Raw genomic sequence first — 107,181 nt, 5'->3', positions numbered from 1 at the left:
CCCCGCTCGCACCGTCGCCGCCAACCCCGGTGACCACACGCACGCCCGACGACCGACAGCGCTACCACAAGGGCTGCGGACCTTCGTCGTCGCTGCCCTTCACCTCGCGCTCCGGCCACCCGCCGCCCGGCCGGGGCCCATGAGCGGGGTACCGGCCAAGCCGCCCGACCACCCGCACCGCGAGGAACCCGCCGCCCGGCAAGCAAGCCCAGGGAACCACCCCGCTCGCACCGTCGCCGCCACCTCCCCTGCACCCCGCCGACCCGCCGGACGGCCGGGGCCCTGGAGCGGGGCACCAGCTCCGCCGTCGCCGCCCAACACAGCGGCCACGTACACACCCGGCAGCCGACAACGCTGCCGTGAGGATCGGCTCACTCCGCCGGTGGCTCCCAGCCGAAGGTGCGGTCGAACTGGCGCATGAACACCGCCGGGGTCATCCGCGAGGCCGTCGCCAGGGCCGCGTCGCGCACCGCGGTCCCCGCTCGGGAGCGCATGCGCGTCACCTTCTCCGCCCTCGCCGATGCGGCGGCGACCGCGTTGGCCCTCGGCGCGCGCGAGGACGAGTACGCGGCGAGCGCGTCGGGCACGGTGTCCGAGCCCGACGTCCGCCTCTCGGGCGTGTCCCCGCGCCCCACCGCGTGCGCCAGCTCCACCGCGTCCTCGATCGCCTGACACGCCCCCTGCCCCAGGTACGGGAGCATGGCGTGCGCCGCGTCTCCCAGCAGGGCCACGCGGCCGCGGTGGTACTCGGGCAGCCGGGTGGCCAGCCACCGCAGGTCGCCACGGATGACCGCATCCTCCGGCGCGGACCCGATCACCCTGGGAACGGGGTCGCACCAGTCGCCGAAGGCCTCCCGCAGCGCCCGTGCCTCGCCGCCCTCCGCCCGTGCACCCTCGGGGGCCGGTGCGACCAGATAGGCGTAGACCGACCCGTCCCTGAGCGGCATGATCCCCGCACACCGCCCGCGCCCCCAGATCTCGGCGGCCTCGCCGACCGGGGGTTCCGGGCGGGCCAGCAGCCGCCAGCACGTGGCCCCCGAGTACACCGGGCCCGGGTGCCGGGGGAACAGCGCCCGCCGGACCGCCGAATCGATGCCGTCGGCCGCCACCACGAGGTCGGCCTCCAGGGTTTCGCTCCCTCCCCTGTCCACCTCGTGGACCTCCACGCACGCCGGGCGCCCGGCGCGTCCCGGGGCGACCGAGACGACCCGCGCGCCGGTCCGCAGCGCCGACTCCGGGAGCGCCCCGAGGAGGAGGCCGACCAGGTCGGAGCGGCGCAGCACCACCAGTTCGTCCCCGAAGCGCCTGCGCACTCCGTCCTGGTCGGTGCGCATCAGCCACCGGCCGGACGCCGCCCGGATGCCGCCCCCGCCCCGCAGGGCCCGGCCGCGCACCGCGTCGCCCACCCCCAGGACGTCCAGGGCGCGCAGCGCGTTGGGGGCCACTCCCAGGCCCGCGCCGACGGGCCGGATCTCCCCGGCCCGCTCCAGCACCCGGACCCGCCAGCCGCGGCGGGCCAGGGCGCACCCCGCGGCCAGTCCGCCGATGCCCGCCCCCGCGATGACCGCCGTGCGTCCACCCATGACCGCCTCCCTCTACACCTGTAGTGACGGTACTCTACAGCCGTAGTGAACCGAAGGGAGGACCGGGTGGCCGGGAACGGGACGGAGCGGCCGCGCGATGCGGTCATCGGGCGGGCGGCCGTCGCCCTCATCGCCCGGGAGGGCCTGCGCGGGCTCACGCACCGCGCGGTGGACCGGGAGGCCGGCCTGCCGCCCGGGTCGACCTCGTACTACGCCCGGACCCGCGCGCGGCTGCTGCAGGCCGCGGTGGAGCGCATGGCCGCCGAGGAGGACGAGGCGCTCACCGCCATGGGGCCCGGACCGGGTACGGCTCCCCCGCCGGACCCCGCCTCGGTCGCGCACCTCTTCGCGGGGTTCGCGCACTTCACCATCACCGAGGCGGCCGAACGCACCCTCGCCCGCTTCGAACTGGCCCTTGAGGCGACCAGGCGGCCGGAGCTGCGCCGGGTCTACGACGGGCTCGGGGCGCGGTACCGCGCGCTGGCCGAAGACGTCCTGCGCGCCGTGGGCTCAGAGGATCCCGCGCGGCACGCGCGCTCCTTCATCGCCTGGTGCGACGGCATCGCGTTCGACTCCCTCGCCGGTTCGGGCGCCGCCTCTCCCCCGGGTTACGACGAGCTCTACAGGGACGCGGAGGAGCTGGTGGGGACCCTCTTCGGGGAGCAGCGGAGGTAACCGGCCGAGCGGACGGCGAGCTGAGCGGCTCCGGCCCGCGCTCAGCGGTCGGCGGTCCGGGGCGCCCCCGGCGGGCGCCAGTCGTCCACCGGGCGCGTGTACCGGGCCAGCTGCCACGGGGCCACCTTGCCCACCAGTCCGGCGGCGGTGTCCCGCAGCCCCGTCAGCACCGGCGAGTCGTTCTGCACCGCCTCCGCCAACTGGGCCGACCTCTGCACCATGGCCGCCGTCCGGGGCAGGCGCGACGCCGTGTACGACTGGACCGCCGTCGGGACGTAGGCCATGGACCCGCTGGCGTGGTGCGCCAGCACCACCGCGTCCTCGATGGCCTGGCACGCCCCCTGGGCCAGGTTCGGCGTCATGGCGTGCGCGGTGTCGCCGACCAGCGCCACCCGGCCCTTGTGGTAGGCGGGCAGCGGGGTGTCCACGTGCCAGACGTCGGTGCGCACCACCGCCTCGGGCCGGGCCGCGGCGAACAGGTCCGCCAGGGGCTCGTGCCAGTCCTCCACCCGGGACACCGCCTCGGCGCGCTCGTCGGCCGCCCTCTCCCCCGCGGGCACGTTCCCGGTGACATAGCAGTACACCTCGTCCCCGCTGAGCGGAAGGACCCCGGCGGTGCCGCCCTTCCCCCAGGTCTCCCCGAAGTCGATCGGGTCCTCCGGGCGCCACGGCACCACCGCGCGCCAGCAGGCGAACCCGGCGTAGACGGCGCCGGGGTGCTCCAGGAACAGCTCGCCGCGCAGGGCCGAACGCGCCCCGTCGGCCAGGACGACCAGGTCGGCGGCGACGTCCCCGGGCTCGGTGGCGACCCGGGCGGGCTGCCGGGTGGTCCCCGGCTCCACCGCGGTCACGGCCGAGCCGGTGCGCAGCGCCCCCGGCGGCAGCCGCTGCAGCAGCACGTCCACCAAGTCGGCGTAGCGCAGCACCGAGACCGCGTCGCCGAAGCGCACCTGCGTCTCGTGCGGGCCGGTGCGCAGCAGCCACCGGCCGCTCCGGCTGCGGATGGCGGCGATGCCGTGCGGCGCGGAGCGCTTGCGCACCTCTTCGCCGGCGTCCAAGGCGTCCAGGGCGCGCAGCGCGTTGGGCGCCAGCGCGAGCCCTGCGGCGACCGGGTCCAGCACCGGGGCCTTCTCGAACACGGTCACCGCGCACCCGGTGCGGGCCAGCGCCACCGCGGCGGCGAGGCCGCCGACGCCCGCCCCGACCACGACGGCGTGCGGTTGTGCCATGGACTGGTTCCTCCGGACCTGGTCGGGGGCCCACACACCCGGCGGCACGGGGGCCCTGCCCCCTCAGGCTAGGGTCGGCGGCCGAGGAATGCCACGCGTTGCCGGGGATTCGTGGCCTCTGGCCCAACCTGGACTTCCGGGTCGAAGGTTCCGGTGCGTGCGGCGCGCCGCGGACGCACGGCCCTTTCCGATAACCCAAGCGGGCGCTAGGTTAGAACGTGCGCATGCCCCCGGCAGAAGGGAGCCGCGACCGTGCCCCCGCCCCCTCCGCCGCGCCGCCCCGACGGCCCCGTGCGCACTGCCCTGCTGCGCACGGCGCGCAAGGCGGCCGCCTCCCCGGTGTTCGCCCGTCTGGCCCCGCCCGTGCTGCCGCGCCTGGACCGGCTGCTGCACCGGCTCACCGGCGGCCGCGCGCAGATCGCCCGCTGGGCCGTGCCCAGCCTGATGCTGACCACCACCGGGCAGCGCAGCGGCGCGCCCCGCAGCGCCCCCGTGGCGTGCCTGCCCGAACGGGAGCGCACCCCGCGCACCTTCCTGGTGGCCGGCAGCAACTTCGGGCGCGAGAAGCACCCCGCCTGGACGGGGAACCTGCTCGCGCACCCGGACGCGGTGGCCAACCACCGGGGCACCGACATCCCGGTCCGGGGCGTGCTGCTGACCGGTGAGGAGCGGGAGGAGGCCTGGCGGCGCCTCAACGCGATGTGGCCCTACGCGTCCTACGCCTCGCGCTCGGGCCGGGAGCCGCGCGTGTTCCGCCTGGTCCCGCGCGACCCCTGACCCGTCGGGCGCTTCCGTCCCCGGGAACCGGACGGGGTCCGCCCGGACGGCCCTGTCCGAACGGACCCCGTCCGGACGGACCGGCGGACTAGCCGCGCTTCTTGTGCGCCGCCATGCGCCCGCGCTCCTTCTGGTCGAGCACGACCTTGCGGATCCGCACCGCGTCGGGCGTGACCTCCACGCACTCGTCCTCGCGGCAGAACTCCAGCGCCTGCTCCAGCGACAGCTTCCGCGGCGGGACCAGGCGCACCAGCTCGTCGCCGGTGGCCGAGCGCATGTTGGTGAGCTTCTTCTCCTTGGTGATGTTGACGTCCATGTCGTCCATGCGCGAGTTCTCGCCGACGATCATGCCCTCGTACACCTCGGTGCCCGGCTCCAGGAACAGCACGCCGCGCTCCTGCAGGTTGAACATGGCGAAGGCGACGGCCTGGCCGGACCGGTCGGCCACCAGCGACCCGTTGGCCCGGGTGCGCAGGTCGCCCGCCCAGGGCTCGAAGCCCTCGAAGACGTGGTGCGCGATGCCGGTGCCGCGGGTCTCGGTGAGGAACTCGGTCCGGAACCCGATGAGCCCGCGCGAGGGGACCAGCCAGTCCATCCGGACCCAGCCGGTGCCGTGGTTGGTCATCTGCTCCATACGGCCCTTGCGGACGTTGAGCAGCTGGGTGATGGCGCCCATGTAGTCCTCGGGCGCGTCGACGGTCAGGCGCTCGACCGGCTCGTGCAGCTTGCCGTCGACCTCGCGGGTGACCACCTGCGGCTTGCCGACGGTCAGCTCGTAGCCCTCCCGGCGCATCTGCTCGACCAGGATGGCCAGCGCCAGCTCGCCGCGGCCCTGCACCTCCCAGGCGTCGGGGCGGTCGGTGGGCAGCACCCGCAGGCTGACGTTGCCGATCAGCTCCCGGTCGAGGCGGTCCTTGACCAGGCGCGCGGTCACCTTGGCGCCCTTGACCTTGCCGACCAGCGGCGAGGTGTTGGTGCCGATGGTCATCGAGATGGCCGGCTCGTCCACGGTGATCAGCGGCAGCGGCCGCGGGTCCTCCGGGTCGGCCAGCGTCTCGCCGATCATGATGTCGGGGATGCCCGCGATGGCGATGATGTCGCCGGGGCCCGCCTGCTCGGCCGGCTTGCGCTCCAGCGCCTCGGTCATCAGCAGCTCGGTGACCTTGACCTGCTGGACCGAGCCGTCGGCGCGGATCCAGGCCACCTGCTGGCCCTTGCGGATCTCGCCCTGGCGCACCCGGCACAGCGCCAGGCGGCCCAGGAACGGCGAGGCGTCCAGGTTGGTCACGTGCGCCTGCAGCGGCGCGCCCGGGGCGTACTCGGGCGCCGGGACCGTGTCCAGCAGGGTGCGGAAGAACGGGGTGAGGTCGTCGTTGTCGGGCACACCGCCGTTCTCGGGGCGCTCCAGCGAGGCCTTGCCGTCGCGGGCGCAGGCGTAGACGATCGGGAACTCGATCTGGGACTCGTCGGCGCCCAGGTCGATGAAGAGCTCGTAGACGTCGTCCACGACCTCGGCGATGCGGCTGTCGGGCCGGTCCACCTTGTTGATGCACAGGATGACCGGGAGCTTCGCTTCCAGCGCCTTGCGGAGCACGAAGCGGGTCTGGGGCAGTGGGCCCTCGCTGGCGTCGACCAGCAGGACGACGCCGTCGACCATGGACAGCCCCCGCTCGACCTCGCCGCCGAAGTCGGCGTGGCCGGGGGTGTCGATGATGTTGATGACGACGTCCTCGCCCTCGGGCGTGGTGTAGTGCACCGCCGTGTTCTTCGCGAGGATGGTGATGCCCTTCTCGCGCTCCAGGTCGTTGGAGTCCATGACGCGCTCATCGACGTCCTGGTTGGCGCGGAAGGCCCCCGACTGCCACAGCATGGCGTCGACGAGCGTGGTCTTGCCGTGGTCGACGTGGGCGACGATGGCGACGTTGCGGAGGTCGGTGCGGCGTGCGGAGCCCTCAGCGGTAGTAGCGCTGGACATGCGAAAAGTCTCGTTCTCATTCACTGGGTACAACCGCGACACCCGCGGCCGGAGACCAGTTTAGGCGCTTGCGCCGGTTACCACGGGAAACGGGCAGGTCGGCGGGGTGCTCTCGGACACCCCCCACTAGACAAGTCCCCATATATCGGACTTAGGATAGGCGCGCCTAACCACGGCGCGCCGGTCCGGGCGCGCCTCCGACCGCAGCGGCCCGCCCCCGGGGCCGCACCCGAGAACGATCAGGGATCCTCCATGGCCGCCACCCCGTCCCGCCGCGCCGGGCTCACCGCCCGCGCCGCCGCGCTCGCCGCCGCGACCGCGCTCGCCGCCACCGCCTGCACCTCCGGCACCGCCGCCCCGGAGGCCGAGGGCGGCGGTGACTGGGAGCCGGTCACCATCGAGCACGCCCACGGCACCACCGAGATCACCGCCGAGCCGCAGCGCATCGTCACCGTCGGCTGGTCCGACGAGGCCGCCCTGCTGGAGCTGGGCATCGTCCCGGTCGGCATGGCCGAGTCCACCTACGCCGGCGACGAGGACGGCTACCTGCCCTGGGACCTGGACAAGATCGAGGAGCTGGGCGGCGAGAAGCCCGAGCTGTTCAACACCGACGACGGCATCCCGGTCGAGGAGGTCGCCGCGCTGGAGCCCGACCTCATCCTGGGCGTGCAGTCCGGGATGGAGGAGGACGAGTACGAGCAGCTCTCCGGCGTCGCCCCGACCATCGCCTACCTCGACCAGCCGTGGATGACCTCCTGGCAGGACGAGGTGCGCACCATCGGCGAGGCCGTCGGCAGGCCCGACGAGGCCGACGAGGTCGTGGCCGGCACCGAGTCCTACCTGAACGGCCTGGTCGAGGAGCACCCGGAGTTCGAGGGCGCCTCCTTCGCCGCGGGCACCCTGATGCCCGACACCGGCGAGCTCGGCTTCTACATCAACGGCGACCCGCGCAACGCCCTGCTGGAGCAGCTCGGCCTCACCCCGGCCCCGTTCCTGGAGGACATCGACGCCGAGAAGGACGCCTTCTACGGCACCATGAGCCAGGAGAACGCCGAGGACATCGACGCCGACGTGCTGGTGATGTGGTTCAACAGCCCCGAGGACCGCGAGTCCCTGGAGGACAGCGGCGTGTTCGGCCGCGTCAGGGCCGTGAAGGACGGCGGGTTCATCGGCTACGAGGACCGCACGGAGTCCATGGCGATCTCCTCGCCCAACCCGCTCTCCATCCCGTGGGTCATGGACGGCGTCGCCGAGGACCTGTCCACGGCGGTCGAGGGCGAGGCCTAGGAGGGCGTCCCGGCCCGGGTCAGGCCCTGGGGGCGGCTCCGTCGCGCTCCAGGAGCGGGCGGACCTCCCCCAGGAAGGGCACGTCGGCGGGGAGCCAGTCCACCTCGTCCAGCTCCGCCGCGCCGAGCCACCGCAGCGCCAGGTGCTCCAGGGCGCGCGGCTCCCCCTCGGCGACCCGGGCCGCCCACACCCGCAGCACGGCCCTGGGCCCTCCCGGGCGCACCGGCATCGCGACGTCGCCGCCGAGCCGCTCGCCGAGGACCACCTCCACGCCCAGCTCCTCGCGGCACTCGCGGACCAGGGCGTCGGTCTCGGCCTCGCCCGGGTCGACCTTGCCCCCGGGCAGCTCCCACCGGCCGCGCAGGTTCGGCGGGGCAGCCCGCTGGGCGCCGAGCAGCATGCCGCCGCGGATGATCGCGGCGCCGACGACGATCTGGGTCGCGGCGGGGCCGCCGTCCTGTGTCCGAGTCACGGTCGACAACGCTACTCCAGAGGCGCCGGGCGCGGGCGCCCGGAACCGGCCGCCGCCGTGTGGGATCGGAAGGATCGGGGCACCCGTAAGGCACGGGCCCCGGTGCGACGGCGACGCGACCGAAGGAGTGCGCATGTCGGCTCTCAACGCCCTCAAGGGCTGCTCGCTCGAAGGGACCTGGGTGGACGTTCCGGGCCACAGCGTGACGCTCTCCCTGCGGTCGCCCGCGGGCGCCGTCCCCACCCTCACCTACACCCTCGTGCTGCAGGGCGTCACCGACTTCAGCTTCTTCGACGAGGAGGCCGTCCCGTGGCGCGGGGCGGAGGTGGCCGACGTGGGGTCCGAGCACGACGAGGACTCGATGCGGCTGGACTTCTCCTTCGGCGGCGAGGCCTCCGGGCTCGCGGTGACCTGCGGCAAGGTGCTGCTGCACCGCACCAAGGACGGCGAGCCGTAGCGGACGGGCCGCTCGGGGGGCCACCGCCCTCGAGGCCCTCGAGGCCCTCGGGCGCCGGCGGATGCCGGCGCCCGAGGGGGGCCGACGCTCTCCGGGGGGAGTGGAAAGAGCGTCAGCGTCCATTGGGGTCGGCGTTGCCTCGGCCCCCCGCCGGGGCGGGGAGGAGAGTCGGCGCAGCGGGCACGCCCCGAATGGTCCGAGGCCGCGACGCGCGCGGCCGTCCGCACGAGAGGGGTGGCGTCCGTGCCGCCGGTTTCGGCCTCATAAGGGGAGCCTATTCAGCCCTGGGCCGCCTTGGGGCCCAAACGCGGAAAACGCGGGCGGGACCGCGCCCGGGAGGGGGTTCGGGCACGGCCCCGGGGTGGAGGAGTGCGACGGGTCGGAGAGGGGATCCTGCCCGCCGGGCCACCGGCTCCACCGTAGGGAAAACTACCGCTCGGTTCTGTTGTCGACAAGGACGAAATTTCCACGGATTTACCGGCAGCCCGATAATCCGCGATGTTGAAACCGCACACGAGTGCCATTCCGCGACATTCACCCCGTCGGCTCCGTTATCCGGCGGAATTCTCCGTGCGGAGCCGGTGCGCCAGACCGGTGAACCGCCGCCCGGCCGCCGCCGAGCGCACCGCGCGCGCCACCGCCCGCCGCGACCCCACCAGCACCACCAACCGCTTGGCCCGGGTGATGGCGGTGTAGAGCAGGTTGCGCTGCAGCATCATCCACGCGCTCGTGGTCACCGGCACCACGACCGCCGGGTACTCGCTGCCCTGGGACCGGTGCACGGTCACCGCGTAGGCGTGCGCCAGCTCGTCCAGCTCGGCGAAGTCGTAGCCGACGTCCTCGTCCTCGTCGGTGCGCACGGCCAGCCGCTGCTCGACCGCGTCGATCCCGGCCACCACGCCCAGCGTCCCGTTGAAGACCCCGTTGGCGCCCTTGTCGTAGTTGTTGCGGACCTGGGTGACCTTGTCGCCCACCCGGAAGACGCGGCCCCCGAACCGGCGCTCGGCCAGGCCCTCGCGCGGCGGCGTCAGCGCGCGCTGCAGCAGCGTGTTGAGGTTGCCCGCGCCCGCCGGGCCGCGGTGCATCGGGGCGAGCACCTGCACGTCCCGGCGCGGGTCCAGCCCGAAGCGGCGCGGGATGCGGCGGGCCACCACGTCCACGGTGAGCTCGGCGGTCTCCTCGGCGTCGTCGCAGGGGAACAGGAAGAAGTCGTCCATGCCCTGGAGCAGCGGCGGCTCGCCGGCGTTGACCCGGTGCGCGTTGGTGACCACCCCCGACTGCTGCGCCTGGCGGAACACCCGGGTCAACCGCACCGCCGGCACGGGCGAGCCCTCGTCCAGCAGGTCGCGCAGGACCTGCCCGGCGCCGACCGAGGGCAGCTGGTCGACGTCGCCGACCAGCAGCAGGTGGCCGCCGGGCGGGACCGCCTTGGCCAGCTTGTTGGCCAGCAGCAGGTCGAGCATGGACGCCTCGTCGACCACCAGCAGGTCGCAGTCGAGCGGGTGGTCCCGGTCGTAGGCGGCGTCGCCGCCGGGCTTGAGCTCCAGCAGCCGGTGCACGGTGGAGGCCTCGTGCCCGGTCAGCTCGGTCATCCGCTTGGCGGCGCGGCCGGTGGGCGCCGCCAGCACGATCTTCGCCCCCTTGGCCGCGGCCAGGGTGATCACCGAGGCGACGGTGAAGGACTTGCCGCAGCCGGGGCCGCCGGTGAGCACGGCGGCCTTGCGGGTGAGGGCGAGCTTGACCGCCTCCTCCTGCTCGGGGGCCAGCTCCGCCCCGGTGCGGCGGCGCAGCCAGCCCAGCGCCGCGTCCCAGTCGACGTCGGCGAAGGCGGGCATGCGGTCGGCCGGGTGCTCCAGCAGCGTGCGGAACCGCCCGGCGAGCGAGGCCTCCGCGCGCTGGAACGGCACCAGGTACACGGCGGTGACCGGCTCCCCCTCCGGGCCGGGCACCTTCTCGGTGGCCACCCCCTCCTCCTCCACGAGCGCCCCGAGGCAATCGATCACCAGCCCCGGGTCGACCTGGAGGATCTTGACGGCGTCGGCGATCAGCCGCTCCTCGGGCAGGAAGCAGTGGCCCTCCGAGGTCGACTCCGACAGGGTGAACTGGATGCCGGCCTTGACCCGGTCGGGGCTGTCGTGCGGGATGCCCACGGCCTGGGCGATGGTGTCGGCGGTCTTGAAGCCGATCCCCCACACGTCGGTGGCCAGCCGGTAGGGCTCGGTGCGCACCACCCCGATGGAGGCGTCGCCGTACTTCTTGTAGATCCGCACCGCCAGCGAGGTGGAGATGTCGATGCCCTGCAGGAAGACCATCACCTCCTTGATGGCCTTCTGCTCCTCCCAGGCCTCGGTGATGCGCTTGGTGCGCTTGGGGCCGAGCTTGGGCACCTCGATCAGCCGCTCGGGCTCGGTCTCGATGACCTCCAGGGCACCGGCGCCGAAGTGGTCGACGATCTTCTCCGCCAGGCGCGGCCCGATCCCCTTGATCAGCCCGGACCCCAGGTAGCGCCGCACGCCCTGGACGGTGGCGGGCAGGACCGTGGTGTAGTCCTCGACGGTGAACTGCCGCCCGTACTGCGGGTGGGAGCCCCACCGCCCGCGCATCCGCAGCGACTCGCCCACCTGGGCGCCCAGCAGCGCGCCGACCACCGTGGTCAGGTCGTTCGCGCCGCGGCCGGTGTCGACCTTGGCGACGGTGTAGCCGGTCTCCTCGTTGGCGAAGGTCACGCGTTCGAGGACGCCTTCCAGCTCGGCCGGCCGGTACGCCTGGCCGCCCTGCGCTCCCCTCGCACCGCTCACGGGCCCCTCCACTGACTCGGTTCCCCTCCCCATCATGCCGCCCCCGTCCGACGGGCGGGGAACGACGGTGCGCCGTCCACAGGCCCGTGCGGATACCCTCGTCGTCCGTGATCGAGAACGCTTCAGACCGCCCCGCGCCCGACGGGGTGTACGTGGGCAGCGCCGGCGCGGACGCTCCCATGGACCGCGGCTGGCTGCTCGGGCACTTCAAGCCCGAGGACGACCCGCGGCACAGCACCGACGTGGAGATCAAGTGGGGCACCCACCCGCCCGGCGACGAGCGGGCCGAGTGGGCCGTCGGGGAGAAGCGCACCGCGCTCCTCGTCCTGATCAGCGGGCGGTTCCGGCTCAGGTTCCCCGACGGTGACGTGGTCCTGGCCGAGCAGGGCGACTACGTCGTGTGGGGGCCCGGAACGGACCACTCCTGGATCGCCGAGGAGGAATCGGTGGTCATGACGGTGCGCTGGCCGTCCATCCCGGGGTACGCCGTCGGGCATTAGGGAGGGGCGCCGCGGGCGTGGGAGTATCCGTTACATGGCAGACGAACCCCTCATCGTGCCGGCCCGCACCGCCGTCCTCGCGCTCCACTGGCAGGTGAACGTCATCAGGCCGGAGGGCTTCTTCGGCGGCATGCTGGCCGAGCCGGTCCGCGCCTCCGGGGTCGTCGAGCGCGCGGCACGCTTCCACGACGACGCGCGCGCGGCGGGCCTCCCCGTCGTCTTCACCCGTTTCACCGTCCCCGAGGGCGGGGGTGCGCTCGTGCGCAACACCGCCTTCATGTCCGCGGTCGCCGACTCCCAGGAGTCGTTCCGGCCCGACGCCCCCGGTTCCGCGCTCATCCCGGAGATGGCCGCGCTCGGCGACCGTGACGAGGTCTGCGACAACCAGCGCCTTTCAGGGCTGGCCGCGACCGACCTGCCCGACCGCCTGCGCGCACGCAGCATCGACACTCTGCTGATCACCGGCGTGGCCACCAACCTCACCGTGGAGCAGACGGCGCGCGGCGCCAGCGACCTCGGTTTCACCGTGCACGTGGTGGCCGACTGCGTGGCCGCCGGCGACCCGGCGGTGCACGAGGTGTCCTTGACCAACCTTGACCTCACCACCGCCGGGCGGACCACCGCCGCCCAGGCGCTGGAAGGGCTCGCCTCCGCCTGAGGGGATGCGAGGATGCCCCCATGATGCTGCTGGACGGTCGGCCGGTGACGGCTGAGGAGCTGGCCCCGCTCGCGCTGTACGGCTACGGGCACTTCACCACCATGAGGGTGGAGGACGCACATGTCCGGGGGCTGTCCCTGCACCTCGACCGCCTTGAGGCGGACTGCGCGACCCTGTTGGGGGCCTCCCTCGACCGGGACGGGGTCCGGGGCCGGGTCCGCGAGGCCGCCGGCCGGGCGGACGGGCCCGTCATCGTGCGGGTGACCGTCTTCGACCCGGGCCTGGAGCTCGGGCTCCCCGCCCGACCGGCACGGCCGCGGCTGCTCGTGTCCACGCGCGCGGCCCCCGGGGTCCCGGCGCCGCCGCTGTCCCTGGACACCCGCGACCATGAGCGCGAACTGCCCGCGGTGAAGACGTCGTCGCTGGCCGGGGCGCTGCACGCGCGGCGCGCCGCGCAGCTGGGCGGACACGACGACGTGCTGTTCGTGGACCGCGCCGGCCGCGTCACCGAGGGCGCGACATGGAACATCGGCTTCATCCGGGGCGACGAGGTGCTGTGGCCAGAGGGCGATGTCCTCCCCGGCACGACGATGCGCCTGCTCATCGAAGCGGGGGGTGCCGCCCACCGTACGGTCCCGGTCCCGGTGGAGGCGGTCCCGGAGATGGACGGCGCCTTCATCACCAACGCCGCCGTGGGGGTACGCCCCGTCTCGGCGGTCGGCCCCCACAGGTTCACCGAGCGCCTTCCCCTGGTCGACCGCCTCCGCCAGGCCTACGACGCCGTCCCCGGGGAGGCCGTGTAGTACTGCAACGACAGGTCTCCCTCAGCAGCCCCGCGACCTTCCGTGAAAGCCGCTCCTGAACCTGTCGTTGCTGTATCAGGCGTACTCGGGCTCCATGGTCTCCGCGAGCCGCATGTGGGGCCCGGCTTCGGCGTCCCGCCCCTGGCGCTGGAGGGTGCGGCCGAGCATGAGCTGGACGTAGGCGTCCGCTGGGTCCTCGGCCGCCATGCTCCGCAGCTCCTCCTCCGCCCGGCCGAGCTGGGCCGAGGCGTAGTAGGCCCGCGCCGCCAGGAACCGCGCGCCCCGGTCGTCGGGGTGGGCGTCCAGGACGGGCGCCAGCAGTTCCAGGGCACCGAGCGGGTCGCGCGCTGAGAGCAGGGACTCCGCGAGGCGGTAGCGCTCCACCTCCTCGGGCAGGCGCCGCCCCTCCCCCGGTGCCTGCCGCAGGAACGCGGCGATCTCCTCGGCGGGCTGCGCGCCCGCCAGGGCCCGGCCTCCGACGACGATGGTCGGCGAGGTGCGGATCCCCCGCGCCTTACCGCGCAGCAGCAGTTCCCGGACGGCGGCCGTCCCGCAGCCCTCCGCCACCGCTCGCCCGCCGCCGTGGAACCCGGCCGCATCCGCCGCGGCGGCCAGAACGTCCGGGTCGCCGATGTCCGCGGCCTCGACGAAGTGGGCGCGCATCACCTGCTCGGCGACGGCGTTCTGCAACCGCCACCCGCCGTGCTCCAGGGCGAGCAGCAGGAGCCGGTGCGCAGGGCCGGTGTCCGGGCGCCAGGCGGCGCCCCAGCGGGGGCCGAGCCCTTCGGCCGCCGCGATGCGGGCGACGCGGTCGCGGTTCTCGTCCGGGGTGAGGTCGGGCGCGCAGGCGCGCAGCGACTCTTCGGCGCCCGGCGCCTGCAGGGCCTCCGCCAGCGGCTCCGAAGGGGAGGGCGCGGCGGGGTCGATGCGGTAGGGGCGCCAGACGGCCTCGGCCCCCGCGGCGCCGTCCGCGAGCAGGTCCAGCGCGCGCTCGACCCGCCGCTTGCCGATGTAGGCCCACGAACAGGCGACGTCCGCCCAGATCTCGATTCGCATGCCGGAAGATTACACAACACATGTCGTTTAGACAACATGTGTTCGTTAAAGGTGGACTGCCCTAGGATCAGGGCCATGAATCCGGACGATCCCCGCGCCCGGCGCACCCGCGCCCGCCTGCGCGCCGCCGCGCTCGACCTGTCGGTGGAGGGCGGCGGGGCCCCGCTGAGCACGGCCGCGATCGCCCGCCGCGCCGGGGTCAACCGCGCCACGGTCTACGCGCACTACAAGGACGCGGACGCGCTGCTGACCGACGCGATGGAGGAGGCCCTGGCGCCGGTGGTCCGGGCGGCCTCGCTGTGCCCGCTGGACTCCCCGGCCCACCGCGCGCCGGAGCCGCTCGTGGAGCTGTTCGAGCACGTGCGCGCCAACGCTGGCCTGTACGGGCGCATGCTCGGCGCCCACGGCAGCCCCGGCTGCGCCGCCGCACTCAGGACACGGCTCACCGAGGAGCTGTCCGCGCGCTTCACCGAAGGCGCGCGCCCCGAGGGTTCGGACGGGATCCCCGTGGAGCTGCACGCATCGTTCCTGGCGGGGGCGCTCATCGGAGTGATCGCCCAAGGAACCGCAGACGATGGCGCCCCGTGGCCGCCCGACGAGGCCGCCGACGCCGTATGGCACCTCATCCGCCCGCGCCCACCGGAGTGACCATCCGCCCACCCCAGTCACGTCAGGCACAGCAGGAAGCCCAGGCGGCCCATGCGGCAGCGCTGTCGGCCGTCTGGCGTGCGGATGGTCACCGTTCTCGGCAGCGACGGCCAGAGCCCAGCGGTTCCCCGACCCTGCCTGCCGGGCGACAGGCCCCTCGCAGCCCGGGCGGCGGCGCGGCCGGGTGGGCGGGTGGCCGAGCGCGTTCGCGGCGCCCGCACCCCCGGCAGCACCATCATCCACCAACAGATCTCGGGGAAGTCGGGCTTATCGTGTCCGGATTAACCCCGGGTTCCCCGAGATCCTCGCGGAGGGGGCCGTCCGAGTGGTGTATACCGGGCATATAGGGCGGCGGGAGAAGGGCTCGGGCATCCTGCATCGTGAAATCGACGCTATTGGGCAGATCAGGTGTCGATTCCCCCCCAATCCGCCCCCACAGCACCCACGCGCCCCCTTGGCGATGATCTCGACGAAGATGCTGTCAAAACCGCCGGAATGGCAGCACCTTCGTCGAGATCATCGCCGGGCAGGGGCGCACCGGGTCGGCGGCCGCCACGAGCACGGGAACCGCCCCGCTCTCTCCGTCGCCGCCATCCCGCTCACACTCCGGTGGCCCGCCGCACGGCCACGGCCTGTGAACGGGGTACCTGCTCAGCCGCCTGCCCCACCTTCACCGCGAGCGAGCCCGACCCCGAACTCGCCCCAGCGCCGCTCCGGACGAACACGACGGACCACCGGCACCGTCCGGCGGCTCACGCACCCACGCCCGGCGACTCCACCTGTGCTCGGACGCTGAACTCCTCGCCCAGGGACAGCGAGTCCAATCGTGCCCGGACCGCGCCCTCGACGGCTCTGCGGCGGGCCTCCTTGCGCGGCACCGAGGAGACGACCCGAACCTGCACGCACCGGGAACCGACGAGCACGTGCGCCGACTCCACCCCGGAGACCGTCACCGCCGACTCCTCAAGGGCCTTGCGCACCCCCGGAAGCGGGTCCGACGCGTCGGCCGCGCCCACCGGCGCCTCGGCGACCGCGCCGCCCGTGAGCAGGCTCGCTCCACCGGCCACGAGCATGCCGCCGCCGATGACCAGCAGGACCACGGACGCGATGCGCAGACCGGGGTCCTCCAGGCGGGCATCGGCCAGCACATCGATGACCTCCACCGCCGAAACGAGGGCCGCCGTGGCCGCGACCGCCGCCACGGCGGCCGCGGCGAGCGTCGCCGCCCGGAGCGGGACCCGCGTCCGCCTCCTGTGCCCGGACGCCCCTCGCCGGCCGGCGGCCTCCCCCGCTCTGGGGCGGCCGGGGGCCGCCGCCTCCTGCTGCAGCGCGGTCATATGGTCCCCTCCTCGGTCCGTTCACATCAGGACGGGCGCCGAGGCGGCGGGCCCGGGCCGACCAGGCCCCCCTCACCGGTCAGCGGGCCGCACGCTCGCCGTCGGCGCCCGTCACCATGGATGACACCTCTCTGCCGGTTCCGCTCACGTTCCCCAGTATGTGACGTGTCCCACAGTCGACACAACCACGCTTACGCAGGTCATGATGGGTAACGTTGCGTCACCACTCCCCTCTGGAACGTTGTTCCGGTCCCCCTCGCCGGGCCGAGCGCACGGAAAGGGGGCGGAGCGTGCCGGGTCGTCCGGGCCCACCCGACGGGGTGCTGGCCGAGCGCGCCCAAGACGGCGACACCTCCGCGTTCGAGACCCTCGTTCTGCGCCACCAGGGCACCGTCTACCGAGTCGCCCTGCGGACCCTGGGCGACCGCGAAGAGGCCGCCGACGCCGCCCAGGAGGCCCTCGTCACCGCCTGGCGGCGGCTCCCCTCCCTGCGCGACGCCGACCGGTTCCGCCCCTGGCTTCTGCGCATCGCCGCCCGGGGCGCGCTCAACGCCGCGCGCGCCCGCTCCCCCGAACACCCCCTGCCCGAAGGGGCGGAGTTCGCCGACCCCGCGACCGGTCCGGCGGGCCGGGCCGTCGGCAGCGGGCTCCGACAGGCCCTCGACCGCGCCCTCGCCGACCTGCCGCCTCCGCAGAGGATCTGCTGGATCCTCAGGGAGATGGAAGGATTGGCCTATGAGGAGATCGCCGACGTGGTCGACGCGACCCCGACCGCTGTGCGCGGACGCATCCATCGCGCGCGCACCCGTCTCGTGGAGGCGCTTGAGCCATGGCGGTGAACGGCCCCGGCACCGACGGCCCTGACGGCGGCGGCCGCAGCGACGACCACGGCGGCCCCGACGACGAGGGCGCCGACCTCCTGCCGTGCGGCACGTCCCTCGACGCCCTCCTGGATCACCTCCGCGGGGGACGGCCGACCGCGCACGAGCGCGCGTGCCCCCACTGCACCGCAGCCGCGGAGGAGCTGCGCATCCTCACGGCGGCACGGGACGAAGCCGAACAGGACCTGCCCGCCGCCCCGCCCGGCCTCGCCGACCGGGTGATGCGCACCGTGCGCGCGGAAGGGCGCTCAAGCGGGTACATCGCACTGCCCGGCTCACCCGGCCCCGCCGGGGAGCGCGGGTGGACGAGGATCCGCACGGAGGCTGTCGCAGCGCTCTTCAGGGCCGCGTGCGACACGGTGCCCGGCGCCGTCGTAGGGCGGTGCCGGTTCTCCGAGGCGCCGGAGGGTGTCGCGGTGGAGCTGAGCGCGCGCTTCACCGGCGAGGTCCCTGCCCCGCGACTCGCCGAGGAGCTGCGCACCGCCGTCAGCACCACGGCCTTGCACCACCTGGGATGGCGCCTGGCCCGCGTCGACGTGCGCTTCCACTGACGCCTCCACGACACGGCCGACCGTGGCACCATCGCACCCGGGGCCCACACGCGCCGGCCCCGCACCGTCCGAACAGGCAGGCTCCCATGGTGCACTCCCTTGTGATCGTCACCCTCGACAACGGAATCGACGGCCCTGACGGTCCCTACGGCGGTCCCGGCGCCCCCGGAACCAACAGCCCCAACGGCACCAACGGCACCAACGGTGACGACGCTCCAGCGCTCCGGTCGGCCATGGCCCCTTTCGACCTCGACCGGGAGGTCGACCCGTACCCGGACTACACCGAGTTCCAGTCCCGCCCCGCCGACTTCTGGGCGGTGAAGTACCTGCGGGCGCGCTTCGGCCTCACCGTCCCCGACGACGAGCTGACGTGGGACGCCGTGGCGGAGGCCTACAACCGCGACCTCGTTCCCGCCGACGGGGAACCGCCGATCCTGTTCGACGGCGTGGGGCGCCCCTACTTCGAGTCGACCTTCAACCCGCGCGGCGAGTGGGACTACTGGCTGGCCGGAGGGCGCTGGGAGGACTACTTCCACGTCCGCCCCGGGGCCCGCGGCGACCCGCGGCTCATCCTGCCGAAGGCCGCGGCCACAGGCACGCGCGCGGCGGGCGGCCCCAAAGGCGCGCTCGACCTCGAGTCGATGCGGGAGAGCGCGGCGCGCGAGGCGGAACTGGAGTGGGACCGCTTCCAGGAGCGCGCGGCCGAACTGCCGCCCGCCCTGGGCTGGTCCTCGTTCGCCCGGCTGGTCTCCCCCGACTTCCCCCGGCAGCGCGCGGAGGACGACTACCGGAGCCAGCCTTTGGTGGACGCGCTGTTCCACACGGACCTGGGCGCGGTCATGGACTACGCGTTGGACGCCCCCGGCGCCGGCAAGGAGGGCTACATCGAAGAGCGCCGGGCCCGCGCGGTGCCCGGCGCCGCGCTGCTGACGCTGGAGGGCGAGTGGATCAACGCCCCCTTCGGCGGCTGGATCGGAAGCACCCCGGACATCCGCTCGGCGGAGTCGGGGTACCGGGCCATGGCCAACGCCTACATCGACGCGCTACCGGACGGCATCCGGCTCGTAGCGGTCGACGCCCACAGCTGACGCGCCTGCCGGAACCCGTCGGAACCCGTCGAACCCGCCGGAGCTCAGCGGATGACCGCCACCAGCGCCGTGGCGGCCTCCCACAGCCCGGCGTCCCCGCCGCCCCCGGCACGGCCACGCGCCTCGTCAGGGCCGATGCCGCGTGTGGCGAGCCGCCAGAAGTCGTCCTGGGCGATCACCACCCGGGCCGCCGGGTCCGGCGCGTGCCCGCGGCCGATCCCCCACCGCCCCTGGTCGGCGGCCACGGTCCACACACCGCCTGCGGCCCCCTGGACCTCGATCTCGACCGACGTCCCGTCCGGGCGCTCCAGCCCGGCCAGCGCCTTGGGCAGCGCGCGGGTGAAGGCATCGGTCACCGGACCGGCGAGGTCCGGACCGTCGGCGCCCGGGCGGCCGACGGCGTCGCGGATCTGCTGCTGGTGCACCCAGAACTCGGTGTACTCCCGCGCGAGGTCCAGCCATGCCGGGGCCGGACGCGCGTCGGAGGCCCACGGGATGTCCAGGTCGGCGGGGCCGTCAAGGTCCGTGCCCGCCCACAGGGCGTCCAGCTGGGGCCCGAGGTGGGCGATCTGGTCCACCATGAGCTCGGGGCTGAAATGCCGCGCCACCGCGACGAACTCCCCGTTCGTGCGGTGGATGAAGTCCGCCAGCGCCTCGCCCTGCGCGAAGGGCGGGCCGCGGTGGCCGTCCCTGCCCCCGGAGAGCCTGCGCGTGTAGTCGTGCAGGACGTGGGCCGCCACGTCGTGGACGTCCCAGCCCGGGCACACGGTGGGGGCGGACCACTCGTCGCGGTCCAGATCGGCCAGCAGGTCCACGAGGAGCCCCCGCTCCCTCGGGAAGAGGGGGCGGGTGTCGATCACGGGCCCGAAAGGACCGGGCGCGCCGGCCACCGCTACTCCCCGACCGTGCCGTCGACGGCCTCGCGCAGCAGGTCGGCGTGGCCGTTGTGGCGGGCGTACTCCTCGATCATGTGGGCCAGCACCCAGCGCAGGGACACCGCGCCCCGGCGCGGGTCCCTGCCGGTCGCGTCCAGGCCCGGAGCCTCATCGACGAAGCGTTCGGCGAAGGCGACCTCTTCGCGCCACCGGTCCCAGGCGTCCCGGACCATTTCCTCCTCCGCCGCCACGTTGTCGAAGTCGCCGTCGATGTCCTCCTCCGACCAGTAGTGCGGCGGCGCCTCGGTCCCCGCCATGACGACGCGGAACCACGCCCGCTCGACGTCCGCCATGTGCCGGAGGAGCCCGAGCAGCGACAGCACCGACGGCTCGACCGCCCGGCGCGACATCTGCTCGGCGGTGAGCCCGGAGCACTTCAGCTCCAGGGTCGTGCGCTGGTAGCGGAGGAACCCGGTGAGGACGTCCACCTCTCCTCCGCGCTCGGGCGGGTCGATCCGCGGGTCCTTTTCAGGGCTGTCGAACATCTGAGGCATGCGGGCGATTGTCCACCCCCGCACACCCGTCACCAAAGGGTTTTCCGGCCCCACGGCGTCCGCACCCCGCGGCGCCGCCACTCACGGCGCCCCGGCCGTCTCCGCGGCCCCGCCCCGGCCACCGCACCGGCACCGACGGCCGCACCGGCGCCGAAGGCGGCCAGGACACGCAGGGTGCGCCGAGGGACGCCGAAACGCCGCCCGGCACCGTCCGGACGGCTCGCCGACCCTGCCGACCCCGCAGCGGCCGCCGATGCCGCCGATGCCGCCGTCACCGGCCGCGCCGCCGTGTAGGCCTGTTCGAGGATCTCGTTGAAGCGGCGGTCCGCCCGGCGCGCCGGGGCCGACAGGCGGCGCTTGCGCGCCCGCGCCCAATACGCGCGGCCGACCCCGCCGCGGAACATCTCCTCGGCCGCCGCCCGCAGCCGCGCCTCCGGCAGCGCCCCGGCCCGGAACGCCGTCCCCCACTGGGTGACGATCATGTTGGTGTAGAGCTGCTGCCTGCGCTCGGTGCGGTCCTCGCCCTCGGGCACCGGCCCCCAGCACGCGTCCAGGTCGGGGTCGTCCATGGCCATCCGGAGCAGTTCGGCCATGGCCTGGCGGCGCCCCTCCTCGACGGCGCGCCGCGTCTCACGGGCCTGGAACACCAGCGTCACGGCCACACCCACCAGGGCGAGGACCGCGATCAGCGCGGACACCGCCCCGTAGGTCTGACCGATCAGGCTCAGCCGCTCCCACTCCCCGTCAGCGCCGCCGAACGCCCTGAGGGCGAGCGGCGACGCCAGCACCAGCGCCACGGCCGTCAGCGAGAGCAGCGCCACTACGAGCGGGAAGGCCTTCACCGCTCCCCGGTCCCGCCCCCGGCTCCGCACCCCGGGCGATCTCGCGCCGGTAGAAGTCCATGAACGGCTCGGCGCGGGCGTACAGGACGGCGATCGCGTCGGCGACCCGGCGGGCCAGTACGGGGTCGTCGATGCGCTTGGCCCCGGCCGGCGCCCACCACCGGTCGTACAACACCTGGTAGACGACCCGGTCCCCGTAGACCATGGTCTCGGGCAGGGGCCGCCGCCGTTCCAAGGAGCCGATCCGCTCCGCGTCCAAGACGGCGATCTCATAACCGCACTCGACGAATACCCGGTGACTGTGCATCTCCCATCGCAGATAGCCGCTGGGGGGCCATTCGGCCACCCTCAGCCTGCGCATTCGCAGCCCCAGACCGGCGTAACGCGCCACCTGCTCCCGGAGCCGCTCCCGTTCGCCCTCGAATATAGCGATGGCGCGGGACATGTCACCGGCGAGGTAGGCCTCCCAGGCCTCGTCCCCGGACTCGTCGAAACGCTGCGACCTTTCGAGTTTCCACACGTCACCGGTGATGTCGGGGGATTCCCGCAGGGCCTTGGCGTCGGCGTGGTAGTCCGCCCGGCCGAGCACCGTGCCCCGGGCCTCGTACACGGCCTCGAAGGCGTGCGGGTCAGTCATCGGAGATGTCCGGCTTCGCCGACCTGAGCATGGCCCCGGGGATCACGACCAGCCGTTCGTCCGCACCGATCCTGACTCCGTCGGGGAGCCGGTGCGCGTAGCGGTCGGTCGCGTCGCGCCCGACGACGGCGATGTCGCCGTTGTCCAGCTCCCAGATCTCCGGGCAGTCGTCGTCCAGCCGGCTCTTGTCGAGCTCCGCGGCGGTCTTTCCGAGCCTTCTGCGGAACCCCGCGGAAGGGTCGGCGTCCCAGAGGCGTTCCATGGGGGGATCCTCTCGTATCGAGGGGACGGGCCAGTGGTCTTTCCCCGGAGAGGCGGGAAATCACCGGCCGCCGCGCACGGAAAACGGCGTTATGCGGCCATGTGCGGCCATCCGGAGGAACGGGGGCGACTCCGGCACCCGGAATTCCCGATTTCCACGCACCGGACCACCGACAGGTACCGCCCCCTGACGGCCTGACCGGGGCGAATCGGACTCCGACGGCTCTCCTGTACCTTGGGGCCCTGCCGTCGATGGGCGCGCCTCCGACGGCGACCCGCCACCCCCGCCCCCGGAGAGGTTGCCCATGTTCCTGCTCTCCCCCGTCGTCGCCGTCCTCTTGGCGGTCGTCGGCCTGGCCCTGCTGGGGAAGATCGCCCCGCACCGACGCGGGATGGCGGTCACCGGCCTGGTCCTGCTCATCGTGAACGCCCTGTGGACGCCGCTGTACATCTTCGTCCTGCAGGAGATGTTCTTGTTCTCCAGCCTGACCATGGTGATGGTGGGCTCAGTGCTCGACGCGGTGTTCGGCTACGGCCTCTGGGGCGTCGGCCTCCTCCTGCTGGTGCTGGCCGCCACGCGCGGCGCCCCCGCCCGGCGGGCCACGGCCGCCCCCGTGCCTCCCGGCCCGCCCGGTCCACCCGGTCCGCCTCCCGGGGCCCACCCCTATGGGCCGCCTGCGGGCTACGGCCCGCCGCCCGGCGGCGGCGCGCCTCCGCCCCCTCCCGGCCCTCCCCCCGGCGGTCCGCACCCGCCGGCCGCGTCCTGACGATCGGAGAGGCCGATGATCTCCCACGCTTTCAGCTCTGTTCCGTACTTCCTCTTCGATCTCTTCACCATCGCCGTCGGGATCGTCGCCCTCGTCCGCGGGGGCAGGGCCCCGAGCGGGGGCGGGCTGGTCCGCACGGCGGGGGTCCTGCTCATCCTGGACACCCTGCTGATCGCCGGGTGGCGCGTCTACACGACCTTCATCCTCGATTTCACCCTCCTGCCGCCCGCCTACGAGCCGATGGTGTACGCCCGGGTGATCGCCGGGGCCGTGCTGTGGGGCATCGCGGTGGTGCTGCTCCTGGTCGCGCTGGCGGGTAGCGGCAAGGCCGAGTCGGAGCCCTCGGCACACCAGGGCGCAGGGCCGATGCCTCCCGGCCCACCGGGGCCCACCGGTCCCCCTGGACCACCGCACGGTCCGCACAACCCGCACGGCCCCCAGGGCCCACACGGCCCCATGCCGCCGCAGCAGCAGCCGATGCCGCCCGGCCCTCCTGGCCCCTCCGGTCCGCAGCCCGGCCCGCAGCACGGTCCGCAGCACGGTCCGCCCGGCGGACCGCGATAGCCGAAATGAACAATGGGGCGGCCGCAATTGCGGCCGCCCCATAATCGTTCGCTGTCCTCATTCGGCCGCGGTCACTCGCGGGGACAGCGCGCCAATGGGACAACTCGCCGCCCCGCTTTCACGACCGGAGTCGGCCCCCCGCCGCCCGCCCCGTTCCACCTCTCCCATAATTGCCACGGAACCGGATAAGGGAGCGGCATGACCGACGTCGCAGGAAAGACGATCTTCATCACCGGCGGCGCCCAAGGGATCGGTCTGGGAATGGCCCGCGCCTTCGCGCTCGCCGGCGCCGAGCTCGCCCTGGCCGACATCGACCCCGACGCCCTGGAGGCGGCCCGCGAAGAGCTCTCCTCCACCGCCCGGACCGAGACCTTCCTGCTCGACGTACGCGACCGCGACGCCTTCGCCCGCACCGCGGACGAGGCCGAAGAGCGGCTCGGCCCGGCCGCCGTCGTCTGCAACAACGCCGGGGTGCTGGGCGCGGCCGAGGTCACCGGCCCCAGCCCCGCCATGTGGGACCACGTGCTCGGGACCGACCTGGGCGGGGTCTTCAACGGGGTGAACGCGTTCCTGCCGCGGATGGTCGCCCGCGGCGGCCCCGGGCACATCGTGAACACCGCCTCGACGGCCGGGCTCCGCGGAGGCGCCCTCTTCGAGTACAGCGCCGCCAAGGCCGCCGTGATCTCCCTGTCGGAGTCGCTGCACGCCGACGCCGAACTGGAGCGGATGGGCATCCGGACGACCGTTCTGTGCCCGGGCGGCGTGCGGACGCGCATCATCGACCACGGCATCGCCGCCGTTCCCGGCGGCGTCCCCGAGCGGTTGCGCACCCGCATCGACGACGAGCGCATGCGCACCGTCATCGAGCAGTGCGGCCTGGCCCCCGAGGCCGTCGGAGAGCAGGTGCTCGCCGCCGTGCAGGAGGACCGCTTCTATGTGTTCACCGACCGCTCGGCCCTCGCCGCCCTGCGCGAGCGCGCCTCGGCGATGCTGGCGGCCATGCCGGAGGAGTCCGAGCACGACCGCAGGCTCGCCGAGGCGCGGCGGCGTCTGGGCCCCTGAAGGGTCACGACGCGTAGAACCGTCGCGCGCGCGAGCCGGTGATCAGGGCGATCTTGACGATGCACAACACCAGCGGGACCACCGCGAACAGGTTCAGCGCCAGCAGGTTGACCGCCCATCCCAGTGCGAGGAAGGTCTGGAACGCCACGATCGACCACAGCCACAGCCGCGAGCGGCGCCCGGCCACCGCGGACAGGAACATCGAGACGATCCCGGTGGCCAGCGGGATCCCGATCGCCAAGCCGAGCACGACCGCCATGGCCGCCGGGTCGATCCCCTCCTCCGCCAGCACCTGGAGCGCGGTCTCCTGCGCTTCGGAGAGGTCCTCGACCTCGCGGGGGTCCACGCCCAGAATCGCACCGAAAAGGACCGCGACCCCGAGGCCGAAGAGCACGCCCAGAAGGCCGCCCAGGAACATCAGCACGCGCACGGCGGTGACCGTCCCCGGCAGCGGCGGCGGCTCCTGAGGGGCCGCGGGCGCGTAGCCGTAGGGGGCATGCCGGGGGTACTGCGGATACATCCGTCCGTCCTCTCTCGCCCCGGGTCCGCGGCCGCGGGTGGCCGCGGGTCCGGAGCCGTCCATGACACCCGTTCAGACGGCTCTCCCGCCGCTCTGGTTCGCCCGCGTCCCCCGCCTCCCGTCCGACCGCGGTGAAGACGGGACGAACCCGACCGGTCCCCCATCCGCGACACTGCGTAAAATGCCGCAGACAGGGCCTGTTCCTCAGTCGATCCCTAGGAAGTCCAGCGGTGTCAGTTCGATCCCCCCACCCCGAGCCAGCGGCCGACGGAGAGGGCTCCGGCGCGTCCGCCCCCGCACCGTTGTCCGAGCTCAGTGCGGACACACTGATCCGCCGGGAGCGCCCCGCCCCCAAAGGGGGCTGGCGCCGCGCCCTCTATACCGTCACCGGCGGGCGGATCAACCCGGGCGATTCCAAGACCGAGCAGCGGCGACAGGAGCTGGAGGCGGCCGTGGGCCGCGCCCCCCTGCCCGAAGAGCACCAGTCGATCGTCGTGCTGGGCACCGGCGCCGGGGTCGGCACCACCACGGTCGCCCTGGCGCTCGGCGCGGTGCTGGCCGCCCACCGCGGCGACCGGGTGATCGCCGTCGACGGCGACCCCGAGCGCGCGCCGATCACCGAGCGCATGGCGCTCAAGTGGCATGCCGAGCTGCCGCTGCAGGACCTCATCGCCTCCCCCGACGCGGCCGTGCGCTACTCGGACATGAACCGGTTCACCGCCCAGACCACCGGCGGACTGGACGTGCTGGCCTCCACCCCCGACGACACCGCCTCCCGCCCGCTGGGCCTGGAGAGCGTCCGCCGCATCTCCGACGCCGTCGAGCGGCACTACCCGCTGCAGCTCGTGGACGCCGGGACCGGGCTCGACCGCCCCGGCGTCCCGGTGCTCCTCGCACGCTGCACCCGCCTGGTCCTGGTCTCCCCGGCGACCCGCGAAGGCGCGGTCGCCGCCGCCAACGCCCTGGACGAGGTGGACGCGGTGGCCCCGGCCCCGCTGGCCGGGACCGCCGCCGTGGTGCTGGCCAAGGGCCCCTCGGGCGGCCCCGGAACCTCGCCCGAGATCGACGACCTGGAGCAGCAGATGGACCGGCGCTGCGCCCGCGCCCTCCAGCTCCCCGAGGACCCGCACCTGGCCTCGGACCGCCCCGTCGACCTGGCGGACCTGCGCGCGCCCTCCGCCCTGGCCCTGCTGGAGCTGGCCGTGGAGATCACCGAGGGGTTCGCCCGCCCCGACCAGGAAGCGGACGGCCCCCAGGAGGGGTAACGACTGGGCCACGACCGGTGACCGGCCCGGCCCCGCGGGTAGGAACCGTGAATGGTAGTCGCTGCCCTCGGCGTCCTCCTGATCCTCCTCGTCCTGTCCGCCCTCGCCGCCCGGTCCTCCCGCCACTCCTGCTGTCTGGGCTGCCTGGTCTTCTACGTCCTCCTCGGGGTCCTCGTCGCCGCCGTCCTCCTGGGCGCGCGGATCGGGCTATGGGTCGCGCCTCCGTGGCCGTAGGATGCCGCTGTCGGCGCCCCGGAGAGGACGGCGCCCCGGGAAAGACACGGGAGGCGGTCGCATGCCCCTGGCGGTCCGCAGATGAAGGCCCGCGGGCCGCGGAGGCTGGGCCGCCTGCTGCCCGAAGACCCCGAGCGCATCGGCGGCTACTCCGTCGTGGGGCGCATCGGCTCCGGCGGGATGGGCACCGTCTACGCCGCCTCGGGTGAGGGCCTGCACGGCTACCTGGCCGTCAAGGTCGTCCACCGGAGGCACGCCGAGGACCCCCGCTTCCGCGAGCGCTTCGCCGCCGAAGCTCGGCTGCTGGCCCGGGTCAACAGCCCCTGCGTCGCACGGTTCGTCGCCGCCGACGTCCTGGCCGACCTCCCCTGGCTGGCCACCGAGTACGTCCCGGGGCCGACCCTGCGCCACCATGTGGACCGCCACGGGCACCTGCGCACCCCTATGGTGCGCGCGCTGGCCGTGGGGACGGCCGACGCCCTGAGGGCGGTACACGGGACCGGTGTGGTCCACCGGGACCTTCAGCCCAACAACGTGGTGTTGGCCGCCTCCGGGCCCAAGCTCCTGGACTTCGGCATCGCGCACCTGGGTGTGCGCGAGGAGGCCACACGGTGGATCCGTCTGCGCCGGTACCGGCGGGCCGTACGCGACATCGGCCTTCCCGAGCCGAGCGCCCCCGAGCCGGAGGCGGTGCCCGGCCCGCGCGACCGGCTGGGCACGCCCGGGTGGACCAGCCCCGAGCAGTACAAAGGGCGGCCCGTCACCACCGCCTCGGACGTGTTCCTGTGGGGCTCCCTCGTCGCGTTCGCCTCCTCCGGACGGGATCCCTTCGGCGTGGCCGACCCGGCCGAGATGGCCCGCCGCACGGTCCGCGAAGAGCCCGACCTGGACCGCCTCCCACCGGGGTTGGACGACCTGGTCAAGGCCGCGATGGCCAAGGAGCCCCGGGACCGGCCCTCCATAGACGAGGTGCTGGACCGCGCGCTGGAGGCGGCGGGGCACAGGGGGCCGAGTAACCGCGCCGCGGCGGTACGGGCCGTGCTCTCAGAGGACTGGACGGACGTGGCGGTCCGCCCGCCCAAGCCGCCGCGCCGCCTGTTCTGAACCGTTCCTAGGCGTTCCCGGGCAGCGGCGGGAGGTCATCGCCCAGGACGGCCGTGAGCCGGTCCCGGTCGGCTCTGCGCATCCCGGCCACGACGCGCTCGTAGGAGTGGCGGAGCATCTCCGCCAGCTCGTCGTCGGGGACCGTGCCGTCGAGCGCCACCGTGTTCCAGTGCCGCTTGTTGAGGTGGTAGCCGGGAACCACGGACGGGTACTGGGCGCGCAGCTCCAAGGCCAGCCCCGGGTCGCACTTGAGGGAGATCCTCGCGGGCCGCTCCGTGTCACCGGGCATGAGCAGAGCGAACACTTTCTCGCGCACCTTGTACACGAGGATGCCCGGTCCGAACGGTTCGGTCTCCCGCGTCTCGGGGAACCACAGGGCCGCATCGATGAACTGCTGAGGCGTCACCCGGCCACAGTAGAGGAGGGAGGGGACGGCGGGGCACGATGTCTCCGAGCCCCGCCGGTGAGTGCGCGGCCGCGGGTCAGGAGGTGATCCTGTCCTTGAGGTAGCGCAGTGCCGCGGTCCACTCGCCGCAGGCGTCGGCGTCACCCCCGCAGGCCGTGATGAACGCCCCCACCAGGGCGATGGTCGGCATCGCCTTTCCAGCGAGCGTGGAGCGGAAGCGCTCGGCGGTGCACACACCGCCCGAGCGGTACTCCATCTCCTCGAACGTGGGGGTGCCGGCGCGCGTCCGGTAGTCGCGCATGGCCTGGAGGAATTCCGCCGTCGTCGTGGCCGCGTAGGGGTTGATGCGTTCGGGGGCGCCGGGATTCCGGGCGCCGGTCCGGGCAGGGAAACGGGGGTCGAGGGGCACCATCGCACCTCCGGGAGGAGAAGAGTGCGGCCGTAAGCGGAATGTTCTCCGGGCAACGTTCGGAGATCGCGGTCAGTTCCCCCGTGGGGCGTACATGATGACGGCGACCCCGAGCACGCAGATCAGCGCCCCGGCGATGTCCCAGCGGTCGGGACGGAACCCGTCGACCACCACGCCCCAGGCGAGCGACCCGGCGACGAACACCCCTCCGTAGGCGGCCAGGATGCGCCCGAAGTGGGCATCGGGCTGCAGGGTCGCGGCGAACCCGTAGAGCCCCAGGGCCACCACGCCCGCACCGATCCACAGCAGGCCCCGGTGCTCCCGCACCCCCTGCCACACCAGCCAGGCGCCCCCGATCTCGAAGAGGCCGGCGACGGCGAACAGGACGACGGATTTCAGGACGGTCATGGTCGGCACCGTATCGGCGACGGGCACGGCCCCGGCGGCAGCGCGCTCGGCGGTGCACGCCACCGTGCGCTCGGCGGCGTACTCAGCCGTGCAGTGTGCTCAGCAGTGCAGTGTGCTCAGCCGTGCATCAGGGCGATCCCCACCAGGACGGGGAAGGTCGCGATGGTCGACAGCAGCACCGCCTCGCGCACCATCCTGGTGGCCACGCCGTACCGGGAGGCGTAGGTGTACATGTTCTGGGCCGTGGGCAGCGCCGCCAGGACCACGACGGCGAAGAGCAGCTCGCCGTCCAGGTGGAACAGCCACGTCCCGATCGCCCAGGCCGCCGCGGGCTGGGCGAGGGACTTCAGGACCACCGCCAGCAGCACGTGCCGCCGCTCCGGCCCCCGAGCGGGCACCGGGCTGCCGTGCAAGGAGATGCCCAGGGCCAGCAGCACGGCGGGCACCGACATGGACCCCACGAGCTCGAAGGGCTGCATCAGCGGGTCGGGGACCGTGATTCCCGTCACCGCCACGGCCACCCCCGACAGTGCCGCCACGGCGATCGGGTTGCGCAGGGGCGTGGTCAGGACGGTCAGCACGCCGGTCCGCCCGCCCTCCCGCCGCGACCCGGCGTCCAGCAGGGTGACGGCGACCGGGGTGACCACGAGCTGCTGCAGGAGCAGGACGGGCGCCACCAGGGCCGCGTCGCCGAGCACGTAGGAGGCGATGGGGATGCCCAGGTTGCCCGCGTTGACATAGGACGAGCACAGGGCGCCCATACCGGCGGTCCGCGCGCCCCAGCGGCCGACCAGCGCGACGAGCGCGAACAGCGCCGCGGCCGCGGCCATGCTCAGGGCGGTCACCGCGAGCGGGGCGGAGAACAGCGCGGAGGGGTCGGACTCGGACAGGATGGTGAACAGCAGCGCCGGGGTGGCCACGGAGAACGCGAGCCGGGTGAGCACCTCGCGCCCGTTCGCGCCGAGGGCGTCCCGGCGGCCGAGCACGTACCCGGCGGCGATGATGCTCGCGATGACCCCGAATCCGGTGATGACACCGCCCATGCCGCCCCCTCGGTCCCGACGCCCCGAACGCGGTAGACGGTATCCACCCCCGGTCACCACGCCGAGGGCGGGGGCCCGGACGCACCCGCGCGCGAGGCGATCTATGCTCGGGGGTGGCACAGCGCCGGGACAGGAAGACGCGGGGGACACGGCCCGCTCCCCGGCCGAAGGCCGGAACAACGGAGGACAACACCTATGGTCGGTACCGTCGCAGCCGTGCTGATGTGCGTCAGCCTGCCGCTGATGCTCGTCGCGGGCATCCTCGGCGCCTTCTTCACCAAGACCTACGACGGTCCCAAGACCGGCCGCTGACGAGCGGAACCCCTTAGCTGACGCCCTCTGGGCCCGCCGGACACGCCGTCCGGCGGGCCTTGCGATGCCGGGCGGACGGTGACCCCCACCTCTCTCCACCGCGGTCCTTCCAACGACGGGAGCGGCATGCGCAAGATCCTCATCGTCGGCGCCGGCCAGTCCGGCCTCCAGCTGGCGCTCGGCCTGCTCGACGATGGCTACGACGTCACTCTGCTCACCCTGCAGTCCCCGGCAGACCTGCGCTCGGGGCGTGTGATGTCCACCCAGTGCCTGTTCGGCGACGCCCTGCGCCGCGAGCGCCGCCGCCGACTGGCGTTCTGGGACTCCACCGCGCCCGGGATCACGGGCGTGGCGATGAGCGTCGCCGACGCGCGCGGCGCCCTGGACGCCCAGTGGACCGGGCGCCTGCGCGAACCCGCCCAGTCGGTGGACCAGCGCGTGAAGATGGCCGCGTGGCTGGAGGAGTTCGAGCGCCGGGGCGGCCGCACCGTCCTGCACGGGGCCACGCTCTCGGACCTGCAGTGGTTCAGCTCCTCCTACGACCTGGTGGTGGTGGCCACCGGAAAGAGCGAGCTGGCCGGGCTGTTCCCCGTCGACACCGAGCGCACCCGGTTCGACGCACCGCAGCGCACCCTGGCCCTGGCCTACGTGCGCGGGATGGAGGACCACCATTCCGGCAAGGTGCTGCACCGCACCGCCGTCCCCGGCGTCGGCGAGGTGCTCGCGGTCCCCGCGCTCACCCTCACCGGCCCGTGCCACGCGCTCCTGGTCGAAGCCGTCCCCGGCGGCCCCATGGACCTCCCCGTACCGAGCTGGCGCCGCACCGGCGAGGTGCTGGAGGGCGTGCTGTCGGTCATGCGCGACCAGGCCCCCTGGATGCACGAGCGCTGTCTGGACGTGGAGCTGACCGACGCGATGGCCGAAGCGCGCGGCGGGTACACGCCGTGTGTGCGCAAGCCCGTGGGGCGGCTTCCCGGCGGGGGCGCCGTGCTGGGCATGGGCGACGCGATCGTGGCCAACGACCCGATCACCTCCCAAGGGGCCAACGCCGCCTCGGCGTGCGCCGAGTCCTACCGCCGCGCCATCGTCGACCACGGCACGCGCGCGTTCGACGAGGACTTCATGGAGCACGCCTTCGCGTCCTACTGGAGGCACGCGCGCCATGTGACGGCCTGGAGCGAGGTCATGCTGGACGGCCCACCGCACGTGTGGGAGGTCCTGCGCGCCGCCGAGCGGGACCAGGGCCTGGCCGACAGGTTCGCCGAGGCCTTCGAGGACCCGGCCGACCTGATCTCCTGGTTCCTCCACCCCGAGCGCGCGTACGCCTACATCGACGCCCTGAGCCCTCCTCGCCGCTGATCGCCCGGACGGCACGGGCCCGGCCCCGCGAGGAGGCCGTCCTGGTCGCCGTCCTGGGGTCGGCCTCATCGCCTCCATCGCTGTCGGGACGCAGGACGAAAGCGGCCACACCGGCGGGGCGGACGCCGTGATGTCCGGTCGGGCATGAGCGTCCAAGTGACCTATGAGGCCGGACAGGCGAACTTCGAGGACCGGAGACTGAGCCGGCCTCACCCCCAGCGACCACCACGAGGGCGACACGGTCACCGCCGCCAATGGCCCGGCCGCCCCGGAGTCGCCCGTGACCCCCGAAACGGTGGAGGAAGGGGCGATGGCGGGCTTCCTCCACGCCGACTCGTCCTCGGGGCCTCGTCCGCCGGCCCGGGCTCCTGACGGTGGCCAACGTCCGGCGGGCGGCAATGCTGAGTAGCACTACTCAGCTCCCCTGAGCGCCCGCCCCGATGCCCGGGAGGGGCGTCTCCCGGGAGTCTGTCGGGCATGGACGGACTCTACGCACTCAAGCCCTGGTTCGCCGACCGCCTGGCGTCCCTGCGGAGCACCCTGGTCGCTCGGGGCGTGGCCCCCGCGGTGCTCACCTGGGGCGGGGTCGCGTTCGGCGCCGCCGCCGGAGGCGTGATCGCCGCGCTGCCGCCCGGCCCGATCGCCGCCGGGGCCGTCGGCGCGCTCCTGGTGGGCAGGCTCGCCTGCGCCAACCTGGACGGCGGCGTCGCACGGGAGAGCGGGCGCTCGACCCGCGCCGGGGCGCTCGACAACGAGCTGGGCGACCGGCTGGCCGAGTTCGCGGTCCTGGCCGGGTGCCTGGCCGCCTACCCCGCCGCGCCCGTGCTGGGCGCCGCGCTGGCGGCCACGCTCCCCTCCTGGGTCTCCCTGGCGGGGGCGGCGGCCGGTGCGCCGCGCCTCCAGGGCGGGCCGTCCGGCAAGACCGAGCGCTGCGCCCAGTTCGTCCTGCTGGCGCTGACCGGGTTCACCGCGCTGGTGTTCCCGCTGATGATCCTCGGCTCGCTGGTCACGGCGGCGCTCCGGCTGGTCCGCGTCCGCAGGGAGCTGCGCAGGCTCGACACGGCAGGGCTCGGCACGGCGGAACCGGCGGCGGCTTCCGCTGGGTCCGCTCCGGCTCCCGCGTCCGGTGGTGCCCGGTGATCGGCGCGGTGGAGGCGGCCCCCTACATCGCCGGGGCCCTCGGGGTGAGCGGCGCGGGCGTGTGGCTCTCGCGCAGGCGCGAGCTGGTGCGCCGCTGGATCAGCTGGGCGGTCATCGCGCCCGTCGTCGGCGGCGCCTTCGCCCTCGGCGCGCCGGGCGCCGCCGTGCTCGCCTCGGCGGTCGCCGCCGTCGCCATGGCCGAGTACGGGCGCATGGCCGGGCTGCGCACGGCCGAGACCGCCGTCGCCGGGACCGTGGTGGCCGCGCTTCCCGCGACCGCCTGGCTCGCACCCGACCTGCTCTGGCGGGCGGCCCTGCTCGGGGTGCTCGCCGCCGCCCTGGTCCCGGTGCTCTCCGGCGACGCCGAGGACGGGGCGCGCCGAGCGAGCCGCGCGGTCTTCGGGGTGGCGTGGCTGTCGGCGCCGGTGGGCCTGGTCCTGCTCGGCCCCGCCGCCTTCGCGCTCGTCGCCGCGGTCGCGGTGGCCGACGTGGGGGCCTGGTTCGGCGGGCACTTCTTCGGCAGGCACGGGGTCGGCGGCCCGCCGCTGTCCCCGCTGTCGCCCGCCAAGCGCTGGGGCGGCGCGGTCACCGGCGCCGCGGCGGGCGTCGCGGTGCTGGCGCTCTTCGGGGCGCTCACGCCCGGCACGGCGGTGGCCGTCGCGGTCGCCGCTCCCCTCGGCGACCTCCTCGAATCCATGGTCAAGCGCGGCGCCGGCGTCAAGGACGCCGGGGGCTGGCTGCCCGGCATGGGCGGCCTGCTCGACCGCGCCGACTCGCTCCTGCTCGCCCTTCCCGTAGCGGTGGTGTTGTCATGAACGGAACGACGTCCGGCCCCTTCTCCCCCGGCCCCCTCTCCCGCGCCGCCCTCTGGCGGCTGGTCCTCACGGCCACGGGCGGCGTCCGCACGCACGGACCGGCGCCCGAAGGCCCCTGCGTCGTGGTCGCCAATCACGCCTCCCACGCGGACACGGCCGCGCTCATCGCGGCCCTGCCGGTGCGCGCGCGGCCCGCGGTCGCCGCGGCGGGCGACTACTGGTTCGAGCACGGCCTGCGCGCCTGGCCAGCCAAGGCACTGACCGGCGCGTTCCCCGTGCGGCGAAACGGCGGCGGGTGCGCCGACCTGTTGGGCGCCCGCGCCCTGCTGGACGAGGGCCGCGCGGTCATCGTCTACCCGGAGGGGACGCGCTCGGTCGACGGCGGGATGGGCCGGTTCCACTCCGGCGCGGCCCGGCTCGCCGACCACGCGGGCGTGCCCCTGGTACCGGTCGCCATCAGCGGCACGCGCGCGCTGCTGCCCAAGGGCGGCGGCGTCACGCCGACCCGCGTGACGGTGCGGTTCGGCACCCCGGCCGACGGGATCGCGGAGGCCAAGGAACAGATCGCCCGGATGCTGGAGGAGCCCGCCCATGTCCGACGCCCCTGACACCCCTGACGCCCGCACTGCCGCCCATGGACCCGCTGGTCCCGCCGACTCCGCGCTCCGCAGGCGCGCGGCGCGCCTGGCCCGCTCGCCCTACGGCACGGCGCTGGCGGCCGGCTGGGGCTTCGCGGAGGCCCTGTCGTGGCCCGTCCTGCCCGAGGTCGCCCTGGCGGCGCTGTGCGTGGCCGACCCCCGCTCGGGCCCGAAGCTGGCGGCCTCTGCGGCCGTCGGGAGCGTCGCCGGAGGCGCGGTGGCCTACGGCCTGGCACGCTCCGGGGTGGACGTCCCCGCACCGCTGACCACGGCCCGGATGCGGGCCACCGTGGCCGAGCAGATGGCGGCCGAAGGCGCCAAGGGGGTCCGCCACCAGCCGCTGGCGGGCATCCCCTACAAGCTGTACGCCGCCCGGGCCGGGCGCGAGGGGCTCGGGGCCACCGCTTTCACCACGGCCAGCGCGCGGGCGCGGGGGACCCGCATCCTCGGTGCGGGCCTGGCCCTGTCGGCCTTCGGCGCCGCCGCGCGCGGGCAGCGCCACCGTTACCCCGCCTACCTGGCGGCGGTGGGAACGGGGTTCGCCGGTGCGCTGACGCTCATCGTGCGCGGCTGGCGCTGAGGGGGGCGGCCGTGGCCGCCCCCCCGGCCCCGTCAGGCCCGCCCGATCAGTAGCGGGTCCCGACCGGAGCGGGGACCGCGTCCAGCTCTCGCAGGTCCTCCGCCGTGAGCTCGACGTCGGCGGCGCCCGCGTTGTCCTTGAGGTAGCGCAGCTTCTTGGTCCCCGGGATCGGGATGACGTGCTCCCCCTGGGCCATCGTCCAGGCGATCGCCACCTGCGCCGGGGTCGCGCCCTTGCGCTCGGCGACGCGCTTGACCACCTCGACGATGCGCATGTTCTGCGCGGCGGCCTCCTCCTGGAACCGCGGGTGGCGTGACCGGAAGTCGCCCTCCTCGATGGAGGAGACGTCGACGGCGCCGGTGAGGAATCCACGCCCCAGAGGCGAGAAGGGCACGAAGGCGGCGCCGTTCTCGGCGGTCCACCCCACCACGTCCCCGGGGCCCTCGGCCGAGGTGCTCAGACCGCCGCCGCCCCCGGCCGACCCGCCTTCGGCGCCCTGGGCGTCCCGCGTCCACAGCGAAAGCTCCGACTGGACGGCGGCCACGGGGTGGACGGCGTGGGCCTCCTCGGCCTGGGCCCGGGTGACCTCCGACAGCCCCAGGTGCCGCACCTTGCCCTCCTGGACCAGCTCGGCCATCGCGCCCCAGGTCTCGGCGAGGGGCACCTCCGGGTCGACCCGGTGCAGGTAGTACAGGTCGACGGTGTCGGTGCCCAGGAGGTTCAGGCTCTCCTCCAGGGACCGCTTGACGTGCTCGGGCGTGCCGTCGCGCCGCATCGCGTGGGTCGCGGCGTCCGTGACGACCAGTCCTGTCTTGGTGGCGATGGCGACCCGGTCGCGGATCCCCTTCAGCGCCTGGCCGAGCAGGCCCTCGTTGTGGCCCGAGCCGTACACCTGGGCGGTGTCGATGAAGGTCACGCCCATGTCGACGGCCCGGCGGATGAGGTCGACCGATGCGGCGTCGTCCCGTTCCGAGGCCGAGTACCCCCAGCTCATCCCCATGAGTCCGAGGCCGACCGCCCCCACGTCGCGCCCCTGGAACTTCCGTGTGCGCATGGATCCGTTGTCGTTCATGGGACCAGCATGGGGCGCCCGCCGCTGCAGCGGCAGCCCCGGGTGATCCTGCCACTGCCAGTACCACCCTCCGGCGGCGCCGTCCGGCCGCCGCTACCCCGCGGCCGCCAGGCGCACCGAGGTCATCAGGCGCTCCAGCGCCTCCTGCGTGCCGGTGTCGGGGCGGGGGTTGTAGAGCACCAGGCTGTGGCCGGGCAGCTCCGGGATGCCGAGCAGGGTCGTCTCGAAGACCAGGTCCCCCGCCTGCGGATGGACCACCGCCTTGACCGCACGGCTCCCGGTGAGGACCTCGTGCCGCTCCCACAGCTCGGCGAACTCCGGACTGACCGACACCAGGTCCGAGGCGATCCGGCCGAACTCCGGGTCGTCCTGGTAGCGGGCGGCGTCCCCGCGGAACCGGCCCACCACGTCGGGCGCCGCCGCCGACCAGTGGCGCGCCAGCGCGCGGTACCGGGCACTGGTGAAGAAGGTGACCAGGCAGTTGTGTTCGCCCCCGCCGTACCCGAGCACCTCGGCGGCGGCGTCGTTGACCGCCGTCAGGTTCCAGTACCGGTCACGGATGTAGGCGGGGCGGGGCGACCAGGAGTCCAGCACGCGCACCAGCTCGTCGGGCACGCGCGCGCCGGGCTCGGGCGACGCCGGCGGCGGGTTGAGCCCCGACAGCAGGTAGAGGTGCTCGCGCTCGGCCGCGTCCATGCGCAGCGTCCGGGCGATCGCGTCCAGGACCCCGCCGGAGACGTTGATGTCGCGCCCCTGCTCCAGGCGTGTGTACCAGGACACGCCGACGCCGGACAGGACGGCGACCTCCTCGCGCCGCAGTCCGGGGGTGCGGCGGCGCCCGGCCTCGGGCATGCCCACGTCCTGGGGCGTAAGCCGGGCCCGGCGGGTGCGCAGGAAGTGACGCAGCTCCTCATGGCGGCGGAGGGCGGGGTCGGCGGGCGGCGTCGAAGCGCTCATGCCCCCACGATAGTCCCGGTCGCGGACCCGGCCCGGGGGCCGGACCGGAAGGTGCGCCGGTAGGCCAGCGGGGAGACGCCGATGGCCGCGTGCAGGTGCCGCCGCAGGGAGGCGGCGGTGGCGAACCCCACCTCGGCGGCGACCCGGTCCACCGGCAGGTCGGTGTCCTCCAGCAGGTCCCGTGCACGGGCGACCCGCTGGGCGGTGAGCCACCGGCCGGGGCTGGTCCCCGTCTCCTGCCGGAACCGGCGGGCGAAGGTGCGCTCGCTCATCCGCGCGTTCCGGGCCAGCTCGGACGTGGTCAGCGGCCGGTCCAGGCGGGCCAGCGCCCACTCCCGGGCCGCCGAGGTGCCCGCGTCCCCGGCCTCGGGGACCGGGCGCTCGATGTACTGGGCCTGCCCGCCGTCGCGCCAGGGCGGGACGACGCAGGCCCGCGCCGCCCGGTTGGCGGCCTCGGCTACGTGGTCGCGGCGCACCAGGTGCAGGCAGGCGTCCACGCCGGAGGCGGCCCCGGCCGACGTGAGGATCCGGCCCTCGTCGACGAACAGCACCCCTGGGTCGACCTCCACCCGCGGGAAGAGGCGGCGCATGAGGTCGGCCTGGTGCCAGTGGGTGGCGGCGCGGCGCCCGTCCAGCAGCCCCAGGGCGGCCAGCAGGAAGGAGGCGGTGCAGATCGACACGATCCGCGCGTGGGGGCGGACGCGGCGCAGCGCCGCGGCGGCCGCGTCGGGCACCCGGCCGGACTCCGCCAGCGGCGCCAGGTCGAACGGCGGGATGACGACCGTGTCGGCCGTCTCCAGGGCCTCCGGGCCGTGCTCCAGGGCGATCGCGAAGTCCTGGCGGGTGGCGACGCTCCCCGGTTCGGCGCCGCAGGTGACGACTTCGTACTCCTCGCCCAGCTCGCCGAAGACACGCGCGGGGATGCCCAGCTCGAAGGGGTAGACGCCGGGAAGGGCGAGGACGGCCACGCGGTGCGGCGCGGGCACGGCGGATCGACGCATGGCAGGATCGTATCGGACATTGGCGATCCGGCCATTTCGTTCCCGGGCCACCTGCGCCACCCTGGTGTCCATGAGCAACGACACGACGAATCCGGAGATCCCGGCCACCATGCGCGCAATCTCCCAGGACGCCCACGGCGGCCCCGAGGTGCTGCACCTGGTCGAGAAGGAGGTGCCCGCCCCCGGGCTGGGCGAGGTCCTGGTGCGGGTCCGCGCGGCGGGGGTGAACCCGACCGACTACAAGCACCGCAGCGGCCGGCGCTTCCTCGGCGACCCGCCGTACGTCCTGGGGTGGGACGTGTCGGGGGTCGTGGTCGCCGTCGGCATCGGGGTCACGCTGTACCGGCCGGGCGACGAGGTGTTCGGCATGCTGCCCTATGCCTACGGCGCCGGGTCGCACGCCGAGTACGTGACGGGGCCGACGCGCGCTTTCGCCCCCAAGCCGTCGTCGCTCGACCACGTCCACGCCGCGGCGGTCCCGCTGGCCGCCCTCACCGCCTGGCAGGCGCTCGTGGACACCGCCGACCTGAAGGCCGGGCAGAAGGTGCTCGTGCACGCCGCCGCCGGAGGAGTGGGCCACTTCGCGGTCCAGATCGCCAAGGCGCGCGGCGCCCGTGTCGTGGGCACCGCCAGCGCGCGCAAGCACGACTTCGTCAAGGGCCTGGGGGCCGACGAGGTCGTCGACTACACCTCACAGGACTTCACCGAGGCCGTGAGCGACGCGGACGCCGTCCTGGAGACCGTGAGCCCGGACAACGCGCTCAGGTCGCTCGACTCCCTGAAGCCCGGCGGCATCGTGGTGAGCATCCTGCCCACCGGGACCGACCGCCTGGCCTCTGAGGCGCACAAGCGCGGGCTGCGGGGCGCGGAGATGGTGGTCGAGCACGACCAGGCGGGAATGCGCGCCGTCGGCGCCCTCGTCGACGCGGGCGCCCTGCGCCCGGAGATCGCCGGGGTCTTCCCTCTGGAGAAGGCCGCCGACGCCCACCGTGAGGGCGAGACCGGGCGCGTGCAAGGGAAGCTGGTGCTGTCGGTCTCCGAGGACTGACACCGCGTCCAGGTCGGCCTCGGGGAGAACGCCGCTACCAACGCGGGCTCAGGGTCGTTCTTCCCGAGGCCGACGAGCGGTGCGGCGTCATGCGGCGTCAGGTGATCGCGCCTGCGAGGGCGGCGGCCAGCACGGTGGCCCCGGCCAGCGCGCACACGAGCCACCGCGTGCGCGCGCGCTCGGGGACGGACAGCAGGACGCTGCTGGCCAGCAGCATCAGGCACCCCACCCACAGCCCGTGGGCGAACCACGGCAGCGCTTCGACGTACTCCGGCAGCGCGGACTTGACCAGGGGCGCACCGGGGACGGGCAGGCCCCGCCTGTAGGCGACGGCGACCGCCGCGACGGGCAGGCCCGCGGCGCACACCGCCAGGGGCACCCGCCATGGCCGCTTGTCCGGTTCGCTCCCGGCCCGGCCACGGGACCCGCGATGCTCCCGACTATGGCGAAGACTCGACGTCCGCACCTGTTCCGCCTGCTCTCCGTGAGTGACGATGCTGGGGACGGAACGCCACCTTATCGCCGTCCGCGCACGCTCGGATCCGCTGCGGAGGCGGCGCCGTCCCCAGGGGAGGCCGGGGCGGCGGCACCACCGGGGACGCCCCCGGGCAGGACGTCCTCGGGCAGCAGGTTCTGGAGCTGTTCGAGCGTGGGCTCCCGGCCGTCGGACGCCTGCTGCTCGATGCGGCGCGAGTGCCGGGCGACGGAGTCCTCGAAGAGCTTGCGGATCTCCCGGGCGTTGCCGTGGGAGAAGCGCTCCCGCTCCGAGCGCACGGCCGAGGCGACGGCCTCGCGCGTGGCGTCGGGCACCAGGAAGTCCCCTGCCAGGGCGGTGTCGGCGAAGATGTCCACCAGCTCGCCCGGGGTGTAGGGGGCGAAGTCGACGGTGCGCGAGAAGCGCGAGGCCAGGCCCGGGTTGGTGGAGAGGAACGCGCGCATCCGGTCGGTGTAGCCCGCGGCGATCACCACGACCTCGTCCCGGTAGTCCTCCATCAGCTTGAGCAGGGTCTCCACGGCCTCGGCGCCGAAGTCGTTCCCGCCGCCCCCGCCCGCCAGGCTGTAGGCCTCGTCGATGAACAGCACGCCGCCGCGCGCCCGCTCGACCACCTCGCGGGTCTGCTGCGCGGTGTGCCCCTGGTACCGGCCCACCAGGTCGGCGCGGGAGGCCTCCACCACCTGCCCCTGGGCCAGTACCCCCAGGGCGGCCAGGAGCTCGCCGTAGATGCGCGCCACGGTCGTCTTGCCGGTGCCGGGCGGCCCGGCGAAGACCAGGTTGCGGGAGGGCAGCGGCGCCTCCAGCCCGGCGGCCTGGCGGCGCCGCCCGGCCGAGATGAGGCTGGTCAGCTCGGCCACCTCGCGCTTGGCGCTGTCCAGGCCCACCATGGCCTCCAGGCGCCGCATCAGCGTCTGGGCCTGCCGCTCGTCGCGCGGGGCCCCCACCCGGGCGGTCAGCCCGGGGTCGACCGCGCCCTCCAGGTCGCCCGGGACGATCCGGCTGAGGTCGTCGGCGGAGGTGGCCCCGTCGGCCACCAGGCGGCTGGCCTGGCGCTGCACCACGTGCTCGAACATGCGCCGCGCCTCGCGGCCGTTGCCGAAGGAGGCGTCCTGCGTCTGCCCCTGGAAGTGCCGGACCACCAGGTCCCGCACGCCCCGGCCGAGGATGTACCCCTTGCCCTCGGCCATGGCCGTGAAGATGGTGGCGAGCTGCTCGGGCTGGTAGTTGGGGAACTCCACGGTGCGCGAGACGCGGGACTTCAGGCCCGGGTTGGCGGCGAGGAAGGTGCGCATCTCGTCGGAGTAGCCCGCGAAGACCACGACGACCTCCTCGCGCGCGTCCTCCATCAGCTTGATCATGGCGTCGATGGCCTCCTGGCCGAAGTCGGCGCCGCTGCCGAAGGAGCGGGAGAGGGCGTAGGCCTCGTCGATGAACAGCACGCCGCCGCGGGCGCGCTGGAACAGCTCGGTGGTCTTGCGCGTGGTCTCGCCGAGGTGCTCGCCGACGAGGTCGGCGCGGGAGGCCTCGATGAAGCCGCCCCGCTCCAGCACCCCGAGGGAGCGCAGCACCTGCCCGTAGATGCGCGCCACGGTGGTCTTGCCGGTGCCGGGCGGACCGGAGAACACCAGGTGCCTGCTGAAGTCGAGGCTCGGCAGCCCGGCCTCGACGCGCTTGGCGTTCACCCGGTGCAGGTCGACCAGCGCGCGGACCTCCTTCTTCACCCCGTCGAGGCCGACCATCGCGTCGAGCTCGGCGAGGACCTCGCCGAGCGGGCGCGCATCGGTGTCGGGGGGCGGGGCGGGGGCGGGGGCCGGGGCGCTCCGGTCGGCGGCCGCGCGCACCGCCTGCTCGGGGAGGCCCTTCTCGGTCTCGGTGTCCTCCACCTGGAGCACGGACCCGGGGTCGGCGTGGAGGTCCTTCTGCCCGTTGCGGCGCAGCGTGCAGCGCACCAGGCGGAGCCGCCCGGTCCCCTTGACCCCGGCGCCGACCTGGTTCACGCCGGTGATGGTGGTCTCCTCGACGGTCGCCGCGCCGCCGTCCGTGACCGCGATCCCGTTCGTGCCCCCGGCGACCGTGGAGTCCTTGAGGGCGATGCGGCCCCCGTCCCCTACGGTGACGCCGTTGGTCCCCCCGCCCAGGACCCGCAGGTCGGCCCCGGAGACCTCGCCGTAGGCCCCCGAGTCCGCCAGCAGCGCGCTCCTGTGGCAGCGGGCGACGGTCAGCCCTTCGGCTTTGAGAGTGGTGTCGTCCAGGATGCGCACGCCGGAGAGCACGCCGCTGATCTCGACCGAGCGCAGGGCGAGGGAGCTCTCGCGCGCGATCACCCCGATCCCGGCCCCGGTCCCGGTGATGGTGGAGCCGTCGATGTCGGCGCGAGAGCCGGACAGGCGGATCCCCGGCTTGGGCTCCTCCCCGGCCTGTGAGGGGGAGGAGCGCATGTCGAGCCCCCGGACCTCCGCACGGGCGGCGCCCTGCAGATTGAGCGCGGTGCCGGAGACGTCCCGGAGCCTGGCGCCGTCCACGCTGATCCGGCCGCCCACCCCTTGGAACACGTCGGCAGCGGCACCGTCCACCTCCAGCCCGGACACGCGCGCCTCGGACTGGTGCACGAAGAGGACCGGCCCGGCGGCCGCGCTGACGGCGCAGTCCCGGAACGTCGCCCGGGAGTCCTCCTCGACCAGCAGGGCGACCTGGTCGCGGATACCGCCGGACACCCGCAGCCGGGTGAAGGTGGGGGTCGAGCGCTGTCCCGCCCAGACCCCCCGCCCGGCGGCGTCCTCGACGGTGCAGTCGGTGAAGGAGGGGGACGCTCCTCCCACCACGCCCACGGTGAGGTTCTCCTCGGTGCCCGTGCCGGTGAAGGAGCACTCCGTGATCTCAGGGGCGGCGCGGTCGGCGACCACCAGGGCGTGGCTCTGCGACGGGCCGGTGAAGCGCAGCCCCCGCAGTTCGGCCCGCGCCTCCCCGGTGACCTCCGCCCCGCCGCGGTCGAAGGCGGTGTCGACGACCCGGCCGCCACCGCCGCGCATGCGCAGCGTGCCGCCGGAGACCCGGCACCCCTCCAGGTCCACCGGGGCCGCGTCCGCGGCGATGCCGAGCGGCAGGGCGAAGACGCAGTCCAGGGCCTTCATGGAGGTGCCGGGGTACAGCTCGATGCCGGGGTGCTGCTGCGACCCGCCGACCACCTCGATCCCGTACAGCTCCAGGCGGCCCTGGCGCACCTCGAAGACGGCGTCGTCGGCCACCGAGACCGACACCGTGCCCGGGCCCTGGGTCGGCACCACGATCACGTGGCGGTCCACGACGTGCGCCGCGTCGGCCGTGTACTCCCCGGGGTCCACGTGCAGGTAGAGGTCCATCCCGGCGCACGAGGGGTGCCGGAGGATCTCATCGAGACCGGAGGCCGCGCCGCGCGCGGACCTCGACACGTGGACCGTGAACATCCATGCACTCCAGAGGGGACAGGGGGCGTTCCACCACCACCGGCGACCGGCGCGCCCGCAACGGTACGGTCCGTACGGTATCGCCCCGTCCGGCCCGGTGTTCGGACGATGCACGACCGTGTCGACGGATGCGGCCGATCCGCCCTTCCTGGGCCCCGTAGAATTCCGGCGTCCACGGGCGAGCGCCCATCCGCTCCCGAAGACCTGGGTTGGAGATCCCGTTGAGCTACCCCCCTCCCTCTGGCACGGGCGGCCGGTCCTATCCGCAGCCTCCGCCGCCTCCGGGTACACCCGCCGCGAAGGGATCCGGCGGAGGCGGCGGCAACAAGGCGCTCGGGGTGGCGGTCGTCTTCCTCGGGTTCGCCGTGCTCGTCGCCGCGGCGGTCGTCTTCCTCACCGCGGGGCGCGGCGGGGAGGGCGAGGCGAGCGCAGGCGCGGACGGCTCCCAGGGCGGGGCCCAGGAGGGCGCCCAGGGCTCCGGCACTGAGTCCGGCGGGGACGGGGGCGGCGGGCGGGGCGAGGCGGCCGCCGAGGACTCCGCCGGCCAGGAGCAGGAGGACACCGTCCTGTTCGAGGACGAGCTCAGCGTCGAGGTCGCCAGCCCGTACACCTACGTCGACCTGGACACCGACCCGCCGCTGCGGACCGACAGCCGGATCGACGGGCGCGACTTCGTCCTGCGCCCCAACATCGACGGCGTGGCCTTCGAGAACTCCTCGGGCGGCATCGCCCCGCTCCCCGAGGGCGGGCAGGCCCCCGACAAGGCCGCCTGCCTCGACGCCATCGAGACCAACGGGACCTCCGGCGCCGATTTCACCCCGGGCGCCCGCTTCTGCGTCCAGACCGACCAGGGGCGCGTCGCCTCCATCGAAGCCGTCTCGTCCCCTGGAGGGGTCGGCACGGCCACCCTTCAGGCCACCGTCTGGGAGTGATGCGCATGACCGGGATGCCCCCCGAGCAGCAGATGTGGCAGACCGGCTGGGAGAGCGGGGTCGACCTGCGCGACGCGCTCCTGTCCGGCCTGGAGCTGCCCCGGCTGCCGTTCGTCCCCGTCCGCCTGGAGCCCGGGGAGGTCGCCCACGCCGAGCTCGTGGCCGACTACTCGCGCTTCTACACGATGGACGTGGAGTACCAGCAGTCCAACGGCTTCTATTTCGGCTCGCCGGCGTTCGTCGCCGCCGGGCTCACCGCGCAGGCGATCGGGAACGCCTCGGCGCGCAACCGCGCCCAGGCCATGGCGGCGCCGCAGTGGCGGGAGCAGCAGCGCGTCCAGGTCTACGTGACCGACCGGCGCCTGCTGGCGCTCGTCGAGGGCACCCGCTGGCTCTCCTGGCACCATTCGAGGAACATGCAGGTCAACCCGATGCTCGACCAGTGGGCGCTGGTGCAGCTCTTCAACGAGACCGAGCCGCTGCGCTGGCAGGGCCCGGCGGTGCCGTGGCTGGCGGTGGCGGTGTCCTACCTGGCCTTCGGCCCGGACCACCTGCTCCACCACCCCGAGCTGGCGCGCCTTTCGATGGTCGAGGGCTGAACCGGATAGGGTCGCCGCACATGAGGCTGACGGTTCTGGGCGGGAGCGGCGCCTGGCCGACGGCCGCCCAGGCGTGCAGCGGCTACCTCCTGGTGCACCAGGGCTTCCGGCTGCTCGTCGACCCCGGGTTCGCGGTGATGCCGCGCCTGCAGGAGCACACCTCGCCCGCCGCCGTCGACGCGGTCCTGGTCAGCCACGGCCATCCGGACCACTGCGCCGACCTCGCCCCGCTGCTGCGGGCCCGCGCCTACGCCGACCCGCCCTGCCCCCGGCTGGCCGTGCACGCCCCGCACGGCGCGCTGGACGCCGTGCTCGCCCTCGACCGCGGCTCCGCGGTGGACGGCGCCTGGGACCTGCGGTCGTTCGACCCCGGGGACGCCTTCCCGGTCGGCCCGTTCCTCGCCGAGACGCGGCGGCTGCCGCACCACGTCCCCAACGCCGGGCTGCGCCTGACGGCCGCGGGGACGGTCTTCGCCTACACCGGCGACACCGGGCCCAGCCCGCACATCACCGAGCTGGCGGCCGGTGCCGACCTGCTGCTGTGCGAGGCGACCTTCGTCGACCGCGTCCCCCTCCTGGAGGCGCCGTACCTGCTCTCCGCCGAGCTCGCCGGGAGGTACGCGGCCCAGGCCGGGGCGGCCCGCCTGGTCCTGACCCACCTGTGGCCGGGGACCTCCCCCGCCGAGGCGGAGCGGGCGGCGGCCACGTCCTTCCAGGGGCCCACGACGGTCGCCCGGCCCGGGCTGACCGTCCCGCTCCCGTGACCGGCCTCCGTGCCCCGGATCCGGTGGCTCACGCGGCCCGGGACCGCCGCTGGGGGGCGGTGGCCCAGGTGATCCGCGGCGAGGTCCCCTGCCTGGGCCGCACCAGCAGATCACCGGTGTAGGCCTCGAAGAGCGCGCCCCGCTCCCCTTCGCCCAGGTCGGGGGTGAGGAGCACCGCGGGCACCCCGTGCTCGCCGAGCCAGGACAGGGCGGGCGGGACGGCCCGCGGCAGCCGCCGCGCCCTGCGCGGGGCCGGGACGGCCGCAGTGTCGGCGGAGGTGGCGGAGGTATCGGCCGCGTCGATGATCACGGCCCGGGTCACCAGGGTGAGCTGCCGGAGCATCATGCGCGGGTCGGTGGTGTCGGCCTGGTCGAGCCGGAGCTGTTCCAGCGTGCCCATCCCGTTGAGGCTCCTGCGCCGCTCTCCCACGACCCGGTCGGCCGCGGCGTCCAGGGCCTCCTGGGTGGGCAGGGCGTAGAAGAACCCGTCGAGCCCGAACTTTGCGGCCAGGACCTCCGCGGCGGCGAAGGCGGCCTCGGTGCCGTCAGGGGAGGCGATCAGCAGGAGGCCGGGCGTCTCCATCTCGAAGGCGGCCTCCAGGGCCGCCTCGTGCACCCGGGGGTCGCCCGTGCCGCCGCCCGGGGCGGACAGGTCGGCCAGGGCCGGGGGCGCGGCCGCCGGAAGCTCTCCCCCTTGCGCGGCCACCCGGTCGGCCAGGATGACCGCGCCCGAACAGGCGAGTTGAACGCCCGGGGAAGGAACGTGCCAGGCGAGCGATTCCAGAGGGAATCCGGCCGCACCGGTCATTCCGTGGAAGAGGTCGCGTTGGAGGGCGCGCCATTCCGCACCGCCCCACTCCTCGGAATCGGCCGCCTCTCGGAGGACGTTCACCCTCCATCCGCCGACGGCGTATCCCGCCCATTCGGCCGCCTCGCGCGACCACCCTTCCTCGCGGAGGAAGAGGGCCGTCAGGTACGACGAGGCGCGCTCGTGGCGCCCGGTGCGGGGCGCCACCGGGACCGGGGCGACGGCCGGGTCGCCGGAGTAGCGGGCCGCGTGCAGCCGCTGGTAGCCGGGGGTGCACCGGCCCAGCCCGGACAGGGCCGACAGCCAGCGGTACAGCGCCCGCGCGCTCCCCTCCCCGATGTCCGCGGCGAGCCCCTCGCGGAAGGCCGGGGAGAGGTAGCCGTCCCACAGGGCGTCGGCCGCGTCCATCGACTCGACCATGTGCGCGGCCAGCGGCAGCCCGGATTCGGACATACAGGTTTCCGGAATTTCTTCCGCCGCTTTTTCCCTCATCGGTCGCGGGTGCCACAAAAGCACCACCTCCTCGCAGAGGGAAGCCAACCACGGCAGCGCTCACCCGGAACTCACACCGATTCCGGTGGCCGGTTCCGGCCACCGCGCACCGCCCGGCCCGCCAGCACATCGGTGCGCACCCCGTCGCGGACGGCGAAGCGCCCGTCGACCAGCACGTGCGGCACGCCCACCGGGAGCGCGCGCGGGCGCTCGAACGTGGCCCCCGCGTCCACCGTCTCCGGGGCGAACAGGACCAGGTCGGCCCTGTACCCCTCGCGCACCCGGCCCCGGTCGGCCAGTCCCAGCCGCGCCGCCGGGCGGGACGTCAGGTGGGCGACGCACTCCTCCAGCGCCAGCACGCCCTCGTCGCGCGCGTAGTGGCCGAGGTAGCGCGGGAAGGTGCCGTAGGCCCGGGGGTGCGGCTTGTCGCCCTGGAGGATGCCGTCGCTGCCGCCGGAGTGCACCCGGTGGCCCATGATGGCCCGCACGTTCTCCTCGTGCCCGACGTGCTGCAGGATCGTCGTCCCGAGCCGGTCCTCCACCAGCAGCCGGTGCGCCGTTGTGAACGGCTCCTCGCCGCGCTCGGCCGCCGACGCGGCGACGGACTTGCCGACGTAGGGGGACAGCGCCGGGTCGGACACCCCGGAGATCTCGATGGTGTCCCACTCGATGGGCACCCCGTGACAGCCGTCGGACCCCTCCGCCTCCATCACGTGGCGGATGCGCGCCGTCTCCTCCGGGTCGGCCAGGCGGGCGAGGACCGCGTCGGGACCGCCCTCGCTCGCCCGGCTCGGCAGCATCGCCGCCAGCGTCGTCGAGCCGGGGGTGTAGGGGTAGGTGTCCAGGGTGACGTCGACGCCGTCCTCCAGCGCGCGGTCGACCAGGTCCAGCAACTCCTGAGCGCGCCCCTTGTTCGGCGCGAAGTTCATGGTGGCGTGGGCCAGGTGCAGGGCGCACCCGGTCCGGCGGGCCAGGTCCACCATCTCGGCGTAGGCGTCGAGCGCACCGGCCCCGTAGGAACGGTGGTGGGGGCAGTAGTAGCCGCCGTACCGGGCGACCACCGCGCACAGCTCGGCGAGCTCGGCACCCGAGGCGTACATGCCGGGCGTGTAGGTGAGCCCGGACGACATTCCGACGGCGCCCTGCTCCATGCCCTCGGCGACCAGTCGCCGCATCCGGTCGAGCTCCGCGGCGGTCGGCTCGCGGTCCTCCCACCCCAGGGCGAGCATGCGCACCGACCCCTGCGGCACCAGGTAGGCGGCGTTGACCGCGATGCCCTGCCGGTCGAGGCGGTCCAGGTACTCCCCCACCGTCCGCCAGTCGAAGTCGATGTCGGACCCGTCGCCGTTCCACCCGGTGATGGCGCGGCGCACCTGCTCCAGGGTGCGGTCGTCGACCGGCGCGTAGCTGAGGCCGTCCTGCCCGAGGACCTCCAGGGTGACGCCCTGGGCGACCTTGGCCGAATGGTCGGGGTCGCGCAGCAGGGCCAGGTCGGAGTGGGCGTGCATGTCGATGAAGCCGGGCGCCAGGGCGAGCCCGTCGGCGTCCAGGCGCTGCGCGCCGGTGAGGGGCGGTCCGCCGCCGCGGCGGACCGCGGTGATCCGCCCGCCCTCGACGCCGACATCGGCGGTGAAGGAGGGCCCTCCCCCGCCGTCGATGACCCGCGCGCCGGATATGACCAGGTCCACGGCCGCCTCCTAGAAGAACGTGCGGATGAGGTCGGTGACGGTCCCGTCCTCGGTGACGAGGGGCACCATCTCCCACTTGTCGAAGATCGTGCAGGGGTGGGACATGCCCATGCCCACCCAGTCGCCGACCTCCAGCCCGACGCCCTCGGCCACGTCCAGCCAGGCGTGCTGGTCCGAGAGCTTGGCGACCTCCAGGCCCTCGGCGGGGCGCACCGGCCCCCCGGAGGCCGGCCGCACCAGGTGCGGCCGGGGCAGGTGCTGGTCGTAGGCGGCGTCGCGGCGCCCGGCGTTGAGGAAGGCCTGGCCGGGCTCGGGGCGGGAGACCACCTGCGCCCACAGGGTGAACGCCGACCGGAGCCCGCCCTCCTCGGGCACCCGGTTGAACGGCGTGCGCTCGCGGTAGAGGCCGTCGTCGTGGGAGACGTAGGCGCCCGACCGCAGCAGCTTGAGCACCGGTCGGCTGAGGCCGCCGAGCCCGGCGAAGGCCTCGGCGACGGCGTCGAACCAGGCGCTGCCCCCGGCGGTGACCATGATCGTCTCGTCGGGCGCCAGGTGGGCGAAGCGCCCGTCGCGGTCGAAGGCGGCGGCCAGGTCGGTCAGCGCGCGCAGCCACGCGGCGACCCGGTCGCGGTCGGCGCCGGGGACCTCGCCCTCGTACCCGGCGACCCCGATGAGCCGCAGGTGGTCGGCCTCGGCGACGGCGTCGGCCACCGCGGCGCACTCCTCGGCGCCGCGCGCCCCGGTGCGGGCGCCGGGACCGGCCCCCAGTTCGACCACCACGTCCACGGGGCGCCGCGCCCCGGCGGCGCGCAGCGCCTCGTCCATCAGGGCGGCGCCGCGCACCGAGTCGGCGTAGCAGGCGAAGGTGAAGCCGGGGTCGGCGTCCAGCTCGGCGGCCAGCCAGCGCAGGGCGGCCGGGTCGACCAGCTCGTTGGCGAGGAAGACGCGCGGCACCCCGAAGGCGCGGGCGACGCGGACCTGGTGCGGGACCGCGAGGGTGATGCCCCAGGCGCCGTGGCGCAGCTGGGCGTCGAAGAGCTGCGGGGCCATCGACGTCTTGCCGTGCGGGGCGAACGCCAGCCCGTGGCGGCGCGTGTACTCCTCCATGAGCGCCAGGTTGTGCTCGGTGCGCTCGGCCGACATCGCCAGCACCGGGGTGGTGAAGCCGCCGGTGAACAGGTTGCGCTTCTGGGCCGCCAGGGCCCCGGCGGTGGTGCCCGCGGCGTCGGGCGGCAACCCTTTGAAGCGGACGTCGACGACCTCGTCGGCGAGGCGCTCCAGGCCGCCGAGGCGGTGCGGGTGCGGGGTGGACATCGCGGCTCCCGGTTCTGGCGTTGCAATATTTGCAATGTGCGTTGCGCTTCGCGCACGTCGCTGTCTACCATCCGGGGGAACGGCGGTCAACGGCGTCCCCCGCGCCTCCGGAGCCCCCGGCCGGCCCGCCTGTCCGGACACCCCCAGACGACCCCCCCCGGCCCCGCCGGTGGACGAGGAGCGGCCCGACATGCCCCCCACCCCCCGCTTCGACGCGGTCTGCCTCGGCGAGTCCATGGTGACCTTCCTGCCCTCCCGGCCGGGGTCGCTCGCCGAAGTCCCCTCCTTCGAGCGCGCGCTGGGCGGGGCCGAATCGAACGTCGCCTGCACCCTCGCCGGGGCGGGCCACAGCGCACGGTGGATCGGCCGCGTCGGGGACGACGGGTTCGGCGACTATTTGATCCGGGCCGTTTCCTGCTACGGCGTGGACACCTCGGCGGTCGCACGCGACCCCGGGCGCCGCACCGGCGTGTACTTCCGGACGGGCCGCGAGCGCCTGTACTACCGGAGCGGCTCGGCCGCCTCGGCCATGTCGCCCGCCACCGTCGACACCGCCGACACCGACGCCGGACGCGTCCTGCACCTGACCGGCATCACCCCGGCCCTGTCCGAGGACTGCCTGGCCCTGATGCGCGCGCTCACCGAACGGCGCCCCCACCGGCCCCTCGTGTCGTTCGACGTCAACTACCGCGACGAGCTGTGGCGCGGCGCCCCGGACACCCCCGACGTCCTCCTGGAGCTGGCGCGGCGCTGCGACATCGTCTTCGTCGGCGAGGACGAGGCGGAGGCCGCCTGGGGCGTCACCGGCGGCCCGCGCGCCGTGCGCTCGGCCCTGCCCGAGCCGCGCGCGCTGGTCGTCAAGCAGGGCCCCGCGGGGGCGACCGCCTTCACCGGGGACGCGCCGACCGGCGTCTTCTCCCCGGCGCCCGCCGTGGAAGTGGCCGCCCTCGTCGGGGCCGGGGACGCCTTCGCCGCCGGGTTCCTCTCCGCCACCCTGCGCGGCCTGCCGCTGCGGCCGCGCCTGCGCCACGGCCACCTCACCGCCGCGGCCGCCCTCACCTCCCCCGGCGACCTGGCCCCGCCCCCGGCCCGGGGACGCGCCGACGCGCTGGCGGCGCTGCCCGACGAGGAGTGGGGCACACTGCGTCTCGGCCCCGGCTGGACCGACGGGGCCCTACCGTGCGCAGAGAGGGCCGCGACACCATGAGCCAGACCGTCGACCGCGCGCTGACCGTCCTGCCTCTGCTCGCCGAGGGCCCCGCCACGCTCGACCAGGTGGCCCGGTGCCTCGGGGTGCACAAGTCCACGGCGCTGAGGCTGTTGCGGCCCCTGTGCGACCACGGGCTGGTGTACCGGCGCCCCGACCAGCGCTACCGGCTGGGCGCGCGGTTGTTCTCCCTCGCGCAGGAGGCCATGGAGTCTCTGGACGTGCGCGAAGTCGCCCACCCGCACCTGCTCCGGCTCAATGAGCAGACCGGGCACACCGTGCACCTGGCGGTGTACGAGGAGGGCGAGGTCGTCTACATCGACAAGGTCGACAGCCGCTACCCGGTGCGGATGTACTCGCGCATCGGCCGACCGGTCGCCATCACCGTCGCCGCCGTGGCCAAACTGCTCCTGGCCGACCTGCCCGAGGACGAGCGGCGCGCACTGGCCGAGCGGCTCGACTACCCCAAGTACACCCCCCGGTCGACGCCCGACGCAGCGGCCTTCCTGGCCGAGCTCGCCCGGGTGCGCGAGCAGGGGTGGGCCACCGACCTGGGTGGCCACGAGGAGTCCATCAACTGCGTCGCCGCGCCCGTCCGGGGCCCAGACGGGCGCGTCGCGGCGGCGATGTCGCTGTCCGCGCCCAACGTGGTCGTGGGCGCCGACGCGCTGGTGGCGCTCCTGCCGCAGGTGCGGCGCACCGCCGAGGCGGTCTCCGCCGAGTACTGCGGCCGCCGCCCGGAACCGGGCGGGGAGACCGGACCCGACGAGCACGAGGAGAGACCATGAGCGCGTCCGCGCCCAAGACCGCCCTGACCCCGGCGACCCACACCACCCCGCCCGCACGGTTCTCCCACGGGGTCCGCAAGGGGACCATCCTGCAGGTCGCCGGGCAGGTCGGGTTCGGCCCGGCCCGGGAGGGCGAGGCGCCCCGGCCGGTCGGCCCCGGCCTGCGCGAGCAGACCCTGCAGACCTTCGCCAACGTCGAGGCGATCCTCAAGGAGGGCGGGGCCGCCTGGGAGGACGTGATGATGGTCCGGGTGTACCTGACCGACACCGACCACTTCGCCGAGTTCAACCGGATCTACGACGAGTACTTCGCGGGTCTGGAGGAGGCCCCTCCCGCGCGCACCACCGTGTACGTGGGCCTGCCCGCGGGCCTGCTGGTCGAGGCCGACGCCCTGGCCGTCCTGGGCTGACCGGCCCCGCACCCCGGCCTCCCGCGCCCCGGGGCCCACACCGGACTCCCACCGCGTCCGGGGCGGGCCCCGCGGCCATCGGTCCCCGGGGTCAGTGGGCCGTCTCCAGGTCCACCAGGTACCCGGCCACCTGGACCCCTTCGGGCGAGGACTCCCACCCGTGGGCGGACGGGGCCTCGGCCAGCTCCGTGGTGTCGGGCACGGGGCGCAGGGAGCGCGGGACGCTCCCGCTCACCTCGGCGTACCGGCAGCGGACGACGCGGATCCTGCGGACCGTGCCCGCCACCGCCACCGGCTCCTCACTGCCCGCGTGGTGCTCCTGGAGGTGCGTGACGCCCTCCGCGGTGCCGCGGTCCAGGATCTCGCCCATCCAGGCCCGGTCCCGCGCCCCGGCGGGCAGCAGGAACCACTCGACCTGCGCCCCGACCGAGAACGGGTCACCGCAGCACTGCAGCCCCCGGTTCTCCACCCACACCACCGCAGTCCTCTTCGCGGTGCCCGTGCGCATCCGTTCTCTCCCCGTCCATGCTCGACCGCCCCTCCCCGTCCACGGCTTTAGGACGCTCTGGGCCCCCGCACCGCTCCCGGGGACGGCAGGCGGGCGCCGTTTTTCCGCTTTTCCACAGCCGCGAAGACCGCTCCCCCGGCGGCGCCCCGGTCGGCCTACCTTCGAGGCCCTCGCACCCGTCTCCGGAGGAGCCCCCATGGCGTCCCGACGCGAATTCGGCCCCGTCCAGCTCTCCAGGTGGCTGGGCATGCGCTACGGCGACTTCCAGCGCGCCTGCATGCTCACGCTCGTCCCGCCGCCCGACGTGCGCGGCACCCACTGGTCCGAGGCCCTCGCCAAGACCCTCCCCGACCGTGTCGAGGAGATCCAGGCCGAGCTGGCCGAGCGCACCGCGCCCGACGGCGGCGCCGACAACGCCCAGGACGGCCCCGACCGCCCCAGGGGCCGCCCCCTGGGCCCCGTGCAGCTGGCGCGCTTCATCGGCCTGGAGCGCTGGCAGATGGAGCGCGCCGTCGACCGCGGCCTGGTCCCCGGCCCCGACACCGAGGACGGCAAATGGTCGCGGCGGGCCGCGGACGCCCTCCGCGACCGGGTGGCCGACCTGCGCGCGGCCGTCGGCGACCACCCCGGCCACGGCTCGGTTCGGGCCGCCGAGGTGCTCGCCGAGCGCACCGGCCTGGACGTGCGCCGCGACGACGTGTTGGACCTGCGCGAGCGCGGCCTGCTCGCCCCGGCGGGCGCCTTCCGCGGCCACCCGATGTTCGCCCGGGGCGACCTGGACGCCCTGCCCCGCGACGCCGTCGCCCGCGCCGTCGCCGAGCGGGAGGCCTGGCTCGCCGCCAGCCTCACCCCGGAGGAGGCCGCCCGCGAGGCCGGGTGGTCGGTCGGCCGCTTCGAGGTGGCCGCCGAACGGGCCGGGCTGGAGCCCGGGCGCTACGGCCGGTTCGCGCGCGCCGACGTGGCGCCGCTGCTGCCGCCCGCCTCCTGACCTGTCGTGACACACCGGGATTCGCCCCCTGTCCTCGGTTTGTGGCAATGTCGGCGACATCGCACCCTGCGGGAGGGAACATGGCCGAGGGCCACGAGGGGACCGCCGATCCGCGCCTTGAGGCCGAGGGCGAACTGAGCATGGCGCGCCTGGCGCTGGAGGGCGGCGATCTCCGACACGCCGCCGGTCACGTCGCCCGCGCCCTGGTCTTCGACCCCCGGCTGCCCGAGGTGCACGAGCTCCTTGCGCGGCTCGCCGTCCGGCCCGGCGGCGGCCCGGACCTGTACCCCGTCGAGCAGCCCGTCTACCTGGGCGACGTGGTCGCGCGGGCGCACACGCTGGCCGTGCTCGGCCGCCCCGACCAGGCGCTCCCGCTGCTGGTGACGGCCCAGTGCCACCGCCCCGACGGCGCCTGGGCCGACGCCGCCTGGATGTACGACCGGCGGGTCGCCGAAGGGCTCGACCCCGAGCAGGTGCGCACCGCGCTGCTGCGCCTGGTGGGCGCGCTGGACGACCCGGTCGGCCAGGACGTGTTGGCAGCACTGCGCCCGTTCCTGGCCCTGCTCGACGGCTGCCTGGCCGCCCGGCCCGACCACCCGGCGCTGCTGTGGTCGGCCTCGATGCTGATGCGCCGCTGCGGCCGCACCGGGGACGCCGTCGCGCTCGCCCTGCGCTCGGAGGCCGCCGAACCGTCCTTCCACGCCGCCATGGCCGCCGGGTACGCCTACCGGGCCGAGCAGCGCTGGGACGAGGCGGAGGCGGCGTGGCTGCGGGCCCTGGAGTTCGACCCGGGCAACCTCGCCCTGCACACCGACATCGGCGAGCTGCTCGCCAAGGCCGGGCGGCCGTACGACGGCCTGGCGTGGGTGGAGCGCGCGCTGGAGCAGGACCCCGAGGACGCGAGCGCCTTCCCCACCGCCTGCGGCATGCGCTTCTCCCTCGACGGGCGGCTGGAGCACCTGGTGGCCCTCGCCGACCACCTGCGCGACCGGCCCGGCGGCGAGCACGCCGACCGGGTCCTCACCCAGGGCTCGCAGACCCGGTTCTGGCTGGGGCCCATCCCCTCGGCCACCGAGGCGGTGGTGAACGTGCTGCACCAGATGCACGACCAGGGCGTCGACCCGGCGACGGCGGCGCTCTCGCTGACCGTCTCCGCCCCGGAGCCGCCCAGCGCGCTGCTGGCGATGCGCCGCGCCGCCCCGGAGTGCACGATCTCGGTGGCCGAGGTCCCCGAGCCCGACCCGCGCCTGACCGTGCCCGAGGTGTCCTCGCGCGGCCCGGTCCGCGAGGTCGGGCGCCGACTGTGGCACTACCGCGGCACCGGCGCCGAACCGGCCGTACCGCCGCCCTCCGCGGAGGCCGCCGAGGCGCTGGGCACTCTGGCCGCCTACCCGTGGCGGCACCTGCCCGCCGCCTACGACGACGCGGTGCGCCTGTCCGGGCTGCCCCTGGAGGACCTGCTCGGCGCGATGGTGCACCCGCCCGCCCCGCCCAGCGGCCCGGCCACCGTGTGGCCGGCCTGGATCCGGCGCGTGCAGGCGTGGGCCTGCCTGGGCATCGCCCACCACCGCGGCGACCAGCCCTGGGCCGGGTCGGACCGCCGGACCGCCCTGGTCGACCTGGCCTACGGCCCGGAGGACTGGGCCGCCGAGGCGGCCCTGCTCTCGCTGGCCGCCACCGCCTGGGTGCTCCCCGAGGCCCGGCGGGACGTCGCCGAACTGGTCGCGTGGCGGTTCCTGCTGGCCATGGAGGCGGCGCGGTCCCGCCCGGTGACCCTGCTGGAGTCGCTGGCCCACCTGGTGCGGGCGGTCCCCGGCATGGACGGGGAGGTCCTCCGCCTCGCCGGGGAGGTCCTGCGCGAGGAGTCCGGGGAGGACGGCGAGTAGCGCCCGCTCCCGCCCTCCTCCGTCCCCGTCAGCCGACCAGGCGCGCGTCCGGGTGCCCGGGCGAGTCCGCGTCCAGGACGGGCCGCCGTTCACCGCGCAGGTGGTGGTCGAAGAAGGCCCGTACGTAGGCGCGCTGGGAGGCGTGCAGGCGCTGCGGGTCGTCGGTGGTCCCGATCGCGCCCTCCACCTGCTCCTCCGACAGGCCCAGGCCCTCGGCGACCTGCGGCATGACCACCTGGAAGTCGGTGAAGGAGAAGTGCCGCGCCTCGGCGAAGTGCACGTCGCGCTTCCAGCCGGTGGAGTTGTCCCAGAGCCGCCCCCAGTCCTCGAAGGTGCGGTGGGTGTTGGGCAGGACCTCCCCGTCCCGGACCCGGCTGCCGCCCATGAACATGAAGGGCCGGTCCAGCCCTTCGTCGGCGGTGGGGAAGCGCTCGGCGAACTCCGGGTCGGAGGTGAAGTCGACGCTTCCGTCCATGTCGATCCCGGCGCCGATCCGCTCGTCGGCCCCCATGCCGTGCACGGTGGTCGCGCCGCCGAGGGACATGCCGAACATGCCCGCGGTGGACGGGTCGAGGGCCTTGGCGAGCCCGTGGGGAAGCCGGCGCCCGTCGGCGTCGGTCCACCCCTTCCGCGTGGCGTCCTCCACGCTGTCCAGGACGAAGCGGGTGTCGGGCACGCGCGCCGCGGTGAACCCGGTGATGACGTTCGGCTCGTCCTCCCAGTGCCGGTCCCCGTCGTCGAATCGCCCGTCGGGGAACCGGACCGGGGCCTCCCCGGTGTGGTCGACGGTCACCACCGCGTACCCGTGCGAGGCGAGGTCCTCGGCCATGCTCGTGCCGAAGACCCGGGGAACGGCGGCGCCGGGCGAGTACAGCACCACCGGGAGGCGGCCCGCACTGCGGTCGGCGCGGGCGCCGGGCACGGCCGAGCCGGCCGCGCTCTCCCAGTCGACGCCCGCGAACCGCCGCCCCACCTGGTACTCGGTGAACAGGTCGCCGACCCGCTGGTCGGCGTAGGGCGCGGGCTCGTCGCCCGGCCGGTGCTCGGCCGGGTACCAGACGCTCACGGCCAGCTCCCGCACGTCGTCGGTCCACGGGGTGGTGCGGTCCTCGTCGACCAGCCGGAGCTCGGTGGTGCCCACGTCGTAGGGGCCGGTGGGGTCGGGCAGGTCGAACGTGACCGTTTCGGGGGCCGGGGGTTCGGAAGGGGCGGCGACGGCGGCCGCGGGGAGCGCGGTGAGGGCCGCGACCGCTCCGGCGGCCACGGCGCCCGCGTATCGGGGCGTGGAAGGGGAGTCCATGGGGCGACGTTAGGCGGCAGGCGCTTTCCGCTCCCAGAGGGGGACCACGTCGTCCCACGGTGGTGCCACCACTTCCTCCCCGCCCGCCCCGTGCGCGGAATTCGCCCTCCGTTCGCCTGCCCGTCCCCTGGGCGCCGGTAGGTTCACGGGCGACCCCGCACGCTCACCACCGATGGGAGTGACCGGCCTTGGCACAGCGCCTCGTCCTGCACATCGGCGTCCAGAAGTCCGGAACGACCTTCCTGCAGCGGATGCTGGAGGAGCGCGCGGGTGCCCTGGAGCCGCTGGGCGTGGTCTACCCGATGCCCGAGGGCGGCGGCCCCGTGCGGGTCAACGCGCACGAGGCGGCCACGTACGGACTGCTCGGCGGGGAGTACCCGTGGGTCGGCGCCCGCAGGGCGGCCGCCGAGGAGGCCTGGTGGCAGCGGCTGCGCGAACAGGTGCGCGGCTGCCCGGGAACGGCGGTGGTCTCCGCCGAGGCCCTCGCGGTGGTGCGGTCCGACGCGGCGCAGCGGGTGATCGACGAGCTCGGTGCCGACGAGGTGCGGGTGGTGGTCACGGCGCGCAGCCTGGGCCGCCTGCTCCCGTCCTCCTGGCAGCAGCACGTCCGCAACGGGCGCACGGCGGGCTTCCCCCGCTTCGTGTCGGGGCTGGCCGCCCAGCGCGCGCGGGGCTGGGAGAGCGTGGAGAAGGAGTCCGACGCCCACATGTGGCGCGCGTTCGGGCTGGGCAGGCTCGCCGGGCGGTGGGCGTCGCTGGTCGGGCCCGACCGGGTCGCCGTCGTCAGCAACCCGGGCTCGGGGTCGGGGAGCCTGTGGCACCGCTTCATGGAGGCGGCCGGACTCTCCGAGGCGGCCGACCGCGTTCCGGCCCCCACCGAGGGAACGACCGTGCACGGTGGGGTGACGGCCGCCGAAGCGGAGGTGCTGCGCGCCCTCAACGGGAACCTGTCCGCACAGGACTGGGCCCACGAGGAGGGCGCCCTCCTGCGGGACCGGATCGTCGACGCGTTCCGCGCCCGGGAGGAACGGGGACCACGAGTGGCGGTGCCCCCGAGGTTCCGCGAGCAGGTGGCCGCATGGAGCGCCGAGGACATCGACGACCTGCGCGCCAGCGGCGCCCTGGTGGTGGGCTCCTTGGAGGAGCTCGCCTACACCCCCGCTGAGGACCCGGACCCGCCGCGCTCCACCGACATCACAGAGGCGGCGGGCACGGCCGCGCTGGCCGCCGCCATGTGGTCCGCGCCGACGCCCGCCCCCGCTGAGCAACAGCCACGGAAGCGGAGAGTGCTCTCCGGCCTGACCCGTCGGATGGCCCCGCGCACCTCGGGGTGAGCTCGGCGCTCCCCGCCCCGCACCAGCCGACCGGGGGCGCATACCGCGCATACCAGGCGCGGAAACGCCGGGGCGGCCCCTTTGGCGGATGGGGGTGTCCGCAACCCCCCTCTCCGCCTCCGAACGCCTCTCAAGGGTCGGCGCCGGTCTCCCCGTAGGCGGATATTCCGGGCCGGGCGGGGTACTGGCCCGTCCGACGACGACAGCGACCAAGCGGCCATTCGCACGCCCCTCGGCCGATCGAGGCGCCCGTGCCCCCTGAGTCGTCGTCGCCCCCTCCCCGCGCTCCGGGGCCTGACGGACGGGCGACGCCGTAAGCGGGGCACCGGCCGGAAAACCTGTGGCCTCCTGAACCCTCCCCGCGTTAACGTGCCGCCGATGCCGATCTCGGACAGAGTGCGCCGCCCTTAGCGGCGGCGCGTACCCCAGGACTCGCTCCGCCGCACCAGAGCCGATCGCCGGTGCGGCGCCTCATGCTGCCCGGCTCCACCATCGACTTCGGAGCCGAGATCCCGTGCAGACCACTTCCCCGACGCCCCACGTGCTCACGAGCGCGCGCAAGAGGGTCGTCCTCATCTCCGTCCTGCTGTCCACGCTCGCCTTCCCTCTGACCATCACCGGTGCCTCCCTGGCACTTCCGGGCATCCGCACCGGCCTGGACGCCTCCCTGGTGTCCACGCAGTGGGTCGTCAACGCCTACAACGCGTGCTTCGCCGCCTTCCTCGTGCTGTCCGGCGCCCTCGCCGACGTGCTGGGCAAGCGGCGCGTCTTCCTCGGCGGAGCCGGGCTCTTCTGCGCCTCGGGGGTCCTGAGCGCCCTGGCCCCCGGCATCCTCGTGCTCGACGCCTCCCGCGCGCTGGCGGGCGTCGGCGCGGCCGCCGCCCTCACCGGCGGCTCAGCGATCCTCTCGGAGGTCTTCGACGGTCCCGCCCGCGCGCGGGCGTTCGGTGCGCTGGGCACGGTCCTGGGCGCGGGCACCGCGTTCGGGCCGACGGCCGCCGGGCTGCTGGTCGACCTCGCCGGGTGGCGGGCGGTGTTCGCCGTCCCCGCCGCCGTCGCCGGGGCGGTGGTGCTGCTCGGCCCGTCCTTCCCCCCGTCGCCGGGCGCCGCCGGCCGGAAGGTCGACTGGGCGGGGGCCGCGCTGTTCACCACGGCGCTCCTGCTGCTGGTCACCGTGCTCGTCGAAGGGCCCGAGCGCGGGTTCGGCTCGCCCGCCGTGCTCGGGGCCGCCGCCGCTGCGGCGGTGGCGGCCGCCCCTCTGCTCGACCTGCCGCTGCTCGCCAACCGCCGGTTCCTGGCCTTCGCCCTGGCGGCGGGGGCGATCATGGCGGTCCTGGTGCCGCTGCTGGTGTACCTGCCGACCTACCTCATCGCGGTGGCCGGCCTGGAGCCCGGCCGGGCGGGGGTGTGGCTGCTGATGCTGACCGTGCCCACGGTGGCGCTGCCCGCCGTCGGCACCGCGCTGGCCAAGCGGCTGCCCGCCGGAGTCCCGGTCACCGGCGCGGTGCTGCTGTCCGGCGCCGGGGCCGCGCTCCTGACCGGAATGGGACCGGACAGCGCCCCGCTCGCGCTACTGGCGCCGTTCGCCCTGGTCGGGGCAGGTGCGGGGCTGACCAACGGCCTCCTCGACGGGCTGGCCGTCGGAAGCGTCGCCCGCGACAGGGCCGGGACGGCGGCGGGGCTGTTCAACACCGTGCGCATCACCTCCGAGACGGTGGCGATCGCCGCCGCGGGCGCGGTGCTGGCGGCCCTGACCGGCGGCGGGCTGTCCGGGAGCGGCGCCACCGGCGCGATGCACACCGTGGCGCTCGCCCTGGGCGGGGCGGCTGCCGTGGCGGCCGTATGCGTCACGGTCCTGCTTCGCCCCAGGCGCTGAGGACGCGGTCGATGTCGGCGGCGATGCGCGCGCGGGCCTCCTCGCGCGGCACGCCGTCCATCAACAGGTCGTCGTAGGGGGTGTCCTCGTGGCGCACCGAAGCGACGACCGCGCGCCGCACGGCCCCGGGATCGAGGTCGCGTCCGGCCGCCGAGCGCCCCACACGGCCGCTGCCGCGCGCGCCCGTGTGCAGGGCGATGCGCTCGGCCCGCTCCTGCGGGCACAGCGGGAACTGAAGCAGGATCTCGGCCGCGAACCGCTTCTGGAAGTCGACGTCCTGCACCGCCCTGCGCTCCGCGTCGCGCTCCCGCCGCCGCGCGCGGGCGTCCTCGTCGGCCAGGCACTGACGCTCGGCCGTTTCGAGGGCGCCCTCCTCGACCAGGAGTCCCACCCGGCGGAACTTCTTGCGGGAAGACACCCACCGGACGACGACCGCTGAGAGCCTGCTCTCCTTCTTGGCGCGGCGGGTGAGCGCGGCGTCGCCGGAAGGCAGCAGGACCAGGTGGTCCATGTCGGCGCACTCCAGGCAGTGGGGGACCGCCCCCTCCATGAGCCGGAGGGCCTCGTTCTCCGCCCCGCAGGCGGCACACTCCCATGCACCGGCGGCCGTCTGCACGACCAGGTCGGGCGCCTTGGTGCGGCGCTTGTGCTCCCGGTTGCGCTGCGCGGTGGTGGCGCCGGGGGCGATCCAGTGCGTGCGGAACGCCCGTTCCTCGGCGTCGCCGCCGTCCGGGGCGTCCGAGGTGTCCGGGTTGTCAGTGACCGCGAGGAAGCGCAACTGACGCCGTTCGCGGGCGGCGGCGAGGTATTCCCCTTCCTCGCGCTCCATCCCCTTGGCCTGCGCCCAGACCTCCAGGAGGGCGACGGCCGTGCGGAGCTTGTCGGGTGGGGCCTGGACAACGTGCTGAAGGGAAGGCGAGAGCTCGCGCCGCCACCGGTCCACGGCTTTATCGGTCAACCAGCCCACGGAGGTGAGCACATCGATCACAGAGACGGCCCCGCGCCGCGCGACCGCGGCGTCCGCCGCCTCGGCCACTCTCCGCCCCAGCTTGGTGTCCAGATCAGCGGGCCCCACGTGTCCTCCGAATTCCAGGTGAACCTTCGGCGTCCGCACGCCGTACAGACAGGTGAGCCGCTCGCCGCGCCACACGCGTCACACGCCCCGGATCCGCTCCCGCGCGCGCAGGGCTGCGTCGTCGGCGGCCTCCCGACCGGCGTTCCAGCCGTCGAGGTCGGCGGGGCCGCGGACACGCGAGTAGGTCAGCTCCTCGAACATCCGGTCGACGGCGGCGTCCACCTCGCGTTCGCGCGCGGCGAAGAGCGGGACGAGGTCCCGCCCTTCGGCGGCGTGCTCGGCGGCGGCCTCCCGTTCGGCCTCCTGGGCGCTGCGCTCCAGGCGCTCTCCGATGCGGTCGGCGAAGGCCGCCCAGAAGGAGGCGCGGAACGCCTTGCGGTTGGAGCGGCCCGCCCGCTCGCGCCGCGCCCCGGTGGCGACCATGGCGGATGCCGCCTGCGCCAGCAGGGACGCCGCCAGCAGCTCTACCCCTTCCACGTCGGCGGGGCGGCCGATGACCGTGCACAGGCCGAGCTCCTGGTGCCATACGGCACGGCAGTGGTTGGCCTCGGCCACCACGTTGAGCAGGGTCGCCTTGTGGTCGTCGTAGGGGGAGTCCACGGGAAGGCGGACACCGACCGTCTCCGGAGCGGGGCCGCCCGCGGTGAGGAGTGCCTCGTCGATGCTGTGCCGCGCCATCATGGCCTGGGCGCGTGCGGTGAGGGCCTCGGCCTCGTCAGGGAACTCGGTCGACTCGGCCTTGGCCAGCAGCGCGCGCACCCGGTCGAGCTTGGGCGAGCCGGAGGGGCCCGCGACGGGCGCCTCCTCCCCCGGGCGGGGGCACAGCCGCTGCAGCGGAGGCACGGCCTCCAGCAGCACCGCCAGCCTCAGCGTGAGTTCGACGGCCTCGAACCGGGTCGGGGGCGCTGCGCCCGGCCGATCCGCCCCTTCGGCGGCCTCAGCCTCCAAGGCGCGGAGCTGTTCCCGCCAGCGCGGGTCGAGCGCGGCCCCGGGGCGCTCCCCGCGCTCGGCGAGGACCGCGTCGGCGCACATCCGCTCGGCGTCCGCGCCCAGTTCGCGCCCGGCGTGCCGGACCAGTTCGGCGGGCTGCCAATTCCGACGCCAGGCGTGGGCGACGTGTGAGGCGAGAAGGGAGAGGAGGGCGCGGTCGACGGTGCGCGCCCAATCGGGGCGGGAGGAATCGGCCAGCGGCGCAAGGGCGGCGTCCACGCCCGCCTCGTCGTCGTCCCGGACGGCGCCGACCGCCGAACCGATCAGCTCGGACGCCTTCTCTGCCTCGCTCACCCGTCCAGTCTGCCAGGACCGGGGGGTGGCCCCGCCCCCTCGCGCCGAGGGGCGGGACCGGCGGAACGGGTCGTCCGCGCAAAAGCTAACCGTACCGGGCGGTGCCCACAAGGGCGATTCCACCTGTTCGAAGGCGCGAAAACGCAGGAAGGGACACCCTTCCGGAAAAGGTGAAGCGCATCACGTTCACACGCGCACCGGATTGCCGCGCAATGCACATTTCCCCCATTTACCGGAAAAGGCCTTCCCTGGTCTCATCAGCGCTCGCGCACCTTCTCCATGATCCGCGCGGCGAGGTCCAGCGTCCGGTCGGCGTCCTCGGCCAGGTAGAGGAGGTCGACGAAGGCGTGGCCGACGCCGTGCTCCCCGGCCTCCAGCACCGCGGTCGCGATGTCCTCGACCGCCGCCTCGGCGGTGGGGTTGACCCTGAGGACCACGTCCAGCACGCCCGGGTCGCGCCCCGCGCGCACGGCGGCCTCGCGGACGGCGGCGAGCGGCCGGTCGACGGCCGCCCCCATGTCGGCCATCCCGGGCACGACGGCGATCGGCAGGAACCCGTCGGCCCGCCGCCCGACGCGCTCCAGCGCGGCCGGGGCGAATCCGCCCAGGTAGATCGGTGGACGCGGCCGCTGGACCGGCTTGGCCTCCATGTGGCTGTGCGGGATCGACCAGTGGCGGCCGCTGTGCCGGACGGTCCCCTCGCCCCACAGGGCGTCGAGCGCGTCGAGGCACTCGTCGAGGCGGCGTCCGCGCTCCTTCATCGGCACGCCGACGGCCTCGTACTCCTCGGGCGACCAGCCGGTGCCCAGACCGGGCAGCAGCCGCCCGCCGCTGAGCAGGTCGATGCTGGCGAAGGACCGCGCGAGCACCGCCGGCGGGTACCAGGGGGCGTTGACGACGTTGGTGCCCAGCAGCACCCGCTCGGTCGCGGTGGCGGCCGCCGCGAGCACGGTGAACGGGTCGAGGGCGGCACGGAACTGCTCGGGGATGTAGTCGGCCCCGGCGTAGCCGACCTCCGGGTCGACGGCGGCGAGCAGCCGGTCGCCGACCCAGAGGCTGTCGGCGCCCATCTCCTCGGCCTGCCGGGCGAAGCGGGCGATGTCGCGGGGGTGGTGCGCACTGGCGCCGAACTGCGGGAGCGAGAAGCCCAGTTTCACGGGGAGCCCTCCTGTGTGGGGGTCGCTGGCTCGGCCACACGCTACGCGCCGGAAGGCGCTTGCCGCACCGGGCCCCCGCTCCACGTTCTTCAAAGATTTCTGAAGATTCGATATATTGGAGACACCATCACCGCCGTCCCGGAACGGAGCCCCATGAGTGCCGTCGCCCGGATCCTGCGCGTCCGTGTGGAGCGCGACCTGCCCGTCCCCGTCCGCGGGGGCGCGCTCCGCGCCGACCGGTACTCCCCCGCCGCCGATCCGCGAGCGCCGCTGGTGCTCATGCGGACCCCCTACGGACGCAGGAACACCGCCCTCCTCCCCGAGCTCCTCGCCCGCCGGGGCTACCAGGTCCTCCTGCTCAGCGTGCGCGGAACCGGCGGGTCGGCCGGCCGCTTCCAGGGCTGGCACCTCGATCCCGGGGACGCGGAGGACACGCTCGCCTGGCTGCGTTCGCGGCCGTGGTTCCCGGGCGCCTTCGCCACGTGGGGCGCGAGCTTCCTCGGCTATACGCAATGGGACCTGGCCTCGCAGAGCGCACCCGAGTGGAAGGCCGCGATCATCCAGGACGCCCCTTCCGGGGCCTACGACTCCGCGCTCTACAACGGCGGCGCGTTCGCCCTCGGGGACTGGCTCTGGTGGGCGCAGAGCATGACCGCCATGGGGCGGCCCGGCGGGGAGTCCGTCATCGGCAACCTGGTCCGCATGCCGGGCGCCACCCGCCGTCTCAAGCGCGCGGTGTGGCGCCTCCCCTTGGAGGAGGCGGACATCGACGCGGCGGGTGAGCGCATCGACTACTACCGGGAGTGGCTGCGGCACCCGGACGGGAACGACGCGTTCTGGCGCACGACCGATCACCGGGCCGACGTGGCGAACATGCCGCCGCTCGTCCACATCGCCGGGGGCTGGAACGACATCTTCCTCTCGGGGACCGTCGCCGACGCCGAGGCCCTACGCGCGTCGGGACGCCGAGTGAGGCTCCTGATCGGTCCGTGGGCGCACGGCAGGGGCGTCTTCTCGCGCATCAGCATGCGCGAGAGGCTCGCGTTCCTGAACCACGCCCTGCGCGGCAAGGGCCCACTCCCGCAGGACTCCACGAAGGTGTACATCTCCGGGCTGGACGCGTGGCGCGAGTACTCGTCCTGGCCCCCGGAAGGGTTCGCGAGCCGACCGTGGTACCTCCACGCGGGCGGCGCCCTCTCCCGGACCGCCCCGGATGACGCCGCCGAGCCCCGGGCGTTCCGGTACGACCCGGCCGACCCCACTCCGCCCTCCGGAGACGAGGCGGTACTCCAGGGGTTCTCGCGGGGAACGCTCCGCGATCCCCGCGCACTGGAGGCCCGCAGCGATGTCCTCGTCTACACGGGCGAGGAGCTGACCGACGCCCTGGACCTGCGCGGCCCGGTCAGCGCGACCCTCCACACCCGGGCCGACGGCCCGCACCGGGACCTCGTCGTGCGCCTGTACGACCTGCCGCCCAAGGGGCGGGCGCACTTGGTCACCTACGGCATCCTCCGCTTGGACGACGCCGCGGACGGCCCCGCCCGCGTGGCCCTGCGCCCGGCGGCCCACCGGTTCGCACCGGGCCACCGGTTGCGCGTCCACGTCTGCGGCGGCGCCTTCCCCCTCTGGGACAGGAACCTGGGAACAGGTGAGCGGGGAACGGCGATGCGGGCGGTCACCCAGCAGGTGTTCGCCGACCGGGACCGTCCGTCGGCGCTGCACCTGACCGCGTGATTCCGCCGCGCCTTCCTCGGCGCCGCTGCGGCGGCCCGGCGTTCCATCCCCATGCCACGCCGGGCTGCGGCCACGAGCGCCGCACTACTCCTTCGTCGGAAGGTTCTCCAGCGCTCCGCAGAGCAGCTCTTCGGCGGCGGTCTTGCGCTCGTCCGGAGGCAGGCCCGCCTCACTGTCCTCGGCGGGATCGACGGCCGCTTCGAAGACCAGGTTCGACACCTGGGCCACGGCCATCGCGCGGCGCGTCTCGCCACCGCCGTCGAAACCGGAGTGGATCTCCCGGCCGCCGGGGCAGGTCGTCTGTGTCAGCTCGTTGCCCTCCACCAGGGATTCGGTGAAGTAGTTCTCAGCGGTCTTGTCACCGGTCGCGCGCGAGATCCCGTTGGTCGTCGTGCTGTGCAGGAGGACCGACACACGCGTGTCGTTGTGCTCGCGGTCGCCGTATTCGACCGGGAAGGAACAGGCGTACTCCGTCACCGGCGTCCCGGGGATCTCCCACGGGTCGGACTCGTAGACCTGCGAGGGGTCTCCCGAGAGCTCGATGCCGCGCTCCTCGTCGACCATCCCGCACACGTCGGACAGCTGTGTGTACCCGTCGTCCTTGTCGAACCAGCCGAGGTAATAGGCGCCTCCGCCTCCGGCCGCCAGGACCAGGACGAGGAGGACACCGCAGCCGATGGCGAGGCAGCCGCCGACCTTGCCCTTCTTCTTCGGCTGCTGATTCGGCTGTTGGGGAGGGCCGGGAGGCCCAGGCGGTCCCGGAGGTGGGCCTTGCGGCGATGGGGATCCATAAGGCGGCAGGGGCGGCTGCGGCCCCTGGGGCCCGTGGGGCAGATGTGCTCCGTTCATGAAGGAGACCCTAGACCAGAAAATCCGACCTTTCGGGAGAATTAGGACCGCTCAGCGGCTCCGCGCCCACCGCGGCGCACCCATCACCGTCGCGGCTCCCCTCAGACGCGCCCGTCATCCCCGGGGTTCCCCCACGCCTCCTCCGGCGGGCGGCGCAGCAGATCCCCGAAGCCGCGCTCCAGCCAGTCGAACGCGTGCTGGGCGTTGGCGACCGCGTCCGGGTAGACGTCGTCGGGGGACTCCCCTTCGATCACCCGCCGCGCGTTCTCGGCCGCGAGCACTTGCTGCGCCGAGTAGAGCTGCGTGGCGACCAACCGTGCCGACAGGCCGGAGGCCCTCTCCTCGACCAGCGCCTCCGCCAGCCGCGTCCGCGTCATCTCCATGTACTCCATGTGCCGCACCTGCAGCGCGGGGGTCTTGCGGACCAGGCACTGGACCCGCACCACGATGGGGTCGTCGCTCAGACCGAGCAGGGGCTGGCGCTCCTCCAGCGCGGTCATGACGTAGTCGCGCATCGCGTCCAGCGGGGTCCGGCCCGGCTTGCGGCGGCGGACGGCCTCGGCCGGCTCGTCGATGTGGTGGGCCCCGAACCCGAGGACGAGGTCCTCTTTGACCTCGAAATAGTTGAACACCGTCTTCTTGGAGACGTCGGCCGCATCGGCGACCTCGGCCACGGACACGTTGTCGAACCCCCGCTCCTCGAAGAGGTTCAGGGCGGTGACACCGAGGACCGCCCGGGTCGCTCGCTTCTTGCGTTCGCGCAGGCTCAGGGGCTTCTCCACACCAGCACTCTACCAAGACGAATATTCGCCCCGATAAAAAAATACACTCAGAGCAACCACTGGGCTAGGCTCGGGCCCATGCCGAACCGCTCCCGGACGGCCTCGCCGCCGACGCTCGTCCCCCTGCTGCGGGGCCGCCTGCGGCCCTACGCGCCGCAGATCGCCCTCCTCCTCGCCCTCCAGCTCGTCCAGGCCCTGGGCATGCTGCTCCTGCCCGCGCTCAACGCCGACATCGTCGACCACGGGGTGGTGCGCGGCGACACCGGCTACATCCTGCGCCAGGGCGGCCTCATGCTCGCCGCGACGCTGGTGCAGGCGACGGCCGCCGCGGCGGCCGTCTACCTGGGGGCGAAGACCTCCATGGGCCTGGGCCGCGACCTGCGGTCCGCGCTCTTCGGCCGGGTGCAGGGGTTCTCGGCCGAGGAGTTCGGGCGCTTCGGCGCGCCCTCCCTGATCACCCGCACCACCAACGACGTCCAGCAGATCCAGATGCTCATCTTCGTGCTGCTGACGCTGCTGGTGACCGCGCCCCTGATGGGCTTCGGGGGGATCGCGATGGCGCTGCGCCAGGACACCGCCCTGACCGGGGTGCTGGTGGTCGCCATCCCGGTGCTGGTCGCCGCGGTCTCCCTGGTCATCGCCGCGATGACCGGCCCCTCGCAGCTCATGCAGGGCCGGATCGACGAGGTCAACCGGGTGCTGCGCGAGCAGATCACCGGCATCCGGGTGATCCGCGCCTTCGTCCGGGAGCGCGGCGAGCACGAGCGCTTCGGCGCCGCCAACACCGCCCTGACCGGGGTCGCCCAGCGGCTCGGGCGCCTGCAGGCCTACTTCGGGGCCTCGGCCATCACCGTGTCGTCCTTGGCCTCCGTCGCGGTCGTCGCGCTCGGGGGGCCGCGCATCGTCGACGACGACATGCAGGCCGGGGCGCTGATCGCGTTCCTGAACTACCTCGCGCAGATCCTCATCGCCGTGATGATGGCGATGTCGGTGTTCGTGCTGGCGCCCCGCGCCCGCGTGGCCGCCGGACGCATCAAGGAGGTGCTCGACACCGAGCCCGCGACCATCGGGGCCGCGCCGCGCGACGCGGCCCCGGCCCCCTCGCCGCAAGCGGACGGGCCGCCGGGCCGCCTGGACCTGTCCGGGGTGGTCTTCTCCTACCCGGGCGCCGAGCACCCGGTCCTGCACGGCGTGGACCTGTCCGTGCGGCCCGGCGAGACGACGGCGGTCATCGGCTCCACCGGGGCGGGGAAGACGACTCTGGTGAAACTGGTGGCGCGGCTGCTCACCCCCGACGAGGGGTCGGTGCGCATCGACGGCACGGACGTGCGCGACCTGGACCGGGGCGCCCTCGCGCGGACCATCGGCCTGGTCCCCCAGCGGGCCCACCTGTTCTCCGGCACCATCGCCTCGAACCTGCGCTACGGCGACCCCGACGCCGACACCGGGCGGCTCTGGCAGGCGCTGGAGATCGCCCAGGCCGCCGATTTCGTGCGCGGTCTCCCCGACGGGCCCGACAGTGTGATCGGCCAGGGCGGCACCACCGTCTCCGGTGGTCAGCGCCAACGCCTGGCCATCGCCCGCGCGCTGGTCGCCCGCCCCCGCATCTACGTGTTCGACGACGCGTTCTCGGCGTTGGACACCGCGACCGACGCGGCCGTGCGCTCCGCGCTCGACGAGCACCTCGGCGACGCCGCGCGGCTGGTCGTGGCCCAGCGGGTCTCCACGATCCGCTCCGCCGACCGCATCGTCGTCCTCGACGCCGGCCGCGTGGAGGCCGTCGGCACCCACGACGAGCTGGTGGCCGCCAGCGCCACCTACGCCGAGATCGTCGACTCCCAGCTCGTCCCCGAGGAGGCCTCATGAGCATGCAGCAGGCGCCCGGCCAGCGCGCGACCGACTTCGCGGCCACGGGCAAGCGGCTCCTGGCCCGCCTGGGACGCGAACGCGGCCCGCTGATCGCCGTGTTCGCGCTGACCCTCACGGTCACCGCGCTGTCAACGCTCACGCCCCTGCTGCTGGGAAAGGCGACCGACGCGTTCCTCATGTTCGCCCGGGGAGAGGCGGCGTCCCTGGCCCCGGCCTGGTGGATCCTCGGCTCCGTCGCCGCGATGACACTGGTCGCGGGCGTGGGCCAAGTCCTCCTGGGACGGGCGACGACGGCGGTCACCCAGCGCGCGGCGTTCCGGCTGCGAGAGGACTCCGAGGCGAAGCTGGCGCGGCTGCCCCTGTCGTACTTCGACGCCCGTCCGCGCGGCGAGGTGCTGTCGCGGGTCACCAACGACATCGACAACCTGTCCCAGACCGCGCAGGGCATCATGACGCGGCTCCTGGGGTCGATGCTGGGCCTGCTCGGCGCCGTGGTGATGATGACGGTCATCTCCCCGCTGCTGGCCGTCGTGGTGCTGGCGACCGTCCCGGTGACGCTGTGGGCGGTGCGCTGGGTGGGCGGGCGCGCCCAGCCGCACTTCAAGCGCCAGTGGGCGGCGACCGGCAACCTCAACGGCCACATCGAGGAGGCGTTCACCGGGCACGAGCTGGTGACCGCGTTCGGCCGCCACGAGGAGTCGGCCCAGGCCTTCCGCGAGCACAACTCCGAGCTGTACACCTCGGCGGTCAAGGCGCAGTTCGTGTCGGGCCTGATGGCCCCGGCGACCACCTTCCTGGGGAACGTCGCCTACGTGCTCGTCGCCGTGGTCGGGGGGCTGCGAGTGGCGTCCGGCGCGCTCACCATCGGGGAGATCCAGGCCTTCATCCAGTACGTGATGCAGTTCAACCAGCCGATCACGACGCTGGCGTCCACCGCCGGGCAGATCCAGTCGGCGGTCGCCTCGGCGGAGCGGGTGTTCGGGCTGCTCGACGCGGAGGAGCAGCGGTCCGACACCGACGAACCGGTGCTGCCCGAGGCGGAGGCCGGGCGGGTGGTCTTCAACGGCGCGTCGTTCCGCTACAAGGAGGACGAGCCGCTGATCGAAGACCTGTCGCTCAAGGTGGAGCCGGGCACCACCGTCGCGATCGTCGGCCCCACGGGCGCGGGGAAGACGACACTGGTCAACCTGCTGCTGCGCTTCTACGAGCTGCGGGCGGGCACCATCACCGTGGACGGGGCCGACATCGCGGCCATGACCCGGTCGGACCTTCGGCGGCGTATCGGCATGGTGCTGCAGGACACCTGGCTGTTCGAGGGCACGATCGCCGAGAACATCGCCTACGGCAGGCCCGACGCGACGCGCGGAGAGGTCGTCGCCGCGGCACGTGCGGTGCAGGCCGACCACCTCATCCGCACCCTGCCCGAGGGGTACGACACGGTGCTCGACGACGAGGGCGACGGGCTGAGCGCCGGGGAGCGGCAGCTCATCACCATCGCGCGCGCGTTCCTGGTCGAGCCGTCGATCCTGGTGCTGGACGAGGCGACGAGTTCGGTGGACACCCGCACGGAGATGCTGGTCCAGCAGGGCATGGCGACGCTGCGCCAGGGGAGGACGAGCTTCGTGATCGCGCACCGGCTGAGCACGATCCGCGACGCGGACGTGATCCTGGTGATGGAGGAGGGGAGGATCGTCGAGCAGGGGTCGCACAAGGAGCTGCTGAACGCGGGCGGCGCCTATGCGCGTCTGCACCGGGCCCAGTTCGCCGCCATCGCCACCTGAGGCCGGGGCGCGGCCGCTCCGCTACCATGCGGCCATGTTCGGAAAGCGCGCACCGCAGACCCCTGTCCCGCTGACGGCCGAGGCGCTGGAGCGGGTGCGGACCCTGGTCGCCCAAGGCAAGCAGATCCAGGCGATCAAGGAGCTGCGGGAGGCCACGGGGCTGGCCCTGGCCCCGGCCAAGGAGGCCGCCGACGCGCTCAAGGCCGGGCGGCCGCTTCCCGGGCACGTCGTCCCGCCGGAGAGCCTGGCCGACCGGGTGCGGGGGCTGCGCGACGCGGACCGGATCGCCGACGCGGTGCGGACGGTGGCGGCCGAGACCGGCATGACCGAGACGGAGGCGTCACGCTTCATCGACGCCCTCGACTGAGGGCACTCCCGCCTGATCGCTCTTCCGGGAGCCCGTTGTCCACAGCCCGCGCATCCGCTCCCCTTTTCCCCGCTCTCCCGTCCACAGTGCGGTCATGGCACCGCTTCGGACGGATCTGCGCCGCGCCCACCGGACCGCCTCCTGCCAGTACGGCCTGATCACGGCCGACCAGGCCCGCGCCTGCGGGCTGTCCCGCACCGACGTCCGCCGGTTGCTGGAGGCCCGCAGGTGGCGGTCGGCGTTCGCGTTACCCGGCGTCTACAGTGTCCGCCCGTTCCCAACCGCACCGCGGGCGCCGCTCCTCCCCCTGTTCCGGCACGCGCTGGCGGCACAGTTGGCGCTGGGCCCGAGTGCGGTGGCATCCGGAACGACCGCGGCACGCTTGTGGGGCCTACAAGGTCCGCATGACCTGCAGGGCCGAGGACACCCGCTGCACTTCACCATCCCCCGCGCACCGGGGATCGCCTCCCCCGAACACATTCGGACGAACACCTGGAATCTCGCGAAGCGCGAGGTGACCGTCCGCCACGGCCTGCGCATCACGACCCCCGAGCGGACACTGCGGGACGCGGTCCTGCAATCGGACCGCGACTCGGCCGTGGCGTTGATGGACTCCGCGACCCACATGGGCCTGGTGAGGGCGGACCGCCTCCCCGCATTGGCGACGGCGAACGCAGGCCGCCCCGGTTGCAGGAGGTCGCGCCCATGGTGGCCCCTCAGCGACGGCCGCGCGGAGAATCCTCTCCAGACCAGGATCCGGCTGGCATGCGCCGACGCGGGCGTCCCACCCGACGAGTTGCAGAGGCCCCTCCCCCTCCCCGACAGGAGCACGACCTACGCAAGCCTGTGGTGGAACCGGGGGCCCGTGGCCGTAGAGGCCCCGTCGTCCCCGTTGACCCGAGCCGACTGCACCCGCCATAAGGCGATCCTCGACACCCACCCGGAAGTCCACCTCCTCCGCTTCAGCCGAAGGGACCTCCCCGACTTGGACGAGGTGGTGAAGCTGATCGCCGACGCCCTGCGGTGAAGGGAGCCGGGCGTCGATATCATCCGCCCCATGCCCAGAGGTCTGATCGCCCCTTTTGCCGCCGCTGTATTCCTGACTCCCCTGGCCGCCTGTTCCGTTGAAGATGGGGCCTCCTCTGAATACCGCTTCGCCCCGACGGCGATCAGCCCGGACACCACCGTCACCTGCGATGACCACGGCGACTGCGGTGAGCGCGGGGCGGTGCGGTGGTCGACGCCCCTACAGGGCGACTACTTCATGAGCTATGAGGGGAGCCGGTACCCGCTCCCCGTCCCTGCCGACCAATGGATGGACGTCGACCCCACCTATGGCGCCGACTACTTGGGAGCTGTCGAGGATTCCGGGACCGTCTACTACTACGAGCAGGAGAGGTTCACCGCGATCGACGCCCAATCCGGAGCGTTGCTCTGGACTGATTCGATCGACCTTGAGAACCCGATGAACGTCGAGGCCACCACCGCTGTCGGAGGCAATCTCATCGTCTTGGGAAGGGCGAACAGATCGAAAGAAAGGGTCGCCTATTTCGCGAAGACGGAAGTGGACGGACTCGACTGGAGACGTCTAGATGTGTCCGACCCGCTGCAGATCAAGCCGGACAGCAGCATTCGCGACTCGTCCGTCCTACTCGAAGGACGGAACGGAGAACAGCACCTCGTAGACGCATCCGACGGCGAGGTCATCTGGTCCGAGAAGGTCGCAGGAAATGTGACCAAGCGCTCCCTGTCCGACCGCTATCTCTACACATACTCCCCTTCGGAGGACGGCGCCCCTGGTCGGATCTCCCGATACGCCCTCGCCTCGGGAGAGAAGGTCGACGACTACAAGCACGATATCCCCCTCGGGGGCGACGTGTTCGCTACTGACACCGGGGAGCTCGTCCTGTCCAGAGGCGTCTGCGAGTGGAACCACTGCAGCTCCGGAACGATCCTGGGACTCGACGCCGAAACGGGGGAGAAGCTCTGGGAACGGGATGGGGGCGCGGTCATCGATCTAGAGGAGGCGGGCGGCCGCAGCGTCGTTCATGCCGTGAGCGGGGACGGCCTCCAGAGCTGGGACGCGCGCACGGGTGACACCGCCCCGGACGTGCCAGGTATCCGTTCCACCTCCTTGGCACAGACCTACCAGGGGATCCCCTCCGCCGACGCCGAGGAGAGGGAGGCCACCTCTGACGATGAGTGGCTCACCATGCCCCTGGTGGTGGAGGGGCTGAGCCTGAAGGAGCCTCTCACCGTCGATGTCGGGTCGGGGACGCACTACCTGACCGCCTTCACGACAGAAGGAGGGGGAACCGTTGGCGTGTTCCAGGGGTGCGCCCCTGACGGGGTGCGAAAAGCCGTAGCGACGGGCCCCGCCGGGGGCGAAAGGTGCCTTGCGCCGCGTGTCTTCACGGTCGACTACGGCTTCTGAGGCTCCACGCCGCACAGAGGGCGCGAACACACCAGTTCCTCAGCGTCCTCCCCTGCGCTACCGCTTCCCCAGACGATTCGGGGCCTGTCCTGCCGGTCCAGGGCGATCCGGCTGAAGCCTGGCGCGCCCTCGTCCATGGGGACGCTGAGGTGGGTCCGCTCCGTGTCCGTGCACCCGCCGTCCAGGCAAGAGATGAGCCTCAGCCGCCGGTTCTCCATGTCGAAGTCCGTCAGCTGCGGCTTTCCCTGGGAGTCGACCGCGAGCCCCGGGGCGGGCCTCTCCCACGCCGGACCGGTCAGCTCCCGGTCCTCGTAGTCGGTGCACGCGCCGTCGTGGCAGTCGAGAAGGTGGACGGTTCCGTCTCGCACATCCCGATAGGCGACCACGGGAGCACCGCCCGGCCGGGGCTCGATCTCCACCCCCAACAGTCGGCGGTCCAGCGGCGCCCCCGTGCGGAAGCGGTCACCGAAGACCTCGGTGACCACTGGTTCGGCGCATTCGGCATCCGCACAGGCGATGAGGGACAGGGAACCGTACGCCGTGTCCATCGCAGCGATCATGAAACCTCCGCCAGGAGTGGCGGTGACATCGAGGGACCGGCCCACCTCGCCACTCGCCGTCAGCTCGTCGGGAAAGCGGATCGTCTGCGGGTCCTCGCACTCTGCGTCTCGGCATACATGGGCTTGGAGCCCTCCTCCGGTCACCCGTTCGTCGTCGTCCACATAAGAGGCGACGACCACGCCGTCTTCAAGAGGCTCGACCGCCGTGGAAGTGCCCCAATAGCTTCCCTGGAACACCCGGAGCAGTACCCCGTCCACGTCTTCACAGCTGAACACGTCGGTGCAGCGCCAAAGACGGACACCGGACTCAGGGCCAGGGCTTTCGAGGCCGAGGTTGCTGTCGGCGAGCGCGGAGTAGTCCTCCTCTCTCCACGCCCTCTCGACCCAGGCGACACTCATCAGTCCGTCGTTGACGAACGTCGCCGAAGGCGCCATCACATACCGCCCCTCGACATCGCTCCGCACCAACGGTCCGCATTCGGGGTCACACTCGTCGACGCCGATCGCGGGGCCGCCCTCGCTACGGTCCTTTACTGCAAGGACAGGACTCCCATCGATGTCGCCCTGCGCGATCACCTCCACAGAGCGCTCGTCTTCGCCCTCTTCCTCGATTGAGCGCACGGGGGATTGCGCGACGACCGGCGTATCGAACGGGTCCACCCAACGGACAGCGGGTGTGAGAATGCCGGGAAGCAGGATCGCCACGGCGACGAGAGCGCCCTTTCGCCGACGCCACTGCCCGGCCCACGCCTCGCGGGTCTCGCGGCTCTTCGGAATCGCTTCGGCAGCGCGCGAGAGGTCCAGCGGCGACCAGGTTCCGCGCCCCTCCTTGTCGTAGACGGCGGGGGCACAGATGAGGAGCACCACCAGTGGGGATAGGACCACGGATGCGAGGAATCTGAGGAGCAGCATCGCGGGATGCCCGTCCCCCCATCCGACGGTGGCGCCCAATCCCCGCTCAAGGCCCTCGCCCAGTACGGCGACCAGGCCGAATGAGGCCAGGACGTACCACAGGTGCACTTCACGGCGGCCCCTCCCCGATTTCCAGGCGTCGGCGAGACCCCGCCACGGCCCGACCCCTCCCAGCAGGGCGATCGGAAGCATGACCGCCAGCGTGGGAAGCAGCACCACTACAGGGATCAGCACCGCCGGCACAATGCCCCAGATCGTGGAGTCGGTGAGGGCGAGTCCGATGGCCCCGGCGACCACTGCCGCGGTGAAGACGACTAGCAGAAGCTGCCACGTGAGCGTGGCGAAGTAGCGCCGCAGCGCCGTCCGCCAGGCGTCGACCACACCGATCGTCCGTCCGAGCAGCGCCGCACCGCCCAAAAGGACCGTGGCCCCCATGGGGATGGGGCTGGCTAGGAAGAACAGGAGAAGGGCCACTCCGCTCGCCCACAGCACCGTCCCCGACGGCTCCCCCATCGGCTCCAGGACCCCGTTCACATACAGCGCATCCCGCGCGTACGCGATGTCCAGCGGCTGGACCAGCAGGACCATGGGGGCGACAGGAATCCCGGCCGTGACGATCAGCGCCCACAGGTTGTCGCGGTAGACGGAGAAGACGCGTTTGATCAGAGCCTTCGGCGAATCTACGAGGGAAGAGACTCCGGCGTCTCCCACGGCTGCCCCGCCTGCCCCGTCTGTGAAACCGGCAGGTCTCTCCTCGCCGCCTTCCGTGCCGCTCGCGTCGCCCATTCACACTCCTTTACTCCGGATCAGCGATCGGCAGAGTACTGGGAGTGACGCGCTCCGCCCGAACCGGGCCGGGCTGTACGCGGCTTCTAGCATGAGGTGCATGGAGGACACTGACACCTCGACGATCTCGCCCGCTCCTGGGGCGGAGCTGTATTCGGCGCTCGACTTCGCCAACAGTGCCGTCAGCCTCCCCGGAGGGAAGCGGGTCGACCTTCTCGGGGGTCCCGGGGATGCGGCGCGGTGGTTGGTCGAGCGCGGCCTCGCGTCGCCGGACATCGTCCTCTATGAGCCGTGCGCCTCACGCATGCGGGACCTCCGGGAGCATATCCGCGCCCTCATCGCCGCCCGAATCGACGGGGTCCCCGCCCCCGCCCAGGCGGTCGGCGCCGTCAACGCCGCCATGACCAAGGTGCCCTCCGCGGCGCTTCTGGCGTGGGACCCCGAGCACGGCCTGCACCGTTCCGCCGCGCACCCGATCGACCAGGCGGTCGACCACGCCCTCGCGGCGCTCGCCGACAATGTCGCCGAGCTCCTCACCTCCCCCGAGGCCGATCGGCTCACCGCCTGCGGGTCGCCGCCGTGCGACCGCTACCTCGTCCGGACCCACCCACGGCGGCACTGGTGCTCCACCCGCTGCGGCGACCGCGCCAGGGCCGCGCGCGCGTACGCGCGCAAGCAGGCGGTGCAGGGGTAGCCCTTGTCGCTCTCGGGAGAGCCGGCCGAATACCCGCCGCCATAGGGCCGGAGAGGACCGCCCTCCCGAGAGCAACGCATCACCCCTCTACGCGGAACCGTCGACACGGGGCAGTCAGGGCAACGGCACCTGCTCCCAGTCGGTGTCCGAGGCCAGGGGGAACGACGGGTGGGCGGGCTGGTTGTACGCGGTCTGCTGGGCGGCCACGCCGACGCGGTACTGCGGGTCGTGCATGAGCGTGTACAGCTTCCGGTCGGTCACCTCCGTGCCGGTGTAGATCCGCAGCGCCGAGCTGTCCTCCGTCCGCACCAGCAGCTCCTCCCGCCAGTCGCCGACGATGTCGGCCACCAGCGCCGGGTTGCCCTTGGTCCCGTTGTTGGTCAGCGCTCCCTCGGCGGTGAGCAGCGTCCCCCGCCCCCAGTCCTCGATGCGGGGAGGCTCCGCGCCGTCGCCGGTGGCCCGGCCCTCGACCACCTGCGTGGTCATGTCCGCGGCCCAGCGGATGCTCATGTTCGTCCCCGGGGTCTCCTCCCCGAGGTACTCCCCGTCGGCGCTCCACAGACCCGTCCGGTCACCGTCGAAGCTGACCGAGGACCACGCCTCGACGCCGGGCACGTCCGGGTCGACGTCGCCGACCATGCCGCGGCCGGTGTCGGCCCCTGTGCGGCCGCCGAAGAGCACCTCCCCGGTGGCCGCGTCGCGCATGACGTAGCCGTACGGGGCCGACGTGTCCTCGTGAACCGTCCAGATCTCCAGGCCGTCCCGGCTCTGGTCGAAGTCGCCCACGTGCATCGCGTCGCCGTGGCCGAACTTCGTCCCGTCCTCGGTCGAGGAGTAGAGCAGCGACCCGTTGTCGTCCAGGGTCGCCGCCCCGTAGACGATCTCCTGTCGCCCGTCGCCGTCGACGTCCGCCGCGCTCAGGGAGTGGAAGCCCTGACTCGCCAGCGCGCCCATCCTCGGGTCGGAGCCGTCCTTGCCGTGCGGGGCGGCGTTGAACGGGTTGTCCATGGGGACGTGTCCGCTGTCGGCGAGCCAGCGCTTACGGATCTTCTTGCCGTCGAAGTCGTAGGCCGCCACGGTGGAACGCGTGTAGTAGCCCCGGGCGAAGATGGCCGAAGGGTTCTCCCCGTCCAGGTAGGCCACGCCGGACAGGAACCGGTCGACACGGTTCCCGGGCTCGATCCGCGACATCGCGTAGTCGCCCCACAGGAGCCCGTCGTCGCCCCGGCCGGGCTCGTAGCGGACGGTGTCCAGCTCCTCGCCCGACTCGCCGTCGAAGACGGTCAGGTACTCGGGGCCGTCCAGCACGAACCCCTCGAACGCCCGCAGGTCGTTGCGCTCGCTGCGCGAGGGGGCGTAGTCGTCGATGAAGTGGTCCGCCAGGGCTTCGGCGTCCTCGCGCTCCAGCGGGTAGTCGTACCGGGGCTCCTCCCCCAGCGCCTCCTCCACCGTCGCCGGCCAGTTCCCCTTCCTCACCTCGGAGTGGCGGTGCCAGCCGAGGAACATGTCCGCGAGGTGGCCGCGGTAGTCATCGGCGCTCATCCGGTAGTCGTCCTCGTGCGTGTACCCGGCCTTGCGGTCCTTCTTCGGCAGGGTGATGGAGTCCGACCCCGTCGGCCGGCCGTCCTCGCCGTAGGAGGTGCTGCGCGTCCCGGGCGCGGTCTTGAGCATGATCTCGGACCGGCCGTCGCCGTCGAGGTCGTACACGGTGAACTGCGTGTAGTGGGCTCCCGCGCGGATGTTCACGCCGAGGTCGATGCGGTGGAGCAGCTCGCCGTCGAGAGTGTAGGTGTCGATGTAGGCGGGGCCGGTGTAGCCCTTCTGCGAGACGTCCTTGGAGTTGGTCGGGTCCCACTTGACGACGACCTCGTAGCGCCCGTCGCCGTCCATGTCGCCGACGGAGGCGTCGTTGGCGGTGTACCCGTACTCCTCCCCCGCCGGGGTGGTCCCGCCCTCGGGTTTGCGCAGCGGGATCGTGCCGTGGCCGTCGGCCCAGACGGCGGCCTCCCCCTCGGGCCCGCCCGCCCCGGCGGGCGCGACCGCGTAGGCGGCCCCGGGGTCGCCGCCCTCGTCCAGGTGGTTGGTGCTGTCCTCGACGGTGGCGATCCGCTCCCCGTCCCGGTACACGTCGAACGCGGGCCCCTCCAGGCCCGCACCGGTGCGGCCGGTGGCCTCGCCGCCCAGCATCCGCCAGCTCAGGAAAACGCCTTCCGAGGTGGCGACCGCGACGACGCCACGGTCGAGCGCCTCCAGCCGCGGCCCGGACTCCCGACCCGGCGGCCCCTGCGGCCCCGGATCGGCGGCGGCGACACCGGAACCTCCGAGCACCACCAGTGCGGACACCCCGCCGACCAGGCCGACGAGCCCTCGGGACACCCACGCCCTGCAGGTCACGGGCGCACCTCCCTCTCACGACGCAAGGAGGCCACACCCTAGCTGGAAAGCGCTTGCCCGCCAAGGGGTGCCCGCAGGCGCCCCAGGTCACCCTGGACGTCGCACGGCAGCCCCGGCCCCGGTCATCACTCCAGCCGCGCGAGCTCCTCCGCCGCCAGCTCCACGCCCGGCGCCTTCGCCGAGTCGCGGATCGAGGCCGGGCGCCCCGCCCCCGGGATCGGAACCATCACCGGCGATCGCGCCAGCAGCCAGGCCAGCGCCACCTGTTGCGGGCTGATTCCGCGTTCGGACGCGACCCGGTGGAAGGGCGTGCCCTCCGACGTCGCCCCCGACGCCCCCTCAAGGGAGCTGCGGGAGATACCGCCCAGAGGGCTCCAGGGCAGGAACGCCAGCCCCAGGCGCTCGCACAGCCGCAGCTCCGCCTCACTGTCGCGCACCGCGGGCGAATAGCGGTTCTGCACGGAGACCAGCCCGTCGCCGAGGATTCCGTGCGCCTCGGCGATCTGGTCCGTGGTCACGTTCGAGATGCCCGCCGCCCGGATCGTCCCGGCATCGAGCAGGTCCCGCAACGCCCCCGCGGACTCCGCCCACGGCACCTCGGGGTCGGGCTTGTGCAGCTGGTAGAGGCCGATCGCATCGGTCCCCAGGCGTTTGAGGGACGCCTCCGCCGCGCGCTTGAGGTGATCGGGGCTGCCGTCGACCGTCCAACTCCCATCGCCCGGCCGACCACGGCCCCCCTTGGTCGCCACCAGGACCCCGGAGGTGTCGCCCCCATAGCGCGCAAGGGCGCGCGCCACCAAGAGCTCGTTGTGCCCCGTCTCCCCGGCGTGCCAGTGGTAGCTGTCGGCGGTGTCGATGAGCGTGACACCGGCGTCCAGTGCGGCGTGGACGGTGGCGACGGCGCGCTTCTCGTCCGGCCGGTTCTCGATCGACAGCGGCATCGCCCCCAGGCCGATGGCGCTGACGGTCTGCTGTCCGATGGTGCGGTAGCGCATGACGACCCTTCAGATCTTTCGAAGCGGCTCAGACGGCGGAGAAGGAGGCGGAGTAGGCCCCGACCGCCTCAGCGATGGCACCGGGCAGCCAGTCGTCCGTGTGCGAGAACGAGAACCCCAGCCCCTTGGCGCGGGCGTTGCTCATCGCATAGTGGCGGTCGAACGAGAACGGCGACGCCTCCTCCCCCACAGGCACGACCTTGTACACGGGCTCCTGGCCCACCTGGCCCGCGATGGCGGCCCCCAGAGCGCGCGCGTCGAGCGCCCCGTCGGAGCAGGCGTTGACCGGCCCGGTGAAGTCGGCGGCGGTCGCCGCCCACACCATCAGCTCGGCCATCTCCTCGTAGTGGATGAAGACCGACGGCCGCGCCCCCTCGTGCACGACGACCTCCTCGCCCCTGGCGATGCGCTCGACGTAATGCGCCAGGCGTCCCGTGAACTCCCGCTCGCCGCCGCCCAGGACATGGGCGCAGCGCACGGAGGCGAACGCGAACGCGTCGGCGCGGGTGAACACGGCCTCCGTCTGGCGCTTTCCCTCCCCGTAGTGCGGTTCCAGGTAGGCCATGTCGTGCCAGGGCCGGTCGGGGTGGACCGCCCATGTGGCGGGGTCGATGGCCTCCTCCGGCACGGGCTCGCCGTCCGGGAGGGCGGGGATGTCACCGCTCGCCGGGTTGTACACCTCGATCGTGGAGGCCATGACATAGCGGCGGGCGCGGCCGCCGAACACGCGCGCGGCGATCGCGGCCTGCACGGGCGTGTAGCAGACCTGGTCGATCACGGCGTCGAAGGTGCGGGCGCCGAGCGCCGCATCGAGCGCCCGTTCGTCGTTCCGGTCGGCGACGACGTGCCCGGTACCGGCGGGCGGCGCGGTCGCCCCCCTGTTCACCACGGTGACCCGGTGCCCGGCGCCGAGCAGGCGCTCCACCGTGAGCTTGCCGAAATAGCGGCTTCCGCCGATGACGCAGATCTCTTGCATGCCCCCATCGTCACGGCCTAGCGTCCCCAGCAGAAGTGCCCACTTACTGGTCATGTATTAAGGGGAACTGTTGATCGACGTCCAGCGCCTGCGCGTGCTGCGGGCCGTGGCCGAGCACGGCAGCTTCAACCGGGCCGCGTCTGCCCTGCGGCTCACCCCTTCGGCGGTCTCCCAGCACGTGGCCGCGCTGGAGCGGAGCCTGGGCGCGCGGGTGGTGGAGCGCAGCACCCGCGGGGTCACGCTGACCCGGGCCGGCCGGGTCATGGTGGGGGCCGCCGAGTCGGTCGCCGCCGAGCTGGAGCACGCCCGGCGCCAGGTCGACCGGCTGGCCGGGGGCCGCACCCGGATCACCGTCGCCACCTTCACCAGCGGCGGCCGCCTGCTGCTGCCGGGCGCGCTGGCGCGGCTCACCGCCGCCCACCCCGACGCCGAGGTGCACATCCGCGAGGCCGAGCCCGAGGCGAGCCTGCCGCTGGTCCGGCAGGGCGCGGTCGACCTGGCGCTGGCCTACCGCTTCGACGGCCCACTGCCCGGCCGGGTGGGGCCGGACCACGGGCTGGCGTGGACGGGGCTGCTGGACGACCCGCTGCACGTCGTGCTGCCCGAGGGGCACCCGCTGGCCGACCGGGACGAGCTGGACCCGGCCGAGCTGGCGGGCGAGCCGTGGGTGCTGGGGTGCCTGAAGACCGCGGCCTACCTGCGCCGCTACGCCGAGCAGGCCGGGTTCGAGCCGGAGATCCGCGGGTCGACCACCGACTACTTCTTCGCGCGCTCCCTGGTGGCCGCGGGCATGGGGATCTCGCTGGTGCCCTCCATCGCCCTCGCCCCGGACATCCCGGGCCTGCGCACGGTCCCCCTCGCGCACCCCGCCCCGGTCCGCCACTTCGGCACCGCCACGCTGGGCCACCGCGACCTGCCCCACGTGCGGACCCTGGTGGACGCGCTGCGGGAGGAGGCCGCCCGATCACACGGCGCGTGGGCCCTGCATACTGTCGGGGATGAGTGATCATGTGCGCCTCGACGTCGACGGCCCGGTGGCGTCGCTGACCTTCGACCGCCCATCCAAGCGCAACGCCATGACCGTGGAGATGTGGTCGTCGATCCCGGCGCTGCTGGGCAAGGCGGCCGACGACGCGAGCGTCAGGGTGCTGGTGCTGCGCGGCGGCGCGCACTTCTCCGCGGGCGCCGACATCGGAGAGCTGGCCGCGCTCCGGACCCCGGCCGCCGGGCGCCGCTTCAACGAGGTCACCGACGCCGCCGAGGCGGCCGTCGCGTCGTTCCCCAAGCCGACGATCGCCGCCGTGCGCGGGTTCTGCATCGGCGGCGGGTGCGAGCTGGCGGTGGCCTGCGACATGCGCGTCGCCGCGCGGGACGCGCGGATGGCGATCACTCCGGCCAAGCTGGGCGTGGTCTACACCCACCGGCCCACCAAGCGGCTCGCGGACCTGGTGGGACCGGCCTGGGCGAAGCAGATCCTGTTCACCGGGGAGCAGCTCGACGCCGACCAGGCGCTGCGCATCGGATTGGTGAACGAGGTCGCCGACGACCTCGACGCCCGCGTCGCCGAGCTGGCGGGGACCATCGCCGAGCGCTCGCAGGTGACGGTCCGCGCCGTGAAGGCCATCGTGAACCGGATCCAGGACGGCGCCGACGACGAGGACGACGAGGTGCGCAGGCTGTACGACCACGGGTACGCCAGCCCCGACTTCGCCGAGGGCGTCGCCGCCTTCACGGAGAAGCGGCGCCCCGACTTCGGCTGATCACCTGAGGGGCCCGGCCCCGGTGGCCGCGACCGACAGCTCCCAGAGACGGGCCGCCGCCTCGGGGGCGACGGCGTAGTCCCGCACGCCGCCGTCGTCCATCGGCTCGTCCGGGGCCGAGACGCGCGCGACGTCGCAGTCCTCCAGGTACAGAGCGCCGCGCCCATTGAGGAGCGGGGACGTCGCCGCCCAAAGGCCCGTGGCCGCGCCCTGGGACGGCGTCTTGAAGTCGGCGCCGATGACGTTGCCCTGCTCGTCGATCCAGCCGCGCCGTACCTGCTCTTCACGGGTCATCTCCCGTTGGAGACCGGTGATGATCTTTCCGGGGTGCAGGGCGAAGGCGCGCACGCCGTCGTCACGCCCCACGGCGTCGAGGTGGACGGCGAACAGGGCGTTGGCGGTCTTGGACTGCCCATAGGCGAGCCACTTGTCGTACCCGGTGCGGAAGTGCGGGTCGTGCCAGCGGATGCCGGTCAGGGTGTGCCCGGCCGAGCTGTTGACGACGACGCGCGCGCCGCCGGCGGAGGCGAGGAGCGGATACAGCTCACACGCCAAGGCGAAGTGTCCGAAGTGGTTGGCGGCGAGCTGGCCTTCCCAGCCGGGGCCGACGCGCAGCTCCGGTGTGGCCATGACACCGGCGACGGCCATCAGGAGGTCGACCCTGTCCACGGCGGCGCGGATGTCCTCGGCGGCGACGCGCACGCTCGAGAGGTCGGTCAGGTCCATGGGGACGACGTCGCAGGATTCCAGGCCCTCCAGGGCGGCGCGGGCGGCCTCCGGGCGTCGGGCGGGGACGGTCACGCGGGCTCCGGCCGCCGCCAGCGCGCGGGCGGTCGTTAGGCCGAGCCCGGAGGAGCCCCCGGTGACGACGGCCGTGGTGCCGGTGAGGTCGAGCCCGGAGAGGACGTCCTCGGCGGTGGAGGACGCGGAGAAGGGCGAGCCGAGGGGCCGCTGGTGTTCGGTCATGGCGAGGACCTTAGGAACTAGAGCGCGCTCTAGATCAACCCCTAATATCGCCCCATGCCTCCGCTGCCTTCGTCCCACCCCGCCCCCACCTCACTGACCATCGGTGAAACGGCCCGCCGGACCGGGCTGAGCGTGCACGCGCTGCGCTTCTACGAGCGCGAGGGCCTGCTGGTCGGGCCGGTCGAGCGCACGGCGGGCGGCAGGCGGCGGTACGCGGAGGCCGATGTCGACTGGTTGCGGATCTGCGTCAAGCTGCGCGAGTCCGGGATGCCGCTGGCCGACCTCAAGCGCTTCGCCGAACTGGTCCGCCGGGGACCGGGGAACGAGGCGGAGCGCCTTGAACTGTTGGACGCCCACCGGCACAGGGTCGAGGCGCAGATCCGGGCCTTGGAGGAGTGCCGGTCGCTGATCGCATGGAAAGTCGGCGTCTACGCCGACCATGTGGCGCGCGGAAAGGCGGAGGGGTTGTGGGACCCGACGGGTCCGCGATAATCATCCGGAATGACCGATCCCGCGTTGACGACGCTCACGGACCTGGTGCCCCCGCCCGCCTCCCCCTACCTCGGTGAGAACGGTTGGGAGGCCGTCTTCAAGGAGATGGGCACCCGCCTTCCGACCGGATACATGGAGCTTCTCGACCACTACGGCGCGGGGATGTGGGCCGGGTGGCTGCACTTCCCGCCGCCCGGCCGCTCGGGCCGTTACGGCATGCCGGAGACGTCCGCGCGGGCCCGCGACGGTTACCGCCTCCTGCGCGAGGACGACGACGAGGACGAGTTCCCCCTCCCGGTCTGGCCGGAGCCGGGCGGCCTGCTGCCGTTCGCCGACACCGCCCACGGCGACCACCTGGGCTGGCTGACCGAGGGCGACGACCCCGACCTGTGGCCGCTGGCGTTCTGGCCCCGCCACAACGACCAGGGCCCACCCCTGGCGTGCACACTGGCCGAGGTGGTGTACGCGCTGCTGATCGGCGACTACGAGACGTTCGGCTTCCCGCCCCCGGAAGAGGACCCCGACACCTTCCAGGAGAGGTCCCCCGACTTCGAACCGTTCACGACGGCCCGCTACGACCGCCACACGTAGAAGCCCGGCCTCACCCCCGTCCACCTGTGGCCGCCCCATTGACGCCCCGGTCACTCCCTGGCCACGCTGAGCGCATGCGAGTGAGCGCCGATCGCGACACCTGGGGCCGCCCCCTGTCCGACCTCCCCGACTGGCAGCTCCGGGAGGACGCGCGCGCCATGATCTCCGACGCCTTCACCCTGGCGAACGCCCTCGCCGCGGATCCGCTCACCCATCTGACGGCCAGGAGGCGGATCCCCTTCCTCGGCAGGGACGCGCTGATCGGAGCGGTGAAGGACTACGCCGGGATCTGCAGACGGCTGAGGCTCCGATACACCTCCGAGGAGGAGCAGGCCGGCTCGGCGGACCGGCGGCCAGTGGGACCGGACGCTCTGCAGCGGGCCCTCGACCAGCGCCTCCGGGACCTGACCCCGCCTTGTGCCCCAGACCGCCCGGACGGCTCACCGCCCCGCGCCCTGATCCTCGGCGGCCAGCCCGGCTCAGGAAAGACCCTCATACAAGACATCGCCCGCCGCGGTTTCCCTGACTACACCGCCGTCTACGATGGCGACGACAACGCGCTCTTCCACCCGGATTTCCAGAGAATCGTCCGGAACGACCCCCATAACGGCCACGGGACCGCGGCGGGCGAACTCCCCGAGGGCTTCCACGACACCTGCCTGGACCACTTGAGGGCCGGAGAGGTCCGGTACGACGTCATCGCCAGCCATCCGCTGGGGCGGCGGGAGTGGGCCGATTCCTGGGTCGAGGGGTTCAAGAGGCACGGCTACCACGTCAGCGTCGCCTTCGTCTCGACGAACGCTGCCGACAGCCGCCTCGGCATCCTCCACCGCTACCAGCGCCAACGGGACCGCGAAGGCTATGCCCGATGGGTTCCCCCTGAACTCCATGACGAGTTCTACGAGAACATCCCCGCGGTCGCCGAACACCTCGCGGAATCACCGAACGTGGACGTGATGTACGTCCTGGACCGCGAAGGCCGCGTCATCCACGACAGTGAGCGGCCAGAGCGCTGTGCGGCCGCGTCACAGATCTCCTTTGCCGGTCGTCCTCTTGGTGACGGGTCCTGCGATGAACAGGACCGGATACCAGAGGAGGCGCTATGGACCTCGCGTTGTGGATCGCCGCTGTTTTCCTGGCTCTCGTCTTCGGGGCCGGTGGGGCCGCCAAGGTCGTCGTTCCCAAAGAGAAGATCGCCGCGTTCAAGTTCGCCGGGTGGGTGGAGGACTGGAGCGCCGCCTCCGTCCGGATCATCGGCGGGCTCGAAGTCCTCGCCGCCGTCGGTCTGGTCCTGCCCCCACTGGTGGGGATCGGGACCGTGTTCGCCCCCCTGGCCGCCGTCGGCATCATCCTGGTGATGGTCGGCGCGATCGCCGTGCACGCGCGCCGCCGTGAGCCGCTGAACATCGCGGGCAACCTCGTCTACCTCGCGGTGGCGGCCTTCGTGGCCTGGGGGCGTTTCGGGCCCGAGTCCTTCATGGGGTGAGGAGGGGCAGGGCTGGACGAGGACCGCCCGGATGCGGTGCAACCGCTTTCCAGCGGCGTCCGTCGAACCCTCGACGACCGCCGCCCCGGGGAGTCCGCGCGATGGCCCATCCCTCACCGCCCCTGCCCTCCACCCTCCGCGCGGCTCTGGCCCTGCTCCTGGGCGAATGCCGGCGCCGCCCCGCGCTCCTGCTGGGGATCGCCTCGGTCCCGCTGCTCCTCGGCTGGCTCGTCGCGACCCTCGTCCGGGCGAGTCTGCTCTCCGGTGCCCGGTGGATCGACGGCGGCCTGGTGCCCCTTCCTGCATCGGAAGAGCTGGTCCGCCAGGGGGCCGCGTCCGTCCTCGGCACCATCGGCCTCCCCGTGGCCTACGGACTGGTCGCCCTCGTGGTCGCCGGACGCCTCCTGGGGCGGCCCACCCCGCTCCGAACCGCCCTGACCCGACTCCTCAAGCGCCCGTTCCTGCTGCTCGGATGGTGGTTCCTCGCCGTTCTCGGCTTCGGCATGGCCGTCTTCGGCGTCGAGGCACCGATGATCCTCCTGGGGCTGGCGCCTCCCGTCGACTATGCCGGGCCGGTCCGCCTGCTGATCGTGACGGCGTCCCTGTTCGTCCTCCCGGCCGCCCTGGCCCAATGGGCCGTCCTCCTACCCGTCGCCCTCCTCGAGGACCTGTACGGCCGCGAAGCCGTTGAGCGCTCCTGGGCGGTGGGGGCAGGGGAACGGGTCCGCCACATCGCCTGCCTCGGCATGGCGGTCGGCCTCATGCTCCTCCCCCACCTCGCAGCCGAAGCGGCGTACGTGCTCACCGACGGCCCGATGAAGGCGGTGCTCCGGGTCGCGGTGGAAGGGCTCGCCCTCGCATTCGTCGCCCCGGCGGCCCTCCTGACCGCCTGCGCACCTGTCGTGTACTCCCTCTGCGGCGACACCCGCACAGCAGTGCAGGACGCCCCCGCCCCTCCAGGGCGGCGCCCCGATCAGACCGTCCTTCTCGTCGCCGTGCTCACCGTCATCGTCGCCCTTCCGCTCTTCGGCGCCCGGCTCTACGCCGGGGAGCTCGCCCACGTCCCCCGGCTGGCCATCGACCCCGCCGCCGCAACAGACGACCTGGCCCCGGACGACCTCGAACCGGTGCCCGGCGGAACGGGCTTCGCATCCCTCACCCAGGACCGTTGGAGGGACGGCCCCGACGTCCTTCTCCTCCACACCTGCGAAGCCGACTGCCCGGACGGCCAAGCGCGCGAACGCCAGATCGGCACAGTGCCCGAAGACGCCTTCCTCCACTCCTGGGCGATCGCCGCCGACGGCGACCACCTCCTCATCGGGGCCGTCCTCACCGACTCCGATCGGGAGTCCGACGCCAGCGGTCTCGCCGTCTACCGGTGCTCGGACGACGGCTGCGACGGCCCATGGGCGACCGACCTCTCTGCCTCATCACCCCCGTCCCTACCGCTCTACGGCATACGCCTCGCTCCCAGCCCCGGACCCGACGACGGATACGCCGCCCTCCTCCACGGACCGTCCGAGCCGACCGTCCACCACTCGAACGGGACGCCCGCCGCCCTCATCGCCTGTTCCTCGCTCGACTGCGAGACGCCATCGGTGAGCCGTCTGCCGGACGTGGTGGAACCGGGCCTGGCCCTCGCCCCCGACGGGTCGGCCGTGGTCGCCCACCTCACCGCGGACGGCAGCGCCCTGCGCCTTCTGGTGTGCCGCGGCTCCCACTGCGATTCCAGCGAGACCCGCGAACTCGACGGCCCATGGCGGCCGGGCGTCCCGAGGTTCGGAGGCGACCGCCCTGCGCCCTCGGCCGCCGTCGACACCTCCGGCCGCCCCCACGTGGTCGGCGTCGGCCGGGACGGCGATCGGCTCCTGTACTACGCCTGCGCCGACGCACAATGCTCCTCGTGGGACTCCGCCTTCCTCCTCCACAAGGACGACGCCCCGGGCTCCCTTAAGTCGGCGGGCCTCCAGGTCGACCAGCACGCCCGCCCGTCGGTCCTCACGAGCGGCGCTCTCCTCCACTGCCTCGCTCCCCGCTGCGACCTGGGCAAATGACTCCGGCGCGCCACACTCCCCGAACGCAGATCATTACTTACTGTCATCAGAGTGGATTTCCCGGCCATGAGGGGACACTCGATGACGCAGCCTGGGGCCCGACCCGACCGCTCACCCCGCCGCGACCGAACGCGCCGCTGGACGGCGGCCATCGCGGCCACGGCTGTGGGCGCGGTCGCCGCCGTGCCGCTCCACCCCCAGGCGGCCGCCGCCGAGCCCGGCCACCCCGGAGTGCCCACCGACCCGCAGGTCCTCTTCCAGGAGGACTTCGAGCAGACCGGTGAAGGCACCAACACGAGCCTGCAGAACTACATCGGCGCGACGGGCCAGACCTACACCGCCGACCCGTACTGGGTGAACCGCCCCGACTGCAACGGCTTCATCGTCGACTCCACCAGCCAGAGGCAGGACGACGACTGCACCTCGGCAGGGCAGGAGGAGGGCGCCTTCACCATCCTCCAGAAACTGACCACGGCCCTCGGAACGCTCCGCGGCTCCGACGACCCCGGCACCAACGCCGGCGTCGCCTCCTTCACCGAGGGCGACGGCCCCGCCGGGGCCGTCCAGTTCCGCACCGCCGCCCCGATCGCACTGCCGGTCGAGAGCAGGTTCGTCACCTTCTCCGTGGACGCCGCCGCGATGAACTGCCAGCACGCCGACATATGGACCCCGCCGAGGCTGCGGTTCTCGCTGATCGACTCCCAGGGCACCGAGCGCCCCATGTCCGACTCGGCCATCGACGTCTGCGCCGACCCGCGGGGCATCGACATCCCCGGCCAGACCGGCTTCCGCGCGGGCACCTTCCCTGCCGACGGGTCGTACCTGCTGCGCGGCGGCGCCTTCGACATCGTGCTCCGCAACGACCAGGGCCAGCGGTTCGGCAACGACGGCGCCTACGACAACATCGCCGTCCTCGACGTGACGCCGCAGCTCGACAAGGCCTTCGACCCGCGGGTGCGCATCGTCGGGGAGACGTCGCGGCTCACCCTCACGGTGACGAACACGTCCGAGCTGGCGGCCAAGGACGGCTGGTCCTTCACCGACACGCTCCCCGACGGCCTGCGCATCGCCGACGACCCGGATCTGGACACCACCTGCACGGCCGACGTCGAAGCGGAGGGCGGCGGCAGCACCGTCGCCGTCACCAACGGTTCCCTGGCCGCCCAGGAGGTCTCCTGCACGATCGCCCTGGACGTCACCTCGGACGAGACCGGCACCTACACCAACGGGGCCGGCGAGGTCAGCGACGCGGTCGGCATCAATCCGCCCGAGGACGCGGACGTGTCCTTCGCGAACGCGGACTTCGGCGACGCCCCGGACTCCTACGGGACGACGCTCGCGAACGACGGCGCCGTGCACCTCCTCAGGGACGAGGAGCCCGACGTGCATACGGCGGCTCTGATGCTCGGCGACACGGTCGACGCCGAGCCTGACGGCGCCCCCGGCCCGGCCGCCGACGGGGACGACACCACCGGCCCCGCCGACGACGACGAGGACGCGACGGGACCCATCACCGGTCTCGTCGGCCGGGATCTCACCGTCCCCGTGAAGGTGGTCAACAGCACCGGCGACGCGGCGACGCTCGCCGGGTGGGTCGACCTCGACCGGGACGGCTCCTTCGGGGAGGACGAGCGGCGGACCGCCACCGTCCCGGCAGGCTCCGGTATGACAACGGTGGAGTTGGACTTCCCCGCCCCGGCCGACGAGGGCGGCACATACGCCCGGTTCCGCATCGCCTCAGCGGGCGACGCGCCTGCCGAATCGGAACGCGCGGAAGACGACGCGCCCGCCCCGACCGGACGCACCATCGGAGGCGAGGTCGAGGACCACACGGTCACGATCGGGGACCGCGCGTTGGAGGTCGCCAAGTCGGTCGACCCCGCCGGGCCCGTGCATCCGGGCGACACGGTCGCCTACACCGTCACGGCCACCAACACCGGCAGCACGGCCTACACCGAGGACGACCCGGCCGTCGTCACCGACGACCTCAGCGGCGTCCTGGACGACGCGGCCTACAACGAGGACGCGGCCGCCTCGGCCAACGGCGCGCCCCTCGGAGAGGTGTCCTACAGCGCTCCCGAACTGACGTGGTCGGGCCCGCTGGAGCCCGGCCAGACCGTCACGCTCACCTACACGGCGACCGTCGGCGACCTGGACGGCGGCGACGGGAAGCTCACCAACGCGGCCACCACGGACGATCCGAACGGCCGCTGTGAGGGCGACGCCCCCGCCAACTGCGGCACCGAGGTGGACGTCGTGCCGCCCGCCCCGTCTCCTTCGCCCTCGCCCACGCCCAGCCCTGAGCCGGAACCGGAGCCCGAGCCGTCGCCCGACGAGCCGGTTCCGCCGGACGAGGCGGACCCGCCTCACGGGGACGGCGGCGGCCGCCTGCCCCTGACGGGCGGGGCGGTCACCGGCATGCTGGCCGCGGGCGCGCTCCTGATCGCCGTCGGCACGGCCGCGCTCCGGGCGTCGTACCTGCGCCGGTCGGCCTGACACAGCCTCCTCACCGGGGCCCACGGGGGTCCACGCCGCAGGCGTGGGCCCCATCGTGCGGCCTCGTGCGCCCTTGTGCGGCCGCCCCCGGCGCGTCGCCCTCACCTCGGCCCCTCACCTCCCCAGGGCCGTCTCCTCGCCGAAGCGGGCCAGCTTCTCCGGGTTGCGGACGTTGTAGATGCCGGTGATCAGGCCGTCCTCGACCCGCAGCGTCAGCACGCTGTCGACCTGCCCGTCCATCCGGACCATCAGCCCGGGCCACCCGTTCACCTGCACCGGGTCGACCTTCATCTTCCCGCCGAACCGGCTGATACCGGTCTGGAACAGGCGCGCCACACGGTCCGCGCCCACCACCGGCTTGGAGATCGCCTGCTTCACGCCGCCGCCGTCGGCCAGCACCACGACGTCGGGCGCCAGCGTGTCCACCAGCCCCTGCAGGTCGCCCGTCTCCACGGCCCGCTGGAAGGCCGCGGTCACCTCCCGCGTCTCCTTCGGGGTCGCGGCGCCGCGCGGGCGCCGCTCGGCGACGTGGGCGCGGGCCCGGTGGGCGATCTGCCGGACCGCGGCCTGCGACTTGCCGACCGCCTCGGCGATCTCGGCGTACCCGACGTCGAACACCTCGCGCAGCACGAACACCGCCCGCTCGGTCGGCGCCAGCGTCTCCAGCACCAGCAGCATCGCCGTGGAGATGCTGTCGGCCAGCTCGACGTCCTCGGCCACGTCGGGGGAGGTCAGCAGCGGCTCGGGCAGCCACGGGCCGAAGTAGCTCTCCTTGCGGCGCCCGAGCACGCGCAGCCGCGAGAGGGACTGGCGGGTGGTGATCGTGACCAGGTACGCGCGCCGGTCCCGCACCGACGCGAGGTCGACGCCCGACCACCGCATCCACGTCTCCTGGAGGACGTCCTCCGCGTCCGCCGCCGAACCGAGCATCTCGTAGGCGACGGTGAAGAGCAGGTTGCGGTGCTCGACGAACGCCTCCGTCGCGGCGTCCGCTTCGGGCTCGGGCATGGCGTGCTCCTGTCGCGTCTCGCGGCCGTTTCCCATGAGACGCCGCGCCGCCTGCGACTGTGACACGTGCACCCCGGCGAGGACGGATCGCCGGGGCCGGAGCACGATCGGGGATTCGCGGGCGCGGGTCCGCCGCCCCGACGACGGCCCCCATCAGCCGCCCCAGGAGAGGTCGGCAGACCCGCACCTGCGACGCCGCCCCGAGGGCGGCGCCGTCTCTGCCACCGCACCGGCCGCGCCTCGCACTCGCCGCGGCCGACCGCGCACTCATGATCACCGCGGCGCTCCCTCCCGCACAACGGTGTTCGACCACTCTCGAAATACGCAGATGGCCGTGGAGACCGGAGGGGAGTTCACGTTTCCCGGGTCCGGTCGAAGTGGAACGGGCAGTGCGTTCCTCCGGTGCCGATGGTGGTGGGGCGCTCGAAGCGGAACCCGTGCCCGCCGGGGTCGATGGCCTCGATCCAGGCGGCGTCGAACGCGCACAGGACCGGCGTCAGTTCCGGCGCCCCGTTGGCCGACAGCACCTCGTGGAAGAAGCAGCGGTGCACGTCGACGTGGTAGCGGCCGCCGTCGTCGGCGGCGCGGTCGAAGACGAAGCCCTTGCCGAACGCGAACTCCTCGCGGGCCTTGCTCATCTCCACGATGGAGGAGAAAGCGTCCTCGGCATCGTCCAGCCTCGCCCGCGTGCCCTCCCTGATGGCGTCGGCGAACGGCTCGTTGAAGCAGACCCGGACGAGGTCGAGGGCGGCGTCCCGCCCCAGCCGGGAGCGCAGGGCCTCATAGGCGGCCATCAGCGCCGCCACCATGCGGAGGTTCTGGCGCGCGGGGGCGTCGACGACCCGGGACCGGTTCGCCGCTTCGACCTCGTCCTGACGCGCGCGCATGGCGGCCGCCGGGGAGCGGTCGTCCAGTTCCTCGCCGAGACGCCGGTAGAAGGCGTCCAGCAGCATCGCCGTGTCGCGCTCGGGGTCGGGGACGTAGGCGTCGTCGTCGAGCCCGAACCGGTCGGCGCGGGGGTTTCGGTCGGTGGACATGGCGGTCCTTTCGCGTACGGCTCGGCACGCACACGACCGCGGTCCGGGTTCGACGCCGGAGTGACTGGCCGCGCCCGCACCGAGCGGGCACGCCAGCGCGCTCCACCACCGACCGGGCGCTGACAGGCTGATGTGTTCTGTCGGCGGGAGTGTTACACGCCCTAAGGCCGGGTGTCCAGGCGGTCGGGGGCCGCCCGGCATCCGTCCAGGAGGACGGTGACCATGCGCTTGGCGTCGGCCTGGTCATAGTCGGGACCGGTGATGCAGAGGTTTCCGATGGCGCGCATGAAGGTGTAGGCGGTGATGCCGGGCCTGATCTCCCCGGCCGCCGCGCAGGCGTCGAGCAGCGACGCGCACGCCGGGACCAGGGTGTCGAGCATGAGGGTGTGGAGGTTCTCCAGCCCCGAGTCGCCGGAGCCCAGCGCCGCACCGAGGCCGTGCTTGGTCACCAGGAAGTCCGCGAACGCGTCCACCCAGCGGGCCAGGGCGGCGGACGGGGAGGCCGACTCCTCCAGAAGCCGGGGAGCGAGCGCGGCGCAGGTGTCGATCTGGTGCCGGTAGACGGCGGTGACCAGGTCCGCCCGGGTCGGGAAGTGGCGGTAGACGGTGCCGACGCCGACCCCGGCGCGCTCGGCGATGTCGCGGACAGGGGCCTGCACCCCCTGGTCGACGAAGGCCGCCGCGGCGGCCTCCAGCACCCCGCTGCGGGTGCGCTGCGCCTGCGCCCGGCGCACTCCGACCGGTTCGGACACGACCCCTCCTTGCTTCGCGGAACATTGTTCCGCTAAATTGACGGAACATCGTTCCGCCACTCTACGGCAGAGCGTCCCCACGCCGGAAAGCGCAGGTAGCCCATGCCCTCCCACCGCCCCGACCAGCGGATCACCTCGGTCAAGCCCCTCACCGTCCCCGCCCCCGGCCGCGGCGCCGACCTGCGGGTGAAGGTCACCGCCCCGACGGAGGGCCGCGACCTGCCCGTCATCGTGTTCTCCCACGGCAACGCCTGGTCCATGGACGCCTACACGCCCCTCGCCGACCGGTGGGCCGCCGCCGGGTTCGCCGTCGTGCAGCCCACCCACCTGGACTCCCGCCGCAACGGCATCGGGTGGGACGACCCGCGCTTCGCCACCATCTGGCGCGTCCGGATCTCCGACCTGCACGCCGTCATCGACGGCCTCGGCGACGTCCTCGCCCAGGCCGACGGCCTGGAGGAGCGGGTCGACCGCGGGCGCATCGCGGTCGCCGGCCACTCCTGGGGCGCCCAGACCGCCGGCGCCGTCCTCGGGGCGCGCGTGCTCGACGCCGAGGGCACCCCCGGAGAGGACTTCTCCCACCCGGCGGTCGCGGCCGGGGCCCTGATCGCCGCGACCGGGACCGGCGACACCCTCACCCCGTTCGCCGCCGAGCACCTGCCGTTCATGCGGCCGGACTACTCCACCATGGCCGCACCGACACTGGTCATCGCGGGCGGCAAGGACCAGTCGCAGCTCTCCACACGCGGGCCGGAGTGGTTCACCGACGCCTACCGCCTCAGCCCGTCCCCCAAGAGCCTGCTCACCATCGACGAGGGTGAGCACTCGCTGGGCGGCATCGTCGGCGAGGCGGCCGCCGAGACCACCGACGAGGCCCCCGCCCGCGCCGCCCTGGTCGCCGACGCGGTGGCCGCCTACCTGCTCGACGCACTCAAGGTCGACGGCGCCGCGTGGAAGGAATTCGCCCAGGCAGCCGACAGCACGTGGAGCGTCTCCGACAAGTAGACCCCACCTGGACACCGCCGCAAGGGCCCGGCGGCCTCCGCCGCTTCACGCCTCCGACGGCCCGCCTTCGCCCTCCGGAACCAGCCGCCACAGGGAGGTGACTTCCCGGCGCCTGGCCGCGTGAAGGGGGTCGGCGAGGTCGTCAGCGCGCGGGTGGTCGGGGACGGTGTCCAGGCGGTCGGCGACACGGAGACCCGCATCCGCGATGGCGCTGAGCAGATCGGCCCGGGTCCTTAGGCCGACATGCTCGGCGAAGTCCGACAGCACGAGCCACCCCTCCCCCACCGGGGTCAGATGCTCGGCGAGGCCACTCAGGAAACGGTGCAGCATCTCGGAGTCGGGGTCATAGACGGCGCGATCCAGATCCGAGCTGGGCTGCCCCGGCAGCCAAGGAGGATTGCAGACGACGAGGTCGGCGCGGCCGTCCGGCCACGGGTCACCCTCGACCACCTGTACCCGGTCGGTGAGCCCGAGGCGCTGCACGTTGGCGCGCGCGCAGGCGACCGCGCGAGCGTTGATGTCGGTCGCGACCACCTGCTTCGCGCCCCGCCGGGCAAGGAGCGCGGCGAGCACGCCGGTGCCCGTGCCGAGGTCGTACACAACCGGGTGGTCCACGCCCTCGGGGAAGGGCGCCTGGGCGACGAGGTCCACGTACTCGCTGCGCGTGGGAGAGAAGACACTGTAGGCCGGATGGATGCGCGCGCCGAGTTGGGGAACCTCGACGCCTTTCAGGTGCCAGTCGTACGCGCTGAGCACGCCGACGAGCTCCGACAGCGACGCACAAGTCCGCTCGGGGGCGCTTCCGTCCCCCTCCCCATAGGCGTGCACGCAAGCCGCCCGAACATCCGGCGCGCGGCGCAGCGCCAGGGAGAGGTCGGGTTCAAGGATGACGAGCAGCCGCCCGAGCAGACGGGCACGGCCGGCGCGGGCCGTGCGGTGCTCATGGAAGAGGGCTACAGTGCCCTTCTTCCCGCTCCCTCCTCGACGGGACCGCCTCTGCGTCTCCCGCTGGTGCCGCCGGTCGACCCCTTGGAGGAGTCGGCGCCCGCTCTCATAGTCGCCAAGCCAGAGGACCCCGATGTCGGACCGGAGGAGCCGGTAGGCGGCGTCCACGGTGGTCCGCTCGGAGGCAACGACGACACGGGAGGGAGCCGGGGCGGAGTTCTCGGACCGCCACAGGGCGGTGCGGGAGGTCCCGTTCTCGGTCCAGGCGACGGTGGCCATGCGGTACTCCAGGGATCGAAGGTGCCGGTATCCAGCAGCGCTTCGATGCAGGGGTCGAGAGTACGACAGGGGCCGCCTGGGGGTCAGAGGCCATCCGGGAAGGAGATCCCCCGCACCGAAGCACGGGAGCGGTGCCGTCCGAGCACCAGGCCCATGACCACGGGGGTTCCTTCCGTCGGGTGGATTGAATCTTACACAGGGTTGCGGCGCCTCAGCCGGTTACGCAAAGCCGGACAGCTCTACAATTCGCCCATCTCGATTCTCAGCCACTACGGCGACTCCACCGACTACGTCAACACCATACCCCTCGCCTTCCCCCAAGTCGAAGGATTCACTCTCACCCTCAACCGGAACGTACTGCAATTCACTGTCCGACGACATCCAAAACAATCCATTGCCCGTCCATATCCCCGAAGAAACGAGCTGCTCTGCATCCACACCTGCGACATTTACGCGGGCGGTACCAGAGTCATCGAAAAGGCCGCTCGGGGAGATTTCTAGCCGGTCCTCTTCGATCTTAACAAGCACATCACCCACCCCATTCGCTCCTGAGACGACCGCATACTCACCTTCACCGCCTTCATAACGTTGAATTTCATCGCCACTGGTTGCATCAAGGACAGCGACGTCTTTCGTGCCAGCCGACACGAAGATGCGCCTACCGTCACCGTCGACATACAGTCTGGGAATGGAGTAGGTATCGGTGTCGTCTACCTGGAGGTCGGCCTTCCACTGCACATCGCCCGCACTTGAGTCCAAAGAAACGATTCTCCACGAGTTTCCGTCCGACGTACACAGAAAGGGGAGAAAAAGACTGTCAGCCATGTAGGCCGCACTCGAGCGGGCATCTGTGGGGTCCTGAGCACTTGGTGCGCAACCGTCAATACCTTCCCAGCGCCACGCCTCATTCAGAGTACTTCGACTCCACGCCCGCAGGAACACTTCATCACCGCCGCCGAATGAAAGTATATTGTCCTTCGCCATTTGGAGTCGGCTGACACTTCCCCACTGCACTGGAGCCGCATTACCATCGACCTGCGTCCTCGTATTCACCGACCCGGTTTCAGCATCCACATTTGCGACTTCGAAGCCCCCTGCATCATCCTGCGGATAGTTGAGCAAAATACTTTTTCGGTATGAATCGACGGCAACCCATGTCTCCAGCGCAGGTGTGAAGTAGCGCCACTTCTCCCGCCCGGTTTTCGGATCGTAAACAGCAACACCGCGATCGAATCTCACCAGTAGACCGCCTCCTACTCCGATGACCTCCCGCGCGTTTTCCGGATGCGACAAGTTGAAACTCCAGGCCTCAGTCGGCGAATTTTCCGGTTCTGCGGCTTGTTGCATGCCGACCGCCTGTGTAGATTGCACGTCGGGATGAGTTGCGACAACCGCGATACAGCACAGAACAATGCCACTCGCCCACACGCCTCTCCCTCTCACGTCGCGACTGTGCTGTCCTTGTCTTCGGGCAAGCCAAAGTCCCGTCAATGCGAGTAGCATGGAACTACCCGCGATCACGATATAAGTCCATTCTCCTGGCCCAATCGGAAAATCGGCCAGCAGCATGGACACGACGGCAGTGCCGGCTGAAACAGAAGCAGTAGAACCGCCTACCAGGAGTAATAGGGGGATGCGCCTCGCTCCACCTCGAATTGCTCCCCACGCTGGGAGCGCGACGGCAGCCAGGAGAACAAACATGATGACCCAAAATTGCAGGCCAGGTTGCGCTACCGAAATCCCGATCCAATAAATTCTCATCCGCTTACCTTAGGATTCCCGTACTCAGCGGCGCCCTGTATCGATCCTTTCCTTATACTCAGATTGGGAATCGGCGCGCAATCCGCCAAATTCACGATAGCCTTCCATGTAGTCATCGACGTATTGATCGACAAGTTGATGGTCTTGAGATTTTTGTTCCTTAGTTGACCCGAAAACATCCTCATTGATCCTGTCAATCACAGCTCCAGGCTGGAATGTCGGATCCTGCCCCCGTTTTTCATCAGTACTACCGACGAGGCCCCCGTCTCCATCATTGAGCGAAGATCGCAGATCAGGATCGAGCGAGTCGACATCAAACTCTCCCGCATCTGTCCTGATGCCAAGAATGGAAAGCTGCGCGTCGAGCTCCAATTCTTTTTCAGTAGGACTCATCCGTTCCTTATATCCCATGTCGTCCAGAGTCTCAGGGTAGCTATCATATTTATCTACCACGCTCTCAATAATTTCCTTGTATCCCTCTTTGTAGAGTCCGGTGAGAATTCCAGACCCCAGGCGGCCAACTGTCTCGTCAATGAGCATCTGCCCGCCCGCTTGCTTCATCTCTACCTCGTATGTATAGGCATCATTTGCGTTTCCATAGGTTCCCCACCCATGATTCGCTACAGCTGCATCGAACAGAGATGAAAGCCTTCCAGAGTATGAGTTTTCATCACCATGGAGCGAGTCACCCTCATAGTAGTCGACGAATCCGGCGATTCGCTGACTTTCAATTGCACTGAACATCTTCGCGCCGGCCTCTTCATCTCCCACGACCAGTTGCATATATTTCGCCCGGCTTTCGGGGGTCAACATCAGAACGTTCCCGTCCTCCGCCCATGGATAATTGACCGGATCGACGTCTTTTGCATACATGTTCTGATCGAAGCCAGGACCGCCGAAATCTTCGATATAAGACTCGAATATACCTCCGAAGCTCGCTGACAGTTCAGGATTGATCTCTCCCATAGCCTTCGGATCGTCCTTGCCGCCGATCGCGGTCAGATCGCCGAATATCCCTCCGGTCTCTTCACCCGAATTCGGGCTGGGGTCCGTAGTAAGGGTATCGATCAGGTGTGCCGCAGCCTCCCCAGCCCTTTCCCTTTCATCTGCCCACTCTTCGCCACTCTTCGCGGCATCTTCCGCGATCCAGTCAATGAGCCCTCTGGCAGTCTCTCCATCGTCCTCCCACTCGTATGTGAACAGCCCCTTGAGAACATCAGCCGCTGTGAATTCTCTGCCGTCGAGATTGTCTTTCGACTTGACCCCAGTATCGGTCAGGACATCATAGTTCGCCTCAATGTTCCTGAATGAAACATCGAGCAGGTCCCCAGCAAGGTCATCGACCTTTTCACCCAGGTCCATGTTTTTGAATGTGTTATCACCCAGAGCCGAACCGACTGCCGCAGTAAGCCGAGCTGAGAGTTCTGTACCACCTCGCATATGAGGGTCAGCGCTCTCAAACAGATAAGCCAAGTTAGGGACGTCCCTCGCCCAGTCATCGACCGTGTATATGGCGAGGACCTCTTGGTCGGCCTCCGCGATGGAACGAGCGTCTTCACTGGGACCGTTGACTGCATTCCTAATGTCTTCCGGAAGCCGCCCGAGAGAGCCACCATATCGCTCATCGGAGAGAGTAAGTATCCCCTCTCCAAAGGCTTTTGCCGCCTCCGGGTCATCTGCATCACCTACGAGATAGGTAAGCAGATCTTCCCGTCCTGAATGCTCGTTGAGAGCTGCGAATAGATTTTCGAGGTATTCAACGGAAGCCTTTTGATTGTTCTTACCTTCAAGTGCGCCTGATGCTCCTGTGATCAACTGAAGCATCTGGAGAGCCTGCCAGTATTCGGCGTCCTTCTCCTTGGCGTTCGGCCCGTGATATTCCGCTAGCTTCTTCGCATCTTCTTCCGCTTGCTCAGGGTCAATCGGGAATGGCGCGCTTTCCGGCTTCAAGTTGAACGCGGACCAGCCCATGTATCCGGCCTCGATGAGGCGTCGCACATTGGCGTCGGTAGCTCCCTCACCGATCCGCTTGGCATGAGCCTCGGCGGCGTCGCGGTAGTCTTCCCAGTGATTATTATTCTGCTCCGTGTAAGCGTCCCGTTTATCCTTCAGATCATTAATGATCTGAGTGACCCTCTCATGATGAACTTCGTCGTACTGCGTAAGAATGTCACCATCGTGGCCGATGGATGGAGCATATTCCTTCTTACCCGGCAGTTGATTGACCGCTGACTCCACCGCGAATGCCCACTGGTCGATCAAGTCCAACAGGCGCCTGTTGAACGTACCTACAACATCAGCCCAGGAGCTCATTTCCTTCGCGACGAAGCTGACCCCATAGGCTGCCTCGATCCAATGAGATTGGTTCTCATTACTCAGGTCGCCGATCTGCCATTTGATAGCGTCTGTGACGTGGACAGATGCGCTATCGAATTCGGCGCCGAGTTCGACGGAGCCTCCCCTCAAACGCGAAGCGAAATCCTCCAGGTCATCTGCAGCGCCCTGCACCTTCCCTTTCCTTGCTTCCGTCTTCTTCGGGGCAAACCTAATGAAGAAAGTACCCCACGCCTTGTTGTTAGCTGTTTCGAGATCGTCGAGCGACATTTCACGTCCTTAGTCAGTTCGCACGGTCCACACCCTTAGAAGGTCACGAGCCCCCCGGTGCGGCCCCTTGATATTCGTCTTCTGTTTCTGTATCCGTATCCTCGATCTCCCGGCCCGCCGAACCAATATTCTCGGCTAGCTGCTCCCCTTGGTCCTCGACCTTGTCGACGTGCGCTCTGTACATAGAGTCAAAATCGTCGAATCCTGATTTGAATTCGGGCTCGACTGCAGCTTCCTTCGCATTTTGAAGCACGTCATCAAAATCCTTTCCCAAGTCCTTCATCGACTCTGCGAGTGTCTGAGAACTCTGGCTTTTGGAGTGCAGCTCTCCGGTATTTCCACCAGCTTCCACTGGCCCTCCTTCCTCCTTTGAGACTCCTGCACTGCCATGGTCTCGGACGTCGCGGCCAGCGATCGCAGTACGGTTCCGTTGTGCAGGACGGCCGTAGCGCAGGATCCATCGAATACCCCTGCAACCCTTCGGGGTCGCGGTAATACTACTGGTTACCATAACGATGTGAGCCGACAGGGATCCCCATGCTGAGTCCGCATCCGGCCTTCACCTAACGACTTGACCGGTCACTAGGGATAGAACCTTTGTGGCCTGCGCTTTCATCGCAGTGGCATTCCGCCGCAGGCCTGGTTCGTCTCCTACCGTCGTGCCGTCCGGAGCGGGTGCACGAGTTCACCGAGTTGACCGGGGAGATCCAGATCCCGAGCATCCGGGGGTCACGGTGCCTTCTCCGGCCGGGAACTGCACAAGCCTGATCAAGCTCAGTGCCTCCAGGCGTCGCCAGGCTCCATGCGCCACACTGACGACAGCCCTTCAGCGCCCGCCAAGCCCCACAGCTCTGCGCAGGGTCCTGGACAACTGCACCCCCACGTCCCGGCGGCTGGTGCCCGTCTTCAGGGACAGCCACGCTCCGAACAGCAGCACCCAGAACGTCGTCAGCACCCAGTCCGGTGTCAGCTCCGGGTCGAGTTCGCCGTCGTCCTGGCCCCCCGTGATCACCCCGAGCAGTGCCTGAACCCGTTCCTCCCCCTCGGTCCAGGCGTCCGGGTCGACCAGGGCGTTGTCGGCGAACACCAGCCCCAGCACCGGCCCCAGCCCCAAGTACTCCTGCGCCAGGCGGTCCAGCGAGTTCAGCGCCCCTCCCTCGCCGAGGCGGGCGGCCTCGTCCGCGCGGGCGAACCGGGTCCGGCACTCCTCGTCGACGGCCGCCAGCAGGTCCCCCCGGTCGGTGAAGTGCCGGTGCAGGGTCGACCGGCTCATGTCGGCCGCCTTGGCGATCTCCGCGAGGGCGGCCGAGGTGTCCCCCGCCAGGGTCTCGATCGCGGCCTCGACGATCAGCCTGCGGGTGCGGCGCGCGGTGGGCGACAGGTCGGTGGTGCTGCGGTGCATGGGGCGATTGTAGGGCGCCGCGGACCCACACCCGGACTCGCGCGTCATTTTTTGCGACATTCATGTGTCACAATGCCTCTTATGAGTCGCAATCCCGATGGACGACGCGCCGCATGGATGCTCCCGGGGGCCTTGACGGTCGCCGGGCTCGCGAGCGCGGCGCTGGTCGTGGTCGGCCCACCGCTCGACGGCCCGGTCTCCCTCCCGCTGACGGTGCCGCTGCTGCTGGCCGCCGCCGTCGCCGCGCGGGTGCTCCCCGGCCGGGTCGGCGCCGGGATCGGGCTCGCCGCGGTCGTCCTCGCAGCCGCGGCGGCGACCGCGGCCCTCATCACCCAGGCGGAGGGCGGCCTGCGCCCGATCGCGGTCGGTGTGCGCGCCGTCCAGTTCACCGCGCTGGCCATCGCCGCTTACGCGGGGGTGCGGCAACTGGTCCGCCCCCGACAGGACGCCGGCGTCCCACGCCGCGACTGGACCCGTCCGCTTCAGCTCGTCGCCCTGCTCTGCCTGTCCGCGATCGGCGCCGAACTCCTGGCCGCCTACAGCGACAACACCGGCGACCCCGGCGGCATCGCCTTCGCGCTGGTCTTCTTCGCCGCCCTCTACGGCGCCCCCGCGCTGCTGGCCCGGGAGCTGGTCCGCCGACGCGGCTGGGGCTGGCCCAGCCTGCTGCTCCTGTTCGCCGCCCTGGGCACGGCGCAGGCCTGCCTGATCGACCAGTCCCTGTTCAGCGCCGACTACCAGGGCTACGAGGGCTGGGAGGAGATCCGGCAGGCCTCCCTCATCCCGCCGCTGGGCATCAGCGCCTACAACGCCTTCAGCTTCATCGTCGGCCACATCATCTACAGCTTCGCCGCACCGGTCACCCTCGCCGAGGCATGGGCTCCCCAGCGCACCCGCGAGCCGTGGCTCGGGCCGTTCGGCACGGTCGCCGCCGTACTCGCCTATGCGGCGGCCGCGGCGCTGATCGTGTCCGATCCCGAATCGCGCTCCGGATCCCCGGCGCAGCTCGCCGTCTCCGCCGCGGTCGTCGTCGGGTTCGTCGTGGCCGCCGTGTTGTTCGGACGACGGGCGGCCGCCAGGACGCGCCGTCCGCCGCGGCCCGCAAGGCGGCTGCCGCTGTGGCCGGTGTTCGCGACCGCGCTGCTCGTCGCCTTGGTCATCGACCTCAGCCCGCAGGACTGGGGCGGCGTGGCCCTAGGGGTGGCCGTCACGGGCGGGTTCGGGCTGGCCCTCGTGGCGGCGGCGCGCACCTGGGGCTGGTCGGTCCGGCACAGCGCCACTGCGGCCTTCGCCTTCCTCCTGGCGCGCGGTGTGATGGCGTTCACCTACTTCCCGCTTCTGGGCGACGTCGCCCCGCTGCCGAAGTACGCGCACAACACCGTCATGCTCCTGGCCGTGCTCACAGCGGGATGGCTCGCGCTCCGATACCGCCCCGACACCGCTGAGGAACGCTCCGCCCACCCCCAGGCGAAGCACCTCACGAATCCGACCGACATCGCCGGGGGCACAGCGCCATAGGAACGGCTACTCGCCCCTGTCTCCCGTGCGGCCTCCGCCTTGGGGGCCGGCCTCGGCCATCGCGTCGTAGATCGGCTCCAGCGCATCCGCCAATACAGGGATCGGCGCCTCCCAGTAGGCGAGCGGGTTCAAGGGGCGCTGGGGCCCGGGCAAGGGCAGGGGTTCCGACTCGGCCCAGAACTCCTCCGCCCGCTCCGGCAAAGGCTCCACCTGCACGTCCAGCTCGTTCGGCAGACGGACACCGCTTCCGAGCGATTCCTCCAGCCGCTCCAGCAGCAGCGCCGGTGATACCCCGTGCCACCCCAGGAGCAGGCGCGGGTCACTGTCGATCGCGTCGGCGAACACGTACAGCAGCGCCACAGCGTGCTTGCAGAGGGACCAGTGGTCCGGGCAGGAGCACAGCGACCGCATTTCCAGCAGCGGCGGGAACAGCTCCGCCCCCACGGCCCGAAGCGCGGCCTCCGCGCCCCCGGGCATGCTCCCCTCCTGCACCGCACGCGCGGTGTCCTCGGCCTCTGCCCCCACCAGTCGGCTGATGACCTGCTCCGCACGCGCCTCGTCCAGCGGCGCGATGTGCACGGCGGCGCTGTAGGGGCGCACCGAGCTGCCCGCCACCTCGCCGCTCACCCGTCCGCTCACGACCTGGATCCACTCCACCGCGCCGCCGCGCGCGTACGAGCGGCCCCGCGACAGACGCCCCGGGTCGCCGTCGAGCTCGACCTCCTCGACGAAGCGCCGGGCCCACCAGTTCTCCCCGATCGGTCCCCGCGCCCTCATCCGGACACCGCCTCAGGCGCCAGGCGCACGACCTCGCGCAGCTCATCGACGCTGAGTTCGCTCAGCCATTCCTCCCCCGACCCGCCGAGCACCGCGTCCGCCAGCGCCTTCTTGCGTTCGATCATCTCGTCGACGCGCTCCTCCAGCGTGCCCATGCAGATCATCTTGCGCACCTGCACGGTGCGGGTCTGCCCGATGCGGTACGCCCGGTCGGTGGCCTGCTGTTCCACGGCCGGGTTCCACCACCGGTCGACGTGCACGACCTGGTTGGCGGCGGTCAGGTTGAGCCCGGTCCCGCCCGCCTTGAGCGACAGGAGGAACACCGCCGGCCCGTCGACGGTCTGGAACCGCTCCACCATCGCGTCGCGCCTCTTGCGCGGCACCCCGCCGTGCATCCAGAGGACCGGGACGCCCAGGCGCTTCTCCAGGTGCGGGGCGAGCATGTCGCCGAGCTCGGTGTACTGGGTGAAGCAGAGCGTCTTGTCGCCGTCGGCGGCCATCTCCTCCAGCAGCTCCTCCAAGCGCGCGAGCTTGCCCGAACGCCCATGGAGGCGCGACCCGTCCCCGAGCGCGTGGGCGGGGTGGTTGCAGATCTGCTTGAGCCGCGTCATGGTCGCCAGGACCAGCCCCTTGCGTCGGATGCCGGTGGCGTCCTCAAGGGCCTCGACCATCTCGTTCACCGCCGCCTTGTACAGGGACGCCTGCTCCGCGGTGAGCGTGCACCACGTCTTCATCTCCTGCTTGTCGGGCAGGTCGGCGATGACGTCCCGGTCGGTCTTGACGCGGCGCAGCACGAACGGGGCGGTGGCGCGCCGAAGCCGGGTCGCGGCCGCCGCGCCCTCCTCTTGGGACGGCCCGCGCTCGATCGCCGCGGCCGTCCGCTTCTCGAACGCCTGCCGGTCCCCCAGCAGGCCGGGGTTGGCGAACTCCATAATCGACCAGAACTCGCCCAGCCGGTTCTCCACCGGTGTCCCGGTGAGCGCGACCCGGGCCGACGCCGGTACCGCCCGCACCGCCTTCCATGTGGCGGTGCGGGGGTTCTTGATGTGCTGCGCCTCGTCGCAGACGGTCCGCGCCCAGTCCAGGCCCACCAGCTCCTCGGCGTCGCGGCGCAGTGTGCCGTAGGTCGTCAGCACCAGGTCGGCGCCGGCGCAGGCCTCCTTGAGCCGGGCTCCCCGCGGGCGCCCGGCCCCGTGCTGGACGTGCACGCGCAGCCCGGGCAGGAACCGCTCGGCCTCCTTGTGCCAGTTGCCGATCACCGACGTCGGGCAGACGACCAGTGTCGGCGCGCACGGCCCGGCGTCCGCGCGCTCTTCGGCAAGTACTGCGAGCACCTGCAGCGTCTTGCCCAGCCCCATGTCGTCGGCGAGCACCGCCCCCAGCCCCAGTCGGCCGAGGTAGCGCAGCCATGCGGCGCCCCGCCGCTGGTAGGGGCGCAGCCGCGCCTTCAGCCCGGGCGGGTCCTCCATGGGGGCGAAGGACTGTTCGGCCCGGCCTTCGAGCAGGGCCCCAAGGTCCCCTCCGGCGTCGACGGAGGAGACCTCCAGGCCGTCCACGGTGGGCTCCAACGCCATGCGCAGCGCTTCGGCCTCGGGGACGGTGCCCGACCCGCGTTGGGCGATGGCGGCCGCCGCGGCTTTGAGCCGCGCGGGGTCCAGGTGGACCCATTCCCCGCGCATGCGCAGCAGCGGGGCCTTGAGGCGGGCCAGCTCCTGGAGCTGTGCCGCGGTGAGCTCCACGTCGCCGAGCGCGGCGCGGTAATCGAACTCCACCAGGCGCTGCCCGATTCCGTCGCCTCCCGCCGACGCACTCTGCTCCTCCAGGCGCAGCGCCACCGTGGTGTCCCGCGTGCCCGCCCACGGGGGCAGCAGCAGGCCGATACCGGCTTCGCTCAGAGCGGGCGCGACCCGGGTGAGGAATGCGCAAGCCTGGGCCGTGTCCAGGGTGCAGCTGCCGTGTTCGCGCACGTCCTCGCGGTCCAGGCGCGGGTACAGGCCCGCCGCCCGATCCAGTGCGGCCTCGATGGCCGCTTCGCGGTCGCGGGGGAGCCAGTCGGCGGCGTCGTCGGCGCGCGCGTCCGGCAGGGGGAGCATGAGTGAGGGCTCGTCCGCCGATTGGACCCACACCTCCAGCTCCCACGACGCACCCTCGTCCGCGATCAGCGGCTCTGGCGGCCGGGCGCCGCCGCTCCCGAAGTCATCGTCGGCCTCCTCTCCCGCTTCGGGGAAGAGGTCGGCATCGGAGCCGGGACCGAGGGCGGGCTCCACGAGCCGCAATGCCAAGCGCAGCGCCGCCGTCCGCCGTTGGACCGCGCCGAACCACTCCGACAGCCGCCCGGCCAGCACGCTCTGCTCGCGCCCCCAGACGTACCCAGGGACCTCTCCGTCGTCGGCGAGCAGCCCGTGCACCCAGTCCGCGTACAGCCTCGGCCCGGCGGGCAGCCGGAACTCCCGGCCGTCCAGCCGTTCGCGCACCGCGAGGTCGGTGAACGCGCACAGCGTTTCGAGGGCGTCGACGACCGCGGCCGAGCCCGCTTCCCGGGGGTCGTCGACGCCCGGGTCATGGTGGGCGCGCAGCACCGGCGGGACCGTCCCGGCGTAGGAGCGCAGCCAGGACATCGCCTGCGGGTCGAGCACGGGGCGCCACCGCGCCCGAGGGGCGAAGGCGGTGGTGCCGGACTCCTCAGAGGCCTCCTCGACCCATTGCGGGACGACCCGGCGGGCGGCGGCGAAGGATTCCGCCGCGCGAAGCAGCACCTCCAGGTGCGGAAGGGAGGCGCTGCCCGACCCCGGCGCCGAGGACCGGAAGGTGCGCAGGAGCGTCGCGGCGTCGCCGGAGTGCAGGACGAGCGCCGGGACCTCCCAGTCCCGCAGCGCGGCCCGGGAGGCTGCGCTCTTGGGGGCGTCGAGGCGCACCCCCAGCGACGGGGGCGTGTAGGGGTGGGTCGGGCCGCCTGGCAGCCGCAGCACCGCGGTACCGGGAGCGGGGAGTCCCGGGGCGGGGGCGTAGGGGCGCTCCTGTGCGAGGGCTCGGGCCACCGCCCCACGGTGCTCCGAATCCCGGTACAGGAGGGAGACCACCTCATCGGCGAGGTCCCGCGGGCCCAGGGCATAGGGGTGGGGCCGCGGCTCCCGCCGGGACCTGGTCGCCGCGGGGAGTTCGGAGTCCATCCCCCAGACCCACAGCGCCCGGTCGGACCAGAAGGCTTCTAATACACGCACTCTTCCAGTGTGACCGCGATGGCGGGGCGGTCGAGCTCGTTCGAGACATTGAAGGGACCGGGCGGGCTACCGGCCCCGTGGGGAGCCCGCCCGAGGCCACGCGGTGTGCACGGGAGGCGCCCCCGCCCCGCGCATAGTGCCGGTGGCTTCCGAACCACCTAGGGCCTGTCTGGAGTGCTACGGTGTCCCGCCGAGTCGCGGGCCTCCCGTGGCCCCACCGACCCGGCTCCCCGTTGATCTCGGGGAAGTCGGGCTTATGACGGCGCTCTTAAGCCCGACTTCCCCGAGATCAACGACGGAGGGGCCGGGCGAGAGGGAACCTCCGGACAGGTCCTAGGGCACCGGCCGGACAGCCGCCTGGCCGACACCGGTAACGTCGGCTCCGTGACCACGGATACGGATTCGGAGACGGCCCCCGTCCCGCCCGGACCGGTGACCCTCTCGGACCGGCGGACGCAGACCCGATGGACGACGCAGGTCGAACCGTTCCGACTGGGGGTCGTCCCCGTCACCCAGGGCCTCTACGCCGACATCACCGGCGACCGGCCAGGCGGCTCCGGCCGCGACGACCTCCCCGTCACGAACGTCTCCTGGCTGGACGCCGTCCGCTTCTGCAATGCCCTGTCCCGCCGCGAGGGCCTGACCCCCGCCTATGCGCCCGAAGGCCATACGGCCGAGTGGGACACCTCCGCTGACGGCTACCGCCTGCCCACCGAGGCCGAATGGGAACGCGCCTGCCGCGCCGGTACCGTCGGCCCCCGCTACGGGCGCCTCGACGACATCGCCTGGCACGCGGGAAACGCGGCCGAACGCATCCACCCCGTCGGCGGCAAGGCCCCCAACGCCTGGGGTTTCCACGACATGATCGGCAACGCGTGGGACTGGTGCTGGGACCTC

97 protein-coding genes and 1 pseudogene (1 of these 98 only partly in view) are annotated in these 107,181 nt (G+C 72.8%); 51 read left to right on the top strand and 47 right to left on the bottom strand.

Translation table 11 applies throughout. The features are described from left to right. Positions 1 to 371 precede the first annotated feature (371 nt). The gene (locus O4U47_RS02310) at positions 372 to 1,583 is read right to left on the bottom strand and encodes an FAD-dependent monooxygenase (RefSeq protein WP_270675688.1); all 1,212 of its coding nucleotides are present in this window, start codon (positions 1,581 to 1,583) and stop codon (positions 372 to 374) included. A gap of 45 nt (positions 1,584 to 1,628) precedes the next feature. Here O4U47_RS02310 and O4U47_RS02305 point away from each other — a divergent pair, with 45 nt between their 5' ends. After that, positions 1,629 to 2,258, top strand: a complete 630-nt coding sequence (locus tag O4U47_RS02305) for a TetR/AcrR family transcriptional regulator (protein WP_270675686.1) — start codon at positions 1,629 to 1,631, stop codon at positions 2,256 to 2,258. A gap of 41 nt (positions 2,259 to 2,299) precedes the next feature. Here the strand turns inward: O4U47_RS02305 and O4U47_RS02300 are convergent, their stop codons facing one another. Then, entirely contained in the window at positions 2,300 to 3,487 is a 1,188-nt protein-coding gene (locus tag O4U47_RS02300) for an FAD-dependent monooxygenase (RefSeq protein WP_270675684.1), read from the bottom strand. A gap of 252 nt (positions 3,488 to 3,739) precedes the next feature. Between O4U47_RS02300 and O4U47_RS02295 the strand changes: the two genes are divergently transcribed. After that, positions 3,740 to 4,264, top strand: a complete 525-nt coding sequence (locus tag O4U47_RS02295; RefSeq protein WP_270675681.1) for a nitroreductase family deazaflavin-dependent oxidoreductase — start codon at positions 3,740 to 3,742, stop codon at positions 4,262 to 4,264. An 88-nt stretch (positions 4,265 to 4,352) separates the two neighbouring features. On the opposite strand, the gene typA is transcribed toward O4U47_RS02295, so the two are convergent. Beyond that, positions 4,353 to 6,239: a translational GTPase TypA gene (typA, locus tag O4U47_RS02290; protein ID WP_270675679.1), complete on the bottom strand. Its 1,887-nt coding sequence runs from the start codon at positions 6,237 to 6,239 to the stop codon at positions 4,353 to 4,355. A 252-nt stretch (positions 6,240 to 6,491) separates the two neighbouring features. On the opposite strand from typA, the gene O4U47_RS02285 reads away from it, so the two are divergent. After that, entirely contained in the window at positions 6,492 to 7,526 is a 1,035-nt protein-coding gene (locus O4U47_RS02285; RefSeq protein ID WP_270675677.1) for an iron-siderophore ABC transporter substrate-binding protein, read from the top strand. 19 nt (positions 7,527 to 7,545) lie between these two features. Here the strand turns inward: O4U47_RS02285 and O4U47_RS02280 are convergent, their stop codons facing one another. Then, complete coding sequence (locus tag O4U47_RS02280) at positions 7,546 to 8,007, bottom strand: (deoxy)nucleoside triphosphate pyrophosphohydrolase (RefSeq protein WP_270675675.1); 462 nt, start codon at positions 8,005 to 8,007, stop codon at positions 7,546 to 7,548. A gap of 124 nt (positions 8,008 to 8,131) precedes the next feature. Between O4U47_RS02280 and O4U47_RS02275 the strand changes: the two genes are divergently transcribed. Further along, positions 8,132 to 8,455 carry a hypothetical protein gene (locus O4U47_RS02275; protein ID WP_270675673.1) on the top strand — a complete coding sequence of 108 codons (324 nt, stop codon included), beginning with the start codon at positions 8,132 to 8,134 and terminating at the stop codon, positions 8,453 to 8,455. Between the two features lie 551 nt (positions 8,456 to 9,006). On the opposite strand, the gene recD2 is transcribed toward O4U47_RS02275, so the two are convergent. Next, a complete protein-coding gene (recD2, locus tag O4U47_RS02270) occupies positions 9,007 to 11,253 on the bottom strand; it encodes an SF1B family DNA helicase RecD2 (RefSeq protein WP_270675671.1) in 2,247 nt (748 codons plus the stop codon). 107 nt (positions 11,254 to 11,360) lie between these two features. Here recD2 and O4U47_RS02265 point away from each other — a divergent pair, with 107 nt between their 5' ends. From O4U47_RS02265 to O4U47_RS02255, 3 genes are read left to right on the top strand one after another with little or no spacing between them, the layout of a single operon-like run. Further along, a complete protein-coding gene (locus tag O4U47_RS02265) occupies positions 11,361 to 11,753 on the top strand; it encodes a cupin domain-containing protein (RefSeq protein WP_270675669.1) in 393 nt (130 codons plus the stop codon). Positions 11,754 to 11,787: 34 nt separating this feature from the next. Then, positions 11,788 to 12,411 carry a cysteine hydrolase gene (locus O4U47_RS02260; RefSeq protein WP_270675667.1) on the top strand — a complete coding sequence of 208 codons (624 nt, stop codon included), beginning with the start codon at positions 11,788 to 11,790 and terminating at the stop codon, positions 12,409 to 12,411. Between the two features lie 20 nt (positions 12,412 to 12,431). Next, positions 12,432 to 13,214, top strand: coding sequence for an aminotransferase class IV (locus O4U47_RS02255; protein ID WP_270675665.1), 783 nt, complete (start codon positions 12,432 to 12,434; stop codon positions 13,212 to 13,214). A gap of 75 nt (positions 13,215 to 13,289) precedes the next feature. Here O4U47_RS02255 and O4U47_RS02250 read toward each other — a convergent pair whose 3' ends face one another. Next, on the bottom strand, positions 13,290 to 14,270 hold the full coding sequence (locus tag O4U47_RS02250; protein ID WP_270675663.1) for a DsbA family protein: 981 nt from the start codon (positions 14,268 to 14,270) through the stop codon (positions 13,290 to 13,292). A 75-nt stretch (positions 14,271 to 14,345) separates the two neighbouring features. Here O4U47_RS02250 and O4U47_RS02245 point away from each other — a divergent pair, with 75 nt between their 5' ends. Then, a complete protein-coding gene (locus O4U47_RS02245; RefSeq protein WP_270675661.1) occupies positions 14,346 to 14,918 on the top strand; it encodes a TetR/AcrR family transcriptional regulator in 573 nt (190 codons plus the stop codon). A gap of 752 nt (positions 14,919 to 15,670) precedes the next feature. On the opposite strand, the gene O4U47_RS02240 is transcribed toward O4U47_RS02245, so the two are convergent. Further along, the gene (locus tag O4U47_RS02240) at positions 15,671 to 16,255 is read right to left on the bottom strand and encodes a DUF6286 domain-containing protein (RefSeq protein ID WP_270675659.1); all 585 of its coding nucleotides are present in this window, start codon (positions 16,253 to 16,255) and stop codon (positions 15,671 to 15,673) included. A 320-nt stretch (positions 16,256 to 16,575) separates the two neighbouring features. Here O4U47_RS02240 and O4U47_RS02235 point away from each other — a divergent pair, with 320 nt between their 5' ends. From O4U47_RS02235 to O4U47_RS02225, 3 genes are all read left to right on the top strand, one after another. Then, the gene (locus O4U47_RS02235) at positions 16,576 to 17,094 is read left to right on the top strand and encodes an RNA polymerase sigma factor (protein WP_270675707.1); all 519 of its coding nucleotides are present in this window, start codon (positions 16,576 to 16,578) and stop codon (positions 17,092 to 17,094) included. Next, positions 17,085 to 17,687, top strand: coding sequence for an anti-sigma factor (locus tag O4U47_RS02230; protein ID WP_270675657.1), 603 nt, complete (start codon positions 17,085 to 17,087; stop codon positions 17,685 to 17,687). Before O4U47_RS02235 ends, O4U47_RS02230 begins: the two co-directional genes overlap by 10 nt. A gap of 86 nt (positions 17,688 to 17,773) precedes the next feature. Then, entirely contained in the window at positions 17,774 to 18,775 is a 1,002-nt protein-coding gene (locus O4U47_RS02225; protein WP_270675655.1) for a hypothetical protein, read from the top strand. 44 nt (positions 18,776 to 18,819) lie between these two features. Here O4U47_RS02225 and O4U47_RS02220 read toward each other — a convergent pair whose 3' ends face one another. From O4U47_RS02220 to O4U47_RS02200, 5 genes are read right to left on the bottom strand one after another with little or no spacing between them, the layout of a single operon-like run. Next, positions 18,820 to 19,635 (bottom strand): maleylpyruvate isomerase family mycothiol-dependent enzyme, encoded by an 816-nt coding sequence (locus O4U47_RS02220; protein WP_270675653.1) that lies wholly within the window; start codon positions 19,633 to 19,635, stop codon positions 18,820 to 18,822. A gap of 32 nt (positions 19,636 to 19,667) precedes the next feature. Next, positions 19,668 to 20,195: a DinB family protein gene (locus O4U47_RS02215; RefSeq protein WP_270675701.1), complete on the bottom strand. Its 528-nt coding sequence runs from the start codon at positions 20,193 to 20,195 to the stop codon at positions 19,668 to 19,670. Positions 20,196 to 20,233: 38 nt separating this feature from the next. Further along, positions 20,234 to 21,046 (bottom strand): DUF6082 family protein, encoded by an 813-nt coding sequence (locus O4U47_RS02210; protein WP_270675651.1) that lies wholly within the window; start codon positions 21,044 to 21,046, stop codon positions 20,234 to 20,236. Continuing rightward, on the bottom strand, positions 20,949 to 21,683 hold the full coding sequence (locus O4U47_RS02205; protein WP_270675649.1) for a DUF6879 family protein: 735 nt from the start codon (positions 21,681 to 21,683) through the stop codon (positions 20,949 to 20,951). The genes O4U47_RS02210 and O4U47_RS02205 overlap by 98 nt, the downstream gene beginning before the upstream one ends. Next, positions 21,676 to 21,945: a hypothetical protein gene (locus tag O4U47_RS02200; RefSeq protein ID WP_017623966.1), complete on the bottom strand. Its 270-nt coding sequence runs from the start codon at positions 21,943 to 21,945 to the stop codon at positions 21,676 to 21,678. Before O4U47_RS02200 ends, O4U47_RS02205 begins: the two co-directional genes overlap by 8 nt. A 304-nt stretch (positions 21,946 to 22,249) precedes the next feature. On the opposite strand from O4U47_RS02200, the gene O4U47_RS02195 reads away from it, so the two are divergent. From O4U47_RS02195 to O4U47_RS02185, 3 genes are all read left to right on the top strand, one after another. Then, positions 22,250 to 22,711, top strand: coding sequence for a hypothetical protein (locus O4U47_RS02195; protein ID WP_270675645.1), 462 nt, complete (start codon positions 22,250 to 22,252; stop codon positions 22,709 to 22,711). 15 nt (positions 22,712 to 22,726) lie between these two features. Beyond that, on the top strand, positions 22,727 to 23,275 hold the full coding sequence (locus O4U47_RS02190) for a hypothetical protein (RefSeq protein ID WP_270675643.1): 549 nt from the start codon (positions 22,727 to 22,729) through the stop codon (positions 23,273 to 23,275). Positions 23,276 to 23,473: 198 nt separating this feature from the next. Continuing rightward, the gene (locus tag O4U47_RS02185; RefSeq protein WP_270675641.1) at positions 23,474 to 24,337 is read left to right on the top strand and encodes an SDR family NAD(P)-dependent oxidoreductase; all 864 of its coding nucleotides are present in this window, start codon (positions 23,474 to 23,476) and stop codon (positions 24,335 to 24,337) included. A 4-nt stretch (positions 24,338 to 24,341) separates the two neighbouring features. Here the strand turns inward: O4U47_RS02185 and O4U47_RS02180 are convergent, their stop codons facing one another. Continuing rightward, positions 24,342 to 24,857: a hypothetical protein gene (locus tag O4U47_RS02180; protein WP_270675639.1), complete on the bottom strand. Its 516-nt coding sequence runs from the start codon at positions 24,855 to 24,857 to the stop codon at positions 24,342 to 24,344. Positions 24,858 to 25,087: 230 nt separating this feature from the next. On the opposite strand from O4U47_RS02180, the gene O4U47_RS02175 reads away from it, so the two are divergent. The 3 genes from O4U47_RS02175 (at position 25,088) to O4U47_RS02165 (ending at position 27,460) form a co-directional block, all read left to right on the top strand. Then, entirely contained in the window at positions 25,088 to 26,122 is a 1,035-nt protein-coding gene (locus O4U47_RS02175; protein ID WP_270675637.1) for a MinD/ParA family ATP-binding protein, read from the top strand. Positions 26,123 to 26,173: 51 nt separating this feature from the next. After that, the gene (locus O4U47_RS02170; RefSeq protein WP_270675636.1) at positions 26,174 to 26,356 is read left to right on the top strand and encodes a hypothetical protein; all 183 of its coding nucleotides are present in this window, start codon (positions 26,174 to 26,176) and stop codon (positions 26,354 to 26,356) included. A gap of 81 nt (positions 26,357 to 26,437) precedes the next feature. Further along, the gene (locus O4U47_RS02165) at positions 26,438 to 27,460 is read left to right on the top strand and encodes a serine/threonine-protein kinase (protein ID WP_270675634.1); all 1,023 of its coding nucleotides are present in this window, start codon (positions 26,438 to 26,440) and stop codon (positions 27,458 to 27,460) included. 7 nt (positions 27,461 to 27,467) lie between these two features. On the opposite strand, the gene O4U47_RS02160 is transcribed toward O4U47_RS02165, so the two are convergent. The 4 genes from O4U47_RS02160 to O4U47_RS02145 all read right to left on the bottom strand — a co-directional run bounded on the left by O4U47_RS02160 (position 27,468) and on the right by O4U47_RS02145 (position 29,726). Continuing rightward, complete coding sequence (locus tag O4U47_RS02160; protein WP_270675632.1) at positions 27,468 to 27,866, bottom strand: MmcQ/YjbR family DNA-binding protein; 399 nt, start codon at positions 27,864 to 27,866, stop codon at positions 27,468 to 27,470. Positions 27,867 to 27,942: 76 nt separating this feature from the next. Further along, complete coding sequence (locus tag O4U47_RS02155; protein ID WP_270675631.1) at positions 27,943 to 28,278, bottom strand: hypothetical protein; 336 nt, start codon at positions 28,276 to 28,278, stop codon at positions 27,943 to 27,945. Between the two features lie 69 nt (positions 28,279 to 28,347). After that, positions 28,348 to 28,683 carry a YnfA family protein gene (locus O4U47_RS02150; protein ID WP_270675630.1) on the bottom strand — a complete coding sequence of 112 codons (336 nt, stop codon included), beginning with the start codon at positions 28,681 to 28,683 and terminating at the stop codon, positions 28,348 to 28,350. 116 nt (positions 28,684 to 28,799) lie between these two features. Continuing rightward, a complete protein-coding gene (locus tag O4U47_RS02145; protein ID WP_270675628.1) occupies positions 28,800 to 29,726 on the bottom strand; it encodes an AEC family transporter in 927 nt (308 codons plus the stop codon). A gap of 438 nt (positions 29,727 to 30,164) precedes the next feature. Between O4U47_RS02145 and O4U47_RS02140 the strand changes: the two genes are divergently transcribed. The 5 genes from O4U47_RS02140 to O4U47_RS02120 all read left to right on the top strand — a co-directional run bounded on the left by O4U47_RS02140 (position 30,165) and on the right by O4U47_RS02120 (position 34,570). Beyond that, entirely contained in the window at positions 30,165 to 31,397 is a 1,233-nt protein-coding gene (locus O4U47_RS02140; protein ID WP_270675626.1) for a styrene monooxygenase/indole monooxygenase family protein, read from the top strand. A 477-nt stretch (positions 31,398 to 31,874) separates the two neighbouring features. Next, on the top strand, positions 31,875 to 32,537 hold the full coding sequence (locus O4U47_RS02135; RefSeq protein ID WP_270675624.1) for a CDP-alcohol phosphatidyltransferase family protein: 663 nt from the start codon (positions 31,875 to 31,877) through the stop codon (positions 32,535 to 32,537). After that, a complete protein-coding gene (locus O4U47_RS02130; RefSeq protein WP_270675622.1) occupies positions 32,534 to 33,352 on the top strand; it encodes a phosphatidate cytidylyltransferase in 819 nt (272 codons plus the stop codon). The genes O4U47_RS02135 and O4U47_RS02130 overlap by 4 nt, the downstream gene beginning before the upstream one ends. After that, positions 33,349 to 33,960: a lysophospholipid acyltransferase family protein gene (locus O4U47_RS02125; protein ID WP_270675620.1), complete on the top strand. Its 612-nt coding sequence runs from the start codon at positions 33,349 to 33,351 to the stop codon at positions 33,958 to 33,960. The genes O4U47_RS02130 and O4U47_RS02125 overlap by 4 nt, the downstream gene beginning before the upstream one ends. After that, on the top strand, positions 33,944 to 34,570 hold the full coding sequence (locus tag O4U47_RS02120; RefSeq protein ID WP_270675618.1) for a hypothetical protein: 627 nt from the start codon (positions 33,944 to 33,946) through the stop codon (positions 34,568 to 34,570). Before O4U47_RS02125 ends, O4U47_RS02120 begins: the two co-directional genes overlap by 17 nt. Positions 34,571 to 34,616: 46 nt before the next feature. Here O4U47_RS02120 and O4U47_RS02115 read toward each other — a convergent pair whose 3' ends face one another. The 3 genes from O4U47_RS02115 to O4U47_RS02105 form a co-directional block, all read right to left on the bottom strand. Continuing rightward, positions 34,617 to 35,624, bottom strand: coding sequence for an aldo/keto reductase (locus tag O4U47_RS02115; RefSeq protein WP_270675699.1), 1,008 nt, complete (start codon positions 35,622 to 35,624; stop codon positions 34,617 to 34,619). Positions 35,625 to 35,735: 111 nt separating this feature from the next. Beyond that, a complete protein-coding gene (locus tag O4U47_RS02110) occupies positions 35,736 to 36,599 on the bottom strand; it encodes a helix-turn-helix transcriptional regulator (RefSeq protein WP_270675616.1) in 864 nt (287 codons plus the stop codon). Next, positions 36,596 to 37,600 carry a GlxA family transcriptional regulator gene (locus O4U47_RS02105; protein ID WP_270675615.1) on the bottom strand — a complete coding sequence of 335 codons (1,005 nt, stop codon included), beginning with the start codon at positions 37,598 to 37,600 and terminating at the stop codon, positions 36,596 to 36,598. The genes O4U47_RS02110 and O4U47_RS02105 overlap by 4 nt, the downstream gene beginning before the upstream one ends. Positions 37,601 to 37,670: 70 nt before the next feature. Between O4U47_RS02105 and O4U47_RS02100 the strand changes: the two genes are divergently transcribed. Then, positions 37,671 to 38,648 (top strand): NADP-dependent oxidoreductase, encoded by a 978-nt coding sequence (locus O4U47_RS02100; protein WP_270675613.1) that lies wholly within the window; start codon positions 37,671 to 37,673, stop codon positions 38,646 to 38,648. 97 nt (positions 38,649 to 38,745) lie between these two features. Here the strand turns inward: O4U47_RS02100 and O4U47_RS02095 are convergent, their stop codons facing one another. Together O4U47_RS02095 and O4U47_RS02090 are read right to left on the bottom strand one after the other, a co-directional pair. Beyond that, positions 38,746 to 39,027 (bottom strand): hypothetical protein, encoded by a 282-nt coding sequence (locus O4U47_RS02095; protein ID WP_270675611.1) that lies wholly within the window; start codon positions 39,025 to 39,027, stop codon positions 38,746 to 38,748. 137 nt (positions 39,028 to 39,164) lie between these two features. Then, positions 39,165 to 42,587 carry an AAA family ATPase gene (locus O4U47_RS02090; protein WP_270675609.1) on the bottom strand — a complete coding sequence of 1,141 codons (3,423 nt, stop codon included), beginning with the start codon at positions 42,585 to 42,587 and terminating at the stop codon, positions 39,165 to 39,167. A 338-nt stretch (positions 42,588 to 42,925) separates the two neighbouring features. Between O4U47_RS02090 and O4U47_RS02085 the strand changes: the two genes are divergently transcribed. The 3 genes from O4U47_RS02085 to O4U47_RS02075 are packed head-to-tail and all read left to right on the top strand — an operon-like array spanning position 42,926 to position 44,882. Continuing rightward, positions 42,926 to 43,519 (top strand): hypothetical protein, encoded by a 594-nt coding sequence (locus tag O4U47_RS02085; RefSeq protein ID WP_270675606.1) that lies wholly within the window; start codon positions 42,926 to 42,928, stop codon positions 43,517 to 43,519. A 5-nt stretch (positions 43,520 to 43,524) separates the two neighbouring features. Further along, positions 43,525 to 44,118, top strand: coding sequence for a hypothetical protein (locus O4U47_RS02080; RefSeq protein ID WP_270675600.1), 594 nt, complete (start codon positions 43,525 to 43,527; stop codon positions 44,116 to 44,118). A gap of 20 nt (positions 44,119 to 44,138) precedes the next feature. Continuing rightward, positions 44,139 to 44,882 carry an MBL fold metallo-hydrolase gene (locus O4U47_RS02075; RefSeq protein WP_270675598.1) on the top strand — a complete coding sequence of 248 codons (744 nt, stop codon included), beginning with the start codon at positions 44,139 to 44,141 and terminating at the stop codon, positions 44,880 to 44,882. 28 nt (positions 44,883 to 44,910) lie between these two features. On the opposite strand, the gene O4U47_RS02070 is transcribed toward O4U47_RS02075, so the two are convergent. The 3 genes from O4U47_RS02070 to O4U47_RS02060 all read right to left on the bottom strand — a co-directional run bounded on the left by O4U47_RS02070 (position 44,911) and on the right by O4U47_RS02060 (position 49,184). Next, complete coding sequence (locus O4U47_RS02070) at positions 44,911 to 46,143, bottom strand: HD domain-containing protein (RefSeq protein WP_270675596.1); 1,233 nt, start codon at positions 46,141 to 46,143, stop codon at positions 44,911 to 44,913. A gap of 110 nt (positions 46,144 to 46,253) precedes the next feature. Then, positions 46,254 to 47,870, bottom strand: coding sequence for an N-acyl-D-amino-acid deacylase family protein (locus O4U47_RS02065; protein WP_270675594.1), 1,617 nt, complete (start codon positions 47,868 to 47,870; stop codon positions 46,254 to 46,256). Between the two features lie 9 nt (positions 47,871 to 47,879). After that, positions 47,880 to 49,184 carry a type III PLP-dependent enzyme domain-containing protein gene (locus tag O4U47_RS02060; protein WP_270675592.1) on the bottom strand — a complete coding sequence of 435 codons (1,305 nt, stop codon included), beginning with the start codon at positions 49,182 to 49,184 and terminating at the stop codon, positions 47,880 to 47,882. Positions 49,185 to 49,374: 190 nt separating this feature from the next. On the opposite strand from O4U47_RS02060, the gene O4U47_RS02055 reads away from it, so the two are divergent. The 3 genes from O4U47_RS02055 to O4U47_RS02045 are packed head-to-tail and all read left to right on the top strand — an operon-like array spanning position 49,375 to position 51,589. Next, positions 49,375 to 50,391, top strand: a complete 1,017-nt coding sequence (locus O4U47_RS02055; RefSeq protein ID WP_270675590.1) for a sugar kinase — start codon at positions 49,375 to 49,377, stop codon at positions 50,389 to 50,391. Continuing rightward, complete coding sequence (locus tag O4U47_RS02050) at positions 50,388 to 51,179, top strand: IclR family transcriptional regulator (RefSeq protein WP_270675588.1); 792 nt, start codon at positions 50,388 to 50,390, stop codon at positions 51,177 to 51,179. The genes O4U47_RS02055 and O4U47_RS02050 overlap by 4 nt, the downstream gene beginning before the upstream one ends. Beyond that, entirely contained in the window at positions 51,176 to 51,589 is a 414-nt protein-coding gene (locus tag O4U47_RS02045) for a RidA family protein (RefSeq protein WP_270675586.1), read from the top strand. Before O4U47_RS02050 ends, O4U47_RS02045 begins: the two co-directional genes overlap by 4 nt. Positions 51,590 to 51,680: 91 nt before the next feature. On the opposite strand, the gene O4U47_RS02040 is transcribed toward O4U47_RS02045, so the two are convergent. Next, a complete protein-coding gene (locus O4U47_RS02040) occupies positions 51,681 to 52,097 on the bottom strand; it encodes a DUF6578 domain-containing protein (protein ID WP_270675584.1) in 417 nt (138 codons plus the stop codon). A gap of 196 nt (positions 52,098 to 52,293) precedes the next feature. Here O4U47_RS02040 and O4U47_RS02035 point away from each other — a divergent pair, with 196 nt between their 5' ends. Beyond that, positions 52,294 to 53,085, top strand: a complete 792-nt coding sequence (locus O4U47_RS02035; protein WP_270675582.1) for a hypothetical protein — start codon at positions 52,294 to 52,296, stop codon at positions 53,083 to 53,085. A gap of 80 nt (positions 53,086 to 53,165) precedes the next feature. Next, positions 53,166 to 54,971, top strand: coding sequence for a tetratricopeptide repeat protein (locus O4U47_RS02030; RefSeq protein WP_270675580.1), 1,806 nt, complete (start codon positions 53,166 to 53,168; stop codon positions 54,969 to 54,971). 28 nt (positions 54,972 to 54,999) lie between these two features. On the opposite strand, the gene O4U47_RS02025 is transcribed toward O4U47_RS02030, so the two are convergent. After that, positions 55,000 to 56,271 (bottom strand): alpha/beta hydrolase family protein, encoded by a 1,272-nt coding sequence (locus O4U47_RS02025; RefSeq protein ID WP_270675578.1) that lies wholly within the window; start codon positions 56,269 to 56,271, stop codon positions 55,000 to 55,002. Between the two features lie 188 nt (positions 56,272 to 56,459). On the opposite strand from O4U47_RS02025, the gene O4U47_RS02020 reads away from it, so the two are divergent. Further along, positions 56,460 to 57,605 (top strand): hypothetical protein, encoded by a 1,146-nt coding sequence (locus O4U47_RS02020; RefSeq protein ID WP_270675576.1) that lies wholly within the window; start codon positions 56,460 to 56,462, stop codon positions 57,603 to 57,605. Between the two features lie 514 nt (positions 57,606 to 58,119). After that, complete coding sequence (locus O4U47_RS02015) at positions 58,120 to 59,481, top strand: MFS transporter (RefSeq protein ID WP_270675575.1); 1,362 nt, start codon at positions 58,120 to 58,122, stop codon at positions 59,479 to 59,481. Here the strand turns inward: O4U47_RS02015 and O4U47_RS02010 are convergent. The 3 genes from O4U47_RS02010 to O4U47_RS02000 all read right to left on the bottom strand — a co-directional run bounded on the left by O4U47_RS02010 (position 59,453) and on the right by O4U47_RS02000 (position 62,997). Beyond that, the gene (locus O4U47_RS02010; protein ID WP_270675574.1) at positions 59,453 to 60,556 is read right to left on the bottom strand and encodes a DUF2293 domain-containing protein; all 1,104 of its coding nucleotides are present in this window, start codon (positions 60,554 to 60,556) and stop codon (positions 59,453 to 59,455) included. The two genes, O4U47_RS02015 and O4U47_RS02010, sit on opposite strands and share 29 nt — an antisense overlap. A 78-nt stretch (positions 60,557 to 60,634) precedes the next feature. Continuing rightward, positions 60,635 to 61,840, bottom strand: coding sequence for a DUF2786 domain-containing protein (locus O4U47_RS02005; protein WP_270675572.1), 1,206 nt, complete (start codon positions 61,838 to 61,840; stop codon positions 60,635 to 60,637). Between the two features lie 257 nt (positions 61,841 to 62,097). Further along, complete coding sequence (locus O4U47_RS02000) at positions 62,098 to 62,997, bottom strand: TIGR03619 family F420-dependent LLM class oxidoreductase (RefSeq protein WP_270675571.1); 900 nt, start codon at positions 62,995 to 62,997, stop codon at positions 62,098 to 62,100. Positions 62,998 to 63,150: 153 nt separating this feature from the next. Here O4U47_RS02000 and O4U47_RS01995 point away from each other — a divergent pair, with 153 nt between their 5' ends. Beyond that, entirely contained in the window at positions 63,151 to 64,731 is a 1,581-nt protein-coding gene (locus tag O4U47_RS01995) for a CocE/NonD family hydrolase (protein WP_270675568.1), read from the top strand. 84 nt (positions 64,732 to 64,815) lie between these two features. On the opposite strand, the gene O4U47_RS01990 is transcribed toward O4U47_RS01995, so the two are convergent. Together O4U47_RS01990 and O4U47_RS01985 are read right to left on the bottom strand one after the other, a co-directional pair. After that, the gene (locus tag O4U47_RS01990) at positions 64,816 to 65,580 is read right to left on the bottom strand and encodes a hypothetical protein (protein ID WP_270675566.1); all 765 of its coding nucleotides are present in this window, start codon (positions 65,578 to 65,580) and stop codon (positions 64,816 to 64,818) included. A 101-nt stretch (positions 65,581 to 65,681) separates the two neighbouring features. Continuing rightward, the gene (locus O4U47_RS01985) at positions 65,682 to 66,362 is read right to left on the bottom strand and encodes a TetR/AcrR family transcriptional regulator (protein ID WP_270675563.1); all 681 of its coding nucleotides are present in this window, start codon (positions 66,360 to 66,362) and stop codon (positions 65,682 to 65,684) included. Between the two features lie 78 nt (positions 66,363 to 66,440). Here O4U47_RS01985 and O4U47_RS01980 point away from each other — a divergent pair, with 78 nt between their 5' ends. From O4U47_RS01980 to O4U47_RS01960, 5 genes are all read left to right on the top strand, one after another. Continuing rightward, positions 66,441 to 68,228: an ABC transporter ATP-binding protein gene (locus O4U47_RS01980; RefSeq protein ID WP_270675561.1), complete on the top strand. Its 1,788-nt coding sequence runs from the start codon at positions 66,441 to 66,443 to the stop codon at positions 68,226 to 68,228. After that, on the top strand, positions 68,225 to 70,012 hold the full coding sequence (locus O4U47_RS01975) for an ABC transporter ATP-binding protein (protein ID WP_270675559.1): 1,788 nt from the start codon (positions 68,225 to 68,227) through the stop codon (positions 70,010 to 70,012). The genes O4U47_RS01980 and O4U47_RS01975 overlap by 4 nt, the downstream gene beginning before the upstream one ends. Before the next feature lie 34 nt (positions 70,013 to 70,046). Then, positions 70,047 to 70,379 (top strand): 50S ribosomal protein L7/L12, encoded by a 333-nt coding sequence (locus O4U47_RS01970; protein WP_270675557.1) that lies wholly within the window; start codon positions 70,047 to 70,049, stop codon positions 70,377 to 70,379. Between the two features lie 865 nt (positions 70,380 to 71,244). Further along, positions 71,245 to 71,406, top strand: a complete 162-nt coding sequence (locus O4U47_RS01965; protein ID WP_270675556.1) for a hypothetical protein — start codon at positions 71,245 to 71,247, stop codon at positions 71,404 to 71,406. 30 nt (positions 71,407 to 71,436) lie between these two features. Beyond that, positions 71,437 to 72,813 (top strand): outer membrane protein assembly factor BamB family protein, encoded by a 1,377-nt coding sequence (locus tag O4U47_RS01960; protein ID WP_270675554.1) that lies wholly within the window; start codon positions 71,437 to 71,439, stop codon positions 72,811 to 72,813. Here O4U47_RS01960 and O4U47_RS01955 read toward each other — a convergent pair. After that, entirely contained in the window at positions 72,801 to 75,071 is a 2,271-nt protein-coding gene (locus O4U47_RS01955; RefSeq protein ID WP_270675553.1) for a transporter permease, read from the bottom strand. The genes O4U47_RS01960 and O4U47_RS01955 overlap by 13 nt on opposite strands. A 100-nt stretch (positions 75,072 to 75,171) precedes the next feature. Here O4U47_RS01955 and O4U47_RS01950 point away from each other — a divergent pair, with 100 nt between their 5' ends. After that, complete coding sequence (locus tag O4U47_RS01950) at positions 75,172 to 75,765, top strand: CGNR zinc finger domain-containing protein (RefSeq protein ID WP_270675551.1); 594 nt, start codon at positions 75,172 to 75,174, stop codon at positions 75,763 to 75,765. A gap of 114 nt (positions 75,766 to 75,879) precedes the next feature. On the opposite strand, the gene O4U47_RS01945 is transcribed toward O4U47_RS01950, so the two are convergent. The 3 genes from O4U47_RS01945 to O4U47_RS01935 form a co-directional block, all read right to left on the bottom strand. Further along, a complete protein-coding gene (locus O4U47_RS01945) occupies positions 75,880 to 78,159 on the bottom strand; it encodes a rhamnogalacturonan lyase (RefSeq protein WP_270675549.1) in 2,280 nt (759 codons plus the stop codon). A gap of 125 nt (positions 78,160 to 78,284) precedes the next feature. Next, positions 78,285 to 79,154, bottom strand: coding sequence for an aldo/keto reductase (locus O4U47_RS01940; protein WP_270675547.1), 870 nt, complete (start codon positions 79,152 to 79,154; stop codon positions 78,285 to 78,287). Positions 79,155 to 79,182: 28 nt separating this feature from the next. Then, positions 79,183 to 80,130, bottom strand: a complete 948-nt coding sequence (locus O4U47_RS01935) for an NAD-dependent epimerase/dehydratase family protein (RefSeq protein ID WP_270675545.1) — start codon at positions 80,128 to 80,130, stop codon at positions 79,183 to 79,185. A 70-nt stretch (positions 80,131 to 80,200) separates the two neighbouring features. On the opposite strand from O4U47_RS01935, the gene O4U47_RS01930 reads away from it, so the two are divergent. Further along, the gene (locus tag O4U47_RS01930; RefSeq protein ID WP_270675543.1) at positions 80,201 to 81,136 is read left to right on the top strand and encodes a LysR family transcriptional regulator; all 936 of its coding nucleotides are present in this window, start codon (positions 80,201 to 80,203) and stop codon (positions 81,134 to 81,136) included. Further along, entirely contained in the window at positions 81,129 to 81,890 is a 762-nt protein-coding gene (locus tag O4U47_RS01925) for an enoyl-CoA hydratase/isomerase family protein (protein ID WP_270675541.1), read from the top strand. Before O4U47_RS01930 ends, O4U47_RS01925 begins: the two co-directional genes overlap by 8 nt. On the opposite strand, the gene O4U47_RS01920 is transcribed toward O4U47_RS01925, so the two are convergent. Then, positions 81,891 to 82,856, bottom strand: a complete 966-nt coding sequence (locus O4U47_RS01920; RefSeq protein ID WP_270675539.1) for an oxidoreductase — start codon at positions 82,854 to 82,856, stop codon at positions 81,891 to 81,893. A gap of 54 nt (positions 82,857 to 82,910) precedes the next feature. On the opposite strand from O4U47_RS01920, the gene O4U47_RS01915 reads away from it, so the two are divergent. The 6 genes and pseudogenes from O4U47_RS01915 (at position 82,911) to O4U47_RS01890 (ending at position 89,975) form a co-directional block, all read left to right on the top strand. Beyond that, positions 82,911 to 83,348 carry a MerR family transcriptional regulator gene (locus O4U47_RS01915; RefSeq protein ID WP_270675537.1) on the top strand — a complete coding sequence of 146 codons (438 nt, stop codon included), beginning with the start codon at positions 82,911 to 82,913 and terminating at the stop codon, positions 83,346 to 83,348. 9 nt (positions 83,349 to 83,357) lie between these two features. Beyond that, positions 83,358 to 83,939 carry an SMI1/KNR4 family protein gene (locus O4U47_RS01910; protein WP_270675535.1) on the top strand — a complete coding sequence of 194 codons (582 nt, stop codon included), beginning with the start codon at positions 83,358 to 83,360 and terminating at the stop codon, positions 83,937 to 83,939. 74 nt (positions 83,940 to 84,013) lie between these two features. Next, positions 84,014 to 84,880: pseudogene (locus tag O4U47_RS01905) on the top strand (zeta toxin family protein); the annotation flags it as partial. Between the two features lie 161 nt (positions 84,881 to 85,041). Further along, complete coding sequence (locus tag O4U47_RS01900; RefSeq protein WP_270675533.1) at positions 85,042 to 85,425, top strand: DoxX family protein; 384 nt, start codon at positions 85,042 to 85,044, stop codon at positions 85,423 to 85,425. Positions 85,426 to 85,526: 101 nt separating this feature from the next. Then, positions 85,527 to 87,479: a hypothetical protein gene (locus O4U47_RS01895; protein WP_270675531.1), complete on the top strand. Its 1,953-nt coding sequence runs from the start codon at positions 85,527 to 85,529 to the stop codon at positions 87,477 to 87,479. An 81-nt stretch (positions 87,480 to 87,560) separates the two neighbouring features. Continuing rightward, positions 87,561 to 89,975, top strand: a complete 2,415-nt coding sequence (locus O4U47_RS01890; protein ID WP_270675529.1) for a DUF7933 domain-containing protein — start codon at positions 87,561 to 87,563, stop codon at positions 89,973 to 89,975. Between the two features lie 114 nt (positions 89,976 to 90,089). Here O4U47_RS01890 and O4U47_RS01885 read toward each other — a convergent pair whose 3' ends face one another. From O4U47_RS01885 to O4U47_RS01875, 3 genes are all read right to left on the bottom strand, one after another. After that, positions 90,090 to 90,983 carry an RNA polymerase sigma-70 factor gene (locus O4U47_RS01885; protein WP_270675527.1) on the bottom strand — a complete coding sequence of 298 codons (894 nt, stop codon included), beginning with the start codon at positions 90,981 to 90,983 and terminating at the stop codon, positions 90,090 to 90,092. A 353-nt stretch (positions 90,984 to 91,336) separates the two neighbouring features. Further along, a complete protein-coding gene (locus tag O4U47_RS01880; RefSeq protein ID WP_270675525.1) occupies positions 91,337 to 92,020 on the bottom strand; it encodes an L-2-amino-thiazoline-4-carboxylic acid hydrolase in 684 nt (227 codons plus the stop codon). A 161-nt stretch (positions 92,021 to 92,181) separates the two neighbouring features. Then, positions 92,182 to 92,772: a TetR/AcrR family transcriptional regulator gene (locus O4U47_RS01875; protein WP_270675523.1), complete on the bottom strand. Its 591-nt coding sequence runs from the start codon at positions 92,770 to 92,772 to the stop codon at positions 92,182 to 92,184. A gap of 102 nt (positions 92,773 to 92,874) precedes the next feature. On the opposite strand from O4U47_RS01875, the gene O4U47_RS01870 reads away from it, so the two are divergent. Next, positions 92,875 to 93,777, top strand: coding sequence for an alpha/beta hydrolase family protein (locus tag O4U47_RS01870; protein ID WP_270675521.1), 903 nt, complete (start codon positions 92,875 to 92,877; stop codon positions 93,775 to 93,777). Between the two features lie 45 nt (positions 93,778 to 93,822). Here the strand turns inward: O4U47_RS01870 and O4U47_RS01865 are convergent, their stop codons facing one another. The 5 genes from O4U47_RS01865 to O4U47_RS01845 form a co-directional block, all read right to left on the bottom strand. Beyond that, on the bottom strand, positions 93,823 to 95,001 hold the full coding sequence (locus O4U47_RS01865) for a N5-glutamine methyltransferase family protein (protein WP_270675520.1): 1,179 nt from the start codon (positions 94,999 to 95,001) through the stop codon (positions 93,823 to 93,825). Positions 95,002 to 95,220: 219 nt separating this feature from the next. Continuing rightward, positions 95,221 to 96,570, bottom strand: a complete 1,350-nt coding sequence (locus O4U47_RS01860) for a PQQ-binding-like beta-propeller repeat protein (protein ID WP_270675517.1) — start codon at positions 96,568 to 96,570, stop codon at positions 95,221 to 95,223. Between the two features lie 216 nt (positions 96,571 to 96,786). Continuing rightward, entirely contained in the window at positions 96,787 to 99,366 is a 2,580-nt protein-coding gene (locus tag O4U47_RS01855) for a TPR repeat region-containing protein (RefSeq protein WP_270675515.1), read from the bottom strand. 43 nt (positions 99,367 to 99,409) lie between these two features. After that, positions 99,410 to 99,718, bottom strand: coding sequence for a hypothetical protein (locus tag O4U47_RS01850; RefSeq protein ID WP_270675513.1), 309 nt, complete (start codon positions 99,716 to 99,718; stop codon positions 99,410 to 99,412). Positions 99,719 to 100,192: 474 nt separating this feature from the next. Next, a complete protein-coding gene (locus O4U47_RS01845) occupies positions 100,193 to 100,768 on the bottom strand; it encodes a TetR/AcrR family transcriptional regulator (RefSeq protein ID WP_270675511.1) in 576 nt (191 codons plus the stop codon). Between the two features lie 81 nt (positions 100,769 to 100,849). Between O4U47_RS01845 and O4U47_RS01840 the strand changes: the two genes are divergently transcribed. Then, positions 100,850 to 102,286, top strand: coding sequence for a hypothetical protein (locus O4U47_RS01840; protein WP_270675509.1), 1,437 nt, complete (start codon positions 100,850 to 100,852; stop codon positions 102,284 to 102,286). A gap of 6 nt (positions 102,287 to 102,292) precedes the next feature. On the opposite strand, the gene O4U47_RS01835 is transcribed toward O4U47_RS01840, so the two are convergent. Together O4U47_RS01835 and O4U47_RS01830 are read right to left on the bottom strand one after the other, a co-directional pair. Beyond that, positions 102,293 to 103,063, bottom strand: coding sequence for an SWIM zinc finger family protein (locus O4U47_RS01835; RefSeq protein ID WP_270675507.1), 771 nt, complete (start codon positions 103,061 to 103,063; stop codon positions 102,293 to 102,295). After that, positions 103,060 to 106,284, bottom strand: a complete 3,225-nt coding sequence (locus O4U47_RS01830; protein WP_270675505.1) for a DEAD/DEAH box helicase — start codon at positions 106,282 to 106,284, stop codon at positions 103,060 to 103,062. Before O4U47_RS01830 ends, O4U47_RS01835 begins: the two co-directional genes overlap by 4 nt. A 384-nt stretch (positions 106,285 to 106,668) precedes the next feature. Here O4U47_RS01830 and O4U47_RS01825 point away from each other — a divergent pair, with 384 nt between their 5' ends. Next, a protein-coding gene (locus O4U47_RS01825) for a formylglycine-generating enzyme family protein (protein WP_408638912.1) crosses the window boundary here: on the top strand, positions 106,669 to 107,181 show its 5' portion. Its footprint extends 162 nt past the window's final position; the window shows 513 of its 675 coding nt (coding positions 1-513); its start codon is at positions 106,669 to 106,671; its stop codon lies beyond the right edge, outside the window.

It is taken from the genome of Nocardiopsis suaedae, from assembly GCF_027706745.1.
In the GTDB taxonomy this organism is placed as follows: Bacteria; Actinomycetota; Actinomycetes; order Streptosporangiales; family Streptosporangiaceae; genus Nocardiopsis_A; species Nocardiopsis_A suaedae.
Note: the sequence above shows the minus strand (reverse complement) of the source record. Positions and strands in the feature narration are given on the sequence as shown.

What these genes read in the sequence shown, in the direction of transcription:
- O4U47_RS02310 (WP_270675688.1), bottom strand. Translation starts at nt 1,583, where the DNA reads ATGGGTGGACGCACGGCGGTCATCGCGGGGGCGGGCATCGGCGGACTG.
- O4U47_RS02300 (WP_270675684.1), bottom strand. Translation starts at nt 3,487, where the DNA reads ATGGCACAACCGCACGCCGTCGTGGTCGGGGCGGGCGTCGGCGGCCTC.
- typA (WP_270675679.1), bottom strand. Translation starts at nt 6,239, where the DNA reads ATGTCCAGCGCTACTACCGCTGAGGGCTCCGCACGCCGCACCGACCTC.
- O4U47_RS02285 (WP_270675677.1), top strand. Translation starts at nt 6,492, where the DNA reads ATGGCCGCCACCCCGTCCCGCCGCGCCGGGCTCACCGCCCGCGCCGCC.
- O4U47_RS02275 (WP_270675673.1), top strand. Translation starts at nt 8,132, where the DNA reads ATGTCGGCTCTCAACGCCCTCAAGGGCTGCTCGCTCGAAGGGACCTGG.
- O4U47_RS02260 (WP_270675667.1), top strand. Translation starts at nt 11,788, where the DNA reads ATGGCAGACGAACCCCTCATCGTGCCGGCCCGCACCGCCGTCCTCGCG.
- O4U47_RS02255 (WP_270675665.1), top strand. Translation starts at nt 12,432, where the DNA reads ATGATGCTGCTGGACGGTCGGCCGGTGACGGCTGAGGAGCTGGCCCCG.
- O4U47_RS02250 (WP_270675663.1), bottom strand. Translation starts at nt 14,270, where the DNA reads ATGCGAATCGAGATCTGGGCGGACGTCGCCTGTTCGTGGGCCTACATC.
- O4U47_RS02245 (WP_270675661.1), top strand. Translation starts at nt 14,346, where the DNA reads ATGAATCCGGACGATCCCCGCGCCCGGCGCACCCGCGCCCGCCTGCGC.
- O4U47_RS02240 (WP_270675659.1), bottom strand. Translation starts at nt 16,255, where the DNA reads ATGACCGCGCTGCAGCAGGAGGCGGCGGCCCCCGGCCGCCCCAGAGCG.
- O4U47_RS02230 (WP_270675657.1), top strand. Translation starts at nt 17,085, where the DNA reads ATGGCGGTGAACGGCCCCGGCACCGACGGCCCTGACGGCGGCGGCCGC.
- O4U47_RS02225 (WP_270675655.1), top strand. Translation starts at nt 17,774, where the DNA reads ATGGTGCACTCCCTTGTGATCGTCACCCTCGACAACGGAATCGACGGC.
- O4U47_RS02215 (WP_270675701.1), bottom strand. Translation starts at nt 20,195, where the DNA reads ATGTTCGACAGCCCTGAAAAGGACCCGCGGATCGACCCGCCCGAGCGC.
- O4U47_RS02205 (WP_270675649.1), bottom strand. Translation starts at nt 21,683, where the DNA reads ATGACTGACCCGCACGCCTTCGAGGCCGTGTACGAGGCCCGGGGCACG.
- O4U47_RS02200 (WP_017623966.1), bottom strand. Translation starts at nt 21,945, where the DNA reads ATGGAACGCCTCTGGGACGCCGACCCTTCCGCGGGGTTCCGCAGAAGG.
- O4U47_RS02195 (WP_270675645.1), top strand. Translation starts at nt 22,250, where the DNA reads ATGTTCCTGCTCTCCCCCGTCGTCGCCGTCCTCTTGGCGGTCGTCGGC.
- O4U47_RS02190 (WP_270675643.1), top strand. Translation starts at nt 22,727, where the DNA reads ATGATCTCCCACGCTTTCAGCTCTGTTCCGTACTTCCTCTTCGATCTC.
- O4U47_RS02185 (WP_270675641.1), top strand. Translation starts at nt 23,474, where the DNA reads ATGACCGACGTCGCAGGAAAGACGATCTTCATCACCGGCGGCGCCCAA.
- O4U47_RS02180 (WP_270675639.1), bottom strand. Translation starts at nt 24,857, where the DNA reads ATGTATCCGCAGTACCCCCGGCATGCCCCCTACGGCTACGCGCCCGCG.
- O4U47_RS02170 (WP_270675636.1), top strand. Translation starts at nt 26,174, where the DNA reads ATGGTAGTCGCTGCCCTCGGCGTCCTCCTGATCCTCCTCGTCCTGTCC.
- O4U47_RS02165 (WP_270675634.1), top strand. Translation starts at nt 26,438, where the DNA reads ATGAAGGCCCGCGGGCCGCGGAGGCTGGGCCGCCTGCTGCCCGAAGAC.
- O4U47_RS02155 (WP_270675631.1), bottom strand. Translation starts at nt 28,278, where the DNA reads ATGGTGCCCCTCGACCCCCGTTTCCCTGCCCGGACCGGCGCCCGGAAT.
- O4U47_RS02150 (WP_270675630.1), bottom strand. Translation starts at nt 28,683, where the DNA reads ATGACCGTCCTGAAATCCGTCGTCCTGTTCGCCGTCGCCGGCCTCTTC.
- O4U47_RS02145 (WP_270675628.1), bottom strand. Translation starts at nt 29,726, where the DNA reads ATGGGCGGTGTCATCACCGGATTCGGGGTCATCGCGAGCATCATCGCC.
- O4U47_RS02140 (WP_270675626.1), top strand. Translation starts at nt 30,165, where the DNA reads ATGCGCAAGATCCTCATCGTCGGCGCCGGCCAGTCCGGCCTCCAGCTG.
- O4U47_RS02135 (WP_270675624.1), top strand. Translation starts at nt 31,875, where the DNA reads ATGGACGGACTCTACGCACTCAAGCCCTGGTTCGCCGACCGCCTGGCG.
- O4U47_RS02125 (WP_270675620.1), top strand. Translation starts at nt 33,349, where the DNA reads ATGAACGGAACGACGTCCGGCCCCTTCTCCCCCGGCCCCCTCTCCCGC.
- O4U47_RS02120 (WP_270675618.1), top strand. Translation starts at nt 33,944, where the DNA reads ATGTCCGACGCCCCTGACACCCCTGACGCCCGCACTGCCGCCCATGGA.
- O4U47_RS02115 (WP_270675699.1), bottom strand. Translation starts at nt 35,624, where the DNA reads ATGCGCACACGGAAGTTCCAGGGGCGCGACGTGGGGGCGGTCGGCCTC.
- O4U47_RS02110 (WP_270675616.1), bottom strand. Translation starts at nt 36,599, where the DNA reads ATGAGCGCTTCGACGCCGCCCGCCGACCCCGCCCTCCGCCGCCATGAG.
- O4U47_RS02105 (WP_270675615.1), bottom strand. Translation starts at nt 37,600, where the DNA reads ATGCGTCGATCCGCCGTGCCCGCGCCGCACCGCGTGGCCGTCCTCGCC.
- O4U47_RS02100 (WP_270675613.1), top strand. Translation starts at nt 37,671, where the DNA reads ATGAGCAACGACACGACGAATCCGGAGATCCCGGCCACCATGCGCGCA.
- O4U47_RS02090 (WP_270675609.1), bottom strand. Translation starts at nt 42,587, where the DNA reads ATGTTCACGGTCCACGTGTCGAGGTCCGCGCGCGGCGCGGCCTCCGGT.
- O4U47_RS02080 (WP_270675600.1), top strand. Translation starts at nt 43,525, where the DNA reads ATGACCGGGATGCCCCCCGAGCAGCAGATGTGGCAGACCGGCTGGGAG.
- O4U47_RS02075 (WP_270675598.1), top strand. Translation starts at nt 44,139, where the DNA reads ATGAGGCTGACGGTTCTGGGCGGGAGCGGCGCCTGGCCGACGGCCGCC.
- O4U47_RS02070 (WP_270675596.1), bottom strand. Translation starts at nt 46,143, where the DNA reads ATGTCCGAATCCGGGCTGCCGCTGGCCGCGCACATGGTCGAGTCGATG.
- O4U47_RS02060 (WP_270675592.1), bottom strand. Translation starts at nt 49,184, where the DNA reads ATGTCCACCCCGCACCCGCACCGCCTCGGCGGCCTGGAGCGCCTCGCC.
- O4U47_RS02055 (WP_270675590.1), top strand. Translation starts at nt 49,375, where the DNA reads ATGCCCCCCACCCCCCGCTTCGACGCGGTCTGCCTCGGCGAGTCCATG.
- O4U47_RS02050 (WP_270675588.1), top strand. Translation starts at nt 50,388, where the DNA reads ATGAGCCAGACCGTCGACCGCGCGCTGACCGTCCTGCCTCTGCTCGCC.
- O4U47_RS02045 (WP_270675586.1), top strand. Translation starts at nt 51,176, where the DNA reads ATGAGCGCGTCCGCGCCCAAGACCGCCCTGACCCCGGCGACCCACACC.
- O4U47_RS02040 (WP_270675584.1), bottom strand. Translation starts at nt 52,097, where the DNA reads ATGCGCACGGGCACCGCGAAGAGGACTGCGGTGGTGTGGGTGGAGAAC.
- O4U47_RS02035 (WP_270675582.1), top strand. Translation starts at nt 52,294, where the DNA reads ATGGCGTCCCGACGCGAATTCGGCCCCGTCCAGCTCTCCAGGTGGCTG.
- O4U47_RS02030 (WP_270675580.1), top strand. Translation starts at nt 53,166, where the DNA reads ATGGCCGAGGGCCACGAGGGGACCGCCGATCCGCGCCTTGAGGCCGAG.
- O4U47_RS02025 (WP_270675578.1), bottom strand. Translation starts at nt 56,271, where the DNA reads ATGGACTCCCCTTCCACGCCCCGATACGCGGGCGCCGTGGCCGCCGGA.
- O4U47_RS01995 (WP_270675568.1), top strand. Translation starts at nt 63,151, where the DNA reads ATGAGTGCCGTCGCCCGGATCCTGCGCGTCCGTGTGGAGCGCGACCTG.
- O4U47_RS01990 (WP_270675566.1), bottom strand. Translation starts at nt 65,580, where the DNA reads ATGAACGGAGCACATCTGCCCCACGGGCCCCAGGGGCCGCAGCCGCCC.
- O4U47_RS01980 (WP_270675561.1), top strand. Translation starts at nt 66,441, where the DNA reads ATGCCGAACCGCTCCCGGACGGCCTCGCCGCCGACGCTCGTCCCCCTG.
- O4U47_RS01975 (WP_270675559.1), top strand. Translation starts at nt 68,225, where the DNA reads ATGAGCATGCAGCAGGCGCCCGGCCAGCGCGCGACCGACTTCGCGGCC.
- O4U47_RS01970 (WP_270675557.1), top strand. Translation starts at nt 70,047, where the DNA reads ATGTTCGGAAAGCGCGCACCGCAGACCCCTGTCCCGCTGACGGCCGAG.
- O4U47_RS01960 (WP_270675554.1), top strand. Translation starts at nt 71,437, where the DNA reads ATGCCCAGAGGTCTGATCGCCCCTTTTGCCGCCGCTGTATTCCTGACT.
- O4U47_RS01955 (WP_270675553.1), bottom strand. Translation starts at nt 75,071, where the DNA reads ATGGGCGACGCGAGCGGCACGGAAGGCGGCGAGGAGAGACCTGCCGGT.
- O4U47_RS01950 (WP_270675551.1), top strand. Translation starts at nt 75,172, where the DNA reads ATGGAGGACACTGACACCTCGACGATCTCGCCCGCTCCTGGGGCGGAG.
- O4U47_RS01940 (WP_270675547.1), bottom strand. Translation starts at nt 79,154, where the DNA reads ATGCGCTACCGCACCATCGGACAGCAGACCGTCAGCGCCATCGGCCTG.
- O4U47_RS01935 (WP_270675545.1), bottom strand. Translation starts at nt 80,130, where the DNA reads ATGCAAGAGATCTGCGTCATCGGCGGAAGCCGCTATTTCGGCAAGCTC.
- O4U47_RS01925 (WP_270675541.1), top strand. Translation starts at nt 81,129, where the DNA reads ATGAGTGATCATGTGCGCCTCGACGTCGACGGCCCGGTGGCGTCGCTG.
- O4U47_RS01920 (WP_270675539.1), bottom strand. Translation starts at nt 82,856, where the DNA reads ATGACCGAACACCAGCGGCCCCTCGGCTCGCCCTTCTCCGCGTCCTCC.
- O4U47_RS01915 (WP_270675537.1), top strand. Translation starts at nt 82,911, where the DNA reads ATGCCTCCGCTGCCTTCGTCCCACCCCGCCCCCACCTCACTGACCATC.
- O4U47_RS01910 (WP_270675535.1), top strand. Translation starts at nt 83,358, where the DNA reads ATGACCGATCCCGCGTTGACGACGCTCACGGACCTGGTGCCCCCGCCC.
- O4U47_RS01900 (WP_270675533.1), top strand. Translation starts at nt 85,042, where the DNA reads ATGGACCTCGCGTTGTGGATCGCCGCTGTTTTCCTGGCTCTCGTCTTC.
- O4U47_RS01895 (WP_270675531.1), top strand. Translation starts at nt 85,527, where the DNA reads ATGGCCCATCCCTCACCGCCCCTGCCCTCCACCCTCCGCGCGGCTCTG.
- O4U47_RS01890 (WP_270675529.1), top strand. Translation starts at nt 87,561, where the DNA reads ATGACGCAGCCTGGGGCCCGACCCGACCGCTCACCCCGCCGCGACCGA.
- O4U47_RS01885 (WP_270675527.1), bottom strand. Translation starts at nt 90,983, where the DNA reads ATGCCCGAGCCCGAAGCGGACGCCGCGACGGAGGCGTTCGTCGAGCAC.
- O4U47_RS01880 (WP_270675525.1), bottom strand. Translation starts at nt 92,020, where the DNA reads ATGTCCACCGACCGAAACCCCCGCGCCGACCGGTTCGGGCTCGACGAC.
- O4U47_RS01870 (WP_270675521.1), top strand. Translation starts at nt 92,875, where the DNA reads ATGCCCTCCCACCGCCCCGACCAGCGGATCACCTCGGTCAAGCCCCTC.
- O4U47_RS01865 (WP_270675520.1), bottom strand. Translation starts at nt 95,001, where the DNA reads ATGGCCACCGTCGCCTGGACCGAGAACGGGACCTCCCGCACCGCCCTG.
- O4U47_RS01860 (WP_270675517.1), bottom strand. Translation starts at nt 96,570, where the DNA reads ATGCTGCTGGCCGATTTTCCGATTGGGCCAGGAGAATGGACTTATATC.
- O4U47_RS01855 (WP_270675515.1), bottom strand. Translation starts at nt 99,366, where the DNA reads ATGTCGCTCGACGATCTCGAAACAGCTAACAACAAGGCGTGGGGTACT.
- O4U47_RS01845 (WP_270675511.1), bottom strand. Translation starts at nt 100,768, where the DNA reads ATGCACCGCAGCACCACCGACCTGTCGCCCACCGCGCGCCGCACCCGC.
- O4U47_RS01840 (WP_270675509.1), top strand. Translation starts at nt 100,850, where the DNA reads ATGAGTCGCAATCCCGATGGACGACGCGCCGCATGGATGCTCCCGGGG.
- O4U47_RS01835 (WP_270675507.1), bottom strand. Translation starts at nt 103,063, where the DNA reads ATGAGGGCGCGGGGACCGATCGGGGAGAACTGGTGGGCCCGGCGCTTC.